The 115,343-nt window shown below is 41.6% G+C and carries 126 protein-coding genes, 4 riboswitches and 1 other annotated feature (1 of these 131 running past the window's edge); of the genes, 31 read left to right on the top strand and 95 right to left on the bottom strand.

From position 1 onward, the window contains the following. Positions 1–337: 337 nt before the first annotated feature. The 9 genes from P855_RS20785 to P855_RS0110420 all read right to left on the bottom strand — a co-directional run bounded on the left by P855_RS20785 (position 338) and on the right by P855_RS0110420 (position 8,086). Complete coding sequence (locus tag P855_RS20785) at positions 338–673, bottom strand: rhodanese-like domain-containing protein (protein ID WP_051353171.1); 336 nt, start codon at positions 671–673, stop codon at positions 338–340. Between the two features lie 19 nt (positions 674–692). After that, positions 693–1,001, bottom strand: coding sequence for a rhodanese-like domain-containing protein (locus P855_RS0110385; RefSeq protein ID WP_028783515.1), 309 nt, complete (start codon positions 999–1,001; stop codon positions 693–695). A 175-nt stretch (positions 1,002–1,176) separates the two neighbouring features. Further along, a complete protein-coding gene (gene leuS, locus P855_RS0110390) occupies positions 1,177–3,591 on the bottom strand; it encodes a leucine--tRNA ligase (protein WP_028783516.1) in 2,415 nt (804 codons plus the stop codon). A gap of 48 nt (positions 3,592–3,639) precedes the next feature. Further along, positions 3,640–3,856 (bottom strand) — a binding site (T-box leader). A 62-nt stretch (positions 3,857–3,918) separates the two neighbouring features. Further along, positions 3,919–4,854: an ABC transporter permease gene (locus tag P855_RS0110395; protein ID WP_028783517.1), complete on the bottom strand. Its 936-nt coding sequence runs from the start codon at positions 4,852–4,854 to the stop codon at positions 3,919–3,921. A 1-nt stretch (position 4,855) separates the two neighbouring features. Continuing rightward, a complete protein-coding gene (locus tag P855_RS0110400) occupies positions 4,856–5,779 on the bottom strand; it encodes an ABC transporter ATP-binding protein (RefSeq protein ID WP_028783518.1) in 924 nt (307 codons plus the stop codon). Further along, positions 5,772–6,479: an ABC transporter ATP-binding protein gene (locus P855_RS0110405; RefSeq protein WP_028783519.1), complete on the bottom strand. Its 708-nt coding sequence runs from the start codon at positions 6,477–6,479 to the stop codon at positions 5,772–5,774. The genes P855_RS0110400 and P855_RS0110405 overlap by 8 nt, the downstream gene beginning before the upstream one ends. Then, positions 6,472–6,852: a GntR family transcriptional regulator gene (locus P855_RS0110410; protein WP_028783520.1), complete on the bottom strand. Its 381-nt coding sequence runs from the start codon at positions 6,850–6,852 to the stop codon at positions 6,472–6,474. The genes P855_RS0110405 and P855_RS0110410 overlap by 8 nt, the downstream gene beginning before the upstream one ends. A gap of 3 nt (positions 6,853–6,855) precedes the next feature. Next, a complete protein-coding gene (locus P855_RS0110415; RefSeq protein ID WP_028783521.1) occupies positions 6,856–7,626 on the bottom strand; it encodes a hypothetical protein in 771 nt (256 codons plus the stop codon). Positions 7,627–7,807: 181 nt separating this feature from the next. Continuing rightward, entirely contained in the window at positions 7,808–8,086 is a 279-nt protein-coding gene (locus tag P855_RS0110420; RefSeq protein ID WP_028783522.1) for a DUF2524 family protein, read from the bottom strand. A gap of 119 nt (positions 8,087–8,205) precedes the next feature. Between P855_RS0110420 and P855_RS0110425 the strand changes: the two genes are divergently transcribed. Further along, a complete protein-coding gene (locus tag P855_RS0110425; RefSeq protein ID WP_028783523.1) occupies positions 8,206–8,778 on the top strand; it encodes a class I SAM-dependent methyltransferase in 573 nt (190 codons plus the stop codon). Positions 8,779–8,792: 14 nt separating this feature from the next. On the opposite strand, the gene P855_RS0110430 is transcribed toward P855_RS0110425, so the two are convergent. Further along, positions 8,793–9,866, bottom strand: a complete 1,074-nt coding sequence (locus P855_RS0110430; RefSeq protein ID WP_028783524.1) for a tetraprenyl-beta-curcumene synthase family protein — start codon at positions 9,864–9,866, stop codon at positions 8,793–8,795. Positions 9,867–9,871: 5 nt separating this feature from the next. Beyond that, complete coding sequence (locus P855_RS0110435) at positions 9,872–10,672, bottom strand: alpha/beta hydrolase (RefSeq protein ID WP_028783525.1); 801 nt, start codon at positions 10,670–10,672, stop codon at positions 9,872–9,874. Between the two features lie 69 nt (positions 10,673–10,741). Between P855_RS0110435 and P855_RS0110440 the strand changes: the two genes are divergently transcribed. Continuing rightward, positions 10,742–11,257: a gamma carbonic anhydrase family protein gene (locus tag P855_RS0110440; RefSeq protein ID WP_028783526.1), complete on the top strand. Its 516-nt coding sequence runs from the start codon at positions 10,742–10,744 to the stop codon at positions 11,255–11,257. Positions 11,258–11,370: 113 nt separating this feature from the next. On the opposite strand, the gene asnB is transcribed toward P855_RS0110440, so the two are convergent. The 3 genes from asnB to P855_RS0110455 form a co-directional block, all read right to left on the bottom strand. Then, positions 11,371–13,275: an asparagine synthase (glutamine-hydrolyzing) gene (gene asnB, locus P855_RS0110445; protein ID WP_028783527.1), complete on the bottom strand. Its 1,905-nt coding sequence runs from the start codon at positions 13,273–13,275 to the stop codon at positions 11,371–11,373. Between the two features lie 154 nt (positions 13,276–13,429). Further along, positions 13,430–14,629 (bottom strand): methionine adenosyltransferase, encoded by a 1,200-nt coding sequence (gene metK / locus P855_RS0110450; RefSeq protein ID WP_028783528.1) that lies wholly within the window; start codon positions 14,627–14,629, stop codon positions 13,430–13,432. 186 nt (positions 14,630–14,815) lie between these two features. Beyond that, positions 14,816–14,924: riboswitch (SAM riboswitch) on the bottom strand. Positions 14,925–14,971: 47 nt separating this feature from the next. After that, the gene (locus tag P855_RS0110455; protein ID WP_028783529.1) at positions 14,972–15,361 is read right to left on the bottom strand and encodes a thiol-disulfide oxidoreductase DCC family protein; all 390 of its coding nucleotides are present in this window, start codon (positions 15,359–15,361) and stop codon (positions 14,972–14,974) included. Positions 15,362–16,043: 682 nt separating this feature from the next. Here P855_RS0110455 and pckA point away from each other — a divergent pair. Further along, on the top strand, positions 16,044–17,633 hold the full coding sequence (gene pckA / locus P855_RS0110460; RefSeq protein WP_028783530.1) for a phosphoenolpyruvate carboxykinase (ATP): 1,590 nt from the start codon (positions 16,044–16,046) through the stop codon (positions 17,631–17,633). 70 nt (positions 17,634–17,703) lie between these two features. Here the strand turns inward: pckA and P855_RS0110465 are convergent, their stop codons facing one another. Continuing rightward, the gene (locus P855_RS0110465) at positions 17,704–18,480 is read right to left on the bottom strand and encodes an alpha/beta hydrolase family protein (protein ID WP_028783531.1); all 777 of its coding nucleotides are present in this window, start codon (positions 18,478–18,480) and stop codon (positions 17,704–17,706) included. Between the two features lie 121 nt (positions 18,481–18,601). Between P855_RS0110465 and P855_RS0110470 the strand changes: the two genes are divergently transcribed. From P855_RS0110470 to P855_RS0110480, 3 genes are read left to right on the top strand one after another with little or no spacing between them, the layout of a single operon-like run. After that, positions 18,602–19,594, top strand: a complete 993-nt coding sequence (locus P855_RS0110470) for an ABC transporter substrate-binding protein (RefSeq protein ID WP_028783532.1) — start codon at positions 18,602–18,604, stop codon at positions 19,592–19,594. An 11-nt stretch (positions 19,595–19,605) separates the two neighbouring features. Beyond that, positions 19,606–20,382 (top strand): ABC transporter ATP-binding protein, encoded by a 777-nt coding sequence (locus tag P855_RS0110475; protein ID WP_028783533.1) that lies wholly within the window; start codon positions 19,606–19,608, stop codon positions 20,380–20,382. After that, entirely contained in the window at positions 20,369–21,175 is an 807-nt protein-coding gene (locus tag P855_RS0110480; RefSeq protein WP_028783534.1) for an ABC transporter permease, read from the top strand. The genes P855_RS0110475 and P855_RS0110480 overlap by 14 nt, the downstream gene beginning before the upstream one ends. 81 nt (positions 21,176–21,256) lie before the next feature. Here the strand turns inward: P855_RS0110480 and P855_RS0110485 are convergent, their stop codons facing one another. The 8 genes from P855_RS0110485 to P855_RS20795 form a co-directional block, all read right to left on the bottom strand. Then, positions 21,257–22,504, bottom strand: a complete 1,248-nt coding sequence (locus P855_RS0110485; protein ID WP_028783535.1) for an SGNH/GDSL hydrolase family protein — start codon at positions 22,502–22,504, stop codon at positions 21,257–21,259. A 90-nt stretch (positions 22,505–22,594) separates the two neighbouring features. Then, on the bottom strand, positions 22,595–24,310 hold the full coding sequence (gene cydC / locus P855_RS0110490; RefSeq protein ID WP_028783536.1) for a thiol reductant ABC exporter subunit CydC: 1,716 nt from the start codon (positions 24,308–24,310) through the stop codon (positions 22,595–22,597). After that, on the bottom strand, positions 24,307–26,040 hold the full coding sequence (gene cydD, locus P855_RS0110495; protein WP_028783537.1) for a thiol reductant ABC exporter subunit CydD: 1,734 nt from the start codon (positions 26,038–26,040) through the stop codon (positions 24,307–24,309). Before cydD ends, cydC begins: the two co-directional genes overlap by 4 nt. 156 nt (positions 26,041–26,196) lie before the next feature. Then, positions 26,197–26,670: an RNA deprotection pyrophosphohydrolase gene (gene ytkD, locus P855_RS0110500; RefSeq protein ID WP_028783538.1), complete on the bottom strand. Its 474-nt coding sequence runs from the start codon at positions 26,668–26,670 to the stop codon at positions 26,197–26,199. Between the two features lie 34 nt (positions 26,671–26,704). Then, positions 26,705–27,274, bottom strand: coding sequence for a hypothetical protein (locus P855_RS21525; RefSeq protein WP_051353173.1), 570 nt, complete (start codon positions 27,272–27,274; stop codon positions 26,705–26,707). A gap of 195 nt (positions 27,275–27,469) precedes the next feature. Beyond that, on the bottom strand, positions 27,470–27,811 hold the full coding sequence (locus tag P855_RS0110510) for a hypothetical protein (RefSeq protein ID WP_028783539.1): 342 nt from the start codon (positions 27,809–27,811) through the stop codon (positions 27,470–27,472). Positions 27,812–27,900: 89 nt separating this feature from the next. Next, positions 27,901–28,650, bottom strand: coding sequence for an IucA/IucC family C-terminal-domain containing protein (locus P855_RS0110515; RefSeq protein ID WP_028783540.1), 750 nt, complete (start codon positions 28,648–28,650; stop codon positions 27,901–27,903). Between the two features lie 279 nt (positions 28,651–28,929). Next, complete coding sequence (locus tag P855_RS20795) at positions 28,930–29,640, bottom strand: GDSL-type esterase/lipase family protein (protein WP_051353174.1); 711 nt, start codon at positions 29,638–29,640, stop codon at positions 28,930–28,932. 615 nt (positions 29,641–30,255) lie between these two features. Here P855_RS20795 and P855_RS0110530 point away from each other — a divergent pair. After that, positions 30,256–31,382 (top strand): IS3 family transposase gene (locus P855_RS0110530; protein WP_152526227.1). Its coding sequence is split into 2 segments (ribosomal slippage): positions 30,256–30,505 and positions 30,505–31,382, totalling 1,128 coding nucleotides; the frame shifts between segments, so codons are not numbered across the junction. 312 nt (positions 31,383–31,694) lie between these two features. On the opposite strand, the gene menC is transcribed toward P855_RS0110530, so the two are convergent. The 6 genes from menC to P855_RS0110560 all read right to left on the bottom strand — a co-directional run bounded on the left by menC (position 31,695) and on the right by P855_RS0110560 (position 39,195). Beyond that, complete coding sequence (gene menC / locus P855_RS0110535; RefSeq protein WP_028783543.1) at positions 31,695–32,798, bottom strand: o-succinylbenzoate synthase; 1,104 nt, start codon at positions 32,796–32,798, stop codon at positions 31,695–31,697. 5 nt (positions 32,799–32,803) lie between these two features. Continuing rightward, positions 32,804–34,279 (bottom strand): o-succinylbenzoate--CoA ligase, encoded by a 1,476-nt coding sequence (locus P855_RS0110540; RefSeq protein WP_028783544.1) that lies wholly within the window; start codon positions 34,277–34,279, stop codon positions 32,804–32,806. 117 nt (positions 34,280–34,396) lie between these two features. Further along, positions 34,397–35,215, bottom strand: a complete 819-nt coding sequence (menB, locus tag P855_RS0110545) for a 1,4-dihydroxy-2-naphthoyl-CoA synthase (protein ID WP_028783545.1) — start codon at positions 35,213–35,215, stop codon at positions 34,397–34,399. A 32-nt stretch (positions 35,216–35,247) separates the two neighbouring features. Beyond that, positions 35,248–36,054, bottom strand: coding sequence for a 2-succinyl-6-hydroxy-2,4-cyclohexadiene-1-carboxylate synthase (gene menH, locus P855_RS0110550; RefSeq protein ID WP_028783546.1), 807 nt, complete (start codon positions 36,052–36,054; stop codon positions 35,248–35,250). 4 nt (positions 36,055–36,058) lie between these two features. Then, a complete protein-coding gene (gene menD, locus P855_RS0110555; RefSeq protein ID WP_028783547.1) occupies positions 36,059–37,804 on the bottom strand; it encodes a 2-succinyl-5-enolpyruvyl-6-hydroxy-3-cyclohexene-1-carboxylic-acid synthase in 1,746 nt (581 codons plus the stop codon). Further along, complete coding sequence (locus P855_RS0110560) at positions 37,804–39,195, bottom strand: isochorismate synthase (RefSeq protein ID WP_028783548.1); 1,392 nt, start codon at positions 39,193–39,195, stop codon at positions 37,804–37,806. Before P855_RS0110560 ends, menD begins: the two co-directional genes overlap by 1 nt. A 263-nt stretch (positions 39,196–39,458) precedes the next feature. Between P855_RS0110560 and P855_RS0110565 the strand changes: the two genes are divergently transcribed. The 3 genes from P855_RS0110565 to P855_RS0110575 all read left to right on the top strand — a co-directional run bounded on the left by P855_RS0110565 (position 39,459) and on the right by P855_RS0110575 (position 41,297). Beyond that, positions 39,459–40,400, top strand: a complete 942-nt coding sequence (locus P855_RS0110565) for a 1,4-dihydroxy-2-naphthoate polyprenyltransferase (RefSeq protein WP_028783549.1) — start codon at positions 39,459–39,461, stop codon at positions 40,398–40,400. Between the two features lie 93 nt (positions 40,401–40,493). Continuing rightward, positions 40,494–40,880, top strand: coding sequence for a hotdog fold thioesterase (locus P855_RS0110570; protein WP_037986010.1), 387 nt, complete (start codon positions 40,494–40,496; stop codon positions 40,878–40,880). 39 nt (positions 40,881–40,919) lie between these two features. Continuing rightward, the gene (locus P855_RS0110575; RefSeq protein ID WP_028783551.1) at positions 40,920–41,297 is read left to right on the top strand and encodes a hypothetical protein; all 378 of its coding nucleotides are present in this window, start codon (positions 40,920–40,922) and stop codon (positions 41,295–41,297) included. A gap of 385 nt (positions 41,298–41,682) precedes the next feature. On the opposite strand, the gene P855_RS0110585 is transcribed toward P855_RS0110575, so the two are convergent. Both P855_RS0110585 and P855_RS0110590 read right to left on the bottom strand, forming a co-directional pair. Continuing rightward, entirely contained in the window at positions 41,683–41,907 is a 225-nt protein-coding gene (locus tag P855_RS0110585) for a hypothetical protein (protein ID WP_051353175.1), read from the bottom strand. Positions 41,908–42,083: 176 nt separating this feature from the next. Continuing rightward, the gene (locus P855_RS0110590; RefSeq protein ID WP_028783554.1) at positions 42,084–43,142 is read right to left on the bottom strand and encodes a M20/M25/M40 family metallo-hydrolase; all 1,059 of its coding nucleotides are present in this window, start codon (positions 43,140–43,142) and stop codon (positions 42,084–42,086) included. Positions 43,143–43,328: 186 nt separating this feature from the next. On the opposite strand from P855_RS0110590, the gene P855_RS0110595 reads away from it, so the two are divergent. Then, complete coding sequence (locus tag P855_RS0110595) at positions 43,329–43,901, top strand: thioredoxin family protein (RefSeq protein WP_028783555.1); 573 nt, start codon at positions 43,329–43,331, stop codon at positions 43,899–43,901. A 76-nt stretch (positions 43,902–43,977) separates the two neighbouring features. Further along, on the top strand, positions 43,978–44,970 hold the full coding sequence (locus tag P855_RS0110600) for a potassium channel family protein (protein ID WP_028783556.1): 993 nt from the start codon (positions 43,978–43,980) through the stop codon (positions 44,968–44,970). On the opposite strand, the gene P855_RS0110605 is transcribed toward P855_RS0110600, so the two are convergent. The 3 genes from P855_RS0110605 to P855_RS0110615 all read right to left on the bottom strand — a co-directional run bounded on the left by P855_RS0110605 (position 44,959) and on the right by P855_RS0110615 (position 48,209). Next, complete coding sequence (locus tag P855_RS0110605; RefSeq protein ID WP_028783557.1) at positions 44,959–45,363, bottom strand: YugN-like family protein; 405 nt, start codon at positions 45,361–45,363, stop codon at positions 44,959–44,961. The genes P855_RS0110600 and P855_RS0110605 overlap by 12 nt on opposite strands. A gap of 178 nt (positions 45,364–45,541) precedes the next feature. Then, entirely contained in the window at positions 45,542–46,888 is a 1,347-nt protein-coding gene (locus tag P855_RS0110610) for a glucose-6-phosphate isomerase (protein WP_028783558.1), read from the bottom strand. A gap of 154 nt (positions 46,889–47,042) precedes the next feature. After that, the gene (locus P855_RS0110615; protein ID WP_028783559.1) at positions 47,043–48,209 is read right to left on the bottom strand and encodes an iron-containing alcohol dehydrogenase; all 1,167 of its coding nucleotides are present in this window, start codon (positions 48,207–48,209) and stop codon (positions 47,043–47,045) included. A 134-nt stretch (positions 48,210–48,343) separates the two neighbouring features. Here P855_RS0110615 and P855_RS0110620 point away from each other — a divergent pair, with 134 nt between their 5' ends. After that, positions 48,344–48,583 carry a DUF378 domain-containing protein gene (locus P855_RS0110620; protein ID WP_028783560.1) on the top strand — a complete coding sequence of 80 codons (240 nt, stop codon included), beginning with the start codon at positions 48,344–48,346 and terminating at the stop codon, positions 48,581–48,583. A 55-nt stretch (positions 48,584–48,638) separates the two neighbouring features. Here P855_RS0110620 and yugI read toward each other — a convergent pair whose 3' ends face one another. Together yugI and P855_RS0110630 are read right to left on the bottom strand one after the other, a co-directional pair. Next, positions 48,639–49,037, bottom strand: a complete 399-nt coding sequence (yugI, locus tag P855_RS0110625; protein WP_028783561.1) for a S1 domain-containing post-transcriptional regulator GSP13 — start codon at positions 49,035–49,037, stop codon at positions 48,639–48,641. 295 nt (positions 49,038–49,332) lie between these two features. Further along, on the bottom strand, positions 49,333–49,809 hold the full coding sequence (locus P855_RS0110630) for a hemerythrin domain-containing protein (RefSeq protein ID WP_028783562.1): 477 nt from the start codon (positions 49,807–49,809) through the stop codon (positions 49,333–49,335). Between the two features lie 167 nt (positions 49,810–49,976). On the opposite strand from P855_RS0110630, the gene P855_RS0110635 reads away from it, so the two are divergent. Beyond that, positions 49,977–51,149 (top strand): MalY/PatB family protein, encoded by a 1,173-nt coding sequence (locus P855_RS0110635; protein ID WP_028783563.1) that lies wholly within the window; start codon positions 49,977–49,979, stop codon positions 51,147–51,149. 39 nt (positions 51,150–51,188) lie between these two features. Here the strand turns inward: P855_RS0110635 and P855_RS0110640 are convergent, their stop codons facing one another. After that, a complete protein-coding gene (locus tag P855_RS0110640; protein WP_028783564.1) occupies positions 51,189–51,767 on the bottom strand; it encodes a superoxide dismutase family protein in 579 nt (192 codons plus the stop codon). A gap of 133 nt (positions 51,768–51,900) precedes the next feature. Then, positions 51,901–52,107 (bottom strand): hypothetical protein, encoded by a 207-nt coding sequence (locus P855_RS0110645; protein WP_028783565.1) that lies wholly within the window; start codon positions 52,105–52,107, stop codon positions 51,901–51,903. Positions 52,108–52,218: 111 nt separating this feature from the next. On the opposite strand from P855_RS0110645, the gene P855_RS0110650 reads away from it, so the two are divergent. Next, complete coding sequence (locus tag P855_RS0110650; RefSeq protein ID WP_028783566.1) at positions 52,219–52,602, top strand: kinase-associated lipoprotein B; 384 nt, start codon at positions 52,219–52,221, stop codon at positions 52,600–52,602. Between the two features lie 87 nt (positions 52,603–52,689). Here the strand turns inward: P855_RS0110650 and P855_RS0110655 are convergent, their stop codons facing one another. From P855_RS0110655 to P855_RS0110665, 3 genes are all read right to left on the bottom strand, one after another. Continuing rightward, the gene (locus P855_RS0110655; protein WP_028783567.1) at positions 52,690–53,871 is read right to left on the bottom strand and encodes a cation:proton antiporter; all 1,182 of its coding nucleotides are present in this window, start codon (positions 53,869–53,871) and stop codon (positions 52,690–52,692) included. A 1-nt stretch (position 53,872) separates the two neighbouring features. Next, a complete protein-coding gene (locus P855_RS0110660; RefSeq protein ID WP_028783568.1) occupies positions 53,873–54,361 on the bottom strand; it encodes a cation:proton antiporter regulatory subunit in 489 nt (162 codons plus the stop codon). Between the two features lie 895 nt (positions 54,362–55,256). After that, positions 55,257–55,484 carry a hypothetical protein gene (locus tag P855_RS0110665; protein WP_235062636.1) on the bottom strand — a complete coding sequence of 76 codons (228 nt, stop codon included), beginning with the start codon at positions 55,482–55,484 and terminating at the stop codon, positions 55,257–55,259. A 214-nt stretch (positions 55,485–55,698) separates the two neighbouring features. Between P855_RS0110665 and deoD the strand changes: the two genes are divergently transcribed. Then, positions 55,699–56,409, top strand: coding sequence for a purine-nucleoside phosphorylase (gene deoD, locus P855_RS0110670; RefSeq protein ID WP_028783570.1), 711 nt, complete (start codon positions 55,699–55,701; stop codon positions 56,407–56,409). Between the two features lie 37 nt (positions 56,410–56,446). Here the strand turns inward: deoD and P855_RS0110675 are convergent, their stop codons facing one another. Together P855_RS0110675 and P855_RS0110680 are read right to left on the bottom strand one after the other, a co-directional pair. Beyond that, positions 56,447–57,931: a leucyl aminopeptidase gene (locus P855_RS0110675; protein ID WP_028783571.1), complete on the bottom strand. Its 1,485-nt coding sequence runs from the start codon at positions 57,929–57,931 to the stop codon at positions 56,447–56,449. A 53-nt stretch (positions 57,932–57,984) separates the two neighbouring features. Further along, positions 57,985–58,362 (bottom strand): DUF309 domain-containing protein, encoded by a 378-nt coding sequence (locus tag P855_RS0110680; protein ID WP_028783572.1) that lies wholly within the window; start codon positions 58,360–58,362, stop codon positions 57,985–57,987. 100 nt (positions 58,363–58,462) lie between these two features. Between P855_RS0110680 and P855_RS0110685 the strand changes: the two genes are divergently transcribed. Continuing rightward, positions 58,463–58,939 carry a divergent PAP2 family protein gene (locus P855_RS0110685; RefSeq protein ID WP_028783573.1) on the top strand — a complete coding sequence of 159 codons (477 nt, stop codon included), beginning with the start codon at positions 58,463–58,465 and terminating at the stop codon, positions 58,937–58,939. A 218-nt stretch (positions 58,940–59,157) separates the two neighbouring features. Here P855_RS0110685 and P855_RS0110690 read toward each other — a convergent pair whose 3' ends face one another. The 3 genes from P855_RS0110690 to P855_RS0110700 form a co-directional block, all read right to left on the bottom strand. Continuing rightward, entirely contained in the window at positions 59,158–59,868 is a 711-nt protein-coding gene (locus tag P855_RS0110690) for a 3D domain-containing protein (protein ID WP_419177276.1), read from the bottom strand. 138 nt (positions 59,869–60,006) lie between these two features. Next, on the bottom strand, positions 60,007–60,324 hold the full coding sequence (locus P855_RS0110695; RefSeq protein WP_028783575.1) for a YuiB family protein: 318 nt from the start codon (positions 60,322–60,324) through the stop codon (positions 60,007–60,009). A 136-nt stretch (positions 60,325–60,460) separates the two neighbouring features. Continuing rightward, a complete protein-coding gene (locus P855_RS0110700) occupies positions 60,461–61,681 on the bottom strand; it encodes an NAD(P)/FAD-dependent oxidoreductase (protein WP_028783576.1) in 1,221 nt (406 codons plus the stop codon). A 315-nt stretch (positions 61,682–61,996) separates the two neighbouring features. On the opposite strand from P855_RS0110700, the gene P855_RS0110705 reads away from it, so the two are divergent. Further along, complete coding sequence (locus P855_RS0110705) at positions 61,997–62,986, top strand: NAD(P)/FAD-dependent oxidoreductase (RefSeq protein WP_028783577.1); 990 nt, start codon at positions 61,997–61,999, stop codon at positions 62,984–62,986. An 80-nt stretch (positions 62,987–63,066) separates the two neighbouring features. Here the strand turns inward: P855_RS0110705 and P855_RS0110710 are convergent, their stop codons facing one another. The 4 genes from P855_RS0110710 to P855_RS0110725 form a co-directional block, all read right to left on the bottom strand. Further along, on the bottom strand, positions 63,067–63,429 hold the full coding sequence (locus P855_RS0110710) for a HesB/IscA family protein (protein WP_028783578.1): 363 nt from the start codon (positions 63,427–63,429) through the stop codon (positions 63,067–63,069). 70 nt (positions 63,430–63,499) lie between these two features. Then, positions 63,500–64,351 (bottom strand): diaminopimelate epimerase, encoded by an 852-nt coding sequence (gene dapF, locus P855_RS0110715; RefSeq protein ID WP_028783579.1) that lies wholly within the window; start codon positions 64,349–64,351, stop codon positions 63,500–63,502. Positions 64,352–64,442: 91 nt separating this feature from the next. Then, complete coding sequence (locus P855_RS0110720; RefSeq protein WP_028783580.1) at positions 64,443–64,679, bottom strand: YuzB family protein; 237 nt, start codon at positions 64,677–64,679, stop codon at positions 64,443–64,445. A gap of 84 nt (positions 64,680–64,763) precedes the next feature. Next, complete coding sequence (locus tag P855_RS0110725; RefSeq protein ID WP_028783581.1) at positions 64,764–65,093, bottom strand: YuzD family protein; 330 nt, start codon at positions 65,091–65,093, stop codon at positions 64,764–64,766. 449 nt (positions 65,094–65,542) lie between these two features. Here P855_RS0110725 and P855_RS0110730 point away from each other — a divergent pair, with 449 nt between their 5' ends. Continuing rightward, positions 65,543–65,764, top strand: coding sequence for a NifU family protein (locus P855_RS0110730; RefSeq protein ID WP_028783582.1), 222 nt, complete (start codon positions 65,543–65,545; stop codon positions 65,762–65,764). A 172-nt stretch (positions 65,765–65,936) separates the two neighbouring features. On the opposite strand, the gene P855_RS0110735 is transcribed toward P855_RS0110730, so the two are convergent. Next, on the bottom strand, positions 65,937–66,911 hold the full coding sequence (locus tag P855_RS0110735; protein ID WP_028783583.1) for a 2-hydroxyacid dehydrogenase: 975 nt from the start codon (positions 66,909–66,911) through the stop codon (positions 65,937–65,939). Positions 66,912–67,028: 117 nt separating this feature from the next. After that, positions 67,029–67,994, bottom strand: coding sequence for a hypothetical protein (locus P855_RS20800; RefSeq protein WP_051353176.1), 966 nt, complete (start codon positions 67,992–67,994; stop codon positions 67,029–67,031). A 120-nt stretch (positions 67,995–68,114) separates the two neighbouring features. On the opposite strand from P855_RS20800, the gene P855_RS0110745 reads away from it, so the two are divergent. Further along, positions 68,115–68,633, top strand: a complete 519-nt coding sequence (locus tag P855_RS0110745; protein WP_028783584.1) for a phosphatidylglycerophosphatase A — start codon at positions 68,115–68,117, stop codon at positions 68,631–68,633. Between the two features lie 46 nt (positions 68,634–68,679). Here P855_RS0110745 and P855_RS0110750 read toward each other — a convergent pair whose 3' ends face one another. From P855_RS0110750 to P855_RS0110760, 3 genes are all read right to left on the bottom strand, one after another. Next, on the bottom strand, positions 68,680–69,450 hold the full coding sequence (locus tag P855_RS0110750) for a TIGR01457 family HAD-type hydrolase (protein ID WP_028783585.1): 771 nt from the start codon (positions 69,448–69,450) through the stop codon (positions 68,680–68,682). 61 nt (positions 69,451–69,511) lie between these two features. Then, positions 69,512–70,141: a helix-turn-helix transcriptional regulator gene (locus P855_RS20805; RefSeq protein WP_051353177.1), complete on the bottom strand. Its 630-nt coding sequence runs from the start codon at positions 70,139–70,141 to the stop codon at positions 69,512–69,514. Positions 70,142–70,228: 87 nt separating this feature from the next. Then, positions 70,229–70,666 carry a DUF86 domain-containing protein gene (locus tag P855_RS0110760; protein WP_028783586.1) on the bottom strand — a complete coding sequence of 146 codons (438 nt, stop codon included), beginning with the start codon at positions 70,664–70,666 and terminating at the stop codon, positions 70,229–70,231. A gap of 149 nt (positions 70,667–70,815) precedes the next feature. Between P855_RS0110760 and glpX the strand changes: the two genes are divergently transcribed. Beyond that, on the top strand, positions 70,816–71,790 hold the full coding sequence (gene glpX, locus P855_RS0110765) for a class II fructose-bisphosphatase (protein WP_028783587.1): 975 nt from the start codon (positions 70,816–70,818) through the stop codon (positions 71,788–71,790). Between the two features lie 13 nt (positions 71,791–71,803). Beyond that, complete coding sequence (locus P855_RS0110770; protein WP_152526229.1) at positions 71,804–72,073, top strand: DUF3055 domain-containing protein; 270 nt, start codon at positions 71,804–71,806, stop codon at positions 72,071–72,073. Between the two features lie 45 nt (positions 72,074–72,118). On the opposite strand, the gene P855_RS0110775 is transcribed toward P855_RS0110770, so the two are convergent. After that, the gene (locus P855_RS0110775) at positions 72,119–72,391 is read right to left on the bottom strand and encodes a YutD family protein (protein ID WP_028783589.1); all 273 of its coding nucleotides are present in this window, start codon (positions 72,389–72,391) and stop codon (positions 72,119–72,121) included. A gap of 137 nt (positions 72,392–72,528) precedes the next feature. Between P855_RS0110775 and P855_RS20810 the strand changes: the two genes are divergently transcribed. Next, on the top strand, positions 72,529–73,179 hold the full coding sequence (locus P855_RS20810; RefSeq protein WP_051353178.1) for a YhcN/YlaJ family sporulation lipoprotein: 651 nt from the start codon (positions 72,529–72,531) through the stop codon (positions 73,177–73,179). 130 nt (positions 73,180–73,309) lie between these two features. Then, on the top strand, positions 73,310–74,299 hold the full coding sequence (locus P855_RS0110785; RefSeq protein WP_084315676.1) for a M23 family metallopeptidase: 990 nt from the start codon (positions 73,310–73,312) through the stop codon (positions 74,297–74,299). Between the two features lie 64 nt (positions 74,300–74,363). Here P855_RS0110785 and P855_RS21810 read toward each other — a convergent pair whose 3' ends face one another. The 17 genes from P855_RS21810 to P855_RS0110870 form a co-directional block, all read right to left on the bottom strand. After that, on the bottom strand, positions 74,364–74,465 hold the full coding sequence (locus P855_RS21810; RefSeq protein WP_084315677.1) for a methionine/alanine import family NSS transporter small subunit: 102 nt from the start codon (positions 74,463–74,465) through the stop codon (positions 74,364–74,366). Between the two features lies 1 nt (position 74,466). After that, positions 74,467–76,002: a sodium-dependent transporter gene (locus P855_RS0110795; protein WP_028783591.1), complete on the bottom strand. Its 1,536-nt coding sequence runs from the start codon at positions 76,000–76,002 to the stop codon at positions 74,467–74,469. A gap of 227 nt (positions 76,003–76,229) precedes the next feature. Then, on the bottom strand, positions 76,230–77,813 hold the full coding sequence (locus P855_RS0110800; protein ID WP_028783592.1) for a Na+/H+ antiporter NhaC family protein: 1,584 nt from the start codon (positions 77,811–77,813) through the stop codon (positions 76,230–76,232). 173 nt (positions 77,814–77,986) lie between these two features. Continuing rightward, positions 77,987–78,171, bottom strand: a riboswitch (Lysine riboswitch). Between the two features lie 600 nt (positions 78,172–78,771). Continuing rightward, a complete protein-coding gene (yunB, locus tag P855_RS0110805; RefSeq protein WP_028783593.1) occupies positions 78,772–79,563 on the bottom strand; it encodes a sporulation protein YunB in 792 nt (263 codons plus the stop codon). A 200-nt stretch (positions 79,564–79,763) separates the two neighbouring features. Further along, on the bottom strand, positions 79,764–80,075 hold the full coding sequence (locus P855_RS0110810; RefSeq protein ID WP_028783594.1) for a YunC family protein: 312 nt from the start codon (positions 80,073–80,075) through the stop codon (positions 79,764–79,766). A gap of 100 nt (positions 80,076–80,175) precedes the next feature. Then, positions 80,176–81,567, bottom strand: a complete 1,392-nt coding sequence (locus tag P855_RS0110815) for a bifunctional metallophosphatase/5'-nucleotidase (RefSeq protein ID WP_028783595.1) — start codon at positions 81,565–81,567, stop codon at positions 80,176–80,178. A gap of 12 nt (positions 81,568–81,579) precedes the next feature. Further along, positions 81,580–82,407, bottom strand: a complete 828-nt coding sequence (locus P855_RS0110820) for a sulfite exporter TauE/SafE family protein (protein WP_028783596.1) — start codon at positions 82,405–82,407, stop codon at positions 81,580–81,582. A gap of 168 nt (positions 82,408–82,575) precedes the next feature. Continuing rightward, positions 82,576–83,973 carry a Fe-S cluster assembly protein SufB gene (gene sufB / locus P855_RS0110825; RefSeq protein ID WP_028783597.1) on the bottom strand — a complete coding sequence of 466 codons (1,398 nt, stop codon included), beginning with the start codon at positions 83,971–83,973 and terminating at the stop codon, positions 82,576–82,578. A gap of 33 nt (positions 83,974–84,006) precedes the next feature. Then, entirely contained in the window at positions 84,007–84,453 is a 447-nt protein-coding gene (sufU, locus tag P855_RS0110830; RefSeq protein WP_028783598.1) for a Fe-S cluster assembly sulfur transfer protein SufU, read from the bottom strand. Further along, the gene (locus P855_RS0110835; protein ID WP_028783599.1) at positions 84,443–85,663 is read right to left on the bottom strand and encodes a cysteine desulfurase; all 1,221 of its coding nucleotides are present in this window, start codon (positions 85,661–85,663) and stop codon (positions 84,443–84,445) included. Before P855_RS0110835 ends, sufU begins: the two co-directional genes overlap by 11 nt. Continuing rightward, the gene (gene sufD, locus P855_RS0110840; protein ID WP_028783600.1) at positions 85,663–86,973 is read right to left on the bottom strand and encodes a Fe-S cluster assembly protein SufD; all 1,311 of its coding nucleotides are present in this window, start codon (positions 86,971–86,973) and stop codon (positions 85,663–85,665) included. Before sufD ends, P855_RS0110835 begins: the two co-directional genes overlap by 1 nt. A gap of 18 nt (positions 86,974–86,991) precedes the next feature. Beyond that, positions 86,992–87,777 (bottom strand): Fe-S cluster assembly ATPase SufC, encoded by a 786-nt coding sequence (gene sufC / locus P855_RS0110845; RefSeq protein ID WP_028783601.1) that lies wholly within the window; start codon positions 87,775–87,777, stop codon positions 86,992–86,994. 248 nt (positions 87,778–88,025) lie between these two features. Further along, a complete protein-coding gene (locus P855_RS22395; RefSeq protein ID WP_200865965.1) occupies positions 88,026–88,166 on the bottom strand; it encodes a hypothetical protein in 141 nt (46 codons plus the stop codon). 235 nt (positions 88,167–88,401) lie between these two features. Beyond that, entirely contained in the window at positions 88,402–88,767 is a 366-nt protein-coding gene (locus tag P855_RS0110855; protein WP_028783602.1) for a carboxymuconolactone decarboxylase family protein, read from the bottom strand. Between the two features lie 87 nt (positions 88,768–88,854). Then, positions 88,855–89,700 carry a MetQ/NlpA family ABC transporter substrate-binding protein gene (locus P855_RS0110860; RefSeq protein ID WP_028783603.1) on the bottom strand — a complete coding sequence of 282 codons (846 nt, stop codon included), beginning with the start codon at positions 89,698–89,700 and terminating at the stop codon, positions 88,855–88,857. 20 nt (positions 89,701–89,720) lie between these two features. Continuing rightward, positions 89,721–90,389, bottom strand: coding sequence for a methionine ABC transporter permease (locus P855_RS0110865; protein WP_028783604.1), 669 nt, complete (start codon positions 90,387–90,389; stop codon positions 89,721–89,723). Next, positions 90,379–91,407, bottom strand: a complete 1,029-nt coding sequence (locus P855_RS0110870; RefSeq protein ID WP_028783605.1) for a methionine ABC transporter ATP-binding protein — start codon at positions 91,405–91,407, stop codon at positions 90,379–90,381. The genes P855_RS0110865 and P855_RS0110870 overlap by 11 nt, the downstream gene beginning before the upstream one ends. A gap of 103 nt (positions 91,408–91,510) precedes the next feature. After that, a riboswitch (SAM riboswitch) is annotated at positions 91,511–91,622 on the bottom strand. A 224-nt stretch (positions 91,623–91,846) separates the two neighbouring features. Between P855_RS0110870 and P855_RS0110880 the strand changes: the two genes are divergently transcribed. Then, the gene (locus P855_RS0110880) at positions 91,847–92,266 is read left to right on the top strand and encodes a TlpA disulfide reductase family protein (RefSeq protein WP_028783606.1); all 420 of its coding nucleotides are present in this window, start codon (positions 91,847–91,849) and stop codon (positions 92,264–92,266) included. A gap of 895 nt (positions 92,267–93,161) precedes the next feature. On the opposite strand, the gene P855_RS0110890 is transcribed toward P855_RS0110880, so the two are convergent. The 9 genes from P855_RS0110890 to P855_RS0110935 all read right to left on the bottom strand — a co-directional run bounded on the left by P855_RS0110890 (position 93,162) and on the right by P855_RS0110935 (position 101,786). Further along, the gene (locus P855_RS0110890; RefSeq protein ID WP_051353179.1) at positions 93,162–93,476 is read right to left on the bottom strand and encodes a thioredoxin family protein; all 315 of its coding nucleotides are present in this window, start codon (positions 93,474–93,476) and stop codon (positions 93,162–93,164) included. A 15-nt stretch (positions 93,477–93,491) separates the two neighbouring features. Beyond that, positions 93,492–93,848 (bottom strand): toprim domain-containing protein, encoded by a 357-nt coding sequence (locus P855_RS0110895; RefSeq protein WP_028783608.1) that lies wholly within the window; start codon positions 93,846–93,848, stop codon positions 93,492–93,494. 78 nt (positions 93,849–93,926) lie between these two features. Then, complete coding sequence (locus P855_RS22270) at positions 93,927–94,076, bottom strand: hypothetical protein (RefSeq protein ID WP_161628817.1); 150 nt, start codon at positions 94,074–94,076, stop codon at positions 93,927–93,929. Positions 94,077–94,117: 41 nt separating this feature from the next. Further along, the gene (gene gcvH / locus P855_RS0110905) at positions 94,118–94,501 is read right to left on the bottom strand and encodes a glycine cleavage system protein GcvH (RefSeq protein ID WP_028783609.1); all 384 of its coding nucleotides are present in this window, start codon (positions 94,499–94,501) and stop codon (positions 94,118–94,120) included. Positions 94,502–94,600: 99 nt separating this feature from the next. Then, positions 94,601–94,957 (bottom strand): arsenate reductase family protein, encoded by a 357-nt coding sequence (locus tag P855_RS0110910; protein WP_028783610.1) that lies wholly within the window; start codon positions 94,955–94,957, stop codon positions 94,601–94,603. 203 nt (positions 94,958–95,160) lie between these two features. After that, positions 95,161–96,942, bottom strand: a complete 1,782-nt coding sequence (locus tag P855_RS0110915; protein WP_028783611.1) for an acyl-CoA dehydrogenase family protein — start codon at positions 96,940–96,942, stop codon at positions 95,161–95,163. A gap of 15 nt (positions 96,943–96,957) precedes the next feature. Next, a complete protein-coding gene (locus tag P855_RS0110920; protein WP_028783612.1) occupies positions 96,958–98,133 on the bottom strand; it encodes an acetyl-CoA C-acetyltransferase in 1,176 nt (391 codons plus the stop codon). A 33-nt stretch (positions 98,134–98,166) separates the two neighbouring features. Further along, complete coding sequence (locus tag P855_RS0110925) at positions 98,167–100,566, bottom strand: 3-hydroxyacyl-CoA dehydrogenase/enoyl-CoA hydratase family protein (protein ID WP_028783613.1); 2,400 nt, start codon at positions 100,564–100,566, stop codon at positions 98,167–98,169. Between the two features lie 302 nt (positions 100,567–100,868). After that, on the bottom strand, positions 100,869–101,786 hold the full coding sequence (locus P855_RS0110935) for a proline dehydrogenase family protein (RefSeq protein WP_028783614.1): 918 nt from the start codon (positions 101,784–101,786) through the stop codon (positions 100,869–100,871). A gap of 236 nt (positions 101,787–102,022) precedes the next feature. Between P855_RS0110935 and P855_RS0110940 the strand changes: the two genes are divergently transcribed. After that, on the top strand, positions 102,023–102,283 hold the full coding sequence (locus P855_RS0110940) for a hypothetical protein (RefSeq protein ID WP_051353180.1): 261 nt from the start codon (positions 102,023–102,025) through the stop codon (positions 102,281–102,283). A gap of 76 nt (positions 102,284–102,359) precedes the next feature. Beyond that, positions 102,360–102,629, top strand: coding sequence for a spore coat protein (locus tag P855_RS0110945; protein WP_051353262.1), 270 nt, complete (start codon positions 102,360–102,362; stop codon positions 102,627–102,629). A 56-nt stretch (positions 102,630–102,685) separates the two neighbouring features. On the opposite strand, the gene copZ is transcribed toward P855_RS0110945, so the two are convergent. From copZ to P855_RS0110965, 4 genes are all read right to left on the bottom strand, one after another. Continuing rightward, positions 102,686–102,892: a copper chaperone CopZ gene (gene copZ / locus P855_RS0110950; RefSeq protein WP_028783617.1), complete on the bottom strand. Its 207-nt coding sequence runs from the start codon at positions 102,890–102,892 to the stop codon at positions 102,686–102,688. A 31-nt stretch (positions 102,893–102,923) separates the two neighbouring features. Continuing rightward, positions 102,924–105,305, bottom strand: coding sequence for a heavy metal translocating P-type ATPase (locus P855_RS0110955; protein WP_028783618.1), 2,382 nt, complete (start codon positions 105,303–105,305; stop codon positions 102,924–102,926). A 15-nt stretch (positions 105,306–105,320) separates the two neighbouring features. After that, positions 105,321–105,635, bottom strand: a complete 315-nt coding sequence (locus P855_RS0110960; protein WP_028783619.1) for a metal-sensing transcriptional repressor — start codon at positions 105,633–105,635, stop codon at positions 105,321–105,323. Between the two features lie 186 nt (positions 105,636–105,821). After that, positions 105,822–106,205, bottom strand: coding sequence for a DUF302 domain-containing protein (locus P855_RS0110965; RefSeq protein WP_028783620.1), 384 nt, complete (start codon positions 106,203–106,205; stop codon positions 105,822–105,824). 306 nt (positions 106,206–106,511) lie between these two features. On the opposite strand from P855_RS0110965, the gene P855_RS22650 reads away from it, so the two are divergent. Next, a complete protein-coding gene (locus P855_RS22650) occupies positions 106,512–106,640 on the top strand; it encodes a hypothetical protein (RefSeq protein WP_268744490.1) in 129 nt (42 codons plus the stop codon). Between the two features lie 53 nt (positions 106,641–106,693). Here P855_RS22650 and P855_RS0110980 read toward each other — a convergent pair whose 3' ends face one another. The 6 genes from P855_RS0110980 to P855_RS0111005 form a co-directional block, all read right to left on the bottom strand. After that, complete coding sequence (locus tag P855_RS0110980; protein WP_028783621.1) at positions 106,694–107,455, bottom strand: STAS domain-containing protein; 762 nt, start codon at positions 107,453–107,455, stop codon at positions 106,694–106,696. Then, on the bottom strand, positions 107,442–108,104 hold the full coding sequence (locus P855_RS0110985) for a cobalamin B12-binding domain-containing protein (protein ID WP_028783622.1): 663 nt from the start codon (positions 108,102–108,104) through the stop codon (positions 107,442–107,444). The genes P855_RS0110980 and P855_RS0110985 overlap by 14 nt, the downstream gene beginning before the upstream one ends. Positions 108,105–108,119: 15 nt before the next feature. Then, the gene (locus P855_RS0110990; protein WP_028783623.1) at positions 108,120–108,482 is read right to left on the bottom strand and encodes a hypothetical protein; all 363 of its coding nucleotides are present in this window, start codon (positions 108,480–108,482) and stop codon (positions 108,120–108,122) included. Further along, positions 108,479–108,784 carry an antibiotic biosynthesis monooxygenase family protein gene (locus P855_RS0110995; RefSeq protein ID WP_028783624.1) on the bottom strand — a complete coding sequence of 102 codons (306 nt, stop codon included), beginning with the start codon at positions 108,782–108,784 and terminating at the stop codon, positions 108,479–108,481. Before P855_RS0110995 ends, P855_RS0110990 begins: the two co-directional genes overlap by 4 nt. 188 nt (positions 108,785–108,972) lie before the next feature. Continuing rightward, on the bottom strand, positions 108,973–109,779 hold the full coding sequence (locus P855_RS0111000; protein WP_028783625.1) for a VLRF1 family aeRF1-type release factor: 807 nt from the start codon (positions 109,777–109,779) through the stop codon (positions 108,973–108,975). A gap of 282 nt (positions 109,780–110,061) precedes the next feature. Next, a complete protein-coding gene (locus tag P855_RS0111005) occupies positions 110,062–110,964 on the bottom strand; it encodes a glycine betaine ABC transporter substrate-binding protein (RefSeq protein ID WP_028783626.1) in 903 nt (300 codons plus the stop codon). Positions 110,965–111,264: 300 nt separating this feature from the next. Here P855_RS0111005 and P855_RS0111010 point away from each other — a divergent pair, with 300 nt between their 5' ends. After that, positions 111,265–112,731, top strand: coding sequence for a UDP-N-acetylmuramoyl-L-alanyl-D-glutamate--2,6-diaminopimelate ligase (locus P855_RS0111010; RefSeq protein WP_028783627.1), 1,467 nt, complete (start codon positions 111,265–111,267; stop codon positions 112,729–112,731). Between the two features lie 9 nt (positions 112,732–112,740). Here the strand turns inward: P855_RS0111010 and P855_RS0111015 are convergent, their stop codons facing one another. Both P855_RS0111015 and P855_RS0111020 read right to left on the bottom strand, forming a co-directional pair. Beyond that, a complete protein-coding gene (locus tag P855_RS0111015; protein WP_028783628.1) occupies positions 112,741–113,112 on the bottom strand; it encodes a VOC family protein in 372 nt (123 codons plus the stop codon). A 732-nt stretch (positions 113,113–113,844) separates the two neighbouring features. Next, positions 113,845–114,027 carry a YfhD family protein gene (locus tag P855_RS0111020; protein WP_028783629.1) on the bottom strand — a complete coding sequence of 61 codons (183 nt, stop codon included), beginning with the start codon at positions 114,025–114,027 and terminating at the stop codon, positions 113,845–113,847. A 126-nt stretch (positions 114,028–114,153) separates the two neighbouring features. Next, positions 114,154–114,250: riboswitch (guanidine-I (ykkC/yxkD leader) on the top strand. A 47-nt stretch (positions 114,251–114,297) separates the two neighbouring features. Here P855_RS0111020 and P855_RS0111025 point away from each other — a divergent pair. Both P855_RS0111025 and P855_RS0111030 read left to right on the top strand, forming a co-directional pair. Beyond that, positions 114,298–114,639 carry a DMT family transporter gene (locus tag P855_RS0111025; RefSeq protein ID WP_028783630.1) on the top strand — a complete coding sequence of 114 codons (342 nt, stop codon included), beginning with the start codon at positions 114,298–114,300 and terminating at the stop codon, positions 114,637–114,639. After that, positions 114,636–114,950, top strand: a complete 315-nt coding sequence (locus tag P855_RS0111030; protein WP_028783631.1) for a DMT family transporter — start codon at positions 114,636–114,638, stop codon at positions 114,948–114,950. The genes P855_RS0111025 and P855_RS0111030 overlap by 4 nt, the downstream gene beginning before the upstream one ends. A 34-nt stretch (positions 114,951–114,984) precedes the next feature. Here the strand turns inward: P855_RS0111030 and P855_RS0111035 are convergent, their stop codons facing one another. After that, a protein-coding gene (locus P855_RS0111035) for a Lin0512 family protein (protein ID WP_028783632.1) crosses the window boundary here: on the bottom strand, positions 114,985–115,343 show its 3' portion. Its footprint extends 1 nt past the window's final position; the window shows 359 of its 360 coding nt (coding positions 2–360); its start codon straddles the right edge of the window (only 2 of its three bases are visible, at positions 115,342–115,343); it ends in the stop codon at positions 114,985–114,987.

Genomic DNA, 115,343 nt, shown 5'->3' on the forward strand with positions numbered 1-115,343 from the left:
TGCACTAAATAGTGCATTGTTTTATTTCCTCATATAATGAAGAAATTGAATTGACGTACTGGTTGGTTCGTTCAGTTTTCAAAGATCAAATTAAAACTCAGGCCTGTCTTTTATCGACAGTAATAGAATTTTAGCACATTATCGAAGAAAATGTCAATAGTATAATAGATATTTTCTTCAAATGTCTTGTTTGGAAAAACTTTCGCTCAAGAAGCGACAGAAACTATATTACAGATTTTCTTTTTAATTGTCAACACTATAAATGATTTTTTTAAGTTGATCTTACAAAAACAAATGGAGTTGTCCTCAAACTTAACTGGACAACTCCATGCATTTGTTATGCAGCCGTAACATAATAGATATTTTTCTTTCTTTTTTTCCGAAAAATGTTTGCCGCTATTCTTGCTCCCCGTACATCATCACTTATGACAAGTACGTCCTTTTGACAATCAAGATGTTCCTTTAATGCCCGCGGCAAGTAACTAAGCGGGATGTTTTCTGCACCCGGATAAGGCGAACGGTGCGCAGAAATATAATCCCGGATATCTATAACACAGAAACGCTCATCAATGACAATTGGTTGCTCAATTCTTTTAAGTTTCCATCTTGGGACAGCATACCGAGTGACAACCACAATTGCCAGACTTACAAATAACGCAATCAATAATTCCACTTTCCATTACCCCTTCTATCTATTTAGGTTGGGTTTCCCCTTCCCAGTTCATCATACCGCCTTCTAAGTTGCGCACCTTGAAGCCCTGTTGATCCAAGTACTGGGCAGCATTCATACTGCGTCCACCAGAACGGCAAACCATAATATATTCCTGATTTTTATCTAAATTATTTGCAGCTTCTGGAATATCTCCTAAACGAATGTGTTTTGCCTGCGGGATCATTCCTTGTGCTACCTCATCATCTTCTCGAACATCGATGATTTGTACATCTTTATTTTCTTTTATCATATCTTGCACTTCTTCAGGTTTATATTCATGAATAGCCATCTTGCATTCCTCCTTAAGAACTTTTACCTTCACTAATTTTAAGCAATTTTTTCATAATGTCAAGGGATAGGTACCGGGGTATGAAAAGCTTATTCACTTATACTATATCTCATTTACCTTTATATTAAACAAAATATAGCTGAGCGGGCCATTATCAGGCTGCTCAGCTATATAATCAATTAGCCACGATATTGACAAGTTTCCCTGGAATAGCGATTACTTTTCTGACTGTCTTTCCTTCCAGCCATTCTTGGACCTTTTCATGCTCAATCGCTTGTTTTTCCAGATCCTCTTTGGAGGCATCTTTTGAAACTGTCATCTTGGCACGTACTTTGCCCATTACCTGAATAACAATTTCTACTTCATTTTCGACCAATTTAGACTCATCATAAGTCGGCCATTCCTGATAAGCGATGGTACCTTCATGGCCCAACTTTTCCCATAACTCTTCTGCGAGATGGGGTGCTACAGGGGAAAGAATTTTCACAAAACCTTCTATATATTCTTTTGGCAATATTTCCGCTTTGTAACCTTCATTCACAAACACCATCATCTGGGATATACCTGTGTTAAAACGTAGTCCTTCAAAGTTTTCGGTCACTTTTTTAACTGTTTCATGATAGACCTTTTCCAGTGTCTTATCTGTACTGTCTGTTACCTTTTCGGATAATTTCTCACCTTCTGTCACGACAAGACGGTAGATACGATCAAGGAATCGGCGTGCGCCATCCAATCCATTAGTCGACCAGGCTACAGAGGCATCAAGTGGTCCCATGAACATTTCATATAAACGAAGTGTATCCGCTCCATGGGAATCTACGATATCATCCGGGTTAACAACATTCCCTTTAGACTTACTCATTTTTTCGTTATTTTCCCCAAGTATCATTCCTTGGTTAAATAGTTTCTGAAATGGTTCTTTGGTAGGGACGACACCGACATCATATAAAACCTTATGCCAGAAACGGGCATATAGTAGATGTAATACAGCGTGTTCCGCTCCTCCGATGTAGATATCAACCGGCAGCCATTTCTTTAGTTTATCGTAGTCTGCCAGTTTTTCATCATTTTGAGGATCAATATAGCGTAGATAATACCAACAGCTGCCTGCCCATTGTGGCATGGTATTCGTTTCCCTGCGCCCTTTCATTCCTGTGTCTGGATCTGTTACATGAACCCAGTCATCAATGTTAGCTAATGGGGACTCTCCTGTACCAGACGGCTTGATTTCTGTCGTTTTCGGCAATACCAATGGAAGCTCTTGCTCGGGCACAGCTGACATGGAACCATCTTCCCAATGAATCATCGGAATTGGTTCACCCCAATATCGCTGACGGCTGAATAACCAGTCACGCAGGCGATAGGTCGTCTTCTTCTCCCCTTTACCATTTTCAACAAGCCACTCGATCGCTTTTTGTATGGCTTCTTCTTTATCAAGCCCATTCAACATTCCAGAGTTGATGTGTTTGCCATCTCCGGTATAAGCTTCTTTCTCAAGATCGCCGCCTTCAACAACTGCTACGATCGGTAAGTCATATTTCTGTGCAAATTCATAATCACGTTCATCATGAGCCGGCACTGCCATGATCGCGCCACTTCCATAACTCATCAGCACATAGTCTGCCACCCATATAGGTACTTTGTTGCCATTGATTGGGTTGACTGCGTAGGACCCTGTAAACACACCAGTTTTATCTTTGGCAAGATCGGTACGTTCGAGGTCACTTTTTGCTTTTGCAGTTTGCAAATATTGATCTACGTCGGGTTTTTGAGCATCTGTAACAATTTTTTCTACAAGCGGATGCTCAGGCGCAAGCACTGCATACGTAGCACCATACAGCGTATCCGGACGTGTGGTGAATACATCGAAGCTTTCGTCGTAGCCGTCAATATCAAAAGTCACTTCAGCTCCTTCTGACTTTCCAATCCAGTTGCGTTGCATATCTTTAATGCTTTCAGGCCAATCGAGCTCTTCTAAATCCTCGAGAAGACGATCCGCGTATTCCGTAATCTTGAGCATCCACTGCTTCATTGGTCTTCTTTCCACAGGATGGCCGCCACGTTCACTTTTTCCATCGATTACTTCCTCATTGGCTAACACTGTACCAAGGGCGGGACACCAGTTGACGGGCACCTCATCCACATAAGCCAATCCTTTTTCATATAGCTTAAGGAAAATCCACTGGGTCCATTTATAATAATCCGGATCCGTAGTATTGACTTCACGATCCCAATCATAAGAAAAACCTAGTGCTTTAATTTGACGGCGAAAATTATCGATATTCTGTTTCGTAAATTCAGCTGGATCATTTCCGGTATCAAGGGCATATTGTTCAGCAGGAAGTCCGAATGCATCCCAACCGATCGGATGGAGCACTTCATATCCTTGCATCCTTTTCATACGGGAAACAATGTCTGTCGCCGTATACCCTTCCGGATGGCCGACATGCAGTCCTGCTCCCGAAGGATATGGAAACATGTCAAGTGCGTAGAATTTCTTTTTATCGGAGGCAGCATCAGTCTGGAAAGTTTTTTCACTATACCAGTAGTCCTGCCATTTCTGTTCAATTTTCTTATGGTTAAAAGCCATAGCTTTTCCTCCATTCTTTTTTAAATATAAAAAAGCCTCTCATCCCATAACTGGGACGAGAAGCTTGTATTCCCGCGGTACCACCCAAATTGACGTATGACACGTCCTCTTCAGCATCGATAACAGTGATGAGCCGGCAAAAGCTACTTGCATTCACTTTTGCAACATCCAAGGTGAGTTCATCAGTTACAAGGTCAGCTTACACCTGCCGCTGACTCTCTGAATTTCTTGCAGGCTGATTACTATTCCTCTTCCAAGTCGTTTATCAATATATCTATCCGTATCTTAATGAAACGTGCGGGCTTTGTCAAGCAATGGCATAACCAGTCACGTGGCGATATCCCTTTTTGTAAAAGATAAATGGCTGATCAGTAAAAATACAAATAAATAAAGCATTAATACCGTTACAGAAAAGAGCGGGCTGATTCCTTCTATCATGGGCTTAGGCTGTAAATATTGGCTTAAGTCCGTATGAGTGAACAGATAAAACTTGACGAACGTGTATTCCTGAAATAAGAATACCAGCTGCTGTCCAGTAAACATAAGGAAAATCGATAAACCGATCGCCAAAGCGTTGGAACGCGACAAGGTCCCAATCATGAAAGCGAATGAAGTCATAATGATCATATTTACAAATGCAAGCCCATATAAACGAAGGGATTCAATCCAAACCGATTGTTCCACAATGTGATCCTCAACCATTGTGAGTAATACACCGTCCCCTTTTTCAAGAAAAACCAACCCTCCAATGATGGCCCCCAGATAGGTGATGATTGCTAACGTAAGAGAAAATAATAATGTAGTGATGTATTTTGCCCACAATATTTTTCCTCTTCTTACAGGGCGGATCGTCAATAATTTTATCGTTCCCCACGCGAACTCTGAAGCGACAATACCAGAAGCGATAATGACTGTGAATAAAACCGCAAATGTAATATTGCTCTTGGAATCTAATAGATATTGAATAAAGCTTGTATGCTGAGGAGGGGGAATATCATTCTCCAGACGGTGCCGGGCAATAGCCGCCTGATCTTGATAATAATTTTTTTCATGCATATTTTCCGATTGAGCTTCCTGCTGCTCATATACACTCATTTGCTGGCTGACTTGTTCCTCCCATGGCATGGTCTGGCTTTGTTGATTACTACTCCAGCTGCTTACAAAAGCAAACAAAAATACAGCTCCAATTAAAATGGCAATAAGAATAAAAGTACTGTTCCTTTTAAAGATTTTCATCCACTCATTCCGAATAAGACGTATCATTTCAGACAATTTGCTCACCTCCGGTCATTTCTAAAAATTCTTCTTCCAGAGTTTTTTTATGAGGAATGATTTCGTATACATCGATCCCGCTTTCTATGAATATACGATTGACCTTCGCAGATTGTTCTTTTTCCAGTTTAATCATTAAGCGGTCATTCACAACTTCTACTTCGATATCCCCAAAATTATCTCTTACTATTTGCCACGCTTTCTCTTTATCGGATACTTTGAAAAGAAATGTTTTTCGTTTGTCCTGATCACTCCCCTGTACAGACCGAATGCTGATTAACTTGCCTTGCTGGATGATCGCGATACGGTCGCACATCAATTCGATTTCTGAAAGCAAGTGACTGGATACGAAAACAGACACACCATCTTCAGTCGCTATTTTTCTTAAATACATTCGGAATTCCCTTATTCCCGCAGGGTCAAGACCATTTGTCGGTTCATCAAGTATTAAAAATTTAGGTTTATGAAGAATAGCTTGAGCAAGCCCTAACCGTTGCCTCATCCCAAGAGAATAAGCTTGAACTTTGTCATGAATTCTTGACTCTAAACCGACTTGCTTCACTACTTCTTTAATACGCTCTTTAGAAATATTGCCTTGCAAACGGGCGAAGTGGACCAGGTTTTGATAACCAGACATGAATTTGTACATTTCAGGGTTTTCTACAATTGCCCCCACCTGGGCGATGCTTTTTCTATAATTATCTTTGAGTTTATATCCATCAATCATCACTTCACCGGAGGTTACCTTCATTAAACCCACCATCATCCGGATCGTTGTTGTTTTTCCTGCGCCGTTGGGTCCTAAAAAACCAGTTACCTGTCCAGGGTATAGATCTAAACTCAGATCATCGATAATCGTTTTCCCGCCGATTTTCTTTGTTATATTTTTCAGTTGGACTACTGGTTGCTCATTCATAACCGCTCCCCCCTTCATACAATTTCTTCATCCAATCTACGACGTTCATTTGATATTTTATTCGGATATTCTCAGTTGATTGCTGCCCCAGTATCTTTCCCTCTCTCAAAACAATTACTTCATCAAGTAAAGCTTCGATTTCATTAATTTCATGAGTGGTGATAATCAGTGTCTGACTTTGTAAATCAATGTATTGGATAACACCCTGGACGAGCGAAGTACGTACCATCGGGTCAAGACCTGAAAAGGGTTCATCCAGCAAAATATATGGTGCATTCCTTGCAAGTGTAACTGCCATCTTCACCCTCCCTCTATTCCCTTTGGACAGATGTTTGATTTTCTCGGCACCCTCTATATCCATAAAATCCAGGATATCGCCTGCTTTCTTGGTTTGGAAATCCGAAAACTGGCTTTCGTAGAATTCCACAAGCTGGTTTACAGTGAAAAAAGGATAGAATTGATCGATATCCGACATATAGGCTACCTTTGTACTTATTTTGCGATCTGCCCGTTTTTCATCAACAAGCACTTCTCCATAAGTAGGCTGCAACAATCCGGCCATCAGTTTAAGCATTGTTGATTTGCCACTGCCATTCTCCCCAATGACTCCAATAATTTTCCCTTTTGAAAAGTGTATATCTATATCATCCAATGCTTTGTTCGACAAATACTTTTTTGATACATGCTGCAACTCAATCATCGTTTTCCTCCCTTTCCCCCTGGTACTGCGAAAGCCCTTCGACCATTTCATCTACCGTGAACCCCAGCTTGCCCATATCTTGAACAAAGGCTTCGATATACTGCTGTTTCATTTCCATACGGAGTTTTTGAAGGCGTTCTAGATTTTCTGTAACGAAAGTACCTTGCCCCCTCTTTGTTTCTACGATCCCTAAGTATTCCATCTCTCGATAAACACGCTGCATTGTATTCGCATTCACTCCGGTCTCGACTGCAAACTCTCTTACCGAGGGTAATTTATCTCCTGCTAGACGATCACCGCGGATAATTTCACTGGAAATTTTATCGATCAACTGCTGATAAATAGGTTTATCCGGTTTGAACTCCATCACCATAACTTACACCTCAACCTTTCGATCCATTAAAACAATGCTGAGGGTGTATAATACAGCAATAGCCAGCCCCCAGGCCAATAGCTCGCCGAGCACGACTGGGATACCTCCGGGCATATCTCCATGCACCGTTACACCAAATACACTTAACAAGTCACCAGATACACTTTCCATTTTAATTTTCATTTTTCCCCATCCGACTAATTGTTCATAAAAAGCTGTTGACCTAATCATAGAAGTGATCCCAGTGATAGCAACAAACAAAATAATAGAAATGACGATACTTAAACCACCAAGGTACGTTCTTAATATTTGATGGATGACCCATAAGAACAACAATAATACTGCCAGTAATAATGATTGACCAATAATGAACATATTAGCAACGACAACAGCCAGGATTAATTCACCGTAAGTCAAAACTACCCATTGCTTGGCAGTAAGTACGGTTATAAAACCGAAAATCGTCATCGAAACTACCATGAATAGTAAGGACTGGAGAAATTTCACTCCGATAAGCACGGCTGCTGATTGTGGACTATGAAGAAATAATTGCAGCTGATTCACTTCCCGGTTCAGACTGTACATGAGCAATGCCGATAAAATGAACATGTGGAGTACAAGTACTACCCCAGTTATCATAAACATGTGAGCCTCCTGTATGGAACCAGACACACCTACTGCGAATACCAAACCTACAATCAATATTACGAAGTAATAAACTTTCATCAATACCCATTCTTTTCTCCATAATCCAATAAAAGCTTTTCCTCTCACAGAATCATCCTTTTTGTGTTAGTGTACTAGGAATATAGTACACTAACACAAAAAGAGAAGCAATAATATTTAAATAAAAACTCTTCTTATGGAGGAAAGGTAGGGTACGCAAGGAAAAGGGAACTTAAACTGAAAAGCAGGCATAAAAAAACGGCCGGAGCGGCCGTTTTTTATGCCTGACTTACCTATGTTCCAGGTCATTTTCATCAAGGATCATATCATTCAAGCATTGACTGACCTGGAGATGAAGACGATGTAATTGATCCTTTTGCTGATGGTTGGCACTATGCATCAATTTATCGATTTCCATCTCTGTCTGTTCCAAGCTTTGCTGTGCTTCCGTATAACTGGCAGTCATCGGATAGCCATTCTGGTTGGCAAGAGACAATTCGTATTTCGCTTGCTCTAACCGCTGTTGAGCCTCCTGGATCATCGTTTCGATCGACGCTCTTGTCGCCATAGCAATCACCTCATCCTTTAGCTTGGTTAAAAGTCGTTTTTTTCATACGTGAATTTTGGTTAAGGAATCGATCAATGCTAAAATTGATTATCATACATTTTCGGGAAAGAGGAATGAAAATGACTTTAAAGAAAGTACTTGCTTTTGCTCATGACTTAATGAAGACTGCCATCAGGGAAGGCGATACAGCCGTGGATGCAACTTGTGGAAACGGCCATGATACTCAATTTTTAAGTAAGCTTGTCGGGAAAACAGGATATGTTTATGGTTTCGATATCCAGGAAGCTGCTATCAAAACTACCCGAGCCAAACTGACAGGCAAGCAACAGGAACAGGTTACACTTATTCAGGACAGCCATGATAAAATTGGAAGCTATATAAAAAATGAACACATCAACTCGGTAAGTGCAGCAATTTTCAACCTTGGCTATTTGCCCGGGAGCGATAAGTCTATTGTCACTACCCCGGATTCAACGTTGTCTGCAGTAGAGCAACTGCTTGAGCTTTTACAGCCGGAAGGTGTGATCGTCTTAGTGGTTTACCACGGTCATCCTGGAGGCAAGGCAGAAAAAGACCGGCTCTTAGCGTATGTGAAAAGCTTAGACCAGCACTTATTCCATGTACTCCAATATGGGTTTATCAATCAAAAAAATGACCCACCGTTTGTATTGGCAGTAGAAAGACGAAAATAAAACCCGGAAGACGCTTACAGCGATTTTCCGGGTTTTACCATATGATAGACCTTTGTATTATAATGAAAAAACTTCGCTTTCCGCCCACTGACTTTCAGTAAATCGCGAACAAACGTCTTTGCATTTTGCAGTCTGCTCACCTTTCTATCAGCCAGATACATTCCGACCAACCCTTCCTGAATCATTCCATGAAAGGCGGAATCAGGAAGCAGTTTTGTCCTTGCTTTAGTTTCTTTCACAAAATATACAAAACGCTGTCTCATTTCCTCTTCGGTTTCGTAATAGGAACAGAAATTGAGGTCACCTTCTATTTCATCCTCATGCTGGTCAATATAATAATCCAACAAGATATGCAGCCCTTGTAAAAATGGGAAGTAACTGTCGGCTACTTTCCTCGCAAGATTTTCATTCATCTTTCCGCCTAACGCGTAGGAAACCAGACAGAAAACCCCAAGAGTAGATCCTGTACATGCTGAAAATTCAAACCACTTAAGGTTATTACCAGTTTCGTATTGCGAGAACCATGTCTGCAACCTTGGAATCCTTTCTTCCTCCACCACGTGCTTATGTACTTGTAAATCATTATACAAGTTCCCTAGCTTGATAACATGCGGATGTGCTATTTGGTAATCATTTGCCTTAGATAGCACTTGCTGACATTCATGTACAAGCGCTTCAAGATATCCGCCATCATTTTGATCTTCACGGAATTTATAATAATTTTTCAATGAATTACCCGGAGTCAACGCGTCGGTCATTGCTTGATGAAGCATGCGAAAATCTTTCGGATCCATGGAAGTGCTCCGGTCACAGAGATTGTCCAGATAATCACTGATGGTTTGATAGGCTACAATGAATCTGACTGCTTGTTTATACTGATCTGCAGCTAGCAAACTATAGATCGATCCGCCTTCACAATGAAAAGTCTTGTTCTCAATACTTGCTAATGCCTGTTTGCGTAATTCCTGGTTCGGGATGGCTATCGCTTTTTTAATCCAGCCATCCAGCTCCTTATGGACTTGTGGAAAAACGTTACGATATACCTTCGCCATCATCGACCAGGCATTTGCAGGTGTACGTACAGCCAATGATTTCACCTCTCCTTACGCCCGGTCTCTTCTGCCTTTTGTTTCATAAATACTACAATGTGGCGGAGAACCGAGCCCCGCTCTGGCTCATTCAAAATTTCATGATATAAGTTTGCCCATTCTTTATAACTTTTTTCACTGATATCTAATTGATTGAACCAACGTTTTGTTTCTTTGATATCTACCATCATGTCCTCTCCGGCCTGCACGACTAGTGTCGGCACATCCGGATACTTATGGAGCTGTTTGAAGGCAAGGCTGATAGCCCTCACAAATTCCCAGTACCAACGGACTGAAACTTTTCCCAATATCAGAGAGTCTTCTTCATCTGCTTCGATGACACGCTTGTTACGAGTCACCTTTTCAGTAACGATAGGAGCTTCAACTTTGTATTTAGGATAAACCGCATCAAGCACACGGGAAAACAGCTTGACCGACCTGCTGGGTTCGTTCAAAATTCCAAGACCCGGGGAGGATAAGATGACTCCTTCGATTTCCGGATGTTTCTCTTGCATGGTTCGAATCGCTACCAGCCCACCCATACTGTGGCCTAACAAAAATATCGGCAGCCGAAATTTCACTGCCTCTTCCAGCCAATGACTTACTGTTTCGATGTATTGATCAAAACGGTCGATATGTCCACGTCGTCTTGTCGATTTTCCCTGACCAGGCAAGTCTCCATATACGACATGAAGACCTTGCCGCTGAAAAAGGGAGGCTATTTCATCGTACCTTCCTGCATGCTCAAATGCTCCATGTACGATCACTACCACTCCTACAGCGTCATCTGCGTACATTTTTTTCATCGGTTACTCCCCTTTATCGGCCATCGAATTTGCTATACTGTTAATAACTATATTATAAGGGGGATACCCATGTTTTGCGAATATAAAGGAAAGCACCCGAAAATTGCATCCTCCGCCTACATTGCAGAAGATGCAGTTGTTACAGGTGATGTCACTATCGGAGAAAATGTCAGTGTCTGGTTCAAAACTGTCATACGCGGCGATGTTGCTCCCACCTATATAGGTGATAACGTCAATATCCAGGATCTAAGCATGCTGCATCAGAGTCCAGATAACCCGCTTATATTAGAAGAGGGTGTAACCGTCGGACACCAGGTTACACTTCACTCTTCTCTGATAAGAAGACATGCTTTGATAGGGATGGGATCCCTGGTTTTAGACGGGGCTGAAATTGGAGAAGAGGCCTTTTTAGGTGCTGGAAGTCTTGTTCCTCCCGGCAAAAAAATTCCGCCTCGCTCACTTGCGCTGGGCCGCCCAGCCAAAGTAGTCCGAGAACTTACCGAAGCGGATTTTGCAGAAATGAACAGAATCCGTAGAGAATACGTTGAAAAAGGCCAGTATTATAAAAAACTGCGCGAACATTAAAAATTACAAAAATGTAAAAACTCCCTCTGCCAGCTGACAGAGGGAGTTTTTACGTATGTTGTCCTATTTATCTCGAAACTTTGGAAACAAAATCAGTCACGACGAAAATTTTCTCAAATAACCGCCAACTTGCTTTCCGGCTTATCTTCGTTGATCAAATCTTCAATAGGATAACGACGTTCCACAAAAATTTGGTGCCACAACATGAACATTAATACGGTCCATATCTTTCGACTGTAGTCTCCTTTATCCTGGCAATGAGCTTCAAGTAAATCGAGTATATATCCTTTATGGATATATTGATCCGTCTCACTTTCATGAATCAACATTTTCGCCCAATCATATAACTCATTTTTCAACCAGTGTCGAATCGGTACTGGGAAGCCAAGCTTCTTACGATCCAAAACGTGATCTGGTACGATTCCGCGAGAAGACTCGCGTAATATACTTTTTGTGGTGCCATTAGCAATTTTCATATCGACAGGAATAGCTCTTGCCACATCGAACACTTCCTTATCCAGGAAAGGTACCCGTAATTCTAATGAATTTGCCATGGTCATTTTATCAGCCTTCAGTAAAATGTCGCCGCGCATCCACGTATGAATGTCGACATACTGCATTTGATTAACGAGATCATATTCGTCAGCAGTTTGATATAATGACTCGGTCACCTGCTGATAATGGAAGTTACGGTAGTTGCGAAGCAGATTCTGCTTCTCTGCTTCTTCAAACATTTTTGCATTTCCGATATATCGCTTCTTCAAAGGTGTGGTACCCCGTTCGAGAAAGCTCTTACCTTTAACTCCTTCAGGCAGTTTTTCAGCAACCCGCCCTAATAAATGTTTAGCCGGTTCAGGAATCGATTGAAATATTTTCAACGATTCGGGTTCCCGATAAATATTATACCCTCCGAAAAGTTCATCCGCGCCTTCACCAGAAAGAACGACGGTGACATGCTTCCGTGCTTCCCTTGCCACAAAATACAAGGGTACACAGGCCGGATCAGCTAACGGGTCGTCCATGTGGTACATAATTTTAGGCAGTTTTTCGATATACTCCTGAGGTGTTATCGTATACGAAATATTCTCTACTCCCAGCTTGTCTGCTGTTTCTTTGGCTACATCGACTTCTGAATATCCCTCTCGCTCAAATCCAACCGAGAATGTCTGGATGGCAGGGTTGTATTCTTTTGCCATTGCTACAATCAAGCTGGAATCAATGCCACCGGATAAAAATGATCCTACAGGGACATCACTTCGCATATGCTTGGATACAGAATCATACATAGCCTCTTGAATTTGATTAATCCAGCTGTTTTTATCCATTAATTTAGGGTGGAAGGTTGCATGCCAGTATCTTTCAAACATAACTTCCCCACCTGGCTTTTGAATAAAATAATGACCAGGAGTTACCTTCTTAATATCTTCTGTCATCGTCCATGGTTCCGGTACGAATTGAAAACTTAAATAATGGTGCAATGCTTCTACGTCCACCTGCTCGCTGTCCCTTACCAGTGTCAGACTTTTCTTTTCAGAAGCAAAATAGGTTCCATTTTCATCCGAAGTATAAAATAACGGTTTTATCCCAAACGGATCACGGGCACCATATAATGTCTGTTCTTGTTTGTCCCAAATAAGGATGGAGAACATACCTCGCAAATCACGGAAGGCATGCTCGCGCTTGTGATGGAACAAAGCAGTAATCACTTCTGTATCCGATTCGGTTATAAAATCAAATCCCTGGTTCTCTAATTCCTCTCTGAGCTCCACATAATTATAGATTTCTCCATTAAACACTATCCAATAACGCTCATTCTCATAGCTTAATGGCTGCTGCCCACTTTCTATATCGATGATACTGAGGCGGCGAAATCCTAAGGAAATATATTCATCGTGGTAGTACCCCTCATCGTCCGGTCCGCGATGGGTAATATAATCGTTTTGTCTCTGAAAAGTTGCTAGTTCTTCCTCACTCATATAACGAGGCTGACTTCGAATCAACCCTATGAAACCACACATAATCGGCCACCTTCTTCATAATTTCTTTGTATCTTCTGTCAGATTATAACACAGAAAAACTCATTAACGATATTCAGTATTTTCCCACCTATTCATGGGGTAAACATAATCAAAAAACGGATCAAACCATCGGAGGCAGATCCGCTTTCCTATTTTAATCATCCAATAATTTTTTGAGTTCTTCTGCTTTATCCGTGTTTTCCCAAGGGAATATAACATCTGTACGGCCAAAGTGTCCATAAGCAGCGGTATCACGATAAATCGGACGACGCAGGTCAAGCATTTTAATGATGCCTGCCGGACGCAGATCAAATAATTCACGTATTTCAGCGACCAAAAGCTCCTCGCTGACTTTACCTGTTCCAAATGTATTAATAGCGATAGAAACCGGCTGCGCAACTCCAATGGCATAAGCAAGCTGTACTTCGCATGCCTCCGCCAAACCTGCTGCTACAATGTTTTTGGCAACATAACGGGCAGCATAAGCAGCAGAACGGTCCACTTTGGTTGCGTCCTTTCCACTAAAAGCTCCCCCGCCATGACGGGCATAACCACCATACGTGTCCACAATAATTTTACGGCCTGTCAAGCCGGCATCTCCTTGCGGACCACCAATCACGAAACGCCCTGTCGGGTTGAGGAAGTACTTCGTCTGTTCATCAATCAACTCGCGAGGTACCACTGGCTCAATGACATGTTTTTTCAAGTCTGCCTGAATCTGTTCCAATGTGATATCTTCTGCATGCTGGGTAGAAATGACTATTGTATCTACACGCAAAGGTCGATCATTTTCATCATATTCTATCGTCACTTGTGTTTTCCCATCCGGACGAAGATAGTCCAATGTACCATCTTTCCGAACATCGCTTAACCGCTTGGAAATTTTATGAGCAAGTGAAATCGGGAGCGGCATCAGTTCTTCCGTCTCATTATTCGCGTAACCGAACATCAGCCCCTGGTCCCCTGCACCTATCGCTTCTATTTCGCTGTCACTCATTTTCCCTTCACGGCTTTCCAACGCGACATCAACCCCGCCAGCAATATCCGGGGACTGCTCATCGATGGCAGTAAGTACAGCGCAAGTTTCAGCATCAAAACCGAACTTAGCTCTTGTATAGCCGATTTCTTTAATGGTTCGACGTACAATGCTTGGAATATCCACATAAGTACTGGTTGTGATTTCACCTGAAACCAGGACAAGTCCCGTAGTCACAGTTGTTTCACAAGCCACACGGGCGTTTGGATCATTTTTTAAAATTTCATCTAAAATGGCATCTGAAATCTGATCACAAATTTTATCAGGATGTCCTTCTGTGACAGATTCCGAAGTAAATAACCGGCGATTCGCAGGCATGCTAACAAACTCCTCCTTTATAATGTACACAAAAATCAGACGGAACTTCTCTCCCAGTACGAATGGGAAACTAACCAACTCTTCATTCATATTTTATTACTCCCCATCTGCGGGAAGTTCGATTTATGGTCTTATAAAAAAGAAAAACCCTTCCTATTGATGAGGAAAGGGGGTTGCTTCCTTTCGCTCTTATCGTTCAAGGATCATTCCTTGCTACAGGCTAGCACCTTTTCACATTCGTGATGGTTGCTGAGGTTTCATCGGGCCTGTCCCCTCCGCCGACTCTGGATAAGAGAGTATCCGTTCGCACTATATCGTAACTAAAACCACCGCTGTTGTCAATTAACTACTTCGATTATGCAGGTTGCAACTTCCATTCGGACACTTCCCTTTAAAGAATTTATATCGGTTCTTAGCTATCCAGCTGTATAAAGGTTTTCCCACTAAAGACATTCCGGGAAGACTGCCTAACAATCCGATAGGAGCTGTAGGCGGGGAGTAACGGAGCATGGTTACTACGGCATGATAACCTTTCTGCTTTGTTCCACCTCTTTTTATAATATGGATTTCCTGTTTGATTGCCGTTTCTTCCTCTCGTGACAAATTAGTTTCCTTTTTGTAATCTTGTAAGGATTTCCACTGAAAATTGTGACACCAGTCCAGTCGCTGAAATATACTTTTTGACTGTTGGCAAAGATAACATTGGGCATCATATAGCACTATATGTTTCAATCCATATTCCCCCTGGTTTTTTCTTACTCATTAATTGCAGCTAAAGCTCCCAATTGCTGAAGACTCAGTTTCTAGAGAAATTGTTTCCGTTACGGATATGAGCGTTTGGAGGTCCGGGAAATCACTCGCTTTCCATGGGGGTACGGTGAGCTTCCTCGGGCTAAAGCCCTGTCGGATCTCACCATGTACTCTACTCCCATAGGAGTCTCGCAATTTCCCGGACCTACTTGCGTATTTAAGAATAACGGAAACTTTCGCAGGCAGAGTCATTCAACCATAGTAACAGCTACAAAGAGGCCTAGTTTCCTGTATCATTGGGTCTTGGAATGTGGAAGATATCTTCTTACAACGTACGGTTCGTTCATCAAAAAACGGATAGGGTGGCAGGGATAAGAAATCAACAATAACGTTTAACACAAGTCTATTTTATAAAAAGGGGTATCTTTAACCAAAAGTGATCAAAGGTTCCTTACACCCTACTTTCCCCTCTACAATATGTATGAACAATGTTACATTATATAAGAATAATTAAATATATATAAGAATAATTAAATATGAAAAAAATATGACAGTAACAAAAATAGTGTGGATTAATAGAATGAATGTGTTATACTAATAATCAAATTAAACCACACTTGGTTTTCCAATGGGTTGAAACTTAATGCAAAGGCGGGTTTACGCGATGACAATTATAAATCAAATGTCCCAACTCTCTGATTTGTTATCACAGGAGAATGTTTTGAAAAACCTTTCTGTAGCACAATTGGTTGAAAAAACTTTACACCGAAATGAAGGCGTTCTCACATCTACAGGTGCTGTTCGCGCTACAACTGGTACTTATACCGGACGCTCGCCTAAGGATAAATTCATCGTTAAGGATGATGTTTCCAATAATACAGTGGATTGGGGCCCGGTAAACTGCGCAATCGATGAAGATGTATTTACTCGTTTATACCATAAAGTACTCGATTACTTAAGTGCCAAGGACGAAGTTTTTGTTTTTAACGGCTATGCAGGAGCCGATGATAATTATAGACTGCCGATTCAGGTCATCAATGAAATGGCATGGCACAATTTATTTGCAAGGCAAATGTTCATTCGCTCGACGGAAGAAGAATTAACGGAACATGAAGCGGAATTCACCGTTATTTCTGCTCCGAATTTTAAAGCGGATCCTGTAATCGATGGTACTAACTCCGAAGCTTTCATTCTAATTTCATTGAAACACCGTATCGTGCTGATCGGTGGTACGGAATACGCAGGAGAAATCAAAAAATCTATTTTTTCCGTTATGAACTACATGCTGCCTAAGAAAAACGTGTTATCTATGCACTGTTCTGCCAACGTAGGGCAAGAAGGCGATGTCGCTCTGTTCTTCGGTCTTTCTGGTACAGGTAAAACTACTTTATCAGCTGATCCATACCGCCGTTTGATCGGGGATGATGAACATGCCTGGTCTCCAAAAGGCGTATTCAATATTGAAGGTGGCTGTTACGCGAAAACCATTAATTTATCGAAAGAGAAAGAACCACAGATATATGATGCAATCCGATTCGGCTCTGTATTGGAAAATGTAATTCTGGATGAGGAATCGCGTAACCCTGATTATGATGATACATCTTTAACGGAAAATACACGTGCAGCTTATCCGATCGATAATATCGATAACATTGTTCTTCCAAGCGTTGCGGGGCATCCAAATACAATTATCTTTTTAACAGCAGATGCTTTTGGCGTTTTACCGCCTATCAGTAAATTATCCAAAGAACAGGCTATGTATCATTTCCTTAGCGGATACACCAGTAAGCTTGCCGGAACGGAACGAGGAGTCACCTCACCGCAGGCAACATTCTCTGCTTGCTTCGGATCTCCATTCCTTCCGCTAGCCCCTGCAACTTATGCAGAAATGCTTGGTGAAAAGATAGATCAATATAACACAAATGTCTTTCTTGTCAATACAGGCTGGACTGGGGGCGCTTTCGGTGAAGGAAACCGCATGAAACTTTCCTATACACGTGCGATGATCCATGCGGCCTTAGAAGGGGAATTGAATTCGGTTGAAACTCATGTCGATGACATCTTCGGGTTGGAAGCCCCAGTGCAAGTACCTGGTGTACCGGATGAAGTATTAATTCCAAAGCAGACCTGGAATGATCCAGAAGCTTATGACCAAAAAGCAAAAGAATTAGCGATGAAATTCCATGAAAACTTTGAAAAATTCACGCATGCAAGTGATGCCATCGCTAAAGCAGGCCCGGCTTACCGGGGCTAATATGACAATTGTTTCCTCATCTCCTCATATATAAAAAGAAGCGGATACGTGACAAACGTGTCCGCTTCTTTTATTTTTGCTGCAGCCACTCACACATCCGTTTAACTGTTTCACGATTGATTTTCGGCGGAAAATAGTGGTCGGTATCCGTGAATATCCAGCTTTCGTACCGTTTATTATTGACCTTCATAGCTTCCTGCAGGCGATAGGCGTGCTGGATGTCCACATTTTCATCTTTTGCACCATGAATAATCAACAAATCAGCTTCCATTCTCCTTAATTCATGAAGAGGCGTCCTGGCAAGATAGCGGTCAGGATATTTTTTTGGCGTTCCACCAGTCACTCTTTTCATCATCCGCCGAAGGTCTTCCCTTTCCCAATAAGTAAGAGTAACATCACTTACTCCTCCCCAGACTACCACTTTTTTCACTTGTGGCATTGTAATAGCTGTCCATAAAGCCATCACTCCTCCACGTGAAAAACCAAAAACGAAAATATCCTCCCCCACATTGGAATGATTCTCCAGCACTTTTATTCCTGAATATGCGTCATGTCTATCGTTTAGCGCGAAATCCTCACTTCCTTCTCCTCCCAGATTACCGCGATAAAAAGGAGCAAAAACAACAAAACCATGAGCTGCAAACTGAATGATCCTTCCTATGCGGACTTTTCCAACATTTTTTATTCCACCGCGCAAATAAAGAAAACCGGGATAAGTACCCTCATCTTTCGGTTCAACCAAAAACCCCTTCACTTTTAGGCCTTCACTTCTATAGGTAACCATATAGACTTCAAACCCTGGATGAGGAGAAGGGAATTTCAGCCGATCCACCATTTCGCCATTCATGAAAACACCTCCTGATTCCACAGTTGTGATTATTTTTTATATGGGCGTTCACACATTTTTTCAAAAACACATAAACTACATTAGTTATTCTAACCAACATCATACAGGAGGAGCTTTCCAAATGAAAAAAATCCAATTAGCGGGTATCGTCTTGATGGCAATTTTGCTGGCTGTTACCGCAGCATGTGGGCAGCAGCAAACTACCAGCTTGAAAGTCGCTGAGGTCACTCGTTCGATTTTCTACGCCCCGCAATATGTCGCGTTGGAAAAAGGATTCTTTGAAGAAGAAGGATTGGAAGTTGAGCTTAATACTACATGGGGCGGGGACAAAACGATGACTGCTCTTTTATCTGATGGCACTGATATCGCATTGGTCGGTTCCGAAACCTCCATTTACGTACACGCTCGGGGAGCGAATGATCCAGCTATCAACTTCGCTCAATTGACGCAGACAGATGGGACATTTCTTGTCGCCCGGGAAAAGGTTGAAAATTTTAAGTGGGAAGACTTGAATGACAGTACCTTTCTCGGTCAGCGTAAAGGCGGTATGCCACAAATGGTAGGAGAATTTGTCTTGAAACAACACGACATCGATCCACATGAAGATCTGGAATTGATTCAAAATGTCGATTTTGCTAATATACCCAATGCTTTTGCCTCTGGAACAGGGGATTATGTACAATTATTCGAACCCACAGCCAGCATCTTTGAAAAAGAAGGCGTAGGCCATATCGTCGCTTCATTTGGGGAAGAGTCCGGTCATGTGCCATATACCGTCTTCATGGCAAAAGAAAGCTACATCAACGAAAACGAAGAAGCAATCCGAAAATTCACCAGAGCCATCTATAAGGCACAGCAATGGGTCCAGGAACATTCTGCCATGGAAACAGCAAAAGTCATCCAGCCCTACTTTGAAGACTCTGAACTGGATTTGATTGCCACAGTTGTAGACCGTTACAAAAGCCAAGGCTCGTTCGCTACAAATCCATTGTTAGATGAAAAAGAATGGAATAACTTGAAAGCGATCATGAAAGAAGCAGGAGAACTTCCGGAAGATGTAAATCATGAAACCCTGGTCAATACCAGTATTGCTGAGGACATTATCAACGAATAGGAGGGTCCCCCATGTCACTGTTGACCGTCAACCAGGTTTCTCATCATTATTATTCGAAAAAAGATTATACCAAAGCCTTAGAAAATATCAGTTTCACCTTGGAGAAAGGGGAATTCATTTCGATACTGGGGCCAAGCGGGTGTGGAAAAACAACCTTGCTATCCATCGTTGCCGGACTGATTACGCCAACCCGAGGAGAAATCAAACTTGATGGGGATTCAGATCAAAAGGCGGGCAACAAACCACCTATGGGTTATATGCTTCAGCAGGATTATTTATTTCCCTGGAAAACGATAAAAGAAAATGTACTTCTCGGACCTAAAATCAATAAAAATCAAGCGTCTTCCCTGGAGCAGCGAGCGAGAAAAATACTGGAAGAAGTAGGCTTGCCGAATATCGGGGATTCCTATCCCGATGAACTTTCCGGCGGCATGAGACAACGTGCCGCTCTTGCACGGACATTAATCACAGAACCAAAGCTGCTTTTATTGGATGAACCATTTTCAGCATTGGATTTTCAGACAAAACTCCGTCTGGAGGATTTCGTCTCTCAGCTACTGAAACAATACAATAAGGCAGCATTACTTGTAACTCATGATATCAGTGAAGCGATTGTCATGAGTGACCGCATTATATTATTAAAACCGCGGCCTGGAGAAATTCAGGAGATATTCAGGATGCCCGGAGAGCTAAGAGAGCTCCCTCCTTTCCAAGCACGGCAACACCCCTCATTCCAGGAAATCTTCGATCAGGTGTGGAAGGAGATGAGCGCGCTTGAAACAAAGTGAAGCTACAAACAAAGAACTCCATCAGGCTTATGTGAAAAAATTAAAAACAGAAAAACGTTTGATCCGTTTTTGGCAAGCTTCCATATTCGTATTTTTTTTCAGTCTATGGGAAGCTGCCAGCCAATTTAGATGGATTGATCCGCTGCTCTTCAGCTCTCCAAGTAAAATCTACAACTTATTCATCACCAAGGTAAGCGATGGTTCCCTTTGGATTCATTTAAACGTAACCTTGTTCGAAACTATTGCAGGGTTCATCATCGGAACCATTGCAGGCATCCTGCTAGCAGCAATTCTATGGTGGTCGAATCGTTTTTCCAAAATCATTGACCCTTACCTTGTCATCCTCAACGCAATGCCAAAAGTAGCTCTTGGACCAATCATTATAGTTGCCCTTGGCCCGGGATATATTTCTATCATTGCTATGGGTGCAATTATATCGATCATCATCACCACTTTGGTGGTCTATAATGCCTTTCAGGAAATCGACAGCAACTATATTAAAGTATTGCAAAGCTTAGGGGCTTCGAAAAGTGTCTGTTTCAAGGAAGCGATCTTTCCTGCATCCTTTCCTACGATGATATCATCCCTGAAAGTGAATGTGGGGCTATCCTGGGTCGGAGTGATCGTCGGTGAATTCCTTGTATCAAAACAAGGCTTAGGCTATTTGATCATTTACGGCTTCCAAGTATTCGATTTCACGTTAGTTCTGTTCGCTCTCATGATCATCGCTTTCTTCGCTGCCATCATGTATCAACTCGTTGAAAAGCTGGAAAAAAAGCTGATTCGTCAATAAATAGTTTACATGCAAAGGAGCATCCACAAAGTACATGTGGATACTCCTTTTTTCTATCCAGATCACAAATATACTCTGTGTTTATTTAAACATAGATAGGTCCACAGACTCAGCCATTTTCCGGTAACCAGCATCATTGGGGTGGAGATGATCTCCCGCATCATACTTTGGCAGATAGCGCTCTGGATCCTCTGGGTCTCGTAACGCTTTATCAAAATCTATCACTCCATCGAACTCCCCGCTGGTTCTGATCCAGTCATTTACCTCCTGACGGGTTTGTTCCCCTGTTGACGTATACATTCCTGAGCCTTTAAATGGAGTCAAAGTTCCTCCATAAATTTTTAGACCCTGGTCGTGGGCAGCCTGGATGATTTCCCGCATTCTCCCGATTATTTTTTCTGAGTTATATTCTGGATGATGTCTGATGTCATTCAAACCCTGATGAAGGATCACTCCTTTGACACCTGTTTGACTGAATACATCCCGCTCCAGTCTAGCCAACGCATTTTCTCCTTTTTCAGGTGGACTATTTAGCAGTTGATTTGCTGATATTCCTGCGTTCAAAACGGACATTTTATTACCCATACTTTCCTGATTCATCCGGTTTGCTAAATAATCCGGCCAACGATGGTTTGCGTTTATTTTTGAGTAATTGCCATTTGCAATAGAGCTTCCCAGGACCACAACCGCACCTTTTACCGAAGCATCGGTTAATACATCTACTCCATCCAGCCAAAACCACGCTTCTTCTTTGTTTTTAAAATGCGAGCCATCAGAATCGGAAACCCGATTCCCATTCGCTATAAAGGTGGTTTGGATAGAGCGCGGGTGCCATGTGGCAGGACCGCTTTTTTTATCAACATAAATACTAACCGCTACATTTTTACCTCTTTTAACTTTAAGAGGAGCAGCATCACTAAATACTTTTTCCCCAGGCGGAATTGTCACCTTTTGATTGCCATCAAATGTAACTTTAGTATCCGTTCCGGCAACATTTCCAGCTTCTTTATTTGAAATGGCAGCATGCACCTCTTCAATTGTCAGGGGAGTTGAACCAAATGTATTAGATAAACGTAGTCGCATCTTCTCACCATCAATTTGAGGGTGTATGATCATACGGATCGTTTGATTCTCAAATCCATGTCGAGATATCCCTTCTGCAAAAGGGGACTGCATACTGGCGGTCCAGGCACCAACCCATTGTCCTGTATCTGTAGTGTTTTTCTTTGGATGCTCATTTTCGCCAGGCTGGCCTATGTTAACAGACAGAAAGTACGCCAGCATGATAAAAACAAGTACTCCAGATAAAATATATAAGTAACGTTTCATATGAACCTCTTGCCTTTCCTGATGTTAGTTAGTTTATTACTGCAAAAAAGTAGTTCAAGTCATTGGGATAGACTTGGACTACTCTTGGTGTTACATCAATACATTTTTCTCGATTTGCTTCATTTCATAGAAATAGCCTTGCTTTTCCATCAGTTCCTTAAATGAACCTGCTTCTACGACCTCTCCCTGTTCCATCACAATGATCTTATCCATGTTCTCCAGACCTGTCAAACGATGACTGATTAAAACAAGGGTATCTTTTTTGGCCAGGCTGAAGATATGCTCATAGATTGTTTTCTCTGTAAGCACATCTACAGAGGAGACAGGTTCATCTAACAACCACAAGCGCTCCCCTTTTAGCATAGCTCTTGCTACTGCCAGTCGCTGTCTCTCTCCGCCTGAAAGGTTTTCCGCTTTTTCAAAGACAGCATCATCCAATGAAAAATGATCAAGCTCCACACGCTCTAATGCGGCTTCCATGTCTTTATCGGTCAAAGCACCATCCGCAATCAGTAAATTTTCCCGAATTGTGCCGTAAAAGAAATGATTTTCCTGAAGTACGACATTTATTTTTGCCCATAAGTTTTCCTGTTCGACCTCACTGAGATTTACTCCATCCGCCAGGATCTTCCCCTTGTCTGGTCGAATCACGCCAAGGAGCAACTGCATAAGCGTGGACTTTCCAGAACCACTGGGTCCAACGATTGCCGTTTTTGAGCCAGCCGGAAGATCAACAGAAACTTCTTTGAGAGCTGGACGGTCTTCCCCAGGGAACGTAAATGTCGCCTCTTGAAAAGCAAGTGATAATGCTTGACCAGCTGGCAGCTTCTTTTCGATGATTGTATTGGGCTCAGATTCTTCATCCACTACTGAATAAAGACGTTTAGCCGCTCTGCGATTATCCTCCAAGTGTCCAGGTAAAACAGCCATGGGGAGGGCATTTTCAAACATCGTCAAAGATATCATGACAAGCATAGCAAGAAAGACACCATCAAGCTGTTCTGCAGTTACAAAATAAGCACCAACTGCCAGTACAAACCAGGAAACAGTAAAAGATACCATCGAATTGATGGAGTGATTGAACATTGCTGTTTTTCCTTCTCGCTCTTGTTCTGCAATATATCGATTGGACGTATCGTGAAGCCGCTGCTTTTTCCCTTGAAGCTTCTGATAGATTTTCAAATCCAGGAAGCCATAGAGAAATTCAGTCACATCGGTAGATAATTCAGCTCTGGATTCTCTTATTCGGCTATCCAATTTCTTCTGTCTGCGTGCAAACCAGGCTGGTATTACCAGCCCTGTCAGTATCAAACCGGCGAATAAAATGAATGCAATCCACCAGGAGTAGAAAGCAACAAAAAAGATAGTACTTAAAAACACTAATAAGAGAATAATCGGGGGATAAAACACACGTAAAAAGAAGTTCTGTAAGCTTTCCACATCCCCCACAATCCGCGCAAGCAAATCCCCACTACGATACTTTTGGAAAATACGCGGAGCCAGCGGCTCAAGCTTTTCAAAAAAAGATACACGGATATTGCTAAGCATCGTGAAGGTTGCCCGATGAGAAAAATATCGCTCGCCATAACAGCTTAGGGCACGGGCAAATCCCATCAGTTTCAAACCAGCTATCAAAAAAGCCAGCGTATACAGCGGAGGTGCGAATGCCGCTTTTGATACCAAATAGCCACTTGAACCAAACAAAGCAATGGCGGTAATCCCGGCCAGGAAACCAAACAGCACGGACAGAAAAACATCTTTCTTTTCGGTCATAATTTCTTTGATGACTAATTTCAAGTGGTTCATTGTGCTATGCCTCCCCGATGTGAAGCTACCATATTACGGTATTCTTGATTACCTGCCAATAATTCTTCATGCGATCCTTGTGCTATAAGCTTTCCATTCTCAAGAAATAATATCTGATCCGCATTCCTAATAGTATGAAGCCGATGAGCTACTGTAATAACGGTTGAGTTTTTCGCCAGGGCTTCGATCGACGCCTGTAAAATTCGCTCGGTATGAAGATCGAGTCCCGTAGTCGGTTCATCAAAAAGAATGACAGATGGCTTTTTTAAAAACGCCCTCGCTAATGCGACGCGTTGTTTTTCACCCCCAGAGAGCCCGCGGCCCCCTTCACCGATCGCTGTGTCCAATCCGGCCTCTAACGACTCTACCAACTCTTGAATCCCTGCTTTTTCAGCTGCACGTTCAATCTCATATCTCGTAGCAGCTTCGTTAGTGCCGATGGCGATATTATCGGAGAGTGTTCCGGCGAACAAGTAAGGATGCTGGGAGATATAACTCAACTGTTCGAACCATCCTGCTTCTTCATAGGAAAATAACGAGCGTCCATCCACTTCTATTATCCCTTCTGTTGGCCCAATCAATCCTGCAATCAGATGCAATAAAGTCGTTTTTCCTGCACCACTCCTGCCCACGATCGCTATTTGTTGATTGGAAGACAGTACTGCACTGATTCCTTTCAAGGCAAAACCTTCTTCCTTATAACGGAAACCTGCCTCTTTCAGCTCGATTACAGGTGGTTTATCTGTATAACGGAATGGTGTGTCCCCCCACTCGACTACCTGTTCTGTTTCTGTAAGTTCCTCGGATACTTTTTTAGCAGCGCCCATACTTCCGCGACCTGTGTGAAAAGCACTGCCTAAGTCGCGCAGAGAATTATAAAATTCGGGAGCCAGAACCAGTACAAAAAAAGCCGTAAAGAAACTGATACTTTCAAATACTATCAAACGAATCCCTACTTCAAGAGCGATAATTCCAATACTCAACATGGAGATGAACTCTAATGATAACGATGAAATAAAAGCGATTTTCAAAACTTCCATTGTCGCATCCCTAAAATTAAGACTGCTTTCCCGGATAGCTTCGTGCTGTTGTTTGGCACGTCCGAAAAACTTAAGTGTCGTAAGTCCTTGCAGAATATCGAGAAAACGCCCCGAAAACGCCGCCATTTCATCCATTTGTTCTTCTGATTTCTTTTTTGTTTTCAATCCGATGATAATCATAAAAGCAGGAATGAATGGAGCTGTGATAAGCATGATGATACCCGTGTAAATATGATGGTAAAATGCAGTGCCGATGATCATCAGTGGGACAACTGATGTCTGGATTACCTGGGGAACGTACTGACTAAAATAACTGTCAATTTCATCGACTGCATCCAGTATCACACTTACCTTTTGCCCTGATTGTCCCTGGAAGGATGCTTGTATGGGATTACGGGAATACTTATTCAATAGGGATTGACGAAAGTCTCTTTTTACTTTTGAAGCCATTTGAACACCAGTACGCCCACTCCAGTAAGTGAGCCCAGCACGAGCAATCATCACCGCTAATAATACAAGTAATACAGGAAGAACTTCTAAAAAAGAGTACTTTTGTAAAAATATACGGTCGACAGCAGCTACAAAAAGGTATGCCTGGCCAATGACCATCACACCCGTTAACAGAGCAATGATAAAAAGAAGAATTCGATCATGAGCGTGTGCTTTAGCCAGCTTTTTTAAATCATTCATAAGTGCACAGTCTCTCCTATATCATCTAAAATAATAAAACAACCCCTATTCGTGAAACAATTCACATAGTTATTATATTATATAAGCCTTATTCTACCCAAATCTAACGGTTTTTCGCCGTGAAAAAAGAACGCATTTATTTCATGCGTCCTTTGATTATAACATCTGTAATTTAATTATTTGTTCTAAGCTGTTGGGCAATACGCCATCCTTCATCATAAAACTGAAACGCTTATCTTTGCTTATATTGTCCGGTATAGAATCAAGCAGGACCGGTCCCGCTGTTTCAAAATAATGATGTTGTTGATAAATTCCTTCAATAAGTGCAAAATAAATATTCTTGATTATCGTACCGCCTTTTCCTGCAACATGATACTGGCCAAGGTAATTCAATTTTTTAATTTTGGCACCAGTTTCTTCTTTCACTTCCCGATGTGCAGCATCTTCTGCGGTCTCCCCTTCTTCAACTTTTCCACCCGGAAACTCAATGCCGCGATCTTTATGTTTGGTAAGCAACCACTGCGACCCGTATCTGCATATTACCCAAACATGTTTTGGTTGTTTAGAAAAAGGGTGATCATCAAAAGATAATTTCACTTCATTGTTATAATAGTCGTAAAATGTTTTCATCGCCGTTTTCAACTGCCTTTGACTGCTTCGTTAATTACTTATGATCAATTTCTTTTATAAGCCATTTACCATCAAATTCAAACGTTATGGCAATCGTATACTCACCGTAAATTTCGTTTGTATTGGTTTGGATAACCTGTTTATGAGTTTCATCTATATTGATGGTATCATAAGCTTCTCCATTTACAAACCAAGGCGGCGTCTCAGTCGGAAGAATATAAAGACCGGACTGCTTTTCCTGATAGAAATAGTCGACATATTTTTCTGCAGCTTGTTGTTTAGCAAAAGGTTTAAAATCCTTAAGCAACGCCTGTTTGCTGTCGTATTTTTCCACTTTATAATTTCTATCTACTTCCTGCACCAGCTGATTCATAAACTGATCTGTCCGCTTTTCAATCAAAGCTTTGTCCAGGGGCATCTTTTCCTTCCCGAATTCCGTTGAGGTCTGCTTATCCTCAACTGCTGAAGTTGCAGATTTCTGATGCATTTGCACGATGTTGGGCTGCTCTGCATTTAAGGACGGAGTCGTCTGCATGAATAACACGAACGGGACTGTGACAAATATGGACTTTCCCCATTTCACGGCTGCTGAATTTTTGGTCATTGCTGTATTACACCCCTTGAAGTTTATGGATTATAGTTTCATTATTCCTGTTAAAAATCATCCATAAACCCCTTTTGGAGAATGTCATTAAGAACTTGGCTTATCGTAAAGTACATATGGCGAAAGCCTATCTATTTTCTTAAGCTTTCATCCTTTAACAAAATTAAATTACTCTTAAGGGAAAAACCGTAAACATTATAAATGTCTACGGCCCTCTGTTGAATCACGATCTTCCAGGATACCCATACTGCCGATATGTTCTCTCGTTTTTTCATCCCCTAATTCATAAATGCGGCTGAATACTGTCCTAACTCCATTATCGAACTCTCTATTGGGCTCATCATCATGGTAATGGCGAAATGGTATATGAGAGCGCCAAAATGCTCTTTCATCAGCATTATGCACTTCATCAAAAAACCCACGAAGTTCAATCACTTCTTCTTCTGTTGCGTAAATAGTAAAAATATCATTATTTCCATCATGATTCACGGAAATTTCCTGCGAGCCTACGTTGACATAATATTTATTTTTTTCCATACCAACCCTCCTCATTTGCTTCATAGTTTTTGCCAGTAAGAGGAGAATTATTATATTGTATTTATTTTCAGCATATGAACAATGCATTTTCAACAACGATGGGGACAGACTTTACAGTACCCGCTCTCTTCATTCAACTTATAACTTAAACAGCAACACTTCCGTTCACGTGCTCCGCTTGGCAGCTTAGGCTGATAATGAAAATAATGAAAAGGATTCTTTTCTTCACCAAAAACAGCCCCATCGAGTTCATGGACAATGAAATGAAAGTCATCATAAATCTGTGCCAGCTGTTCTCCTGTAAAGTGTTCTTTGGCAAATCGTTCATAAAACCAGAACAGATAAATAGCAAAGTTTTCCCATAAAACATTCATGGATAATCTGGTCAATTGATTGATATGAAGAAATAAGGGCCTTACGTGTTCCTTGAATAATTGTGTAAGGTTTTCACGCAGCCACTTTTTACGCTCGAACGGTTCCGGAAGGGTAACTTCTATTGATACAAAATTAAGTTTTGGAAGCCACTTTTTATCTTCATCAACCCGGACAAGCCTGAAGTTCTGAGGACGAAAATCCGGGCATTTATTAAAAGCCGACATCATCGCAAGTATCCCAGTAACAATATAGTAACTGTAGCGTTTAGAGAAAATAGATGCTGTCGTTAAAAAAAACTGTGATTCCATAAAAATGTGGATTTCATCAAGTTTTTCTTGTAATCCTTGTCTCGTGAGAAGGTCAGAGCCATCAATGATTTCGTGTGGTTGTTCCTCTATTGGTTCTGAAAGATAACGAAAGTGATTCCGCATGAAAGCTTCTTCCTGCTCTGTCATATGAGTCATATTTTCACCTCAATATAATTCCGTCCATAATAGTATAAGATCAAATTTTGCTTATATTCCAACTATAAGTTTATGGACCTTTCTTCATGGTGTCAATGAATTTGATAATCATTTTCAATTAAAATCAGAGCTCTGTATCTTAAGATTAATCTCCTGTCCTTCACGTTACGTATGGTATAGCTAAGACACTTACTCGATTTTTCATGCTCTATAATAGAGAAAGGGACTGTCCCATAAGTCTGTAATAGACTAATTGGGGCAGCCCCTTTTTCATTAACCTTAGAAGTCATATTCTTTTATTATTTTTTGTGTGATCAATTTATACCCCTTTTCAGTTGGGTGCAAAGCATCGCTAAAGTACTTATCAGACTTCTTATCAAAAAGTCCATTCGTTTCAATGAATTTTGTTTTGGAATAATCGCTTACGATGTTCTTACTGGTTTCATTCCAATTTCCGACTACTTTTTCAATTTCCTTGGAAGATGGAAAGGGATTATATAACCCAAGATACAATACCGGTGCATCCGGATTTTTTTCTCGTATGATACTAAAAATCCTTTTCAGATTCTTTTCATAGTCTGCTTTTCCATGCTCTATTCGTTCATCATAGAGTTTGGCAAGATCTCCACCATTACTTTTAATCAAATCGTTGGTCCCGATAAAGATAATAATATAATCTGCTTCCTGAACATTTTCCTGGATCTCGGGTTTTTTTAGCTGCTGCAGCAGCCCATCTGTCTGTTGCCCTGGGATTCCATAATTATGAACAGTCACAGGATCTTCATGGTTTTTGCTTAAGAGCTTTTGCAGATCACCGACATAGCCAGTCCCTGTTTTATCGCCAACTCCATATGTCAGGGAATCTCCTAAAGCAACCAGCTCTTCGTTTTCGCTCGTCTTCGCTTTTTGCTTTTGTTGTTGTGCTACGAAATAAGAGATGGCTGAAATGATAACTAAAAGAACGAGTATAGAAATAAGTATTTTTTTCATATAAACCTCCCAAGACTAAATGGGTACCCTGGAGGGGCCGGAATGAAACCAGGACACATTTATTCAGTCTTATCCTTTTGATGTTATTTCCCTATCTTCATACCCGCCTATTAAAATTTTAATTCCTGATGCCATCTTCCTCTTATTCCATAAGCTTCCTCTGCTATAAAAATAAATCTCTGTTAAATCTGATTGTTGATTTTACAGAAAAGCTCCCAATTGCTGAAGACTCAGTTTCGAGATGGTTGGGTCCGTTACCATGAGCGGAATGGGGAATGGTTCGGGAAACAACTCGCTTTCCTGCGGGGGACCTGGCAAGCTTCCTCGGGCTAAAGCCCTGTGGGATCTCGCCTAGCCCCTTCTCCCGCGGGAGTCTCGCCGTTTCCCTTCCCATCCAGCCAGTTTTGTATTAAACGGACCCTTCAAAAAGAGAAAGAATGTAGCTGAAACTTTCAACTTGAGGCATTTTACAAAGGATGTAAAGCACTAAAGTCTTCAATCATAGGGTAGTTTTCTTAGGCTGATTTCGAGAACTTTGGATAGGCTACACTTGGTTGGACAGTTTCGTTAAGGTCAGTTACACTTTACTAAATATTTCAGTCAAGGAGACTAAACATGACCCCAAGGAACCGTCGTAACTTCACGGATGAATTTAAGAAGCAAGTTGTGCAGTTAAATGAAAATGGGAAACCTAGAAAAGAAATTTTAAAGGAATATGAATTATCATCCTCTGCCTTTGATCGTTGGGTTAGTCAGTACAGAAATGCGGGTTCCTTCAAGGAAGAAGACAACCGAACACCTGAACAAAATGAAAATATCAGGCTGCAAAAAGAAAACCAGCGTCTTTCGATGGAAGTTGATATTTTAAAGCAAGCGGCGCTGATCATGGGACGAAAGTAGATGTGATCCGGAACAACCGTCACAAATACTCGGTATCAGCAATGTGTGCCGTCCTGCAACTTCCTAAAAGTACGTACTACTATGAATCACAAGAAGCCGACACCTCTGAAGAAGAGGAACTAACCAGCCTGATTGTCGATATTTTTCATAAAAGCCGGCAAAATTATGGCACGCGAAAAATAAAGCACGAACTCCATAAAAAGGGGTATCAGGTCTCCCGTCGAAGGATCGGTCGGATCATGAGAGAGCAGGGGCTCGTCTCCAAATATACGGTGGCTCAGTTTAAGCCAATGAAAAGCACGTGCAATGAATCGGAAGAGGGAAATACGTTGAATCGTCAATTCGCTCAGGATAAGGCTCGTAAGGTTGTCGTTAGTGATTTAACCTATGTGCGCGTGCGTTCCAAATGGCATTATATCTGTGCGATTCTGGATCTGTATAATCGTGAGATTATCGGCTACAGCTCAGGCCCTCAAAAAGATGCAGCCCTGGTCCAGAAAGCTTTCGCTTCTGTTGGTGGAAACCTTGAGGATTTAGAACTTTTTCATACCGATCGCGGGAGTGAATTTAAAAACCAAGCTATTGAAGAGTTATTAGAAACCTTTAACATTGATCGCTCTTTGAGTATGAAAGGCTGCCCCTATGATAATGCGGTGGCTGAAGCTACGTATAAGGTGATTAAGACAGAATTTGTTTATGGAGAAACATTTGAAAGCCAGGAACAACTGGACCTGGCCTTATTTGATTATGTTCACTGGTATAATCATATCCGAATTCATGGTACCCTGGGCTACCTTAGCCCGATTGAGTTCAAGAAGAGACACCTTAATAAAATTGTCTAGTTTCGTGTTGACAATCCACTTCCCATGACAAGGGGCGTAGGGAAACGGTGAGACTCCTGTGGGAGCTGAGTGATAGATGAGGCCCCGCAAGGCGAAGCCTGAGGAGACTCAGCACACGCCCACGGAAAGCGAATCGTTTCCTGAAGCCCCTCAACTCCAACAATATCTCGAAATCAAGTCTTCCACAATTCGGCCATATTGTTAAATAAGGCTCTTATGGAATTATCCACAACAATATGAAACAGAGCCAAAAAATAAGCCCTTGGACCCTATAAGGATCCAAAGGCTTTACTTTTTTAAAAAACTTACATGCTAGTTTACTTGGAAAGCAGCTTCAACCCTGGTTACGTACTGTAGATACTCCCCGTCGATTTCAAAGCCGATTCCGGGTTCAGCAGGCACCTCTACTTTGCCTTTCTTCACTTTCACCTCAGGAACAATCAAGTCTTTTTCCCAGAAACGCGAAGAAGCAGAAATATCACCGGGAATTGAAAATCCTTCCAGAGAAGCGAGCGCAATGTTATGGGCTCGTGATATCCCGGATTCAACCATCCCCCCGCACCATACAGGAATATCAGAAGTCCTGCATAAATCATGAATCGCCATTGCTTCAGTCATTCCGCCTACCCGGCTAATCTTAATATTTATGACCCGGCTGCTTTTCATTCGGATCGCTTGTTCTGCATCAGCGAGTGATCTGATACTCTCGTCCAGACATAAAGGTGTTTTTAATACATTTTGGAGCTGTTGATGCAGGAAAAAGTCTCCGGCACGAAATGGTTGTTCGATCATCATCAATTCATGGGAGTCCAGTTCTTCCAAATAAGGAAGATCTTTCTCTTCATACATGCCATTCATATCAATCATGATAGGTAGTTCCTGGGAATATTCACTTACTTTTTGAATGGCCTGTGCTTCTTTATATTTTTCTACTTTAAGCTTATAACGCCTGTAGCCTTCCTTTTGATAATCCTCAATAACTTTGCCGATGTCATCGGATAAACTTAGAACCACTCCTGTATCTACCTGTCTACGGGTCCCCCCGATTAAATCACTCAGACTTTTCATCTTTTGTTTTGCACATAGATCCCACAGGGCAGCTTCCAAACCAGCCTTTGCCATTTCATTCCCCTGATAGCCGGCCAACATTACGGCAATATTGGACGGATGAGCAACCTTGTGCCATTCCACAGTCGGAATAAAAACCTTGTTCAACAATTCCCAAGCCGTATGGATAGTTTCCGCTGTATAAAAAGGCGTAGAAAAAGCCGTCACTTCTCCAAATCCTCTTCTGCCCTCTATATCAACTGCTTCTACGATTATAAGTTCCCGATTTAAAACCTGGCCAGCATGTGTATCAAAAGGTTTTTTCAACGGCATTTCTATGCGCCGGAGATGAATGGCTGCTATATTCACTACTTTTACACATCCTTCCGAAAAGCTGACAGTTCCCGTCTTAGCAGCTTATTAGAAGCATTTCGTGGAAGTTTTTCAACGAAGTGGACTTCTTTTGGACATTTATATCCTGCCAGGAGATCTCTGCAATAACAGAGGACATCCCTTTCGTTAAGTAATATCTCTTGTTCAGTTACCACAAAAGCTGCCGGCACCTGACCCCAGCGAGAATCTTCGATACCGGTCACCCCTGCTTCGACTATACCTTCCATGCCTGATAGAACACTTTCTATTTCTGCCGGGTAAATATTTTCCCCACCGGAAATGATCAAATCTTTTCGTCGATCCACCACATAGAGAAACCCTTCCTCATCCTGATAGCCAAGGTCACCGGTAGCAAGCCATCCATCAGAAAGCGCTTCTGCTGTAGCCTCCTCCCGCTTATAGTAGCCTTTTGTTACCATTGGACCTTTCACTTTGATTTCTCCGATTTCCCCACGTGGAGCATCGATTTCCAGCCAGGCGGTACTCAATGATTTTCCTGCAGAACCAAGCTTTCTTAGAGCGTCTTTGGGGCTTAACGTTACAATTTGTGATGCTGTTTCTGTCATTCCATAGGTTTGGAATACAGGAATCGCTCTATCCTTTGCTCTTTCAAGCAATGGTTTTGGAGCCGGGCCGCCACCAAGCAGCATACAGCGAAAGTGTTCCGGCAGCCGTTCATCTCTTAAGTCTTCTATCAAACGCTGCAGCATGACAGAAACCACCGATACGATCGTTACTCCGGATTTTTTAATGGCATGATTTACTATATGTTCGTCAAACCTTTCCATCAAAAAAACAGGCATACCATAAACAACATTTTTAATCAGTGCAGAAAATCCCCCTACATGGAACATCGGGAGGCAGATCAGCCATTTATCAGTTTGGGAAAGACCCAGATTAAGAGCAGAGCTGATAGCACTTGTCCAGTGATTCCCGTAGGTTAGCTGAACCCCCTTAGGGCTACCTGTGGTACCTGATGTATAGATGATAGTAAAAACTTCATCTAAGATTATTTCTTTACGGATGGCATCAGGGCTGCTTTTATGGGAGTTGATCAGATGATACTGGACAATGGGACAGTATGCTAGTCCGGCTTTTTGAATCGCCGCTTCTCCTTTTACATAAAAGTTATCCTCCGTAATCAAACAACTGACTTCAGCATCCTTGATCTGGAAAGCAAGCTCTTCGTCAGTAAGGCGAGTATTCAATAACACTGCCACAGCGCCTAAATAGCTGAGCCCGTGGAGGGCTATTACCATCTCCAGCCGGTTTGATGATAGAACAGCCACATGGTCACCTATTTTGATACCCTGTTCCTCAAAACAAGCCGCATATTGCTTACTTTGCTCATGCAGCTCTAAAAATGACAAGGACGAACCACCATCTGTTTCAATCGCTTGTTCATTTGGTCTTAATTCTGCTTGCTTCTGCAGCCAATGAGGCAGAGTCCTTTCCATATCTTAAACCTCCTTGGAATTGATCGTATCTGAAAAGAGAAGAAAGCATCAGCTTGCGCGCTTATATGCACGTACTGATGCTTTCCTCCTCTAAAAATTATACCGTATTTTTTTCCATCAAGGGAAACGGGGAAATTGTTTGAAGTCCGGCTTTCTCTTTTCTTTGAAAGCATCCCGTCCTTCTTTAGCCTCTTCCGTGGTGTAATAAAGCAATGTAGCATCTCCACCCATTTGCTGAAGTCCAGCCAATCCATCTGTATCTGCGTTGAAGGATGCTTTAAGGAAACGAAGGGCAGTCGGTGATTTTTCAAGCATTTCCTGACACCATTGAACGGTTTCAGTTTCCAATTCAGCCAAAGGTACGACCGTATTGACCAAGCCCATGTCCTTTGCTTCCTGAGCATCATATTGACGACATAGATACCAAATTTCCCGAGCTTTCTTATGACCAACAATCCGTGCTAAGAGTCCGGCACCATATCCAGCATCAAAGCTGCCTACTTTAGGACCTGTCTGACCAAAAATGGCATTGTCAGCCGCAATGGTCAAATCACAAACTACATGCAGAACATGACCGCCACCGATTGCATAGCCAGAGACCATTGCAACGACCGGTTTTGGAATGACACGAATTAAGCGCTGCAAATCCAGTACATTCAGGCGTGGAATTTCATCTTCCCCTACATATCCGCCATGACCGCGTACCGATTGGTCCCCTCCGGAACAAAACGCTTTGTCGCCAGCTCCTGCAAGTACTATGACCCCGATTTTAGAATCATCTCTCGCATAAGTAAAAGCATCCAGTAATTCGTTTACTGTCTGCGGACGGAAGGCATTGCGAACTTCCGGACGATTGATGGTGATTTTTGCAATACCATCATATGTTTCATAAAGAATATCTTCATAATTTCTTTCGTTTACCCATTCAATTGCCATGGAAACTCCTCCTTTAAAACGCTTTCCGCTTTTTATTCTAGCACGAATTCGCTGACAATTTCAGCAAAAAACTTTGGCTGTTCGACATGAACCGCATGCCCAGCGTGCTCAACTACGTTCAGCGTGCTATCAAACAGCTTTTCTTTCATACGTTCATTGATAGAGATAAACTTATTGTCCCACTCTCCGACAATCAGTTGTACGGGCAATTTCATCTGCTCCAGCTTTTCCCACCATGACGGCTGGATACCAGTCCCCATACCACGGAGTGATAGTGCTAAACCTTCGGCAGACTGGTTCATTCTTTCTTCCCGAATTTGACTTTGCACTTCCTCCGGGAGTTCACGCTGAGATGCAAACAAAGGAAGGTCTTCCCAAAAATGGACAAAGGGCTTTATTCCTTCGTCTTCCAACTTTTTGGCCAGTTTTTCATCCTTCCTAACCCTTGCAAGCTGATCATCATTCGATTCTAACCCTGGAGAGGCGCTTTCTAATATAAGTTTTGATACATACTCAGGATACAACAACGCAAAGGAAAGAGCTGTCCTTCCCCCCATAGAATACCCTGTCAGAATTATAGGAGAAGAGTTCAACTCGTCTACTAAGCTTTTCAAATCATGACAGACACGCTCCATCGATAATTTGCGTTCCGTGTTATAAATGGTTTTTCCATGCCCCGGCAAGTCAATCGTTATGATTTGCAGCCCATTCTTTGTTAGTACGTTAACTACATTATCCCATGTCCGGGTACTTCCGGTAAAACCGTGCAACATTATCATAGGGACGCCTTCTCCATTAATTTCAACCCAGTATTCCGTGTCATCAATTATATGGTACATACGCTCAACCCTTTAACTGTTTGCCAATCGCTTCTTTGACGCTTTCCCATTTCGCCTTATGATAAGGAACATTTTCTTCCCGAACCGTTCGTACCTCTATCACTGATAAACCAGGAGAAGCGTAACTATTGGCCAGCGCATTTGTATAGTCATTCCACGATTTTGCCAGGTGATAAGCGCCGCCATACGCTTCTACAAATGGCTGAAATTCAATGCCCATAGGGGTGCCGAACAACTCCTCATAATGGTCAGGGTGGCTGGCTTGGGGCAAATAGGAAAAAATACCGCCCCCATCATTATTTATCAAAACAATGGTGATGTTAAGGTTCTTTTGTTTTGCAATCAACAGCCCATTCATATCATGGAAAAACGATAAATCTCCAATCAACAATGTCACTGGTTTACCACGTGCGCCTGTTCCCAGCGCAGCAGAAACAACACCATCGATTCCGTTTGCGCCCCGATTTGCCATGATATCGATCTCTTTTGGTGTAGTCATAAAGAAAGTATCCACATCACGGATAGGCATGCTGTTTCCAACATATAAAATAGACTGATCAGGTATTACTTCTGCAAGCTGGACTACTGCATGCCCTTCATTCATCCCTTCTTCAGGGGATTCCGCAAGCAGCAGGTCTTTCGCAACCCGATTCATATCTTTCCATGTTTCAAGCCACCTATTCTCTACAATAGGCTCATCCAGGTGTTCAGCTAACTGCTCGGCAAAAATGACAGGGTCTGCATAGATGGCAGCAGTTTCGATGCCTGCTGGTTCACGGTAGCCTGCTTCCTGCTCCACTATTAAATGCAGCGGGGAGTTTAAAGTAGTCAGCCACTGCAAATAAGGCTTGGAAACCGGCATTGCTCCGAAACGGATAATAAACTCCGGCTGTAAAGCACCCTTTATTTCATCGTGCTTTAAAATAGCATCATACGTCTCAATGATATTATTTTTTTCATACTTGTTTGCTCTAAGCTGTGAGAGTGGGTCCGCTAATACGGGTGCCCCGAGACGCTTGGCCAAATAGGCGATCGCGTCACCAAACCCGGCGTCCATCTGGGGTCCGCAAACAATAACCCCTTTCGTAAACCTTTTAAGATCTTTAATCAGACTATCCAGGTAATTGCGATCAATTCCCCGCTTGCCAATGGCCGGGGTAAGTACTTTACTGTCCGTATCAGCTTCCCATAAACCTGGTAAAGAAAAATCAGGTATTAGCGGTTCCCGTAACGGGAGGTTAATATGCACAGGTCCATCGTTGCCAAGAACAGCTTCCTGAACAGCCCGGCCAGCAGTAGTCCTGGCATAACGGAGCATTTTCCTGCTCCCTTCTGGCAAAGCCAGATCATGAAACCACTTCACATAATCCCCGTACAAGCTCAATTGCTCTATCGCCTGGGGAGCACCTACGTCACGAAGCTCATGAGGCCGGTCTGCAGTAAGTACAATTAAAGGAACCCTGCTGTAAAAAGCTTCTATTACAGCAGGGTAATAGTTCGCAGCAGCGGTACCTGATGTACATACGAGCGCTACTGGCCCTCTTTGTTCTTTGGCCATGCCAAGGGCAAAGAAGGCAGCCGAGCGCTCATCCAGGTTCACCCAGTGATTGATTTTATCGTATTCCGCACAGGTCATGGCAATTGGAGTAGAACGGGAGCCAGGCGAGATGACAACATCCTGCACCCCTGCTTCCACTAGTCCTTGCACAAACTTGGCCATGTACCTTGTCAGTGTTTCGGTGTGTTCCATCATGCTCCTCCTAGTACGGCTAACATCGGTGTAAACTTAATTGCTGTTTCTTCATATTCCATTTCAGGATCAGAATCTTTTACAATTCCACAGCCTGAAAATAGGGAGGCCCTGTTTTTTTCAATCAATGCTGATCTTATAGCCACGGCGAATTCCCCATTTTGATTAGAATCGAACCATCCTACCGGTCCGGCATACCAGCCACGATCAAGGGGTTCAAACTCACGGATATATTCAATCGCTTCCTCTTGGGGTAATCCTCCCAATGCCGGGGTCGGGTGAAGTCGGGAAACGACATCCAATAAGGTATGCCCCTGTTTTAATCTTGCCCTTACTGGTGTATAAAGATGCTGAAGATTCTTTAATGGATAAAGTACAGGTGAAGCTGGAATATCGACATTTTCACTGCAGGACTCGATTGCATCACGTATCATCCGGACAACGAACTGATGCTCCTCCAAATTCTTTTCGTCCGTCAGCAGCTCCTGACCCAGCTGTTCATCTTGCTCAGGAGTCTCCCCGCGAGGGATTGTCCCGGCAAGACAGGTAGACAATAAGTTTTGATTTTCGACTTTAACCAGCCGTTCAGGAGTAGCACCGACAAATTGGACACCATCACTTTCAAAAGCGAATATATAACTGTTCGTCTGGGTATCTTCCAAATGCTGAAGTACTTGAGCTACGTCTACATTTTCATCAAACTTCAATCTCATCTCCCGTGCAAGCACTACTTTATCCACCACTCCGGCTTCAATATCCTCAGTTGCTTTCTTGACCATCTGCTTCCATGCTTCCGGTTCAATTTCTGTTTGTTCCAAAATTTCCGGGGCAATAAAAGAGTGATTCTTATCCTGCAACAGTACCGTTTTCGCTTCTTGCCATTGAAACTTCAACTGTTCTTTATGGTCATCCGGGTAAATGATGGCATTAATGGTAAGATAATGATCACTTCCCACTTTTGTCAGTAAATAAGCTGGAATTTCCAGCTGGCTGCTTTCAAAAGCAGTCCATAAGTCGGTGCTTTCTTTGAAAGGATCAAAGCTGAAACCTCCCATTGCTACCGGGCCGGTCCCCTTTTGCTCATAGCGATCGAACCTGTAGGCATGCTCCATCAACTGCTTCCATTGGGATTGGATATCCTGAAAACGATCGTTTTTTGGCGAAGCTAAACGTACAGCCGCGCCGATCCCTGCCATTACAAAATCTTCATCCGCACTTTTCCAGAAATGCCGGGTATCACCCATCACGGCCGCTCCCGCATAAAACAAAATCGGGTCAATTGGTTCTATATAATCAACGAAACTTACCAACTGCTGTCGATTGGTCTGTTTCGCTTTATTCAATGCCTGATCTATGACTTCATCCAGTGTAGCTGCTTCTGTATGAATCATAAGTGTCCCCCCTGAATACCAGGAATGATAGTCTTAGAGAATACAAAGACTAACCGATATATAAATCACCCTGCTTAAAAACGGGCGTATTACTTCCATCCTGTTTTTCACTTCCTTTTCTATTTTATTCTCTTTTTGATTAGGACTCAAGGAATCCCTACTTATATCCAATAGTTTCTTACATAGATTGACACTTTTCCCCTGATTCCATAAACTTAAGGTTGATTGTAATAATTTGATAGATATAAAGGGAGAGAACAACTATGAATCCGGTGCAAGATCAAAATATAAAAGCTTCCTTGAATGAAAAGGGAGGTTTTCAAATCTGGTGGCGTCTGCTTCGACCCCATACGTTGACAGCTGCTTTCGTGCCAGTTTTCATTGGAACGATGCTGGGAGTACTGGATGACGGCTTCCACGCAGGTCTATTTCTTGCGATGCTGACAGCTTCTATCCTCATTCAGATCGCAACAAATATGTTCAACGAGTATTATGATTATGCAAGAGGACTGGATAATGAAAACTCCGTCGGTATCGGCGGGACCATCGTCAGGGATGGCATCCCACCTAAAACGGTCCTGTCATTGGCACTTACATTATTTGGCGTTGCTATCCTGCTTGGCATTTATATTTCAGCAACAACCAGCTGGTGGGTCGCTGTAATCGGGGCTATTTCCATGTTATTCGGTTATTTATATACAGGGGGGCCTTATCCAATTGCTTATACTCCATTTGGTGAATTGGCAGCAGGGTTCTTCATGGGTACTATTATTATTGGCATCAGTTATTTCATCCAGACACTAACGATCCACGGAGGAGTTATTTGGATTTCCATTCCAGTCGCCATTTTTGTTGGTGCCATCTTACTTGCCAATAATATCCGGGATTTAGAGGGAGATAAAGAAAATGGACGGAAGACGATTGCCATCCTGTTAGGCAAACAGGGAGCTATCCGTTTTCTAGGGACATTATTCGTCACAGCCTATTCATTAACATTGATTTATATTATCATTGGCCTTCTGCCAATCTGGAGCATCCTTGTATTCTTGAGTATAAAGAAAGCAGTACCAGCAGTAAAAGGATTCATCGGTAAATCACAGCCAATAGAAATGATGCCGGCCATGAAGGCCACGGCTCAAACCAATACAATCTATGGTTTCTTATTGGGAGTCTCTTTGTTATTACAAATATATGTACCTATTTAACATCAAGCGGCAAAGGTTTTTGCCGCTTCTTTTTACACCCTGTAATGTTTCATTGAAGGCTTTACGGGAAATACTTACAAAGGAATGAGTGCAATGGAATTACAATTCGACAATACCATGATGGAAGCATTAGGAATGGAAGTAAAAGAGCTGAAGAAAGACAAGGTGGTCATGACGATGCCAGTCCAGGCAGCTACACACCAGCCATTAGGATTTCTTCATGGAGGTGCCAGTGTAGCTCTCGCTGAATCAGCAGCAAGTATTGGCGCGTTCCATAATATCAACCCGGAAACCCACCGGGTATTTGGAGTCGAAATCAACGCCAATCATATAAAAAGTAAACGTGACGGCATCGTGACAGCCATTGCTATTCCTCTCCATATCGGAAGGAACACGATGGTTTGGGAAATTAAAATCACCGATGAATCCGAAAAGCTGATTTCCATCTCCCGCTGTACGATTGGTGTTGTGCCTCTGTAACCAATCAAATCCGCAGATTACTCGAAAGGAGACTAAGGTATGCTTAGTGATAAACAAGTCCAGGAATTCAAAGAAAAATTATTGGGAATGAAAAAAGAAGCAGAAAAAGATTTAGAGAAATACAGTGACTCCATGGCTGACCAAGGCTCCTCCAGCGAGACACATCAGGAAATATCCGACATACCTGATCACCCCGGAAATCATGGAACAGAACAATTCGAACGTTCGAAAGATCAGACCTTTTATGAAAAAGCCCGAGAACGTATGATGGAAATTGAAGATGCCCTCCAACGAATCGAAGAAGGAAAGTACGGCATCAGTGAAAAGTCAGGTGAGCCAATCCCAGTTGAACGATTGGAAATCGAACCTACCGCTCGTTATACAGTAGAAGAAAGCAAGGAAATTGAAGGACGGTAATTCACCGTCCTTTTTTTAAGGAGAGAGTACTATCCAAAAACTGTTGTTTAGCAGGATTGCTCTTCCCAGTTGACCGACCGTGGTACAACTCCTTGCTAAACCAGCCTCTGGAGTTTAATGGCAACCTTTCTGGCATTTACCTTCTTTCAGATGAATTAAGATCAAACATTTCTTCTCTGAATGTAAAGAAACCTTGCCTGTATGAATCAGGCAAGGATTCTACGCTTGGAATTTATGTTAGATTGAAGCTTTTTTGCACAATCCATGGCTTCATTTTTATAAATAAGGGAACAAAAAGCACTGCAATGACAATGCCTTTTAATGCATTGAATGACAGAATACCTGCTATGACGGTTATACAAAAGACCAATGAAATTATATTTAATTAGGCACCTTTCTTTTTCCGAATAGGAGCTGCAGATAAGATATTAGCTTTTTTAAATCTCCTTACCTGTCTTCTTGTATAACAAAAAGCAAGTATTTCTTCCTCATTGACACTAAGGACTTTTACAAACCGATGGGTAAAATCGTTTTCTTTGCTGAAGTATATCAACTCTATTATTTTCCCATTTTCCCTCGCTCGACTTAGGATGTTATCCATGCTGATCAATTCGCCACCCCCCTGAAACAAAACGAACATTCGTTCTTATTATACCCTCAGTATATGCCAGCGTACACATGAAAATTCATCCATCAGAAGAACTTGGCTTGTCGACTTTAACAACGTTAAACTTACTTAAAGTGAAAAAAAGAGACACCATTATCTGGTGTCCCTTCCTCTAATAATTAGTCTTCAAGTGGGTTGAGGCTTTCTTTTCCTGTCATATTCGAAATCATCTCGACAAGCAAATCAATTTCCTGATCGATATCTCTGATACTTGCTGTTTCAACCGGAGAGTGCATATAGCGGAGTGGTAATGAAACCAGACTTACCGGCACTCCTTTTCCTGTTAAACGCATCCGGTCAGCATCCGTACCTGTCGCCCTTGGAGTCAACTCGTATTGTACAGCCATATTAAGGGATTTGGATGTCTTTTCTAACAGCTGATTGATTTTGCGGTTGATTGGGGCTCCTTTGGCAAGTACCGGTCCTCCATCCAGGCGTACATCTCCATATTTGTTGGTATTGACACCTGGATAATCGGTAGCAAATGTCACATCACAGGCAATCGCCATCGTGGGTTCGACACCGGCAGCTGCAAAATATGCTCCTCCCATGTTCGTTTCTTCATTGACAGTTGAAGCTGCATAGACGCCTACTTTCACTTTCTTTTTCGAAAGTCTGCGCAATACTTCTCCTACGATGAAGGCTCCTGTTCGATTATCAAGACCTCTTCCAGCTATGTAGCGGTCCATCATCAGCTCAGGTTCACGTTTATAAATAGCCAAGTCGCCGATTTGGACAAGTTCTTCCATCTCTTCCTTTGATTTCGCCCCACAATCGATAAATAGATCCTCCAGCCCGAAATCATCTTTGAGACCACCATGATGCTGTGCATTGACCCCAATAACCCCTGTCACAGTCTTTTGATATCCGAGTATTGTTACTTTCATGCCTATGGCAGCTTTCGGGTTAATGCCTCCCATTTTGTCAAAATGGAGATACCCTCTTTCATCAATACGGTTGATGACCAGGGCAATTTCATCGCTATGGCCTGCTAATAGAATTTTAAAGTCCGCCTTCGGATTCAATACAGCGATTGCGTTCCCCGCATTATCGGTGACCATTTTATCCGCATAAGGTTTCATTTCCTTGATCCATTTCTTTTGAATTTCCATTTCCATACTGGACGGGGATGGTGTATTTAATAAATCGAATAGAAAATCAAGACGTTCTTGCTTCATTTAACTTCCTCCTTCAAACATCACTGGTATCATGATACCAAAAAAACAGCTAGGTGAATAAGGATTACCTCACCTCCTGAACCTTTTTGATTACAGTTTCATCTTTTATTTCAAAACGGTGCATGAAACGTCAAAAATCGGGGAATGGATTGTTGATATGTTCAATATTAAGAGGAGGAGCTTTACATGACATTGGAAGAGTGGTTTCAAAAAGGTGTGACAGCGCAGGAGTATGTAGATTCGATGGAGAAATATCAAAAGGATCTCATTTATATATATGAAAATTTTCAGATACCTACAGAAGATCAGGGGTTTTTCGAACAGGTGCAGAAACAAAACCTCAGAGTAATCGTATTGACAGAGGATTGGTGTGGCGATGCCATGCTCAACATACCCATCCTGTTAAAATTTGCTGAAGCAGGTCATATGAATGTACATTTATTATCCCGTGATGAAAATCCAGAATTGATGGATCAATATTTGACCAATGGAGTTTCAAGATCAATTCCAATTTTCATCTTCTTCGATCCGGAAGGAAATGAAGTAGCTAACTGGGGGCCACGAGCAGAGTCAATTGAAACATTCATTCAGGAAGCAAAAAAAACATTACCGAAACATGATCCTGAAGATTTCAAGCTGAAACAGCAACAGATGTTTCAATTCATTACTAAATCGTATCGTGACAACCAGGATTTTTGGAAGGATGTATATGAAAGTCTGAAACAATCCCTAAATCAATTGGAATCAAGCCTGCCATAAGACGGCAGGCTTTTTTTATCTAGTATTATCCACTATAAAATTGACCATACTGCTGTTAAAAAGGAGGTGTCCCAAATTGTATCACTTCGTACAAGTATACTTTCGACTCCCCATCTTTGTACGCCTTTTTCTTACAGTTATACTATTCATGACATTTTTTGGGATAGTCATTCATTTTCTCGAGCCTGGACACTTCCCGTCTGTATTTGATGGTATTTGGTGGGCTTTTGTTACAGGATCTACGGTTGGATATGGAGATTATGTCCCGTTAAGCACCATAGGAAGAATCGTTGCAATCCTACTCATTTTGGCAGGCGGAGGGCTTGTCACTTTCTATATGGCAACTGTTTCTGCCAGTACTATTAAATATGAGCGTGATTTGTCCAACGGAAAAGTAGCTTTTAAAGGAAATAACCATATCATCTTCGTCGGCTGGAATGAACGGACCAGACAGTTGATTGAAATCATGCAAAGCCAAAAAGATCCCGAAAAAGTGGTAGTCATAGATAAAAGCATGAAAACACTTCCGTATAGCAAATACCCTGTTCATTTCATCAAAGGGGATTTTTATGAAGATGACATATTATTAAAAGCGAATATCAAACAAGCACGTAAGGCCTTGATAACAGCTGACCCATCTAAAAGAGAAGAAGAATCAGACCAGTCAGTTATATTAGGAATCGTTGCAATGAAAGGCTGTAACCCTGATTTAAATATCATTGCGGAAATTCTGACCGAAAAACAAGTCATCAACGCGGAACGGGCAGGAGCAAACGATGTGATTCGTTCCAATGATTTCATGAGCTCGTTATTTTACCATGAACTATACCGAAATGACCCGGTTCAGCCTTTTAAATTATTGTTGAAAATACTGACAGAGGAACAATTTTATGAGCTTACTCCTCCCGCCGATTTGATTGAACAGCCTTTTTCCAAAGGGGTCGCTTATTATGCAGAGAAGACGTCTATATTAATTGGATTGATCAGGCAGGATGCTTTACTGATCAATGTGAATCCCGATGAAACGATTTCAAATGACGACCGGTTGGTATTACTTTCACCGAAGTAAATGAGCTTCCAGTTCTCGCACGAGCTCTCTTCCGATCTCCACCATTTCATCCGGGATAGAAGCATCGGCATCTACCGGCTCGGAAAATTGATCGATAGATGCCTTACCTACACCAAGGTGAACATGGTCGTCCATTCCCCGTTGATATTTATGGGAAAGTAAGAACGGTTCCCCGACCTCCACGGTGACATGATAATCATCTAAATTCCCTTGCTTGGCTGCAATTGGGACACGAAGAAACTGGTAGCTCCCATCATCCGCTATCTTGTAATCAAAATACCCATGGTCATAATCCCAATTTCCACCAACTTGGTAACCGAGGGGTTTTAATGTCTGCTCCAATTCACTTAAAGTAAAAACTTCGCCTGTCAGTTTTGAAGTAACGGGGATCACTAACACCACTCCTTTTTATATTAACTTCCCCCGTATAGCTCAATCTTATGAATGTCATTAGAAAAACCTGGCTCATCACCAAGTACTTATGGCGAAAGCCTTAATATTTTCTTATACTTTTCAAAGATAAAAAACTAAAAGCCTCTTCCCTCGAAAGGGAGAGGCTTTTCGTCTGGCTTTACAAACGTTTTTCAAGCTCTTCTTTTTCTTTCTCGAAACCTGGTTTACCTAAAAGTGCGAACATGTTTTTCTTATAAGCTTCGACGCCAGGCTGATCAAAAGGATTCACTCCCAACAAGTAGCCACTGATCGCGCATGCTTTTTCAAAAAAGTAGACAAGGTATCCGAAAGTATAAGCGTTCAATTCCGGTACATGGACTGTCAGATTAGGTACCTGTCCATCTGTATGGGCAAGGAGAGTACCTTCATAAGCCTTTTCGTTAACTTGATCCACAGTTTTTCCAGCAAGATAATTCAATCCATCCATGTTTTGCTCATCTTCTTCGATTGTGATATCCGATTTAGGCTTTTCCACTTTCAAGACAGTTTCGAACAAGTCGCGCCTTCCATCCTGGACGTATTGTCCAAGAGAATGAAGGTCTGTCGAGAAGTTTGCAGAAGCGGGGAAAATCCCTTTCTGGTCTTTCCCTTCACTTTCACCGAACAACTGCTTCCACCATTCGGAGAAATATTGCAATGCTGGTTCATAATTAATTAGCATTTCGATGGACTTTCCCTTGTTGTAAAAGATGTTACGCACAGCTGCATACTGGTAAGCAGGATTTTCACTTAATTCAGAAGAACTTAATTCATCCATCCCTGCTTTAGCTCCATCCATCATGCTGTCAATGTCAATCCCGCTGGCAGCTATCGGAAGCAGTCCCACTGCAGTTAACACAGAGAAACGGCCACCGACATCATCCGGGACTACAAAGCTTTCATAGCCTTCTTCATCAGCTAATGTTTTCAATGCACCTTTTTGTTTATCAGTCGTAGCATAAATCCGCTTTCTGGCTTCCTCTTTTCCATACTTTTCTTCCAGGAACTTACGGAATAAACGGAATGCAATCGCAGGTTCTGTAGTGGTTCCACTCTTAGAAATCACATTGACTGAAACATCTTTGTTCTCCAACACATCAAACAACTCATTCATATAGGGAGCACTGATGCTGTTCCCAACAAAAAACACTTGCGGCGTCTGACGCTTTTCTGCACTCAACTCGTTATAGAAACTATGGTTCAGCATTTCCAGCGCTGCACGGGCTCCAAGATATGAGCCACCGATTCCGATGACGACAAGCACATCACTATCGGATTGTATTTTTTCTGCAGATTTCTTAATTCGGCTGAATTCTTCTTTATCATAATTCTCTGGCAGATCGAGCCACCCCAAAAAGTCGTTGCCTGCACCCGTCTTTTCATGCAATGCATGGTGAGCAAGCTTCACTGCTTCTTCCATGTAGTCTAACTCATGTGTACCAAAAAAAGGTAAAGCTTTTTCATAATCAAAGCGAATATGTGTCACTTTTATCCCTCCAGTTCGTCTAAATAAAACCAATCCATTTTCACTTTAGCGGAACAGCGGATGCAATTCAAGCACGCCCCTTGATGTAAACGGATACAAGCTGAAAATAATTTAAGAAGCCGCCTGGTGAGTTACCAGACGGCTTTATTGATGACTACTTTGACATTTTTAAAATAGCAGCTACATCTTTGTTTTCTAACTTATTGAAGTTACCGAAAGGTCCCCGCTTCATGGCCCGGTCGATAATCAAGTCAAATTTTGAATCGTCAATATCATAGTCAGCCAATGTTTCTGGTGCCCCAATGGATGACCAGAATTCCCTTAGTTTTTCTATGCCTTCCATTCCTGTTTCACGATCTGATTTTCCTTCCGGATTTACGTCCAACACCTTCACCGCCAGCCTCTTGAAACGAGCCGGATCGATGTCCAGGTTATGCTTCATCCAATTAGGGAACAAAATCGCCAACCCTCCGGCATGGGGAATATCATAGACCGCAGAAACGGCGTGTTCAATATTGTGTGTAGCCCAGTCACCACGGTATCCCATTTGCAGCATACCATTCAAAGCGACTGTCCCCGCATAAAGAATCGTTTCTCTATGTTCATAAGATTCCAGGTCATTCAATAACTTTGGAGCAGCGTCAATTACAGCTCTCAGAACCCCTTCACACATTTCATCCTGGACAGGTGACAACGTCGGGTTATGGAAATATTGCTCGAGAATGTGAGTCATCATATCAACTATTCCATAAATTGTCTGATCCCGGGGTACGGAAATAGTGTGTACGGGATCAAGAATGGAAAATGCAGGATAGGTGTAAGGAGGGTATCCCCACCCATACTTCTCATTTGTTTCCCAATTGGTAATAACCGCTCCACCGTTCATTTCAGAACCAGTGGCAGCCAATGTAAGGACAGTACCGAACTGTAAAGCTCCATCGGGGAAAGCTTTTTTAGTAACAAGATCCCAGGCGTCACCATCATATTTTGCACCTGCTGCAATGGTTTTAGTACAATCGATTACGCTGCCTCCACCTACAGCAATCAGATAATCGATATTTTCTTTTTTGCAAATGTCTACACCTTTTCGTACCGTGGAAATTCGAGGATTAGGTTCCACTCCAGCTAACTCAAATACTTCCGCTCCGAACTGAGTCAATTTTTCCATTACATTATCATAAATACCATTTTTCTTGATGCTGCCTCCTCCGTAAACAAGGAGCACCTTTTTAGTATTTTCAGGAAGTTCCTTTGGAAGTTGTTCCAGTTGATCTCTGCCAAAAATTAATTTAGTCGGGTTATGAAATGTAAAAGCATCCATAATTTAATCAAACTCCTTTCGCTACAATTATGGCTAAAGAACAAATATTTCTCAAAATATATGCATCATGCATATTATGCAAATTTCGAGCAAACCTAACCGTGAACATATTTTTTAATATTGGAGGTAAAAAAATGGATACACTTAAAAGAATAGCATTAATTTTAACGATTATCGGAGCGATAAACTGGGGATTGATCGGATTGTTCCAATTTGATTTGGTAGCTGCGATTTTCGGTGGCGGGGAGCAAAGCGGAGCCTTTGCCCGAATTATCTATACCCTGGTTGGAATCAGCGGGATTATCGCTTTGTCCTACCTTTTCCGTCCTGAATTAGAGACGGCTGATCGTACAGAACCAAATACAACCAGATAAAAAACAAGGCAGCCACGCTCCATGCGTGACTGCCATTTTTTAATTCAGGATTGAATTAATTGTTTTTATATGTCTTGGAACGATCTTCAGATTGCTCAATCCACTCCTGAAGCTTATCTTTCAATGTGTTGAAACCTGCCTGGCCATTATCCTGAGACTGTGCTTGAGCCGGCTGGGAATTACGTGGGCGACGCGGCTGTTTTTTAGGTGCCTCTTGAGTAGCACGGATAGAAAGAGAGTACTTGTTCTTCTCTTCATCAATATTCAAGATCTTGACTTTTACTTCATCGCCTTCAGATAAATGCTCATTGATGTCTTTTACATAACCGTGAGTCACTTCAGAAATATGAACCAAGCCTTGGACTTGATCGTCAAGGGCAACGAATGCACCATATGGTTGAATTCCAGTAACTTTACCTTCTAATACTTGACCTGTTTCGAACTTCTCTGACATGCTATACAACTCCTGATTTATATATTATTATACTTTTTACGCAATTATTGATTCTACCATATTAATGAGCTTCTGGCAAAGGATAGTCCAAAATTGCACCAAAAGTGCTAAGAAACAGGAAATATGACAGTATTCATAAAGGTTTTGTTGAAAATCCATGAAACTATGAAAAAAATTTAAAAAAATAGGTTTGAACTCGTTTAATTTCGGCAATACTTAATACCGTAAGACTTTCTCGTATTCCCCCTGTATAAGCAAAGCGAAGCAGCTTTGCTTTTTTTTTTGCTCAAATATTTTATACAGACTTTCCGTTCAATTTTAATATTTCCGGGAATAGAATGTCTTCTTCTCTAACGAAATGTGCAGTTACAGCATCCAAAGCAAAGCGGAGCGTAAGAAGTATACTGTTCCCTTTTTCTACTCCTGTTGAGTTTTCCTGATAGCGCTCTACCATAAATAAGAATTGTTTTATAAATTGTTTCATTTGCTGATGTTCTAATTCAAAGGTGAAATACAGATACCCCTTCTCCTCTATTTCCTTGGTCAAAAGTGGAAATAGTTCCCGTTCTTCCAGGGTCAGATGAGCTGATAACTGTTCATAAAAATGTTTAACCGGCACCACTAACCTATTCAATTCTTCATTAGAAAGTCGCACAGTCTGCTCAAGATCACTAAGCCAGCCATCAATTATTCCTATTTCACTGCGTAACGATTGATGATCTCTCAGAAACTGCTCCACCTGCATTCGTATATGACAGTCACCACGCAACATTTCTATCACCTCCAGTTATTCCTTAACAATATAGCGTAAATACATGCATTTAAACATGACGTTTGTCACTAACACTTTAAACATTTCACTAAAAACAGCATATTTCTCATTTCTTTCACTTTTGGGTTATGATAAATGTAGAAAGAAATCAACTGGAGGGATGATAGATGAGTCGTTTCAACGAAGTAAAAGAGCGAACTGGCACACGCTCCGTAAAATGGGATATGACAGAAAAGTTATTCAAATCAAATGAAGTTTTACCTATGTGGGTAGCAGATATGGATTTCCAGGCCCCACAGGCTGTCATAGATGCGTTGACTGAACGGGCAGCGCATGGTATTTTCGGCTATACGATAACAGATGAATTGGTAGAAGGAACCATATATGACTGGCTGAAAAAACAATACGACTGGACGATTGATACAAAATGGATCAGTTATAGCCCAGGTGTAGTTCCCAGTCTACATATGATTGTACAGGCATTAACCAAAAAAGGGGATAATTTACTTATCCAAACACCCGTTTACCCGCCGTTTTACAAAGTAATAGAGCAGCATGATCGTAACCTTATCCAAAACCCACTGATATATCAGGATCATCGCTACGAAATCGATTATGAAGACTTTGAAAACAAAATAGTTGAAAACGATGTTAAAGCGTTCATTCTTTGTAATCCTCATAACCCGGTAGGCAGAGTTTGGACAGAGGAAGAATTAAAAAACATGGCAGATATTTGCCTGAAACATGATGTCCTCATTTTTTCTGATGAAATTCACGCTGACCTGGTACTATCCGGACATAAACATGTGCCAATCGCTTCCATATCAGAAGAAATCAATGACAAAACGATTACTTGTCTTTCACCAACAAAAACTTTTAACTTAGCTGGTCTGCAGGCCTCTTATGTCGTTACCGCAAATGAAAAGATGAAAAAGTCCATGGATGATACGTTTCTTGCCCAGGGAATGAATATGTTGAACACTATGGGGATTACTGCATTAGAAGCAGCTTACAAACATGGTGAGGAATGGCTGGAAGAACTGCTAAAAGTCATCGAAGACAATAAAAACTATGCGGTTAAATATTTAAACGAAACCGGTCAAATTAAAGTAATAGAGCCGGAAGGGACATATCTCTTATGGCTGGATTGCACCAAAATGGGGATGGAACATGAAGAATTGAAAAGCTTCATGCAGGAAACTGCAAAAGTAGGCTTAAATGATGGAGCTTCTTTCGGTAAAGAAGGCGAAGGATTTATGCGTATGAATATAGCGTGCCCAAAAGCTACGCTAAAAGAGGGTGTCGACCGTATAGTAAAGGCTTTGGAGAACCGTCGGTGAAAAGAAGACGGGCCCCTGCTCAGGAGCCCGTCTTCTTTCTTATTTTTCTTTTTTATCTTGTTGTTCCATTGGATCTGTCGGCATTTTCCCATCATCGTTCAACTGAATTTTCCCGCAGGCTACACGGGCACCAGCATCTCCTGCAGGCTGTGAGAATCCATCATCCATTGCTTCATGGATGACTAAAGAAGTACCTTCCCCTTTCATCAGGGATTTTTTACCATCTAAAAGAGTCGCTTCCGGAAGCATGGCTTTGGCTTCGACTATCTTCCCTGATTCATCTGCTTCTAAATTAGGCATGTCTCCCAAATGAGAACCTTCCATATTCATCAAACCATGCATCTTTCCTGTGGGATTAAAGTGGTTGCCGGCACTAGTGAAGTCAGGTCCTTCACATACCGGGAATTCATGTACATGAAACCCATGAGCACCTGGTTCCAAGCCCTCTACATTCACCAGTACTTCTACTCCACCGGAAGTTTCCGTCAATTTAGCAGTGCCGATCATATCGCCATCTGCGTTATACATCCCGACTGTTGCATTAGACCTGCTATCATTTTGGCACCCTGCCATAACGAACAGCAGTAATCCTATCAAAAAACACTTTCTAAAATCCATGAGAAACGTCCTTTCCCTTGTTTCCCATAGCTTAACCAATTACCCTGTACTTTACACAGTAAAATAAGCCTATTACCTCCGAATTTCTCCTGCTTATAGAACACATAAAGGAACTCATAAAAAAAACAGGGGATTATTTCCCCTGTGGTTTATACGATAGTGAATCATCTTTCTTTGCTTGTTGGGAGCCATATTGTTCTTCTGTTCGTTCTTCTTGTTTTTTTGATACTCTCATGATCAAAAACATAACAAGTACTGCAAGCGCAATGAATACACCCAACGATATTACCGCCGGAATATATTCCGTTTTATCTTCCGGAAAATATAAAAACTCCATCATAAATGGCATCACTTCCTTATCAAGTTACATGGTAAGTATATCAAATTTTTCAATCGTCTTAAATATAAATACTTTTAATATTTGTTACAATAAGGCAAAGGAGGTATTGTCATGTCCGAACTTAATATTGGCGATGCTGTTATCGCCCATTATAAATCCGGCAGTTATATCGGTAAAATAATAGAAGATCGTAACCAATTTTACTTAGTAGAAGTGCTGGCAGTAGAAAAGCACCCGATGCAAGGCGATCTCCATAATCCTGGAAAAACTGAAGATGTTTTTTTTCATGAACGCAAAGCATTGAGTCACCATGAAAAAGCCAATATTTCTAAATCTGCTGTCAAATCATTTAATGGGGAAATACCTGAATACGAACAATCATTGCGAAATGCCATTGATAAGCTTAAGGACCGCTTGAAACGTAAAGAATCAGATTTCAATCAAAAAGCATTCGACCAGCTCGTTGCACTGGAAAAATCCTATTTCAATAATTAATCGAGCTGGAATGGATTGTGTGACCTTTTCCCACTGTAACTGGATTAGCTAGTAAAAGAAGCTGCCTATCTGTCATGGCAGCTTCTTTTAATTTCCGGGTACTTTTAAATTCTTTTTCTTCTTTTGGGGCTTTCCATAAATCCGATTGGTGATACCAGGTGCAAATTCGAATAAAGTCATGCCAAGAAAAGCGGCAATGACAATGTAAATCCCACTGAATATTTTTATACTTCCACTCGCAATTGTTGCAATCACTACAGAGAATTCTCCTCTTGCACATAATGATAGCCCAGCTCTTAAAGAGGACCTTTTCGAAAGACCAAACATCCTGCCTCCAAGTATACCTACAACGACTTTAGCGGTTACTGACCAAAGAACTAGTACCACTAATAACAATGGGAATGGGATACCATCACCGAATTCAATAGAAGTACCAAAGTAGACGAAGAAAGTGGGCAGCAGTAACTCTCTTACTGGCACAAGGGTTTGTTGAACGCGTTCAATATTACCGATCTCTGCCAGCATCATTCCGGCTAAAAACGCACCCAGCACTTCTGAAAGTCCAAGATATAAAGCGAGCCCTCCATAGGAAAGTGCTATCCCGACCAGCAAAGAAATTTTAAAGTCTTCATCATCAATTTTTTCAAGAAAATCCCCAAAACGTTTGAAAAGCGTCTTCCCAAGAAGAATCGCTCCTACTGTCAACCCGATGATTTTTCCGACCAGAACAAGCGAATCGATTACTGTAAAACTATCTCCTGAACTTATCCCTATCAATACCGCTATTGCAATTGGAGCGATTAAATCCTCGAAAATCAACAAAGCCAAAATGAATTCCGTCTCGGTATTCGCCATTCGTCCCTTATCGTCCAATAACTTTGCTGTTATGGAGGAACTGGTGGCATATGTAACCGCTCCAATCAGAAATGCGTTGAATAAGTCTATTCCGAATCCCATAGATAATACCATGGCGACTCCCATACTAAGAAAAACATCTAAAAAGCCTGCAGGCCATATTTTTTTAGCAATACCTCCAAGACGTTTGACACTGAACTCCAACCCTAATAAAAAGAATAATAATACGATTCCAATTTCACTGGCAAAATGCAATAATTCATTATCACTGACCACATCCGCCAGTACAATCCCCAAAAGAATATATAAAATGACATTAGGAAATTTGATCTTCAAGCTTAAGTAACCCAAATAAAAAATAAAGAGAAGGATCAATCCAGCTCCTAACAATGAAGGGAAGTCATGACCCATCATATTATTCCTCGCCTCTACATAATGCAGTCAAACTTTCTATTTGATCCTGTTTCCCTATAATCATCAATACATTTCCGGGTTCCAAGGTAGTATCAGCTTCTGGAATCGCTATTGTTTCATCACCCTGAACAATTCCAATAATAGTCGCCCCAGTCTTATTTCTTATTTCTGATTCTTCAATAGTTTTACCGGCAATCGAGGCATTGCTTTTCAATTCTACCCAGTCAATGACAATTTGATTTTGAAAAACCTTCAGTTTGTCGGCATCAACAGGCTGATAGGTCGCACCAAGCAGTTGAGCCCCCAATTCTCTGGTTTCATCCGGTGTTAAATCCATAGCAAAATCTGCTTCCTCATTATCTTTATCATCAAAAAAATACAACTCCCGCTTTCCTGTATGGTGGACAATCAAAACGAGCATGCTGTCTTCTCCGGTTTTCAGAGAGATTTTCTGTCCGATACCTGGAAGTTTTGTTACTGAGATATTCATCCTTGACCATTCCTCCTTGTCAATCGCTATACGTTCAGTGATTTATATATTAAACAGTGTCTCCATATTAACACTTTTTTGTATTATATAATAAAAACACTGAGTATGTTATTATCCTTTCTAAAAATGGACGTTTCTAAATGGTTCAGTTAATCGTTGTTTATATTTCATAAATGTCTATTCCATAAAAGAGCCGAAAAGTCGAAGACTTGATTTCGAGATAAAAGGGATTCTTTACCATAAAAGAGTCAGGGCTGGTTGGGAAACTACTCGCTTTCCAGCTTCATCGCCTAGACACTCGCGACATAAGCAGTCCATCAACGGGAAGAAAGAACCCTTCCCTTTTGCTGTTCTGCTTATGCGTGTCGTGTCTCCCAAGGCGATTATGCATTCATTTCTTTCCTGCGGGGACCTGGCGAGCTTCCTCGGGCTATCGCCCTGTGGGATCTCGCCTCGATCCTTCTCCCGCGGGAGTCTCGCAGTTTCCCCACCAACCCATCCGAAGGATGGAGAAACGAACCCTTCTTTTAGCTGAAGATGCTTTCATTTTAACTGAATAATATCGAATTCTGATGCACGTTAGAAGCACGCTTTAATCAGAAGCTCTCCTAGTGTTTGAAGGTCTGCCTACTGATGTTTCAGTTTTCCTAATCAACGCAAGGAGGTCCGGGAAATTGCGAGACTCCAATGGGAAAATAGTACATGGTGAGATCCCGCAGGGCTTTAGCCCGAGGAAGCTCACCTTACGCCCATGGAAAGCGAGTGATTACCCGGACCTCCAAACGCTCCCTACCTTAACGGAAACAGTTTCTCTCGAAACTAAGTCTTCAACAATAACGAGCTTAACTGAACGATTAAAACAATATTTAACAGAGACAAAAGAAAAAAGCCCGTGTCAACGGACTTTCCGGCGACAAAGGCTTAAATTTGCCTGCGTGGCAAAAATCAATGCTTCTATTTGTTCCAGTTTTCGATGCTGCTCTGTTACCCAATCCTCTTGTTCCATCCCTCCAGACAGTCCATTCATTTTTCCTACATCCATTTCTTTTAACAGGGCTTGCTTTTCTGCTTCCAATCCGCTCAGCCATCCTTGGATAGCGACAGTAGAATTGCCTTGCATCACAACCCCCTCCTTATATTTCTATTTTACCTTTTTTGAATCGCTTTCAGTATCGTTAATGAAAGATTTTTTTGAAAGTTGTGTGAATGAATACTGGTTCATAAAATGCGACAAAATGTTGTCATGACACGTGTTGTAAGCGATACATTTGTTTTTGAAAAGGTACTATGATAACTTGGATTTGTACGAACACAATTTGATCGATGGAGGTTATGAAATGAGTGTACATATTGGCGCAAAGCAAGGAGATATTGCAGAGACAATTCTGCTTCCAGGCGACCCTTTACGCGCAAAATATATAGCTGAAAATTTTTTAGAAGATGCGGTCTGTTATAATGAAGTCCGTGGCATGTATGGGTATACAGGTACCTATAAAGGAGAAAGAATCTCCGTTCAGGGAACAGGGATGGGTGTACCTTCCATTTCCATTTACATTAATGAATTAATGGAAAGTTATGGTGTAAAAAAACTGATCCGTGTCGGTACATGCGGAGCATTGCAAAAAGACGTCAAAGTCCGTGATGTCATCCTGGCATCGACCTCTTCTACTGATTCCCAAATGAATCGCATGGTGTTCGGCGGCATTGACTATGCTCCAACCGCTGACTTCACGCTACTGAAAAATGCTTATGACACCGGGGAAGAAAAAGGGTTAAAACTTCGGGTAGGAAATGTTTTTACAAGTGACAGTTTTTATCGTGATAATGCTATGGATCTTTTCAACCAATTAGCCGACTACAATGTCCTTGGGGTAGAAATGGAAACGACGGCCCTCTACTCGCTGGCAGCTAAATATAATCGCCAGGCACTGTCTGTATTGACTGTCAGTGACCACATTTTGACTGGTGAAGAAACTTCAGCTGAAGAAAGACAGACTACCTTCAATGACATGATCGAAGTAGCATTAGATGCTGCTATAAAATCATAAATAAAAAGATTGGTTCCATAATCGGAACCAATCTTTTTTATTCGCTTATAATATAATTTGCTAAGGTTCTCGCCATGATGCCTGTAGGTCCTTTTGGCCCTAAATCATGTCCGGATTCGGCTACGGAAGTTCCAGCAATATCAATATGCACCCAGGGCGTCTCCTCAGCAAATTCAGCTACGAATGCCCCTCCCATGATCGGGTGCGCTTTTCTTGTTGGCGAATTATTCAGATCTGCTATACTGCTCGACCTTACTTGTGCTTGATAATCTTCATTATATGGCAATAGCCACATCGGCTCACCCGCTTTATCTGCAGCGCGTGTCACCTGATCATAAAAATCCTGGTTATTGGTCATTGCTCCTGTCATCCATTCCCCGAGCGCTGTTACCATTCCGCCTGTCAATGTAGCGACATCAATCAACTTACCCGCACGATGATGTTTAGCATAAGTGATACCATCTGCTAAAGCGAGCCTTCCTTCTGCATCCGTATTCAGTACTTCTATTGTTTTTCCGCTTAATGACGTGATGACATCATCGGGCTTGAATGCACTTCCTGAAATCATATTATCCGTTGAGGGAATGACTGCCACGACATTCTTCTGAGGTTTCAGCCTTCCTATCGTATCCATTGCTCCTAAAACCGCTGCTGCACCGCCCATATCCCCTTTTATACCGGGCATACCTGTCATAGACTTAATCGAATAACCGCCTGTATCATAGGTTATCCCTTTCCCTACCAGTCCAACTACATCCTTCCATTCATTAAGTCCGTGGTATTTCAACACAATCATTTTAGGCGGCTCTTTTGAACCCTGATTGACGGCGAGCAATGCCCCCATACCTAACCGCTGCATATCTTCTTTTTCAAGAATTTCCGTTTCGAATCCATGTTCGTCCGCGAGAGTCAGGGCAAATTCAGCCATATCACTGGAAGTCAATAAATTGGCAGGTAAATGTACCAAATATCGAGCAGTGTTAGCACCTTTGCCGAAGGCTTCACCTACTTTAAGGGAATACAACAACCGATCTTCTTCCTGTTCCGTTATTAATGTCAAATCATCAATTACTTTTTCAGATCGGTAGTTACTCGTTTTGTAATGAGAAAATCGGTAGGTTGCCATTTCCATTGCCTCAGCTAAAACTTCAGCTGTTTCCCCTTCCTGGAACTGTCCGATAGCGAAGCTGTCAAAAGCTATTGCCGCCTGTGTAAGACCATCCTTCTGCAGTTGCTGGAATAATTTTCCGAAGGCTTTCTTCAATGTGAGGTTTGTCAATTCTTTCTTTTTACCAAGCCCAAGAAAATAAATACGTTTTGCCGGTACCTTACCATAAGTAAGAATTTTGGACACGGCTTTATAGTGATTGGAAATATCATTGCTTTTCACATATGTATCCAGTTTCTCATCAAATTTGTCATTGAGCATCTGATAGATTTGCTGCTGGTTTTTATTTTCATGAAACAACCCTACTACCAATGCCTCGTCTTCCTCCCACAAAGTTTTACGGATAGAAAACATGGTACGTCACCTCCAAATATAATTATACACGAATTCTTTTTTCTCCCTGATCACTACTTCAGATATAAATAAAAATGTGGTAAACAAGGAAGCGAAGACCATTCAACACGGGCATCTTCTGTTGGAAGTTGTGATATAATAGTCAAGCAATCATTTATAAAAGAAATCACCTCATGGATTGTTATTCCCCAATGAATACCATCATATCGTGACAGATATTGACGGGCTGACAAGAGCATAGACCGTGAACCTTTCAAATTGCCATAACTATAGTGATATAATGCTACACAAAAGTGCAGCATTCCTTTAATAAAAAGATTCCTTCGATCTGTCAGCCAAATTTCTTCCAAGAGATCATGGCATGTATAATAATCTCCTTCATTGAAGGATATGAAAAACTCATAATAAGCCATTGGATATGAATTGCACATGTCCAGCCTCCGTTGGTTGTAAAATTCATGTTACATCTATCATATCAAAGGGAACATTTAAATTTATAGTCTTACAAGCTGGAAAGGATGACTGGAAAATATGGAGTTGCTTTATAACTTCCCATTGTGGGCTGCTATTTTAGCGATTTTGTTCGCACAAGGGGTCAAAGTTCCCATACGCATGATTGCAACGAGACACTTTAATCCCGGGCTCGCTTTCAGTACAGGCGGTATGCCTAGCAGCCACTCTGCAGCAGTGACAGCATTAGCCACAGCTGTAGGGCTGCAAGAAGGTTTTGATTCCTCTATGTTTGGAATAGCAACTGTTTTCAGTATTATAGTCATGTTCGACTCGACCGGTGTTCGAAGACAGACCGGTGAACAGGCTATCGTATTGAATTTATTGATGAGTGATTTTCAACGATTTGTGGATGAAGCGAAAATATGGAATAAAAAGCAGGAATTCGAAAAACGGGAAGAACTGAGGGAACTGCTTGGCCACCAGCCAATTGAGGTATTTTTCGGCGGCCTTACCGGAATCTTGTTGAGTATTATTTTATACTACACTATTTTCTAAGAATAAAAACGCAAGCGCCTTGCTCACCCCCGACAAGCTTAAGCCAAGCCTCGTCGTGACATTTTTGGTCACAGAGAGGATTGACTTAAGACCTCGAGGGGGTAGGTGCTGGAGCTGGATGAAGCCCACTGCAAAATGTTATCCCAATCATTAAATTTTATCATATCCTAGACATTAAAATTGCCCGTCTGTATCGGTTCTTACAGACGGGCTTTTACTTAATTTTTCAGGATATCTTCCCGAAATACTTGTAATGCTTTATCATTATTCCACTTGTGGAATTGTTCTTCTGTTAATGTTCCGTCGCCTTCTTCAATCACATAAACATCAACTGTCTGTTTTCCCCATTGACTATATACATCATCAACGGTGTTGTAATAGAGATCAATTTTATTTCCTTTGATTGCAGAGCCTTTATCGGCCACAACACCATAACCATATCCAGGTATGAACAATACCGTGCCAATAGGAAATACATCTAAATCAGCGGCAATCGTAGAGTATAAATCTCTTTTTACCTTAATGCCAGAATAAGTGATTCCATAACCTGGATGGTCAGGACTTTTGCCTGTGGACTCTACACCCGCGGTATAACCAGTTGCTATCACAGTAGTGCTGGGGTATTTATCCAGGTCTACTGTATCTTTCAGGGTTTTTGGCACTCCAGTAGATGCATTGCTTATATACTGTTGATCGGGAAGTTTGTGTTTCAAAGATTTTTCATTTAATACAGTTTTTCTATAATCCAGCTTATTAGTTTCTAATGAGACCAGTTGATGTTCTCCCGTAAACCATAATTTCAAATCACCAGCTGAGACATTGGATATGGTCGTAGCTGTGGTATACAACGCCCCCACAAATAATAAATTGTATACACCTCTGTATATCCATTTTTTCCATTTCATTACTAACACCTCTCTCGGTGTCATCATGTCCAATCCTTCCAGAATTTATTCATATAACCAAACACCAGTTAAAAAGCTGCCACTGAACTATTGTTATATTTTTACAAATGGTTAGATAAAAAAACCTTCCTGCTGTAATAAGCAGGAAGGTTGAAATGAGCATCAAAACATCTGATAACCACTTTTTCTAAGCATGCGTATAACAATTCCAGCTGCAATGGTACCAGCGAATCCTCCGGTCAAAATCAATATATCAAATAATTTCAACTCGGTAATCATACCAAGCACTTTCGGGAATGCCCAGGATGGTTCTGTGAAGTATTTTCCCATAGTAAAATCATCGACAATCAAAAAGATGATTACCGGATAAACGGCAGCCATAAACCATGTCGACCTTAACAACATATTCAAAATGAAAGCTATTGAAAAAAACAATACAAAATATAAGAGTATTCCTATTACTAATTGAACAAAATCCAAAACGCTCCCCCTCTATGTAAGTACATAAGGTTATCTAAACGATTAACCAGGCTAAAATTTTATATGCTGATTTCCAATCTACATTTTATTATGAGTTCAAGAAAAAAGCAAAGGCGGAGAACCGCCTTTGCCATGATTAATGGAAGATATTGAACTTACCTTTCTTTAGTAAAAGTCCGATTCCGCCAAGTTTTAAGAGGTAGCGGTTATCGATGACTTTTTTCATTACCGAGGCAGACCAGCCGAACAACTTTTTGTCATTGAATACTACGCCGATTGCATCGTCATGACCCAGTGACGCTACAGTTCCTTGAATATTAGGCTCGAATGGTTCTAACTCTTTTTCGCCCCTAGCCAAGACTTTGATGTTATGAGCAACTGTATCCGCCTGTTGAATTGCCATTTGAGCAGTAGGCGGGTATGGACGGTCTGTTTCTTCGTTGATAATCAAGGCACAATCTCCGACTACAAATACATCATCATAATCAGGAGTACGCATGTCTTCACGTACTTTGACACGCCCGCGCATCGCTTCGAACCCTGATTCTTCTACAATGGAGTTACCTCGTACACCAGCAGCCCATACCACAGTATTAGAAGGGATCTCTACGCGTTGTTCATCTTTCTCATACACGAGGCCTTCCGGTGTCACTTCTTTGATCATGGCACCAATCTTGAATTCAACACCACGGGATTCTAATGAGTTCATTGCGTACTCTACCAGAGCAGGGTCAAAACCAGGTAGTGCTGTAGGAGCAGCCTCAACATTAATGATTCTCACTTTTTCACGAGGAATATCATATTCTTTACATAATTCAGGCACACGGTTTGCCAGCTCACCTACAAATTCAATACCGGTAAATCCAGCGCCACCTACTACTATATTGAGAAGCTCTTCACCTGGATTGTTTAAATTGTTATATTTTGCAAAGTTATATTCGATATGTTGACGGATAAGTCGGGAACTATTGATATTTTTAATACCAAAGGCATGCTCTTTTAAGCCAGGAATACCAAATGTCTCTGCTTCAAAACCTAGTCCAATGACAAGGTAATCATAGTCTAGTGTTGTGTTCTCCAAGGTTACCTTTTTTTCATCCGGCTGGATAGAGATGACCGTATCCTGGATGAAATTAACCTTACTGGTATCAATGACGTCTTTTATCTGGATACGTGTGCGATCATGATGCAACGTACCTGCCGCATTTTCATGTAGCCAGGTAGTTTGATAATGATAGCTGTGTTTATTTACTAAAGAAATATTCGCCTCATTAACACCCATGCTTTTTTGTAATTTGACAGCAGTCATGATACCGCCATAACCTGCACCTAAGATGACAATATTAGGTTTCTTCATGATTATCACTTCCAATTAGTATTTTTCTGCATGCTCTCCTACTCTGTTACGTAGATGTATGTGACTGATTTCACACACGCTTCCATAAAAAAAGAACACAAATTCTATGATATTTTGTCACAAAATCGTAATAACTTTTTTCTAGTCACCATCATAGACCCTTTTAAAATAATTTTCAACCCTTTCTCAATTTATCCGAATCTTAAGAATTCTGATTCATAATCGACATAATCGTCAGGGTAAATCACATAAGGTGTAATTTTATGATAAAATGGAAAAGGTTGCAACAATTTAGTTGGAATAGGGGGAAAAGTTATGAGCAATCAAGTACATGACATTACGGTCATCGGGGGAGGGCCAGTCGGCTTGTTTACTGCTTTTTATGGCGGTATGAGGCAGGCAAGTGTCAATATCATTGAAAGTCTTCCAGAACTTGGAGGACAACTGACGGCTTTATATCCAGAGAAATACATCTATGATGTAGCAGGCTTTCCTAAAGTCAGAGCCCAGGAATTGGTTGATAATCTGAAGGAACAGGCAATGGCATTCAATCCAACTGTTTCTCTTGATCAATCGGTAGAGAAAATTGAACGTCTCGAAGATGACACGTTCAAACTGACCACAACAAAAGGAGAGCATTATTCCAGAACAATTGTTATTACAGCTGGTAATGGCGCGTTCAGCCCTCGTAAACTGGAGCTTCCGAATTGTTCCGATTACGAAGGAGTCAACCTTCATTACCACGTTCCCGATATGAATAAATTTGCAGGTAAGAAAGTAATGGTTTGCGGGGGTGGAGATTCTGCTGTCGACTGGGCGTTAATGTTAGAGTCGATTGCAGAGGAAGTAACGCTTGTACACCGACGTGATAAATTCCGCGCCCATGAACATAGCGTCGAAAAACTGATGGAGTCTAAAGTCAATGTGAAAACACCATTTTCTCCACAAGAAGTGATCGGTGATGATTGCATCAGGCAGGTTGTATTGAAAGAGACGAAAGGCGACCGTGTCGAAACAACAGATATTGATGACCTTATCATCAATTATGGTTTCATTTCTTCTTTAGGTCCAATCAAAGAATGGGATCTTGAAATAGAAAAAAACAGTATCGTCGTCAATTCTAAAATGGAAACGAACATTCCTGGCATTTATGCAGCCGGCGATATTTGCACTTATCCCGGTAAAGTCAAATTGATTGCTTCAGGTTTCGGTGAAGGCCCAACAGCTATAAATAATGCCAAAGCGTATTTGGATCCAGACGCCCGGGTGCAGCCGAAGCACTCTACGAGCATGTTTGGCCAATAGAACATAAACATATAGAAAGCCGCGACCTTAACAGGCGCGGCTTTTATCTTTAAATGGTATAGTCTCAAGGCAAAACCAGATCAGCAGCTTTCATCTGGTGTACCTGCGTTGGTCGCTGTCTTAAACGAAGAACCGCAACCACAGGATACAATGGCGTTCGGATTATCAATCGTAAATCCTCCGCCCATCATGTTTTGTTTAAAGTCAATGGTAGTGCCTTCAATAATCGGCACATCCTGACGATGGATGACGACAGGAATGCCATTATTATCTTCTATGACATCAAGCTCTTCATTGATATCCTCTTCAAATCCCATTGCATAGGATAATCCACTGCAGCCTCCACCTTTGACACCGAAACGCAGACGAACGTTATCAGATTCTTCTTCCTTCATCATTTCCTGGATCTGCGAACTGGCAGCATCCGTAATATTGAGAATCATCCGTGTCTCCCCTTTCTTATCGATATAATAAGTATACTAAATATCATCCGTATCATTCAAACATGCCGGATTAGTAATAAAAAGTTCCTGTAGCTATTATGTCGGCAGGTCCTGTCATCCATACCCTGTCATTTTCATCCCAGCGAATAACAAGGTCCCCCCCGCTCAAATGTACAAGGATTTCAGAATTCTTATCAGAATAACCGTTCAATACAGAAGCAACTCCAGCAGCACATGCGCCGGTGCCACAAGCCTGAGTAACCCCGGACCCCCGCTCCCACACACGAAAATGTAACTCTTCTTTTGAGACGACTTCCACAAACTCTACATTGACCCCTTCTGGAAAACGTTGATCTTCAGTAATGATGGGACCCAGTTCATATAATGGAGCCGTCTGAATGTCTTCCACAAAGAAAACTGCATGGGGGTTTCCCATCGAAACTGCTGTCAATTCAAGGGGATGATGGCTGACTTGAAATGATTCAGCCACTACCCCCTCCTTTTCCTCACCAGCCATAGGGATTTGCGAACGGGACAACGCAGGTTTCCCCATATCTATCGTGATAGTGGAAACTTTTTCGTCATCCACTGTCACGGAAGCATCAACAACACCTGATTTCGCTTCAATAGTAAAAGATGTATCGTTTACTATCCCGTGTTCATACGCATATTTAGCAACACATCGCAGTCCATTACCACAATTACGCCCTTCTGATCCATCTTTGTTAAAGATACGCATTCCTACTTCTGCCTGGTCGCTGGGATGAATCAGGATAAGACCATCGGAGCCGATGCCGGTATAAACGTCTGACACCTTCCTGGCGAGTGCAGGCAGGATTTCTTCTTTCAGACTGAATTCAAATGTATCTACAAATACGTAATTATTCCCTAGTCCGTGCATCTTAATAAACGGTATTTCCATGGCAGCCACTTCCTCATCTCATTATGATATAAAAATAAGCCGCACAGCTGGTGCACGGCTTTCTGTTGCTTATCAATATCAGAACGGGCACTTAAAAAAGGGGATTCTCTTCTAGGTGCTGATAAATATTTTCAACAAGCTCGTCAGCACTATCTGCCGTTACCCGCTCTCCATTGACTAAAGCGAACAAACTTTGAGCGCATAGCCCACAATGACTTAAACACCCATATTCTATAACATCAAGATCTGGATCTTTTTCCAGCTCTTCCATTGCCTTTTGAGAACCACTTGCTAAGTTGTTGATGCAAAATTCAATAATCGGATTCATCTTCGTCACCTCTTTAACCTAGATGAACCCCCCACTAACCATCAATATTAGCATATCCTGTTTTGATAGGACAACACTGAGGTCTCAGGAAATCGGCTGAAAACCCTTTTTGTCCAGCGCCTGGAAGATAGTTTTTAATCTTGGATTTCCTTCACCGACTATTTCACCATCCATGACGACAAGGGGATAAAATAATTCATCATCCAGCAGCTGTTGCACATAGGACTGGTGGGGTCCATCCTCCTGCTCGGAGTGAATATCGATATACTGATACTCTATGCCGTCTTCCCCATATTTCCGGGAAATGGCAGCCTGCAGCCATTCATACGTTTCTTTTGAGCCAGGTGAATTTACACAACTTGCACAAATTTGATCAGCTCCATAGACAAAAAGCTGTACCGGATCGTTTTTCATGTTACCGCCTCCACAATTGTACTGTACCTATAATTCCATTTTACAAAATAACCAAAAAAAGATAAAATGAAAATAGTTCTCAATACTTTCAAAAGCGAAGGCGACCGCTTAGCGACGATTGGACTGGACTGATCCGCAGGAGACTAGATTCACTTGAGTTATCGCCCCAATGGCGAAACTCGTAGTGAATTTTGTGCTCGTAAGCGAAAAGAAGACACAAAGAGCGTTAGCGATTTGATGTCGCCTTATCGTACAGAGGTGAAGGAAGTACACGAGTCGCTGGGAGACGGAGCTGGATGCCAAAGAGTCAAAAGCTGAGGCGACCCGCTTGTCGACGATTGTTGAGAGAACATGAAAGAGAGTTTAGCCATAGAGAAATTAAAACCAATAGATAGATTTTTACATGATTACGATTTATAATGTGAGTATGAGAAAGGGGAAGATCGCTTATGCAATCTCAAGTTCAGGAAGTACTGAATAAGCTGCGTCCATTTTTACTTCGTGACGGTGGAGATGTGGAATTGGTGGATGTTGAAGAAGGAATTGTCCGTCTCCGTCTAATGGGTGCATGCGGAAGCTGCCCAAGTTCTACTATTACTCTAAAAGCAGGTATCGAACGCGCACTAGTTGAAGAAGTGCCTGGTATCCGCGAAGTAGAACAGGTATTTTAAAACACTATCTTAACATGTCGGGGCTGCCCTGAAGGACAGCCCTTTTCTTTTTGTGTTTTTTAACAATACTCCCGGAGCCCTGATGCACCTTGTCTTAACGCTGGAGAATTCTGTTTTCTTTGTTTTTTAACTCTGCTATCTTAGATGTATTGGTCCTAAGGAAGTAATGTCCTTAATTTGGTCTATTCACAGGAGTTTTGGCTTGCTGTCCATATAATACATCTTTGACATTTTTCAGGCTGAGCTCCATCATCGCTTTTCGGGTTTCAACACTGGCAGAGCCTATATGCGGAAGACAGACTACTTGATCCAGCTCTAGCAATGGATGGTTTTCATCAATAGGTTCCTTGTCAAAAACATCTAATCCAGCAGCTTTCAACTCTCCTTTTATAAGAGCTTGATATAATGCATTTTCATCCACCAGGGGGCCTCTGGACGCGTTGATGAAGATAGCACTGTTTTTCATCTTTTTGAATGCTTCTGCATTAAATATCCCTTTTGTTTCCTCGGTCAAAGGTGCTAAACACACAATATAGTCTGCAGTTTGGATCAATGTCTCAAAACTATTGTAAGAGGCTCCAAGCTCTCTTTCCGCTTCTTCCTTACGTGAACGGTTATGGTATAGAATATCCATCCCGAACCCTTTTGCTCTTCGTGCGACTGCTTCTCCAATCCTCCCCATTCCAACGATTCCTATTGTTTTATGATGGATGTCCGTGCCTGCTAAAAATAATGGTGACCAGTTTTTCCATTTTCCGTCTTTGATCACTTCGTTAGCTTCGATAAGTCTTCTGGCAGTTGCCATCATCAAAGCGAATGTTAAATCAGCAGTTGTTTCTGTCAACACGTCTGGAGTATTGGTTATCTGGATGCCATATTCCGTTGCGGTTTCGACATCTACATTGTCATAACCTACAGCCATATTAGCTATGATTTTCAATCGCTTGCCACGGTCCATCAACTCTTGATCGACTTGATCGGTAAGCATGGTGACTAACCCGTCGCTTCTCTCTGCTTCCTCCAGCAATCTATTTCGATCAACTGGTTCATCTGTATCTTCCCACATCGTGATATCCAGCGATTCTTTAAATTGATTCACTACTTCCTCCGATAGTTTTCTTGCAATGAAAACCTTGGGTTTTGTCATAACCATTCTCCTTCCATCGTTAAATATAAAGCTTACCCATGATTTTAGCATAAGCTCTTTAGGGAAAGAAAAAACTTCCCCCGAAACCCGACGAGGGAAGCAAGGAAAGTTACCTTTTTACCAATCAAGTACAGGAATTTTTAATTCATCCGTATTTATCCCCAGCGCATGAAAGAAATGTTTCAGCTGTTGCTCATAACGCCTTTGATACTTGAATAGAAGCTTGGTTTCATTTATTAAGTTTTCTTCGAATGGATGGCTGTATACTTCCTCATATTTATCCAGCAGATGAACCGGGAAGAGCAATCGGGCATACAATAGTCGCAAGCCGAATATGGATAATGGTGATCTTGTGTGATAATCATAAAAAAACGCTGTGATTTCTTCTGTGGACCGGCCGGTCATCAACTTATACCGCAAAGCTTCTGCCAGGTCGCGGGCCGGGTGATCATACCTGATTTGATCGAACCAGAGCAGGCGTTGGGAATGTGGTGGGTATCTGTCAAAAGTGAAGGTCGCCTGATCTTTTTTTTGATGACGCGTCTCCTGTTCGCTCTCTTGCACGTATTGGATAGCATTTTCCCCTACGCCAATAATATAAGGAGCGGTGTCGATCCATAACCGGTGCATATCACCTACCGGTCGTTGCTGATGCCATTGTTGTATCGATCCTTCAAAATGATCAATCCGATTTCCCCACAATGTTTTCCATTGACCATAAGTGGAAAGACTCGGAAGGTGATAGGGATAGGTGGCCCCCAACTCGTGAAACCGTGCCAATTCATGACCAGATGCGGGGATACTTAAGGAAGCATCCAAATTAGTTTTACCAATGACGTACGTACGTTGATTTTTTTTTATTTGATAGCGGCTTTCGCTTACATGAACAGGGCAGACTATATTCTTCATTCCAGCTTTAGACAAAAAGTCACATGCATGCTGAAGTTCTTGATAAACTTCTTCCCTCCCGTATGCCGGAAGCACAAAATAAACTTCATCCTTGTATATATAGCCACGCTTCTGATCAAACTCAACAACGGAGGTATTTGTAATGTCGATATAATCGGATATAATGTCTTCCACAATGCATGCACTCCTATCCAATGCTATAATAGGTCAATACACCAAAAGAGTAATCCTTATGTTTTATCTTCCATTCGTGGGGGAAGCTTATTTTATAAAAGGGAGGTCAATAGAGTATATATGAATGAAGAGAGAAAAATGAGTCAATTAGAAAAAAAAGCACGGGAATGGCTTAATGAACGCGGAGTGACCATTAACGATATATCTGAACTGGTCTATTACTTACAATCCAAGTATCATAGCGATCTTACAATTGAAGAATGCCGCTTTAATGTAGAGAAAGTACTTACCAAACGCGAGGTACAAAATGCAATTCTGACCGGAATCCAACTGGATGTTTTAGCAGAACAAAAAGGTCTCGAAGAACCATTGCAGAGCACCATTGATAAAGACGAAGGACTTTATGGAGTCGACGAAATCATTGCACTGTCTATTGTAAATGTTTATGGTTCAATCGGATTTACGAATTATGGTTACATTGATAAGCAAAAACCCGGGATTCTGAAAAAGCTGAATGATAAATCGACCGGGGAATGTCATACGTTCCTTGATGATATTGTCGGGGCCATTGCAGCCGCTGCTTCAAGCCGCCTGGCACACAGCGCTGTCGGTGAAGAAGAAGCAGAGGACGATGAGTAAAGATGAAGAAGCCGCCTCTCCGAAAAGGGATAGACGGCTTCTTTACTTACAAACGAGTGATCCATTCCTCTAATGAATCTACCGTGTAGGTCGGTTGCTGGTTATAATTTGATAAATCTTCTTTTGAGGTAACTCCGGTAAAGACCATCAAGGTATCTATACCCGCATTCATGCCTGCTTTGATATCTGTATTATAATTATCTCCAACCATCAATACTTCGTTTTTATCATATCCTAATGTTTGCATGGCCTGCTCCATGATAATCGGTTCAGGCTTCCCAATGAATACCGGTTCGACACCAGTACTTACAGTAACGACAGACGTCAATGATCCATTTCCAGGCAGCATGCCCTGTTCTGTCGGGATAGCAACATCCCCATTTGTAGATAAGAAAACAGCGCCATTACGGACATTAAGGCAAGCTGCAGCTAATTTATCATAGGTGATACCACGGTCAATCCCTATTATTACATAATCAGCGTTCTCCTCTACCAGATTAAGCCCGGCTTCTTTTAAAGCTGTCAGCAGCCCTTCTTCTCCAATAGCATATACATCCGCCCCTGGATGCTGATCTTTGATATATTGGGCGGTAGCCATGCTAGTGGTATAAACCTGCTCTTTGGCCGCTGGTATATCCATGTGGTTCAGCTTATCTGCCACCTGTTCCGGTCTTCTGGATGAATTATTCGTGACAAATAGATGGGGCAGCTTTTTGTTATTTAATTTTTTGATGAAATCAGATGCAGCTTCAATTCGCTCGGTACCACGGTACATTGTTCCATCCAAATCAATCAGATATGCTCGATAGTTTTTCATTCGTACACCTGCTTTCTAATGTTAACAGAAAAACTTCCCGCACCATAAATGCGAGAAGCTCTCATTCACTCTTATGGGTAATTTGAAAGGCACAGCAGGCTTCCCCGCTTACCATGCTCTGTTCAGCCACTACTTTGCTGTCTTCCAGAAGATTGGAAAACACTCGCAATTCCTGTCCGCACATACCTTGATAGTTACGGGCGATATTCCAAATCGGACAATTATATTGCTTTAATGTATAGGAATAATCGTTATTTTTTTCCAACTCAACCATATACCCATTCTGTTCTTGTATATGAGCCAGTTTTTCGACCCGTTGATGAAAATCCTCCTCAGGCATTTGAGTCTGAAATTCTTTCTTTAAACGTTCTGCCCGTTGCTTTAACAAATCGTACACCATAGGCTTACCGTATAATGATTCAATGTCTTTCAATAATTCCACTGAAAAGGATTCATAATGGCTGGTAAAAGTATGCTGACCTTTTTCTGTCAATTCATAATAATTCAATGGCCGTCCGACAGATTGACGAACTTGTCTTGCCTGGACCAGTTTCTGTCTCTCGAGGTCATGAATATGCTTCCTTACAGCAATTTCAGAAATCCCGACTTTTTCGGCAAGTTCTGAGATTGTAAGGGTGTTATTTTTTTTCAATAAAAGTAATAGCGTCTCTTTCGTAGAGGATTGCTTCATCAACCATCACCTCTTCTTTCTTTCATTATAAAGAATAGTAAGAAGAGAGTAAATTTATAATCCTGTAATTTGTAATATTGTCACAGTTTATGAGTTAGAAAAAGCAGAAACCGGACCTAGTTCCTCATCCAGATATCTTCTTATGGCTGCCGGGAAATTGTCAATGACCTCACCGGACTCTTTCCATATAGCATGGATGGACCCATGATCGATATCCAGATAATCCTGGATAAGCATTTTACGAAGCCGTATAAAAGACTTGAATTGTTCCTGATGGGCTTCAGGGATGACTTTTTCATCGGTAAGGATATCAATAATATCCTCATAGCTCCCAGGGTCACGCATAATAAACCCATCAATCATCATATTTCCTACATCAATGATTGATTCAATCGTCATATGAGTGATTCGTTCCAGGCTTAACCTTTCTAAAAACGATTCAAACGCATGATTTTGATATTCATTAGTGAGACCTTCCATGAAAAGCAATGTACTTTCAATTTTTTTTCGATCAACAAAATACATAGCAGCACCTCCATACAAATGCATCATAACCTAATTCTTTCATCATGATATCACATTTACATACATAACAGGAAAAGGATGCATATTTACGTAGTTATACAAACTCTGCTATCATATATAAGGACTTTAATGTATCGGAGGAGAAGTAATTGGATAGAGAACTCGCATTAGAATTAGTACGTGTAACCGAAGCAGCTGCCATAGCCTCAGCACAATGGATGGGACGCGGCGATAAGATCAACGCAGATGACGCAGCTACCTCGGCCATGAGAGCTATGTTTGATTCCGTAGCAATGGAAGGTGTCGTAGTCATTGGAGAAGGAGAATTGGATGAGGCACCGATGCTTTATATAGGTGAGGAATTAGGTAATAAGACCGGTCCTGCTGTAGATATTGCTGTCGACCCGCTGGAAGGCACAAATATAGTCGCTAAAGGTCATAACAACGCCATGGCTGTCATAGCAGCAGCAGAGCGAGGTGCCCTTCTTCATGCCCCGGACATGTATATGGATAAAATTGCCGTCGGTAAAAATGCCAAAGGACTTATTCATCTTGATGATCCGATTGAACGTACCATCGATATTGTAGCACGCGCCAATAACAAACGGGTAAGAGACCTGACTGTCATTATCCAGGAACGGGACCGCCATGAAGACCTTATCCAGCGAGTAATCCAAAAAGGGGCACGAGTCAAGCTGTTTGGTGACGGCGATGTGGGTGCATCAATCGCTACATGCCTCCCTCATACAGGAGTAGACTTGTTCGTTGGCAGAGGTGGTGCTCCAGAAGGTGTAATCTCCGCTGCGGCAATCAAGAGTTTAGACGGCGATATGCAGGCTCGACTAGTACCTCAAAATGACGCTGAAAGTGACCGCTGTAAAACGATGGGGTTAGAGGACCCGCTGCAGTTATTGACGATGGACGATTTAGTTAAAAGCGACGACGCCATTTTTGCTGCTACAGGTGTAACTGAAGGTGAACTTTTGAATGGTGTGAAATTTCTGGGCGGTGATTTGACCGAAACGGATTCCATCGTCATGCGAGCTAAAACGAAGACCGTTCGCTTTGTGAAAGCTCACCACCATCTTTCCCAAAAGCCTCACTTGGTCATGAATGAAAAATAAGGAGGAATCAGAAATGGAAGAAGAACGTTTCTTTCTCTATGATGAACAAGAAAAAAGCGATACCCGTTTCGTAAGTTTCATGGGAGCGACCCACCGTCATGATTTAGCCCTTGTAAAAACAAGCCGCTATTACGGGAAAACACTGGTTCTCGATATTCAAGGCAATCGTTTTGCAATCATCGGCCATGATGACCTTGAAGAACCTGGCTACCTGGAGCATGCCTTCAATTTAAATGAAATTGACGCGGAAGAACTTCGTGAATTTTTAAGGGAAGCTATTTAATATATATAAAAACCCTTCTTTAGCTTGAAGCCAAAGAAGGGTTTTTTAGTTGATTTTTTTCAATAAAAAATAGGCACATCCAAAATTACAGTACTCGTATAAATAATCCTCGAGTGTACTGATTTTTGTATCGAAAGTAGCTTTTGGATTCTGATCATCATAAAATCCCCGCAAGCGCAGCTGACCGTATCCCCAGTCACCCACAATATAATCATACTTGCTCAAAATATCACTGAACCGCTGTTCTATAGCTTCCACCTGATAACCATTCCGATAATCTCTCACGATTTCATATTGTTTACCAAACAATTCAATCATTTCCATCACCTCTTACACTAACTAAATTTTATCATACTTTTCACTATATAGTCACAGGGAATATTTAATTCGTATGAATTCACCGGCTTCGCCCGAAAATAGTTACAGGGGGAACATATAAAAAAGGAGGAAACCAAGTGAACAAAACCTTTGCAGCATCCATCCTTATAAGCGGTATATTACTGGGAGGGTGTGCAGGACAAGAAGATGAAAATGCAATGGACCGTTATGGCAATAAAGATGATAACCAAGGAGCATTGAACGGAAATGCTATGGATAATTACCAGTCCCCCGCTGAACGGGATGGGGAGGGAGATATGACTGATCAATTAGGTTATGTCCGTTATGACAAAAGCCAGGTGGATCCCCAAGGGGATTATTCTACAAGCGTGAACCGGGAAGAAACCGCCGATATGATAACGAAAATGATTTTAACCATGGATGAGATAACGAATGCAGGGACATTGGTAACAGATGACGAAGTGCTGATCGCTTATGAGAAAGCAGATGAGATCGACCGTAACCAGGCAGCTGATATGGTCAAAAAGACAGCATTGAGTCTTGTTCCCCGTTACTACGAAGTTTATGTATCTGATCAGGAACAATCTTTTGGGGATATCCAAAGTTTAAGTAATTCGAGTATTAATGATAAAAATTACGACAACGTTCTGGAAAATGCCATTAAGCGGATGCGGCAATCCCCGCAAGGCGAAGCAACCTATAATGATGAAACAAAATCAAAGACAGATCCACGGGATTCAACAAATAATATGATGAACGCTAAATAACCACACAGGAAAGTGGATACCCACTTTCCTGTTTATTTTATCTCTTTCCCTCTGTTTCACTTATTTTCCATAAATAGTTGAGCCCGGCATTTCACAAGCTAAGGTTATCAATTGGTTGGAGTGACGAATGATGAAACGAACAGCTATGTTTATCTTCCTTTTCTTTATGTTTGCAGGTGCCTTATTTTCCTCTATTGCTTCAGGTGCAGAAAAAAGTGAAGAACAGATAAAAAAAGAAGAAAACCAAACCCGGATGAACTTATATAAAAAGACCGCTGCTACTACGCTCATTCCCTGGTACTATCTGGCAGCAATTGACCAGTTTGAACGTCAGGTGCATGAAGACTTTCCTGAGGATAGGGTAACCGCTATCCAGCCGGAAAGTGTCTTTTGGAATGGCTTGGATAACCCAAATCAATCAGATAGGCAATCCCCATTGATAACAAAAATGTTCAACGGATGGGGAGATGATGGAAATGGCGATGGAATTGCAGATAAGAATAACGATGAGGACGTATTATACAGTATCGCATCGTACCTTTCTTCCTTTGGTCATAATCCAGACGATATAAAGATCGCTTTATGGCAATATTACCATCGTGACTTAAGTGTTCAAACGATCATGAATAATGCACGTGTCTTCAAACATTTCGGTACCATCCATTTAACAGACCGGAACTTTCCTGTCCCGCTCCATGCCAACTATAGCTACCGTAGCACATGGGGGGATGCAAGGGGATTCGGTGGAAGAAGGATCCATGAAGGTACAGATATTTTCGCTAATTATGGCGTTCCCGTGCAGTCCACTACTTATGGAGTCATTGAAATGAAAGGGTGGAACAAATATGGCGGATGGCGCATTGGTATAAGGGATATTTTCAACATTTATCACTACTATGCGCATTTGAATGGATTTGAGGACGGTGTAAATGTCGGCGATGTTGTAAAACCCGGGGATGTCATCGGTTCTGTAGGAGCCACAGGATATGGACCTCCAGGAACCTCCGGTAAGTTCCCTCCCCACTTACATTATGGCATGTACAAAGATAACGGATATAGTGAGTGGTCGTTCGACCCTTATCCTTATTTAAAAAAGTGGGAACGGATGTCCAGAGATTAACAACCGCAAATTATAAAGCACTAAAATAGAGCGCCGTACAATACCATGTACGGCGCTCGATAGTTTATGATTTAGATTTGCGTACAGCATTCATAATACTTGCTGTCAGACCTCCCCATATAACAACCATGCCAATAACCATCATAACAATTGCACTGCCTGTCATATTAAACGACCTCCTCTTTGCTCTGTGATTCTTCCTTCAAAGAGCTCGCATGCCAGCGTTTAAAGGTTAGCAGGATGCCGACTACTAAAGCAAAGGCTGCGACAGACCATCCTCCAAAGAGGATGAAGGCATCCGAATACCCTTCATAGTTACCTGTCTCTGTATCAAATTGTTTAGTTAGGTTCTGTCTGAACAAGTCAAACATCATATAACCAAGAACTATAGGTGTAATGCCCCCTAAGCTGATTTTCCACCAGCTGCCCAGACGAATATCAGAAATAGCATTTGCATGGTTTTGAAGATCAGTAAGCTTACGAAGGAACCATGCAATCATGACGACCTCCACCAGTCCTACAAAGGCTACACCGAACTGGTTGATGAAATAATCGGCGGCATCCAGGAAGTAAAGACCACCCTGGGTTGAGAATAAAATAGATGTTAAAGCAGCCAAACCGCCACCAATTCCTACAGCTGCAGTTCTGGAAAGACCCAGCTTCTCTTTGATCCCTGCTACATAGGTTTCTGAAATAGAAATAAGAGAAGATAAACCAGCAAGAACTAATGATAAGAAGAATAAGAATCCGAATAATCCATTCAACGCAGGCATTTCGTTAATGATTTGCGGGAATACAACAAAGGCAAGGCCGACTCCGCCACTTACTACCTCTTCTACACCCACACCATTTTGCTGCGCCATGAAACCTAATGCACCGAACACACCGATACCGGCGAGCAGTTCAAAACTTGAGTTACCGAAACCGGTAATGAAGGCATTGTTTGTAATATCCGATTTTTTCGGAAGATAACTGGAATACGTAATCATGATCGCGAATGCAATAGATAAACTGAAGAAGATCTGTCCGTAGGCTGCAACCCAAACACTTCCACTCATGATCGTATCAAAATTTGGTGCAAAGAAGGTTTGAAGACCTTCTGCCGCTCCAGGCAAAGTAATAGCACGAAGCACGATAATCAGGAATAGTACTACAAGAGTTGGTATGAAAATTTTGTTAGCAACTTCAATACCCTTCTTGACACCCTTGAATAAGACACCAAGAGTGATCAGCCATACGAAGATTAACGGGAAAAACACACCAGGTACAAGGCTTCCTGTTTGACCAGGATCTACAGATAAGTTCAAATAATCACTAAATAAGAAAGCCTCAGTATCCTGTCCCCAGCTTAAGTTGAATGCAAAGTAGCTGTAAGAAATCGCCCATGCAATGATTACGGCATAATACGTGGAAATGACGAATGAAACCAATACGGCCCACCAGCCAAGCCATTCTGTCTTTTTATTCATTCGAAAGAACGAAAGTGGAGCTGAACCGCGATACTTATGACCAATGGTAAACTCCATGATCAATAACGGAATACCAGCAGTCAATAGGGCGAATAAATAAGGGATAAAAAATGCTCCCCCACCATTCTCATAAGCTACTGCGGGAAACCGCCAAATATTACCCAAGCCGATAGCAGAGCCCATGGCCGCTAATATAAAACCAGCCCGCGTCCCCCATTGTGAACGTTTTTCCATTTTGTAAGACCTCCCTTTGTTTTAATTCTCCCTCACTCTTCTATTATGCTTGTATTTAAGAGAGAATGTTATAAAAATTTATTTTTTTCAGATAATTCAACTTATCTGCTTGTATTATACCGTGACTAAAGAAGGGTGTCAAAGAAATATTAAATTATTCAGATTTTTCTATCATAGGAAAAAACAAACAAAAAAAGCGCGTCATCACTTTAACGCGCTTTTTATAATTACTGATTATTTTCTTTCAGCGAAGGTGAAAACAGATGAATCAATATACCTATAGCGCTTGTAATGACCAACGTAAGAATCAATGGGAGAACTACTTCCCCGGTAAATCCTAAAATAAGATAACCAATTCCTGCAGCTGCTGCGGCAATCAAGGCATAAGGTAATTGAGTAAGCACATGATCGATATGGTTAGCCCCCGCTCCAGTGGATGACAATATCGTTGTATCAGATATCGGAGAGCAGTGATCTCCAAAAACTGATCCTGCCAGAACTGCAGATAAAGCTGGCAGGATCAGGCTTACATCTTGTATAGCAGCAATCTCTCCAGCTATTGGCAGCATGATCCCGAAGGTTCCCCATGAAGTACCAGTTCCAAGCGCCATGAATCCGGAAACGACGAATATCAAAAATGGCAGATATGCCGGGCTAATGGAAGCTTTTTCTACAAGGCCGGCTAAATATTCACCAGTAGCCAATTGATCAATCACTGAACCGATGATCCAGGCAAATACTAAAATATAAATAGCTGGAAGCATAGCCTTCGTCCCTTCCCACAGCACATTGCCCATGTGAGATTTAGGACCCGGCTGAAGGCCGTAGAATATTGCCGCTGTAATAACAGACAATAGTCCTCCTGTGAACAAGGAGATATTCACATTCGTATTTTCAAAAATCGATAACAAGGTAGCCGTTCCTTCTGTATTTTGAATACCTGTAACCATCATGGCCCCTATGGTTCCGATAATCAACACAGCAATCGGGACTAATAAATGATATATTCTGCCGTTATCATGCGGCTTGAATTCATCATTCAAATCCCCCGGGATATCCCCACGTGATGGGTCAGTGACTTCCCCTGTTTCCAATGCTCTCTTCTCATGTTTTCTCATTGGACCCACATCAATCTTCATATATGCTGCCATAAATACTAATAATAAAGCAGCAAACACATAAAGATTGGCAGGTATCATTTTAACAAAAGCTTCTAAAGGCTGATAATCAGATATCTCATTCGCCACGAGAATACTGCCGATTGTGCCAATGATGTAAGCACCCCAGCTGGAAATCGGCGAAATAACCGTCACTGGTGCAGATGTAGAGTCAATAAAATAAGCAAGTTTGGCTCGTGATATTTTATACCGGTCGGTTAATGGCCGTGCTACCTGCCCAACTGCTAAAGCGTTGAAATAATCATCAATGAAAATGATTATTCCTAAATATGCCGGTACCGCCTGAGCACCCGTCCTTGTTTTAATACGATTGATCGCCCATTCACCAAAAGCCTTGCTGCCCCCAGAGGCTGTCATGAAAGCAGTCGCCATTCCAAGCAGGATTAAGAATAAGAATAAATAAATATTCCCCATATTCCATCCTTCCAGAGATAACAGCTTAGCGGTGTCAACGATGAATATTTCATAGAACATCGTCCAAATTGCTCCTGCCGTCTCCATAATACTGAAGTCATATAGAAGTAAAGCACCTACAATGATTCCGATGCCCAAAGACAATATGACCTTGCGTGTAACAATAACCAATATAAGCATTAAAATTGCAGGTATCAAAGAGTAGATTGTACCTTCCATGCTAATTCCCCTCCATATCTGTGATTCTTTAGATGGTCACATTCTTTTTGAATGTGGGGATGCCATGGGTGTGTGGATATATACTACTGTGGTAAATGAGGAATAAAAAAAGAGCAATGAAAGAAAAATAATCTTTCATTGCTCTTGGACAGCAAATTTGATTATCCTTCATTTCGATCAGTAGCGCACCATGCATCCATATCTTTAGTATGCATGACAGTGCCTTTCCTATTAGGAAAAGCACCAGCATTTCCGTATTCGACCATACTTCATGCTTCGGCAGACAGCCCTTTTACCAACCATCCTCGTTGTCATTCTCCAGTTGATTACTCATGCAGCCTGCGCCTCTACCTCACCGATCTGATAAGGTCACGCAATATTAAAATTTCCTCGAGTATTGTATCAATTAATAATTAATTATGCAAGAGATTTTCTAAATAGTCTCTGTTAATTCTCAGTGCTGATTTTTAAGTTGAAGACTCAGTTTCGAGACTTTAGGTTGCGGTTATGGTGGCTGGGAAAACGGATCGCTTTCCGTGGGCATGAGGTGAGCTTCCTCAGGCTGCGCCTTGCGGGATCTCACCGATCATGTTCACCCCACAGGAGTCTCACCGTTTTCCAGCCACCATACGTTTATTAGTGTCTCGAAACATCTTTTAAATACGTGCTTTTGGAAGAAGGCATACTCAATTTAGCATTGTAATAGAAATTTGATCACACTAGGGGTGGACTTTCCAATCACGATTTCGAGTATCTTTTATGGCAAAGGGCGTAGGGGAACTGCGAGACTCCTGTGGGAAATGCGTGTTAGATGAGACCCCACAGAGCGTCAGCTCGAGGAGGCTCATCACTCGCCCACGGAAAGCGAGTTGTTCCCCAACGCCCTTACCCTCTTACAATATCTCGAAATCAAGTCTTCGACTTTTCGGCCATATAATTGAATAGGTCTTATGAGGTTTTAAGGAGATGGATCGACTTGGAACCCATCCATTGGTAAGGAGAATGAAGGTGATTTCTGACTTCCTGACCCATTATAGAAATCCGGCACTTCTCCCATGATTGTACTTTGATCAACTGGGATATCAGCGGTCACCACGGTGGTGCGGGTAGAAAACGGGATGACGATCCGCACGTCGACTTCGATATGTATCGTCAATTCAAACATAGCTGCATTGATCCCGTATTCCGTTATCTTATTTTCCACATTTGACTGCACATAGCCAATAACTTCAAATTGGACCGGTACCCGAGGTCCTAAGTTGGCTAATAGCACATTGTTAGTAGCCTGACCGATTGGAATTTCAACTAATGTAGGTGATTGCCTTTTATCTTCTGGAGTTTCCTCTTCCTCCTCTTCAAGGGGGACATCCAGTGGAGTTCCAGGATCTGGTACTTCTCCTCGCTCCATTTGTTTCAAGTAATTCTGAACCCGAAAAGTCGTATTACGTAATACTCGATTTACTACTACCGAATTCCAGCCCATATATACAATGTTCCCACTTTCATCCTTCTCCATTTTTACAAGATCTTCAAAACTGAGATCATCGGCAATCCGTTTACTAACTGCTTCTAGGATGGCATCACGGCCAAACTGTTGCGTTTTGGTTTCAGCAATCTCTATCAAAGTCGGAGTAATGCCACGATTGATTATCCATAAGCTTAAAAAGGTGAAAAAAATGAAAAAGATGAACGTAACTATAAAGATACTGGCCATTGAAGGAGGCCCATGATTTTTCGCATATTTGCCCAACTGCCATACCCCCTTACCACATCTTATGTAGGGGTGGAGTGAAATAGTATAAGCCTATCATCGAAAGTCAAAATCCCAGTGAATAATCAACAGTATGAATTGTATGGGAGTCCATACCTAATGGAAATTAGAAAAGCTCAGAGCTATAGGCTCTAAGCTTTTTCGGAGTTAATCTTCAACTTTTCAAACTGGGCTATCATTTATGAGGTAGACGCAAGCTTTAACAACGCGTCTTTCCCTTTCATCCCTGGTTGCCATCCCTTTTCTTTACTGGCATCTGTCACCTTTTCAAGTGGTGCTTCCAACAGTTGTTCAATGGTACGAACACCAAAAGCACGGCCGGCAATCACCTTACGATTTGCCAGTTTTTCACTTAATAAATCCACATCAAGAGCAGCACACATGATATAACCCTCATCATTCGATACAATCAGCAAGTTGGTCTTAGGAAGTGCCACCGTTATTGCAGTAAAGGGGTATTCTTCTATGAAAATCGGTTTTACATTGATGATGGTCCCCACATCCTTTTTGTTTTACCTTATGTGAAAGGCAGTAAAGGTGTGAGTAGAATATGAAAAGCTCTAACGCCTGTTTAAAGCGTTAGAGCTTACATTATTTTTCGCGTTTCAATGTCGCTACAAGCAAATCCCTCAATAGTTCGGGCATATAATATTTTTTGTTCTTCGCATATGCAACTTCAGGAAGCAGACGGCCAAAGGTGAATGTATCTGCAGTAGCAACCTGATACACACCGTCAGGCTTTAATGATTCTCCTTTGAAAAGCACTTCTTGTATCCGTTCATTACCTAGATCATCTTTTTTCGTATGAATTTCAACTCCGGAAAACACCATACGCCCAATAACCTCGCCTCGAAAGCCAAACCCTTTCAACTTGACTTCGGTAAACTCTTTAGTATGGGCAGCCCGGATTACTTCAAGAAGTTCATCTCCATTCAATTCCACCTTACAGGGGTTCATCGGATGTGGGCAGATACGATGGACATCTTCATAACACACCTCGCCGGCACTTAAATGATCGAGTAATACACCTGCATTAAGCATCGCAATATCAGCTTCCGTCCATTCTTTTAGCGTATCCACCAAACCTTTCATCAATTTTGTTTCGTGGAACCAGCCGACTTCTTCCGAGACAGGTAATTGCGTTACGTGCTCTTTCAGATTAGCTGTCGCTTCTTCCTCTATCGCTCGTAAAGCTTCAACAGTGACCTGATCTTTTGCCATATCTTCGGTAGGGATGGCATAGGCCTCTTTTCCAGTCAGTTCCCCTCGTTCATGGTCCCACTCCAGCATAACTTCTCCAAGGTGTGTACCATGCTTGCCTGCAGCGGTCAGTAACGTATTTCCGATAAACTCACCACTTCTGAACAAGTGGTGGGTATGCCCTCCTATGATGATGTCTATTTCCTTAAAGCGGCGGGCTATTTCTTCATCATCATTAATGCCAAGATGTGACAATAAAACGATGATATCTGTTTGTTCGGATAATGCCGAAAGTTCCCGTTCCAGGGTTTCATACGGAAGTTCGACACTCCAGCCAAGCATGCTATAAAACAATTGGAAGGGAGCAGTCAAACCAATGACCCCGATTTTCACTCCTTGCTTACTCTCGACCACTTTATGGTCTTTAAGCCATAAGGGCTGTGGTTCCTTCTCTCTTTTCAAATTGGCACATAACACTTCGAAATCAGCTTCATCATACAATTCGTACAATCCTTCACGCGATAAGGTAATACCTTCATTATTTCCAAGGTTGGCAAAATGGTATCCTGCCTGATTCAACAGCTCGACATTCCCTTTTCCCATCAGTCCTTCAGCAATGGGATGGAACCTGTCTACATGATCCCCATTATCCAGCAGCCAATAACTTTGGCCCTGTCTTTCCCGTTTATCTTTTTGTTGATTAAAATATCCAATAATTTGTGGCCAATTTTCAAAATGGCTGTGAAGATCATTCGTATAATATAAGAATATTTTTTCCTTCATCATCAAATCTCCTTATCCTATACCCTTCAAAATTAATCGAATCGCTACAATTATCAGCATCACTCTAAGAAGCCATTCGACGTACTGTCCTTTCAACACTTTATTCACTTTTGCCCCTAACATGCCACCTAAATATGCTCCAGGGATAAAAGCCAGTGTGTATAACCATTCTACATTACCCAATAGGATGTGGGTAACAGAATTAGATATACTCATAAAGAAAATCATAAACATCGAGGTAGCTGTGGCTATATGAGCTGGAAAGCCAAATAACAGGATCATAGCCGGCACCATCAAGGAGCCTCCCCCGATTCCAAATAAGCCGGACATCATCCCGACTGTAAACGCCAGCAATCCACCAGCATTCGGTGAATAAGCATACCGGTATGTTTCTCCACCAAGTTCCATTTTCCTTTGTATGCCGCCCCGATTTTTTTCTAATAGAGCTTGATTATTTTTTCTCGGCAGGAAAAATACTCCGAATACGAGTAGCATTAATATCCCGAATAATAGCGAAAACTTCCCGGCAGAAAAAAACTGATTCAGATAGGAACCCAGAATTCCTCCCGGGACACTGCCAATAAGAAAAATCCATCCACTCTTAAAATCCACCCGCTTACTTTTCATATAGGATAACGCGGAGGACATACCTGTAAAAATCATCGTAACAATAGATATTCCTACTATTTTTTGAGGTGTCGCCCAACTGAACGCCTCGAAAGCCTGGCTTAAGAACAACATGACAGGGACGAGAATGATTCCCCCGCCAAGCCCGGCAATACTCCCGAAAAAAGCCGAAACCAGTCCAATAAGTACAGAAATGATTAAAACGAATACCATTTTTTCACATCCATATTACATTTTCATACTAACATATCATTGTTTATGTAGAGCATGGAAGAGATTATAAACTCTTTTCCATACCCATACCCGTTAAGAAACAAGAAAAACCGTGCTGCTGATTCATATCAGCAGCACGGTTCATTTTAAATTGAAAGTTATCGGGGATTAACCGATGGAACCTTCCATTTCGAACTTAATCAGACGGTTCATTTCAACTGCATATTCCATTGGCAGCTCTTTAGTAAATGGCTCGATGAAGCCCATGACGATCATTTCTGTTGCTTCTTCTTCAGAAATACCGCGGCTCATCAGATAGAAGAGCTGCTCTTCAGAAACTTTGGATACTTTCGCTTCGTGCTCTAACGAAATATTCTCGTTCATGATTTCGTTATAAGGGATAGTATCAGAAGTTGACTGATTATCCATGATAAGGGTATCACATTCAACGTTGGAACGTGCGCCTTCTGCTTTACGTCCGAATTGCACAATACCACGATACGTTACTTTACCACCATGCTTGGAAATAGATTTAGAAACGATGGAAGAAGACGTATTTGGTGCCAGGTGAATCATTTTAGCACCGGCATCCTGATGCTGTCCTTTACCTGCCAGAGCGATGGACAATGTCATACCGCGGGCACCTTCGCCCTTCAGGATAACTGCTGGGTATTTCATTGTCAGCTTGGAACCAAGGTTACCATCCACCCATTCCATAGTTGCATTGGCATCCGCAGTAGCACGCTTTGTAACGAGGTTATAGACGTTGTTCGCCCAGTTCTGGATCGTAGTATAACGGCAATACGCATTTTTCTTAACAAAGATTTCAACTACTGCACTATGCAGGGAGTTTGTTGTATAGACAGGAGCTGTACAACCTTCTACATAGTGGACAGAAGCGTCTTCGTCAACGATAATCAACGTACGCTCAAACTGCCCCATATTTTCTGAATTGATTCGGAAGTAAGCTTGTAGTGGCGTATCCACTTTAACACCTTTTGGTACATAGATGAAAGAACCACCGGACCATACCGCAGAGTTCAATGCAGAAAACTTATTATCAGAGGGAGGAATTACTTTTCCGAAATACTCTCTGAAAAGTTCTTCGTCCTCTTTCAAAGCAGAGTCTGTATCTTTAAAGATGATTCCCTGTTTTTCCAAATCTTCTTGCATATTGTGGTAAACCACTTCAGATTCATACTGTGCAGATACACCTGCAAGGTACTTCTGTTCTGCTTCAGGGATACCCAATTTATCAAACGTATTCTTGATTTCTTCCGGTACTTCATCCCAGGAACGTTCAGAGCGTTCAGACGGTTTTACATAGTAAGTGATTTCATCGAAATCAAGTTCGGCAAGATCCCCGCCCCACTGAGGCATCGGCATTTTGTAAAAATGCTCCAATGACTTCAAACGGAAGTCAAGCATCCATTCCGGCTCTTCTTTATAACGGGAAATTTCCTCAACGACTTCTTTTGTCAGTCCCCTTTGAGTACGGAAAATTGAAACATCCTTCTCATGAAACCCATATTTATAATCTTCGATTTCTGGCGCCTTTTTGGCCATAATCAAAAACCTCCTTTTGGTGTTATACCGTGACTAAGACTGTCCTTGTTCGTCAACACCTTTTTCCATAGCCTTCCATGCCAATGTGGCACATTTGATTCTAGCCGGGAACTTCGATACGCCTTGCAGAGCTTCGATATCCCCCAAATCAAATTCCTGTTCATCAATCTCTTTTCCTTGCATCATATCTGAAAAGAGCTTTGACATCGCCAAAGCATCTTCTACACGCTTTCCTTTGACGGCTTGCGTCATCATGGAAGCAGAAGACATACTGATGGAGCATCCTTCCCCATCAAACTTAGCATCTTTGACCAGCCCATCTTCTACTTGCAGCTGAAGCTGAATGCGATCACCGCAAGTAGGATTATTCATGTCGATGGACATGTGGTCGTCTCCTTCAATGGTTCCACGGTTACGCGGATTTTTATAGTGATCCATGATGACTTGTCTGTAAAGTGTATCCAGGTTATTAAAAGACATCGCCAAAATACTCCTTTGTTTTTTGTAATCCTTCGACAAGTCGATCAATATCTTCTTTTGTGTTATACAAATAAAAGCTGGCACGGGCAGTAGCTGAGACATCCAGCCACCGCATCAACGGCTGTGCGCAATGATGACCGGCACGGACCGCGATGCCTTCCGCATCAAGCACGGTAGCGACATCATGCGGGTGTACATCATCAAGATTAAAAGTGACCAGACCCGCACGTTCTTCCGGACCGTAAATAGTCAGGCCATCTATCTCCCTCATACGTTCCATCGCATAGTTGACGAGTGTGTGTTCGTGTTCTGCAATCTCATTTAAGCCAATTTCATTAATGAAGTCGATCGCTGCTCCCAGCCCGATGGCCCCGCCAATAATCGGCGTTCCACCTTCGAATTTCCAAGGGAGCTCTTTCCACGTAGAGTCGTATAGGTTAACAAAATCAATCATCTCTCCGCCGAATTCAAATGGTTCCATGTCATTCAGCAGGGCACGCTTGCCATAAAGTACTCCGATACCTGTCGGACCACACATTTTATGACCCGAAAAAGCGTAAAAGTCACAGTCTAAATCTTGCACGTCTACCTTCAGATGAGGTGCACTTTGTGCTCCATCAACGAGCATGACCGCTTCATGACGATGGGCGATTTCCGCTATTTCTTTTACAGGATTGATTGTACCAAGAACATTGGAAACATGCATGACTGCTACAATTTTAGTTTGATCCGTAACGGTTTCTTCTACATCTTTTAAATCAATGGTACCGTCTGCCTGGAGCGGAATATATTTCAAGGTAGCTCCAGTAGCTTTTGCCACTTGCTGCCAGGGTATGATGTTGCTGTGATGTTCCATAGGAGTGATGACAATTTCATCATCCTCGCCAAGTTCTGCACGACCATAGCTGGAAGCTACTGTGTTGATTGCGGTTGTCGTTCCACGAGTGAAAATGACCTCTTGGGTACTATGAGCATTGATGAAGCGGCGGACCTTCTCACGGGCTCCTTCATATTCATCTGTAGCTTTTGTACCAAGTGTATGGACCCCTCGATGGACATTGGAATTATAACTACGATAATATTCATCCAGCTTTTCAATGACAGAAACTGGTTTTTGTGAAGTAGCGGATGAATCCAAATAGACAAGTGGGTGTCCATTAACCTCTTGATCCAAAATCGGAAAGGATTGACGGACAGCTTTTATATCCATCAATTTACTTTCCCTTCAATCACTTGTGTCAACTGCTCCTTCACTGCATCAATCGGCAGTTGATTTACTACAGGAGCCAGGAAGCCATGGATGACAAGGCGTTCCGCTTCTTTTTGTGAAATACCGCGGCTCATCAAATAGAATAATTGCATTGGGTCCACACGGCCTACGGATGCTGCGTGACCTGCAGTTACATCATCTTCATCAATCAGAAGAATGGGATTTGCATCCCCACGGGCATCTTTACTTAACATCAACACGCGAGATTCCTGTTCTGCATTGGACTTAGTTGCACCGTGTTCAATTTTACCAATGCCATTGAAGATGGCAGTAGCTTTATCCTTCATGACGCCGTGCTGAAGGATATATCCTTCAGATGCTTTCCCGTAATGGACAATTCGCGCAGTGAAGTTCTGCTTTTGATTTCCTCGTCCCACCGATACTGTTTTGGCATCACCAAGGGCGTTATCACCCATCAGGTAAGTGTAGTTTTCCGAGATAGTATAACCATCATTCATTTGTCCAAGTGCCCATTCAATTTTTGCATCGCGGTCCGCGACCCCCCGGCGATTCACATACGTAGTAGTACCGGCGCCCAGGTTATCTACAGCTCCAAACGATACTTTTGCATTATCATGAGCAAATACTTCAGTAAGAATATTAGTAACTGCTTCTTCCTCTTCATTATTATGTGAAATATAATTTTCCACATAAGTCACAGAACTGTTCTTATCTGCAACGACAATAACATGGTTGAATAGTGCAGCCTCTGGATCTTCCTGCCAGAAAATTGCCTGAAGCGGTTCTTCCACTTGTACATTCTCCGGCACATAAACAAACACTCCGCCATTCATTAGAGCCGCATGCAATGCAGTCAGACGATGTTCATCTACTTGGATTCCGTCTTTCATATAATATTTTTCTACAAGATCGCTATATTCTTTAACCGCTGTTTTCATGTCCGTGAAAATTACCCCGTTATCTTTCAACGATTGAGATAAAGAAGCGAAAGCAGGACGTTGATCTTTTTGGATCAATAAATTTTGTTCATCTTTATTCTGGTCAATAAAGTTCAGGATTTGATCCGGTAGTTCAGCTAACGACTCCATTTTCTCACCACGTAAGTCGTGCGTGAACTTTGTAAAATTCCAGCGGTCTATTTTGGTTTTGTCAGGCTTTGGCATCGGCAGGCGTTCCGCTTGCTGCAATGCATCCAGACGAAGGGTTTTCATCCATTCTGGTTCGTTCAAGCCTTCAGAGAATTTGCTGACATATTCTTTGTCGTACCCTAGTGAGATTTCTACTGTCATGGTATCCCTCCTATCTGTTTACGCTTTTTGACCTACAGTTTCATCTTCAATTCCAAGCTCCTGCTTGATCCAGTCATAACCTTCGTCTTCCAGACGTTGAGCCAGTTCCGGCCCCCCGGACTTCACAATGCGGCCCTTCATCATGACGTGTACTTTATCAGGAGTAATATAGTTCAATAGACGTTGATAGTGAGTGATGATCAAGCAGCCGAAGTTGTCATCACGCATCTGGTTAATTCCTTTAGAGACGACTTTCAAGGCATCGATATCCAAACCAGAGTCAATCTCATCCAGGATAGCAATAGCAGGCTTAAGCATCATCAATTGAAGGATTTCATTACGCTTCTTCTCGCCACCGGAGAACCCTTCGTTAAGATAACGCTGGGCCATGTTCTTATCCATCTCTAATAAGTCCATTGTGCCGTCCATCTCTTTGATGAATTTCATCAAAGAAATCTCATCGCCTTCTTCACGGCGGGCATTGATGGAAGAGCGTAGAAAGTCAGAGTTTGTTACCCCACTGATTTCGCTTGGATACTGCATTGCAAGGAATAGACCCGCTTGTGCGCGTTCATCCACTTCCATTTCCAATACATCTTTACCATCAATATAAACTTCACCTTCTGTAATTTCATATTTCGGGTGACCCATGATCGCTGATGCCAATGTAGATTTCCCTGTTCCGTTCGGACCCATAACTGCGTGGAATTCTCCACCGTTTATAGTCAAATTGACACCTGTTAAAATTTCTTCACCTTCGATCGCTACGTGAAGATTTTTGATTTCTAAAGTTGATCCTGCCATAACTGATACCTCCATATCTATTGTGAATCATTTTTGATAAAAGGATCCTAATCCATTCTCAATCTATTCTCATTACAATCTTATATCATTTCGAAACTGTTATCAACTTTTTTCACTGTATATACCAGACTTTCTAAACCATTAGGTTTAAAAAATCTACTTTATTAGGATAACACGGACTTTCCTTATTATATAGGTATAAACCAAAAAAATCAGGTGGTTTGCTGCCACCTGATTTTCCTAATTTATTATTTATGCAATTGACGATCTACTTCAGCCACTATTTTGCGGCTTTGTTCGTAATCTTTTTGACGACGCTTTTCAACTTTTAACCGCTGATCTAACTTGTTGCTATATTCCGCATAGCCAATTCCGTGGGATTGCTGCATAGCTTTCTCCATTTCGGAAGTATAATTCAGCTTAAGTTGGTCGTTAATAATAAATCAATCCTTTCGGTTTTTGTATGCTATTAAGTGTAGCACAGGTATATTACCCTGACCAAAGCGCATTTAAACCAAAATAACGGGATGGTATACTAATTGTATTTTTATACAACATTTAACAGGGCACCAAGGATATATAATCAAATTTGCTCCTCGTTGCTCCATTTTGCTCGAATTATACTTAATGTTGCAAATTTTGCAACTCTTGATACGCTTCTTGTACTAAAGTGACAGCCTGACTCATTGCAGCGCCGCCCCCAAAGGCAGCAGAAACGCCACAGGCCTCCATGATTTCTTTCTCGCTCGCTCCCTGATCAATACATCCTTTAGTGTGATAGATCATACAATACTCATCTTGAGCAACAACGCTAATACCTAGTGCGATCAGCTGCTTTTCCTTTTCTGAAAGTTCACCAGCCTCAAAGGCTGCTTCCGTAAAAGCGTTGAAATGATGTGCAATCTCTGGCATTTTCTCAGTAAATGTTCCAATACCATGCTTATATTCTTGGAGATATGCTTCTGTGAATGTCATTTTTTGTTCTTCCATAAAAAAACCTCCCAGGAATAAATACATATTAATGCTAGTATTAGCAAAAACATGGTTACTATCCTGGGAGGAAACTGTTAAAAAATGTTATTTTGAACCATCTACGGGTACTATCGCTCCATCATATTCTTCTTTCATAAATGTTTGGATTTCTTCGGACCGTAATACTTCTACAAGTTTCTTTAATGCTTCTGAGTCTTTATCTTCACTTTGAGCTGCGATGACATTTACATAAGGTGATTCAGACCCTTCAAGAATAAGAGCATCTTCACTAGGATTCAGACCAGCTTCAATTGCATAGTTGGTATTGATAGCAACTAAAGCATCTTCTTCACGCTTATAGTTGGATGGGAGAAGTTCTGCATTGATACCATCGTCAAATTTCAGGTTTTTCGGATTTTCAACGATATCTTTGATGGTAGCATCTACCTTCTTCACATCTTCATCCAGCTTGATTAGTCCTTCTCTTTCTAATAAGGAAAGAATACGTCCATGATCCGCAACGGAACGACTTAGTAATACATTGGTTCCCTCGGGCACCTCATCCACACTTTTGATGTTTTTAGAATAAATCCCCATCGGTTCAATATGAATCCCGCCGAGGTTGACAAAGTCATAGCCATTTTCAGCCATTTGTGTTTCCAGATAGGGAATGTGCTGGAAATAATTCGCATCAATCCGTCCTTCTGCCAGGTCTTTGTTAGGTAAAACATAATCCTGGTACTCTTCAATCTTTAGTTCAATACCTTTCTCTTTAAGAAGCGGTTTTGCTTCCTGAAGTACTTCCGCATGAGGGACGGAAGTAGCCCCTACTTTAATTTCCTTTTTATCTGAAGATGATTCATTCGAGCCAGAGTCTTCACCTGAGCTGCCGCACGCAGTCAGCACTACTACTAATAATCCTGCTATAATACCTGTTAACCATTTTTTCATAACTATCCTTCTCCTTTTATTTATCTTTTATCTAATGAACGTGTCAGGAAGTCCCCGATGAATTGGAAAATGAACACGATGAGGACAATTAACACAGTACATACAAATACCACATCAAAATCACTACGCTGGAAACCATAAAAGTAAGCGAAGTCGCCTAAACCACCTGCGCCGATCACACCTGCTACTGCAGTGTAGCCAATCAGAGCGATGGCTGTCACCGTAAGACCCGATACAAGGGCTGGCATGGATTCTTTTAAAAGTACTTTGAAGATAATCGTTGAATTTTTAGCCCCCATGGATTTTGCTGCTTCAATTACTCCTCTATCAACTTCTCTTAAAGCTATTTCAACCAGTCTGCCGTAAAAAGGGGCAGCCCCAATGATCAAAGCCGGTAATGCAGCTTTAGGTCCACGAATCGTTCCCATCAGAAAGTCAGTAAAAGGGAATAACAAAAGTATTAAAATTATAAAAGGGATTGCACGGAACACATTTACAAACGCAGCCGTAATCCAATTAAGGACCTTATTTTCCCATAATCCTCCGGGTCGGGATAAATACAACAAAAGACCAAGTATTATGCCTAGAAACATTGTTCCAATTACAGATATGATGGTCATGTATAATGTCTCATTGGTAGCAGTGATCATATCCTGTATCTCCACATTAGGGAATAATTTATTGAACATTCGAGATCACCTCCACTTCTACAGAAGTGTCCTGGATATAGGCTTTAGCTTTTTCAATTTCCTTCTGATCGCCTTCTACGTGGACGAACAATGTACCGTACGCACCTTTTTGAGTCTGGGTGATTTTCCCATGCAAAATATTCAAATCAATGCTAAACTTCCTGGAAAGTTCGCTAATCAATGCCTGATTCGTACTTTCCCCTACAAAATGCAGGCGCAATACTTTACCTGACTTATAATTCTCTTGTATCAAATCAAGTGAATGGTCTTGATCAGGGTCTCCCATTACTTGATCCACAAATTTTTTAGTTACCGGACGCTTAGGGTGCAGGAAGACATCTAAAACATCCCCCTGCTCTACCACTTTCCCACTTTCCATTACTGCGACGCGATGGCATATCTTTCTGATTACATGCATTTCATGGGTAATCAATATAATCGTAAGCCCCAGCTTTTCATTGATATCTACTAATAAATCAAGAATCGAGTCGGTTGTTTCAGGATCCAGTGCAGATGTCGCTTCATCGCATAATAACACTTTCGGTTTATTAGCGAGCGCCCGAGCAATCCCCACGCGTTGTTTCTGTCCTCCACTTAGTTGGGAAGGATAAGCATTTTCTCGACCTTTCAAGCCAACCAGCTCAACCAACTCTTTAACCCGCTCCTCTCTTTTTTCTTTTGGAACTTTAGCTATTTCTAATGGAAAAGCAATATTATCTTTGACCGTACGTGACCAGAGCAGGTTGAAATGCTGGAAAATCATCCCGATCTCCTGTCGGGCGAGTCGTAAATCATTCTTTTTCATACCGGTTATTTCTTGATTATCGATCGTAATCGAACCTGATGTAGGATCTTCAAGACGATTCAATAAACGAATGAATGTACTTTTACCTGCCCCACTATATCCGATGACCCCATAAATCTCTCCGGATTGTATGTCCAAATCAAGATTGTCCACTGCCATGACATCCTGATCTTTTGTATGAAAGACTTTTGTCAGTTCTTTGATTGAAATCATTTCGTGATGCCTCCTACAAGCATTTTTCATGCTCTTAGAATTAAAAAAACGCCTTTTCTGCTTACGAGAACAGAAAGGCGCTTATGTATCAAGCTGCTCCGTTCTCTTATCTGTCAGAATAAAATACTCTGCAGGAATTGGCACCTTTTCAAGCATAGTAGCTTGACGGTTGCCGGGCTTCATCGGGCCAGTCCCTCCGCCTCTCTTAATAAGAGATACTATTTTATTGCTTTAATCCTTTTAAGTGTCACAAAAAGGATTGTAGCACGAGAGAAAAAAACTTGTCAACAAAATTCACTTTATTTCGACCTCCGTTTAAGGTTACTATGAAGAGCTTCTTCAGAACCCTCCAGGAGATAACCTGCATACCATGCTTTTTCACAGTTTTTTCATGATAGGATTTATGAAAGGATATTTGTGCAAATGAGGAGGAACACCAATGGAAAAAGCACCACTTTTTCAATTACCTGAGATACATTCCGGAAAAGTCTACGATTTGAACAAAGATATCGGAAAAGTGATTGTACTGACATTTTGGGTCTCCTGGTGTCCGGACTGTTCCAGGGATTTGCCTATGAAAGAACAATTGTATCGCTCTATGGATTCAAATAAAGTCCGTATGCTTACCATCAACGTTGCAGGTCGCGAAAGAAGCAGCCAAGCTGGTGAGGAGTTTGCTGCCAAATTTCTGACACAGCAAACTTTAGTTGATGAAGGAAGGAGAGTATACGAGCAGTATCAGTGTACCAGTGTACCCACAACCGCTATTATTGACCAAGATGGATATTTGGCAGCAAGATTCGACGACCAGGCAGAATTCCTGGAGATAGTAGAAAAAGTTGGGGAGCTAGTGGACTAGAGAAAACCGATACCACCAGTCGGCTTTTTTTAGTGGAGAAAACTTATCACAAACCACCGAGTTGATCTTACAGATAAGCTCCCAATTGCAGAAGACTCAGTTTCGAGATACATTGTTTCCGTTACGATAGTAACGGTTTGGAGGTCCGGGAAATCACTCGCTTTCCATGGGCGGACAGTGAGCTTCCTCAGGCTCCGCCTTGCGGGATCTCACCATGTCCTATCCTCCCATTGGAGTCTCGCAATTTTCCGGCCCTCCTTGCGTTTGTAAGACTAACGGAAACATTGGCAGGCAGAGTCATCCAGCCATACTAATAGCTACAAAGAGGCCTTGTTTCCTGTATCATTGGGCCTTGTTTGGCGGTGAATTTGGAAGACATCTTCATGTATGGCAGGGGTTCGTTTCTCCCATCCTTCGGATGGGGTGGTTGGGAAACTGCGAGACTCCCGCGGGAGAAGGAGCTAGGCAAGATCCCGCAGGGCTTTTGCCCGAGGAAGCTTGCCAGGTCCCCCGCAGGAAAGAAATGAATGCGTAATCGCCTTGGGAGACACGACACGCATAAGCAGAACAGCAAATGGGAAGTGTTCTTTCTTCCCGTTGATGGACTGCTTATGTCGCGAGTGTCTAGGCGACGAAGCTGGAAAGCGAGTAGTTTCCAAGCCACCCCGGACTCTTTTTTAGTAAAGAACCCCCTTTTCTCTTGAAACTGAGTCTTCCATAATCCGGCCATTTTGTTGAATAAGCCTATTTGAAAAGATCGATAAGAACGTTTAGCAGAGCCTTGCACTTAAGTATATTCGTCAGAAACATCCTCTGGAACAATCATCAAAAAAACAGCCCCCTGGCAAATCATGCCATGTAAGGCTGTTCATTCTTTATTTCTCGGGAAATAACATTAGGAATTGACGTATTTAGACACCGCTCTATGCATATAAGTCACCGAATGAAAAGCATAAATTTTATCCTTGATTTTACCCTCTGTCAGAATTAATAAACAAGGTACACTTGTAATTTGATATTCCTGCATAAAGGCCGGGTGGACGGCAGCATTCAACTCCAAAAACAAATCCTTCCCCCACATTGCCTCGATGGTATCTAACATCTTTCTTGCCATGTGACAAGTTCCACAAAACGGGCTATGAATGAAAAGAAGTGCAGGCTTATCTTGTGGGATTGTTTCACTATTCGATGCTAATTCAAGCTGTTCCATCATAACCCCCTTCCCTTAAATCAGATAAATTGGTTTGACATTGAAATGCTGGCTTAAGAGTGCTCTGGCAAGCTCAGGTTCAGGTGTAGTAGCTACTTCACGATAAGCTTTATCTATATAGATATGCTCTGCATGGGGGAGTTCGTATGTCAGTTGTTTACGTAATTTATGCCCCGAATCGTCCTCATCCACCATAATATATACGGCACGATCATCCAGGTTATAATCTAAGATCATTTCTTCCATACGTTCAACCCCTAATGTGCCGTGGGTACACAGGATTTCTACCTGCTCATCCAATATCTTATTAATATGTTTTTTATCAGTAATCCCTTCAACTATAAGAATGGGCAATTGATTATCATGTTCCATCTGGGATCCCACCCGGTTCACTTAGTAAAACAGACCATGCTTTTATGATAGCATGGTCTGAGGTTAATTAACGATTATTCAACACCAGCCGCCACCATCACAATCTACATATTGACGGACTTTTGGCGCCTCTTGTTTTAAGGTTTTATTTGCAAGCTGGCGCTGTCTGCCAATTTCTTTGGCAGCTTTCTTTGAAGTGAAATTATCGGTTTTATTCATTTTATCCATCAGGTCACCCCTTATGTATAGAGTTCCCATTGAGAATAAAATTAATCTTCCGAGATCATTTCTTCATATTGTTCAGCAGTCATCAGTTCGTCCATTTCAGATTTGTCAGAAGGTTCCACGATGACCATCCATGCTTTTTCGTAAGGGGATTCGTTAACGAATTCCGGACTGTCTTCCAATTCTTCGTTAATTTCCACTACTTTACCACTAACTGGCGCGTACAGCTCAGAAACCGTTTTGACGGATTCCACACTGCCAAAAGGCTCGTCCGCTTCCAACTCATCTCCAACCTCAGGCAATTCAACGAAAACAATATCCCCAAGCTCGGATTGTGCGAAATCAGTGATTCCAATACGTACTTTTTCTCCCTCTGTTTTTACCCATTCGTGCTCTTCAGAATAACTTAGATCTTTTGGTAAACTCACGACTAATCCCTCCAAATTATAATTATTATAATTAAACTGCATTATTAACATAAAAGCTTTTTGCCTATAATGCTAATGATATGCTCATTCCCTGTTTCATCATTTCCAAGTATTCTCGAAAACAGTTTCTTTAAACCCTACCGTCACCTGTTTTCCATCTGTAACGATCGGCCTTTTGATCAGCATACCATCTGATGCTAACCATTCCACCATTTCAGATTCACTGGCTTCCTTCAACTTATCTTTCATTCCCAGTTCGCGATATTTTTTTCCACTGGTATTAAAAAACTTTTTCGCAGGAATACCGCTTTTGTCTATGTAATCCTGCAGCTGAGTTTGATTAGGCGGATTTTCGACAATATGTATAGTTTCGTATTCTACGCCGTTTTCATCCAGCCATTTTTTTGCTTTTTTACAAGTTCCACATTGTGGGTACCAATAAAAGGTTACTGCCATAAGCTCTTTCCCCCTTACGATTTACCATGCCTATATTCTATCACAACTTTGGAATACATTTCATTAAACAGGGAAAGCGGAATCATATTTTTCTTAAATACCCTGCTAAAAATCCCTTAAATAAATACAAGACCGGCTCTTATTGCAGCCGGTCTTGCTTAGTCCGTGCGTAATGGTGACCCCCCAATACCTTTCGAAGCAGCTTAAACGATATATTTTTCTTCTTTAATTAAGTTCGCTGCGATTTCACGTTTTTTCGCAATAACGTTCGTTGGTGTGTGCCGGGTTAATTTCTTTAGTGCCCCAAGCATCATGCGCAAAGTATCTCCATTTTCGGAAGCAATTAACGTTTCTTTCGCATGAGCCTCGATGCGATTGAATGCTTCCTGCACATAAACTTGTGTATAAAGAAGCTTTTGCTGTGCTTTTTCTTCAGTTTTATTCATTGCCTTTTCTGTCCGAAGCAGCGCTGACTCCATATTGTAAATTTCAGCAACGATATCCGCAATATTGACAAGTAATTCTTGTTCCTTTTCCAGCTTTTCTCCATATTTCTGGGCAGCCAGACCAGCCGCTACCAGCGCTATCTTCTTAGCATTTTTCACTAAATATTTTTCTTGATCTAATGGCTCTCTCCCTGGTTCTTCAGGCATCATCATCATTATTTCTTCTTGCAGGGACTGAGCTTTTTGCAATAATGGTAGTTCACCTTTCATTGCTTTTTTCAACAATGTTCCAGGAACAATCATCCGGTTAATTTCATTGGTACCCTCAAAGATGCGGTTGATACGGGAATCCCGGTAAATACGTTCCACTTCATACTCTTGCATGAACCCATAGCCACCGTGGATCTGTACAGCTTCATCTGCTGTAAAGTCCAGCAATTCTGTACAGAATACTTTATTCAACGAACATTCAATGGCATATTCTGCGATAACTTTCGCTACTTCCTTACCATCTTTAAGCTGTTCTTCGGATAATTTACCCATGCTTTGTTCAAAAAGACCGACCGTGCGGTATACAGAACTTTCATTAGCATAAGTATTGACTGCCATGGAGGCAAGCTTTTCCTGGATCAATGAAAAGCTGGAAATCGGGGTTTGGAACTGTTTGCGCTCATTTGCATATTTCACGGCAAGTTCGATTGCACGTTTGGAACCACCGACTCCTCCAATGGCAAGCTTATACCGACCGACATTTAAAATGTTGAAAGCAATGACGTGACCACGCCCGATTTCCCCAAGTACATTTTCTATAGGGACTTCCGCGTCTTCTAAAACCAATGTACGGGTGGAAGAACTCTTGATTCCCATCTTCTTTTCTTCAGGACCCGTCGAAACACCTTTATATTCCCTTTCAACAATAAATGCTGTAAATTTATCTCCATCAATCTTCGCGTAAACAACAAAGACATCAGCAAAAGCCGAGTTTGTAATCCATTGTTTTTCCCCGTTCAATACATAATGAGTACCAGCTTCATTCAATTTAGCTGTCGTTTTTGCACCCAGTGCATCGGAGCCTGAACCAGGCTCAGTCAATGCATATGCTGCAATCAATTCTCCTGTCGCAAGCTTTGGTAGAAATTTTTGCTTTTGTTCTTCATTACCAAAAAATACAATAGGCAAAGACCCTATTCCTACATGGGCCCCATGTGTTACCGAAAAGCCGCCTGCGCGGGAAAACTTTTCTGTAATCAAAGAGGAACTGATTTTATCTAAACCAAGTCCACCGTATTCTTCCGGCACATCTACCCCAAGCAAACCTAGTTCACCGGCTTTTTTCAACAGTTCCACAGAATGTTCGAATTCGTGGTTTTCAAGGTTATCAATTTTAGGAACCACTTCTCCTAAAACAAAGTCTTCCGTTGTTTTGGCGATCATCCAATGTTCATCTGTGAAGTCTTCTGGAGTAATGACATCTTCTGCTGCAACATCCTCGATTAAAAATCCGCCGCCTTTAAACATTTTTTCCTTTGTTTCACTCATTTCATTTTCCTCCTCTTATAATAATTCGAATATTCCAGCAGCACCCATTCCTCCACCGATACACATAGTTACGACACCAAATTGTTCATTGCGGCGCTTCATCTCATGCATCAAGGTAAGGGTAAGTTTGGTACCGGAACAGCCAAGTGGGTGTCCCAGTGCTATCGCTCCACCGTTCACATTGACTTTATCAGTATCGAGCCCCAGCTCACGGATGACACGCAAGGACTGAGAAGCAAATGCTTCGTTCAGTTCAAACAGTCCAATATCAGATTGTTCCAGTCCTGCCAGCTTTAAAGCCTTTGGAATAGCAGCCACAGGACCAACACCCATGATTTCAGGTTCCACACCTGCAACAGCAAAAGAACGGAACTTAAGAAGTGGTTTCAGCCCTTCCGCCTCTGCTTTTTCTTTATCCATCACTAACACTGAAGCAGCGCCATCACTCATTTGTGAGGAATTACCTGCAGTGACTGTGCCCTTCAAAGAGAACGCAGGCTTCAGTTTTCCAAGCACCTCCTGTGTAGTTCCTGGACGTACTCCCTCGTCCCGGGTAAACAATTTGGTCATTTCCTTAACTTTATTACTTGAATCAACAACCCGGTCAGTCACTTCCACAGGAACGATTTCATCTTCAAACCTGCCAGCCTCAATTGCTGCTGCCGCGCGTCGATGGCTCTCTACAGCAAATGCGTCCTGGTCTTCACGGGAAATCTGGAAACGGTTAGCTACTTCTTCCGCCGTATGTCCCATCGACATATAATATCCCGGAGCATTTTCAACGATTTCGATATTAGGTTTGATCACATGGCCGGGTACAGGAACCATACTCATTGATTCCGCCCCGCCTGCAATAATCGAGTTACTATGCCCAAGCATGATTCTTTCTGACGCATAAGCGATACTTTGCAACCCGGAAGAACAATAGCGATTTATAGTGATTCCCGGAATAGTATGGGATAAGCCAGCTAATGCTCCAATATTTCTCGCCATATTCATCCCTTGCTCTGCTTCAGGAATCGCACAGCCTATAATGACATCATCAATTTCCCCATCATAATTTCCTGCCCGTTTCAATGTTTCTTTTATCGTCAGTGCAGCTAAATCGTCTGGTCTTGTATTGGCAAGCGTCCCCTTTTTCGCTCTGCCAACCGGGGTACGTGCCCCTGCTACAATTACTGCTTCTTTCACATTTCCTTCCCCCTTTGAGTGGTTTACTGCTGTCTAGTTACGTAGCGGTTTTCCTTTCAAGAGCATATGCTGCATCCGCTGTTGTGTTTTAGGTTCACCGATCAGGCTTAAGAAAGCCTCCCGTTCTAAATCCAGCAAATATTGCTCATCAACAAGCGTTCCTTCTTTTAAGCGTCCCCCTGCTAATACAAACGCAAGCTTATCCGCAATTTTAAGATCATGCTCAGATGCGTAGCCTCCCAGACCTAGTGATTTTGCTCCCAATAACATCGTGGAGTACCCTTGTTCACCAACCACAGGGAACTTATTACGTTTTGGCGCCCTGTAACCTGATCTCGCAAGCCCAAGTACTTTTTGCTTGGCATCATGAAGCAAGTGATCTCCATTTACACTCACTGCATCCTGCTGATCCAGAAAGCCGTTTTCCCTCGCCTCTTCGCCGGATGTAGATACTTTTGCCATTGCTATTTTTTCAAAAACAGCATTTGCCACTTTTTGCAAATCGAAATCTATACCTTGAGGAATATTACGCAAATGCTTCAAATAAAGCTCTTTATTTCCTCCTCCTCCAGGAATTAGCCCTACTCCGGCTTCCACAAGACCCATATAAGTTTCTTGTGAAGCCTGGATGGCGCTGGAAGGAAGGCAAACTTCAGCTCCGCCACCTAATGTCATTCCAAATGGAGCGGTGACAACTGGTTTATCAGAATACTTGATGTTCATCATCGCATCCTGGAATTTCTTAACGACTAACTCGATTTCAAAGAAATTGTAATCCTGAGCTTCCATCAACATCATTCCTAAGTTCGCACCGACACAGAAATTTTTACCCTGATTCCCGATAACAAGCCCTTCAAAGTTCTGATCCACTTCTTCAATTGCATCATTGATCATTTGAATGATATCCAACCCGATTGCGTTGCTTTGAGAATGGAATTCCAGGCCGGCGACCCCATCACCAAGGTCAATCAAGCTCGCGCCTGCATTCTTTTTAATTACATCATTCGTTTCTTTCAGGAGCTTGAGATTAATTTCTTTTTGATTGAAGTCTTTCTGCTGATAGTGGCCATCAGAAAAGTAGTAAACGTTTCCATTTTCTTTTTTATAAAAGGATTCGTTACCATTCGAAAGCATCTCCTCAATCCATGCAGGCACAGGCATGCCTTCCTCTTTCATTCGTTCAACTGATTTCTTCAGCCCGATGGCATCCCACATTTCAAAAGGTCCCAGTTCCCATCCAAATCCCCATCGCATGGCTTCATCGATGGAAGGAATATCATCGGCTATTTCACCAAGTAATTCTGCGGAATAAACCAGTACAGGTGCTGCCACTGACCAAATTAAATCACCTGCACGATCCCCTTTGGCAGACACAAGTGCTTTTAGTTTACGTTTCGTACCTTTTTCTTGCTTCGCCATTTCCGTTGCTTTGGTCTTTAGTTTTTTCCGTTCTTCATACTCAAGGGTTTCTGGATTCAACTCATATATTTCGCTTCCTTTTTCCCTTTTTTTCTTAAGGAAGAACCCTTGACCGCTCTTAGATCCTAACCATCCCTTATTCTGCATTTTTTTCATGAATGCAGGTACATCAAATACCTTCTTTTCTTCTCCTTCAACTTTCTCATAAACGTTATTTGCTACATGGATGAAAGTATCAAGTCCAACTACATCAAGCGTACGGAATGTAGCACTTTTAGGACGGCCTATCATCGGACCCGTAACCGAATCTACTTCTCCGATTGTATAACCTTTTTCCAGCATCTCCCGGACAGTGATGAGCAACCCATAAGTCCCAATCCGATTAGCGATAAAATTCGGTGTATCTTTTGCTTCGACAACACCTTTGCCCAGGACATCTTCGCCGAATTTCTTCATGAAAGCAACGACTTCAGCGTCTGTATTATTAGTCGGGATTACCTCCAGCAATTTCAAATACCTTGGCGGATTGAAGAAATGGGTACCTAGAAAGTGTTTCTGAAAATCTTCCGAACGTCCTTCTGCCATCGCTTCAATAGAAATTCCTGATGTATTGGAACTGATGATAGCCCCTGGCTTACGATATTCATCAACCTGAGCATAGACTTTCTTTTTAATCTCAAGGTTTTCAACAACCACTTCAATTACCCAATCAACTTCTGATAATTTTCCCATATCGTCTTCCATATTGCCGACCTGGATCATATCCAAATTCTTTTTACTTGTTAGTGGGGAAGGTTTCTGTTTCAACAGTCCCTGCTTGTTTTCTGCTGCAATGCGGTTCCGTACAGCAGTATCTTCTAAGGTCATTCCTTTTTTCTTTTCCTTATCTGTCAGTTCACGTGGCACAATATCCAACATTAAAGTCGGGATTCCTACATTGGCCAGGTGAGCAGCAATACCGGCCCCCATAACACCAGAACCTAATACTGCTGCGCGCTTGATTTTACGATTCATTGGATTTCCCCCTATCCTTTTGAATGAATACTCATTCATTTTAGAGCTAAAAAAATAAGATAGTCACCTATCAACATCTATTCTTACTATAAAATATTTTCAGACATTTCGCAATCGTTTTTATGAAACTGAGGAAAATTTTTCTTTTAATAGTTAATATAAAGGGTTGCCATTTATCTCTTAAATGGTTCTCTTTCGATCTTAAGGAAAATGGAGAGGAGAATGACCCGCATGATGGTAAATACAACGTAGCGGGCCTTTCCAAACGTCCACTCCATTAACTCCATTAACTTCATTACTCCTCATTTTTTCAGAATACCTTTCAGCACGAAGGCTACATTGGCAGGACGTTCAGCGAGACGACGCATATAAAATCCGTACCAATCATTTCCGTATGGTACATATACTCGCATTTTGTAACCTTCATCCACTAATTCTTCCTGACGCTCAACCCTTATGCCGTATAACATCTGGAACTCAAATTGTTCTGTGGGAATATTGTGTTCTCTCACTAACTCTTTCGTGTATTCAATTATAGCATCATCATGTGTAGCCACTGCGGTATAGTTGCCATTCAGTAAATGTTTCTTAATAATCTTTTTAAAATTCTCATCCACATCTTTTTTCTCCGGGAAGGCCACTTTAGGGGATTCCTTGTATGCCCCTTTGACCAGCCTCAGGTTCGGACTGTATTGATCGAGGTCTTCGATATCCTCTGCTGCACGATATAAATAGGCTTGCAGTACAGTACCGACATTATCGTATTCTTTACGAAGTTCCTTGAATATATCGATTGTTTTTTGGCAGCGTTCGTAATCTTCCATATCAATAGTCACGAACACATCATGTTCTTTACCCGCCTGGAGGATCCGGCGCATGTTCTCCATTACCAACTCATAGGAAATATCCAGTCCCATCGATGTCATTTTCAAGGATACCTGGGAATCCAGACCGTTGCTGGAAATAGCTTTAATCGCTTCGATGCACTCATCCGCGGCAGCTCGTGCTTCTTCCTTACTGTCGATGAACTCTCCTAAATGATCCACAGTGACGGCCATCCCTTTTGCGTTCAACTTACGTATCGACTCAACCACATCAGATATAGTCTCCCCTGCAACAAACCGTGCTGCTCCGAATCGCAATCCGTACCGTTTAGCCATTTTAGTAAAAAATTTATTTTTTGATAAAAACAGAAAGAAATTGCGCAATAATTGTTCCATGATGCATCCCCCTACACCAGACTTTTATCTAATTATGTGAAAATTTAAACTTGTAATCGTTATCACAATATCATTCTATCATTTTTCTCAGAAAGTGGGTAATATTTCGCAAAAACAATCGAAAAACAGGAAAAAATATTGGTTCATGTAAATATTACTCGTTTTCTCCTTCAATTTCTCATAGTAAAAGCTGTTTAGGGCAAAATAATCCCGATAATCAACAAGGAGGTAATATTATGCAACAACAAAATCAGCCTGGTATGCAGCAGGCACAGCCTATGCCACAGCCGCCTAATATGGTAAGTGGTAAAGATCAACTTTATATCACTGATATGCTCTCATGGAACTTGAACGCATGTAAAAAAGCTCACTTTTACGCACAGCAGTGTCAGGATCCTGAACTTCAGGCAGCGTTAGAGCAAGCAGGACAGATGCATCAACGTCATTATGATAAAATTCTGGAACATTTGAACGCTCAATCTCAGCCGTTAAACTAAAAGGAGTTGACATAAATTGAATCCTCAAAGCCAAAAAATTCAAAATCCTGAAACAAACGTCCCTAAGACACCACAGATGAATGAACGCGACTTCATCAATGATCAATTATCCACAGAAAAATACATTACTGCTTCCTACAATGTAGCAATGAATGAAGCAAGTAACCAGAACCTGTATAATGATTTAGCTGCCATTTTCAAAGAAACCCAGGACTGCCAACGTGATATGTTCAACCTCATGTTCAAAAAGGGCTGGTACAGTTTAGAAGCTGCTGACCAGCAAAAACTTCAGCAGTCATACCAGCAGTTCAATGGATATAAGAACCAGCTCCCTTATGGAGGGTAAAAAAAGAAAGGCTGTCACCTGGAGAAGTTCTCTCCACATGACAGCCTTTCTGGTCATTACCCAACTACATCGTAGCCCTGGTCTTCAATAGCATCTTTCATTTTTTCTTTCGTTACGAAAGCTTCGTCATATTTAACATCTACTTTCCCCGCATCAAGATGGACTTCGACGCCGTGTACACCTTCTAATTCTTCCAGTGCACCTTTTACAGCCTTTTCACAATGACCACAAGTCATTCCATTTACTTCTAAAGTCATTTCCATACGTTAACATCCTTTCTTAGCAAACTTTATTTTATAGTTTAACCCGCTTCAATCGAAGTGAGTTAGAAACAACACTTACAGAGCTGAACGCCATTGCAGCTCCTGCAATCCATGGAGCAAGCAAACCTGCAGCTGCGATAGGGATTCCGGCAGAATTATAAGCAAGTGCCCAGAATAAATTTTGACGTATATTTTTCATCGTCTTTTGACTTAACTGGACTGCCTTAGGAATCAACGTCAATTCTCCGCCTAATATCGTAAGGTCAGCTGCCTCGATGGCGACATCTGTACCTGTTCCGATGGCAATACCTACATCAGCGATAGCCAGTGCAGGAGCATCATTGATACCGTCCCCGACCATGGCTACTTTTTTATCTTGCAACTGCAATTCTTTCACTCGTTCTGCTTTTTCCTCCGGTACTACCTCTGCAATGACCCGGTCAATTCCCAGCTGGCGGGCTATCGCTTGGGCTGTCCTTTCATTATCCCCTGTCAGCATGACCAGTTCGATATTCGCTTCCTTCAGCTGTCTTAAAGCTTCCGGTGCTGATTCTTTGATCGTGTCAGCTACGGCAATGACACCTTCAACTTTATCGTCCACTGCTATCAGCATAGCGGTTTTTCCTTTATTCTCCCATTGTTCCATGGTTGCTTCATATGCTTCATATTCCACATCCAGCTTACGAATTAACTTCCTTGTGCCGATTTGTACTTCTCTACCTTCCAAAATGGCTTTTATGCCATGACCTGGCACAGCTTCAAAGCTGCTTGGTTCCATCAGCTCAATTCCTTGTTGTTCTGCATAGGTGACGATTGCATCCGCTAATGGATGTTCTGAACTTTTTTCTGCGCTGGCAACCAGCTGCAGAATGTCTGATGAACCTTCATAGTTAGTCACTTCCGGTGTGCCTTTTGTCAACGTACCGGTTTTATCAAAAACAACTGTATCAATCTTATGCGTATTTTCTAAATGTTCGCCGCCTTTAAACAGGATTCCCTGCTCAGCACCTTTACCAGTGCCTACCATTATTGAAGTAGGTGTGGCTAAGCCCAGAGCACATGGGCACGCGATAACTAATACCGCAATGGAAGCTACTAAGGCAGATGCAAAATCACCAGGCGAAACCAGAGAAATCCAAACGATGAATGTTCCTATAGCAATTGCTACTACAATGGGGACAAAATAGCCGGAAATGACGTCCGCCATCCGCTGTATCGGAGCTTTTGACCCTTGAGCTTCTTCAACAACTTTGATGATGCCAGCAAGTGCGGTGTCTTTCCCTACCTTAGTTGCTTTCATTTGAATATTACCATTTTTATTGATAGTTGCTCCAATCAGTTTATCACCAGGGTCTTTCTCTACCGGAATGGATTCCCCGGTAATCATCGATTCATCCACCGAAGTATTTCCTCTGATGATTTCTCCATCGACTGGAATTTTCTCACCTGGTTTGACGATCAGAGTATCGCCAACGGCGACACTCTCCAGCGGGACCTTCACTTCTTCACCATCTCGTAATACGGTTGCTTCTTTCGCTTGCAGATTAAGCAGACTGGAAATAGCCGCTGTAGTTCGCCCTTTCGCAACTGCTTCAAAGTATTTCCCTACAAGAATCAATGTTATAAGAATGGCACTTGTTTCAAAGTAAAGATGTGGTTCCATTGCAGGATTTCCGAGCGACCGTAGAACTTCAGCCAGACTGTAAAAATAAGCGGCACTCGTACCTAACGCGACAAGCACGTCCATATTGGCACTTTTATTCCTTAAGCTCTTAAAAGCTCCCACATAAAACTGCCACCCGATGATGAATTGTACTGGTGTCGCCAACGCAAACTGGAACCATGGGTTCATCAATAAATCCGGAATCGACAAGCCGAGCAGATGATCGAACATGGTTAACAACAGTGGAAATGAAAGGATTGCAGAAATATATAATTTTATCCGTTTCTTTTTCAATTCCTCTTCCTTTTGTGAAGCTTTTTCTTCGCGATCTGCTCTAAGTGCAGCGTCATAACCCAAATTCTGAATGCGAGCGATAATATCGTTCTCATCGATATCCCCGCTATATTCCACAGTAGCTGTTTCGCTGGTCAGGTTGACCGTTGCCTGTTGCACGCCTTCCGTTTTATTCAATACTTTTTCGATTCTTGCAGAACATGCAGAACAGGTCATTCCTGTAATATCAAACTCTGCTTTTTCGGTCTTTACTCCATAACCCAGTTTTTCAATTCGTTCCGAAACATCTTCCGGTGAAACTTTGTCTGGATCATAAGTGACCCGGGCGTTTTCCATTGTCAAATTCACATTCGCTTCTACCCCGTCCATCTTGTTCAGTACTTTTTCAATTCTTGAGGAACAGGCAGAACAGGTCATCCCGGTGATATCAACGGAAAGATTTTTTTGCTCAGCCATTTGGAACCCCCCTTTCTATTTTGCGAATTGTTTCATCACTTTCATCAGTTCTTCAATGGATTGATCACCATTACCAGCCTTGATAGCATGGCTGACACAATGCTTGGTATGACGTTCCATCAGTGAAAAACCGACTTGATTCAATGCTTTATCTATGGCTGAAATTTGCACCAGTATATCTACACAATACCGGTCGTCTTCCACCATTTTCTGAATACCTCTAACTTGGCCTTCTATCCGCTTCAAACGATTCAGAACCTTTTGCTTCTCATCTTCTGTTCGTGGCTTGACCGGCTGCTTTCCGCTATTCTCAGGTAAAGATTCAGTCAATGTTTCCACCTCCAATGATTCATACTTACACTATACCCCCGTATAGTATAATAGTCAAATAAAAAAAACTGGCATGTCGCCAAGTCTTTATGGCGAAAGACCTAAGTGTTTCTTTTTAATCCTTTAACAAAGTTAATCTTTCTCAAAGTATAAAAAAGAGCAGCAATTTGCTGCCCTTAGTATTACCTATTTCGCTTCATTGATTGCACTTATCATTCTTTCCTCTATATCCTGTGCGATTTGATTCAGTTCTTCATCTTCCACAAATTCAATCAATTTGGTAGGTTTCGGCATCCCGATTTTTGTTTTGCCTTCACTTTCATGGACAACGATTTTACAAGGGAGGAAGTAACTTACCAATTCATTTTTTTCCAGAACTTTTTTTGCCTCTGTCGGGTTGCATACTTCCAGAATACGCACTGGTTTCTCAAAATCCAGCCCTTTATTATTCAAAGTGGCTTTGACATCAAAGTCCCAAAGTACTCCGAACTTATCATTTTTCAACTCTGCTTCTAGAGCTTGTACCGCTTCATCCATGCCTTTGTTTGTCTCCACTGTGTAATGAAACAATTTAATTACCTCCTTTAAGTTCTTTTCACTTACACATTATACCCTATTTGGTATAATTAAAACGAGTGATACACTTTCAATGCTGCATACTAAATAAACAGGCTAATTGTTGAAAGCGTGTCTATTCTAACCTATGATGACATTGTAAAGAGGGGTGAGATAATGCAGATTACAGATGAAGCTAAAACTGATATTATTCAAATTTTAGAAGATAATGATGCAGAAGGTATCCGGCTGTTTTTAGCAGGAATTGGCTGAGGCGGGCCACAATTAGGACTGTCCCTGGACGGGGCAGAAAAAGATGATATGCTGGAAGTAATCAATGGAGTCAACGTTGCCATTGACCCTCATATTAAAGATATGACCGATTCTCTTCGCCTGGAAAAGCGGCCACATGGCCTGGTTCTGGCCGGTATCCCAGCAGGGGACTGCTAAGAATGATTGTCAATAAAAAGCGCGGTACGTCAATTTATGACGGCCGCGCTTTTTTATTGACAATACTTTTGGATAGCCTTGTGTAAGGAACTGATGAACCGGAGCCCAAGCTTTAATTGCAGTTGATTGATTTTTTGAGCATGGTCAGGATTAACCCCTATTACTACTATTTCTATCCCCATGTATGATAACGATTGGACAATATTCTGAAACACCACTATTCCATCATGGTGGATGTCACCGACAGCAGTTAAATCCACAAGAATAGTTTCTTTATCGGCCTGTTGTGCAGCTTCAAGCAGGTTATCACTGATTGTATACATTTTTTCATCATTGAGATCACCGAACAGTGGGACTAACGCAGTAGTGGAAGAGAGTTCAATAAAGGGAGCAGAAAGCCGATTATTTTCATCAATTGCTTCCTGAAGTTTTTCTTTTTCCTCCAGCAATTCAAAATTAGTGTTACTTAACCGGGAACGAAGCTCTCCTAACGATACCGTTATATCCGAAATCCGCTGATCTTTTGGAATTAGCAGGAGTTCTGCCTGAAGGTCGTTTTTCCAATGGATATAAAGATCTATTAAGAGCGGGTCGAGCTTTCGTTCCCCCTGATATATATTGATTTCCACTTTATTTTTGTTCTTGGCGGGGCTCACTTCTTCCTGTACCTTAGAAATACTTCCCTCGTCTACTAACTCGAGGAAGTTACTGGATAAATCAGTTATTTCTTCTACTTCTTTGCTGAAGTAAAGAACTTCATACTGTCTATTTATAATAAGGTATGGAACAGAAAAAATATTTTCAACTAGTTTCATCCATGACTCCCGCTTTCCCTTTAATGTGCAACTCTTCTAATTCATTTAGACCTTTAATCACATGTGTTCGCTCTGTTTCAAAATTGGATAAATCATATTTTTTAACAATTCTGCCGCCTATGATGATAGCAGGGTTCCACTTTAGTTGACTAAAGACCTCTGTCATTTTCTTCACCATTGGTAACCGGTAAGACAACGCAGCAGATATTCCAATTACATCAGGCTTCCATTGATTGATCTGGTTTAATGCATGGTCAAGTGGTAAATTGGGCCCGAGATAACGTACACGCCAGCCTTTTTCGCGATAAAAGCTGGCAACCATCTTAAGACCTAAATAATGCTGTTCTTCTTCTACCCCTAATAAGACGACCTTTTTACGTTTTTGTTTTGTTGCTTTATCGACGTAAACCCCTGTATCGAGTCTGGATAGAACGAAATCGCACACTGCAGTGGCCAGATGCTCATCTGCCACCGTGATTTCGTTTCTTTCCCATAATACTCCGATATGGTACATGGCAGGGGTAATAATATCTTCAAAGAGATAAAGCTTCGGATAATTAGTAAGGAGTTCATCCACAAATGCCACTGCTTCATCTTCCTTACCTTTCAGTAAATACCCTGCCAGTTCTTCTGTATATTTTTTATTCATTTTAAATCACCTCGCTTAGGACCGGGAATCCAGCTCTTTTATACCAGCTCGCAAATATTCCTGATATGCTTCACGTTCTTCTGACTGCTCAAATGAAACTTCTTCCATCCATTTAAGCAGTCGTTCATAATTATCGATAATCAGCTGTGTTCCTACTCCTCTCGAAGTTAGAACGCTATTCAGCCAATTTGTGTAATCAAGAAAGAACGTGCTGTTTCCCATCTGAAAAGCCGTATCCAAATGGTCTAAATGGTGATGATTATCCTCCAGGGTTCGTATTCTTCCTGATTCCCCGAACCTCCCCACCAACTCGGGATAAGCCTGGTATATATCCTCCACAACCAATTCCACTAATTTCTGTTTTTCTGATATTCTCATGTAGCCACAACCTTATACTGAGAAACCTTTGGTACAATACCAGTCAGTTCCTGGTCAGGGTAGTTCTTTTCTAAGTCATGAATCCGCTTAAAATCTTCGCTGCGCACCCATTCTAAATAGGCTTCCTTTGATTCCCATTCCATATGAACGGTAAGCTCCCCTGCACGCTTGTCATTTTGCAGCAGTTGAAAGGAAAGAAATCCCTCTGCTTTATCGACAGACTTACTTCTATTATTGTAAATTTCTATTAAGTCATCCGCTTTATGATCAGGTACTGTAACCGTTGAATCTACGATATACATTAAAAAACTCCTTTACGCTCACGCCTAAAAGCTTATTGTGACAATAGTATCATATATGCCAACCCCTGTATAACATAGGGTTTTAAATTAAATCAGGTCATATGTATTGACGGTAAGAAATGATTCTCACCTGTTTCTGCGATTGAATAAAAAATGCTTGCAGGGATGGTTCCTGCAAGCACTTTTTATTATTGATTCACTACTTCATTAATGACTTTCATCTCTTCGTGGTCAAGCATGTTTTTATTAACAACATCCGTAACCTCTTTATTCATATTTTCTGTCAGGTCTGCTGCTTCCTCTTTGTCACCGACTATATATATCCGTTCCCATTGATTATCCTTAGCAAGCTTGTCCAACTTGGGAGCAAGACTTTTATACCAGCGATAGCGGTTCGCTTCAAAACGTTCCTGGAATTGTTCCTGCTTGGTACTCTTGCCACCTGAACCCATAGATGGCTGAGCACGATGCGGACCAGTGTGCTGTCTCCAATCTTCCGTATCAAGATCCAATTCGAACATTTGTGTCTCCTTCAAGGTCCCCAGTTCTGTATCCAGAATCTTGATAGCTTCTTTTTGCGTCAAAATTATTCCTGTTTTAGGGAACTTGTCATACATCTTTTTCAACTGATCCACTTTTGCTGTCTCTTCCCAATGGAATTCCGTTTCGACTGGCATCTGAAAACGTTCCGCAAACCATACGCTATCATCTGCAGTAGCGAAAACAACCAGACTCTTAGCAAAGTTTTGCTCGTTTTCCTGGACGTAATTTTCTACTTTTTCTTTTACTTCCCAGAAATTTCGTTTTTCATCAGAATCTCCATCTTCTTTTAAATAGCTTTCGAAGTTATTCAAGCCATTTTTCAAGTGGATTTTCCATTCCCCACCTTGTTGATCAGGGTCAGATGGATCTGTATTTAAATACATGCTGAATACACGCTGTGGTTTTTCTAAATATACACTTTCTAACTTTTTGATTTCTTTATTCATATCCATAAGGCTACATCGACTCCTTTGTTAAATACTGATTATCTATTAGGTATGTAACCGCGATAACTTATACTCAAACCTGCTCCCTTAAAATTCCCTTAAAAAAGTACCCCTTAAGAGGAAAGGATATTAAGATTAGAGCTGTATTTTTTCCTATTTATGCGTAGGAAATGATGGAACGATTAAATTTTCTTCATTTTGTTCTCCGCCTTAACATATAGTCGAGCAGGGCTTTTCTCCTAACAAAAAACCTGCTCCCTTACTAGGGAACAGGTCTTCAGCCGGCTATTACTCAGTACCGCCGGTCCATTTTTTAATCAAATCGCGATGGTCTTCAATCCATGCCTTGGCACCTTCTTCAGCAGATTCAGCTTCGTTGATTTCAGCCATTAAACTTCCTAATTGATCGTCATTTAGCTTAAATGCATCAAACCATTTCACTACTTGAGGCTGGTCCTCTTTCAGACCCAGTCGGGCTGCGTATGAAATGTTTTCAGAATCACCATATATATTTTTAGGATCTTTTAAAATTTTCAGATCCATTTCCGAAAAGGTCCAATGCGGCTTCCACAGTGTCACAACAATAGGCTCTTTATCTTCCATGCTATTTTTTAATTCCGATATCATGGTCGGCTCAGATGATGCCTGTAAAGAATAGTCCAGCCCATATTCTTTTATGACTTTATCGGTTAAGTTCATGATGCTTGCTCCTGCATCAATTCCCACAATTCGTGAATCAAATTTCTCTTTATGAGCGTTAAGGTCTTCAATAGAATTTACTTCTTTGACATATGATGGCACAACCAAGGCTAAGTCGGTACCTTCATACCACGTTTCCCGCCAATCGATCTCATCTTTAAATTTCTCATAGAAAGGCTTATCGGTGTTTGGAAGCCAAATTTCCATTCCGATATCAAGATCACCGGAAGATAAAGCTTCATACAGCGCCCCTTTTTCTACATTTTTCAATTCCACATTGTACCCTTTTTCTTCTAAAATAATCTTCCACATGTTAGAAACAGCCACATTTTCAGCCCAGTTATTCATTCCAATGGTGATCGTGCCTTTTCCTTCTCCTTCACCACTGGAATTTCCACCATCTTCGCCCCCCGATTCATTCCCGCCGCAAGCAGCTAATATAAGTACAAGGGACAATAATAAAACAGGTAAGTATTTACGTAAGTTCTTCATATTTTTCCTCCTTTTAATATTATTGTGATATAAAACCTCTAAAATAAACCAGCTAACCAATATTTCACACATTTATAGATTTTAACACAAATTACATACAGTTTGAACTTAATAAACTGTACAAATCACTAATAGGATTACAGGAATATTTCTTTGACTAAATTTTTATTACAATTGCTGATGAAATCAACAGAAAGAGATAAAATAAGGAGAGGAATCAAATGTGGGAGTTTGAAGGGTAAAGAATTTGTCTATACAATAGTAATACATTCCCACGAACCATGAAGGAGATACATGCGCATGAAAGCTGCTGAACTAATCAAAAACATCAAACATCATAATGCAACCAGCTCATCAGCAATGTCAACAGACATTGTTGATATTTCCTGCGATTCACGAAAAGTAGGTCCAGGAACGTTATTCGTAGCGATTCCAGGCCATAACACAGATGGTCATAATTACATAAAAAGTGCTGTAGATGGAGGTGCATCACTTGTAATTGGTGAAAAAGAAAACACGGATGCTTCCATTCCATATATAAAGGTTGAAAACAGCAGGGAAGCATTAGCTCAGGTAGCTAAAAGCTTCTACATGAAAGACAAGTCTTTTCCTAAATTGATCGGAATTACTGGTACGAATGGGAAGACAACTACCACTTATATGTTAAAAAGTATATTTGAACAGGCTGGATATTCGTGCGCTACCTTTGGGACCGTCTCCTATATCGTAAATAATGAAGCGCATGAATCTGCAAATTCTACGCCTGACCCTCTGACGTTTTATAAACTTCTATCAAAAAGTAAGGATGAAGTCGCTATCCTGGAAGTATCTTCCCATGGAATCAGGCAAGGGAGGGTCCATGGTCTCTATTTCGATCATTTAGTATTCACGAACCTCGCCCATGATCATTTGGATTACCATGCAAGTATGGAAGATTATTTTGAAACGAAAGCCAGCTTGTTTCAACAATTGAATAGTGACGGAAAGGCAGTCATCTATACCGGACAGGAGTGGGGGAAAAAACTGGCAGAAAGATTGAAACACGAAGGAAAACAAGTATATACAGTAGATTCTTCTCCCTCGGACGATGTAATTGTAGAGCCCGAAAAAGGTCAACTGATTCATGAAGACAAGCGGATATATCTTTCGTTGCAAATGCCTGGAGTCCATAACTTTCATAACGCAACTTTTGCTGCTCTTACTTCCTATTTAGCAGGGATAGAGTGGTCTTCCATTACAGAGACATTGGCATTGAAACTACATGTCCCGGGGCGTTTCGAAGAGTACAAGCACCCTGGAGGTGCAACCATTATTGTAGATTACGCCCATACTGCTGATGCGTTGGAAAACATTTTCCACACTGCTGCAAAGGAAGGTGCACGTCGTATCATCCATGTATTTGGATTCCGGGGCGGGAGAGATCGTACCAAGAGAAAAGAAATGTTACATGTCAGTGCTTCGACGGCTACACGTTATATATTGACTGGCGATGACTTGTATGGTGAAAAACCTGAAGCCATGGAAAAAGAATTGAAAGATTTGCATCACACTTATGGCACTGCTTCAGGGAAAGTCATTTATGATCGAACTAAGGCAATTAAATACGCTTGGGACAATGCGAAGCCCGGTGATTGGATTATTATATCCGGGAAGGGCCATGAAACCTACGAACAAGCATACAAATATCCGGTTGATTCTGATATTCATTGTGTTGAATTCCTGGATAGATTTTCAAGGAACCCTCAAAAGAAACTAATTCAGAGTTGACATTAATTGTCAACTCTGCCATTCCAATATTTCTATCCTGTTACCGAAAGGATCCTCCAGGTAAATACGTTTTGCGTTTGGCAGCTTATCATCTTTTTGATAGGCTGCCTCCTTTTTGCTCAAGTGACTCATTAGCTGGTCAATATTTTTAACAACCAAGGCGGGATGAGCTTTTTTGGCAGGGATGAAATCTTTTTCTATCCCTATATGTATCTGCTGATTTCCACACTGGAACCAGACTCCTCCTCTTTTCTTTAATGCTTCTGGTTTTTCAACCTCCTCCATTCCTAATAATTCTGCAAAAAACTTCCTGGCCTGATTTTCACTTCCCTCAGGAGCTGCCAATTGGACATGGTCGATTCCTTCAAAAACGAACGTCATTTAATCACCTCATTTTTAGCTTGCGTTCTGTTAAACATGTTTTTTTCATAAAAGGCTTATTCCACAATAGGGCCGGATTATGGAAGACTTGATTTCGAGATGTTGTTGAAGTTGAGGGGCTTCGGGAAACGATTCGCTTTCCGTGGGCGTGTGCTGAGTCTCCTCAGGCTTCGCCTTGCGGGGCCTCATCTATCACTCAGCTCCCACAGGAGTCTCACCGTTTCCCTACGCCCCTTCTCATAGAAAGATTTCGAAATCAACCTTATGGAAAATCGGCAATGATAATAAAAACAAGACTTTGGCACCGCTATACCTTTTAAAATGAAGATTTCAGCTACATTCTTCCTTCTTTGGAAGGGGCCGTTAAGTATAGAAATGGCTGGATGGGAAGGGAAACGGCGAGACTCCCGCGGGAGAAGGGACTAGGCGAGATCCCGCAGGGCTTTAGCCCGAGGAAGCTTGCCAGGTCCCCCGCAGGAAAGCGAGTTGTTTCCCGGACCATTCCATTCCTCTCATGGCTACGGCCCCAACTATCTCAAAACTGAGTCTTCAGCTATTGGGAGCTTATATGTAAAAAAACAGTACAGAGGTTTAACAATGATTAGCTTATTAATTCTTAATTCGCTCTAAAACGGGATAAATCCTTCTTGCCAGCCAGAAATAGGAAAGGCCCGTTCTCCTTCCCTATCCATAGACAGGTGTTGAATAGAACGGACCTATTGGCTACTTTCATTATTTCTTGTTCATGCGGTTATCCGCTGCCCGTGAACGTGCCTGTGCTTCTTTATCTTCATGGTCAGCGAATTCTTCCGAAAATTCTACATCACGAGCATGTGCTTTCTTCGCATATTTCGGAGTTTGCGGAAGTGAGGAATCATTTTTTCCGTTCGCTTTACGGTGATCATCTCTACCCATTGTATCCACCCCTTTTCTATTTTCATCAAGCTTATTATATGTAGGAAGAAATAAAATAACCGGATAGCTCAGCTTTCCCTGTCAATCCCAGACTTGAAATTCACTTACATTTGGATGATAATTAAAGGAATTGCTCCCTAGGGTTCCGCACAAGGCTGTTGGTCTGGTCCGAGAGGGAGCCCACAGCTTAGCTGTGACACGGAGGGACAAAAGCCCGGGAGATATCCGCAGAGATATCTCCCTTTTTTTATGAAGAAATGGGGAATAAAAATGTCTGGAACATGGTTGAAAGTAGTGCTGGCTGCCGTGTTTGAAGTTGGCTGGGTCATCGGGCTGAAACATGCTGGCAGTGCATTGGAATGGACAGCCACGGTGATAGCTATGGTTGTAAGCTTTTATTACTTAGTTACTGCCGGACGGACTCTGCCGGTAGGAACTGTATACGCGGTATTTGTAGGGTTAGGCACCGCCGGCACTGTCTTGTCGGAAATTTTATTTTTCGGTGTACCTTTCCAACTGGAAAAAATTTTATGGATCGGTTTACTCCTCGTAGGAATCGCAGGTTTGAAAATGGTGACAGAGAATGGCGCTAAACAAGGAGGGACAGAATGAGCTGGTTTTACTTACTGATTGCAGGATTCTTTGAAATGAGCGGTGTCGCTATGATAAATAAGGTCAATCGTGATCGTAATCTTACTTCTCTCCTTTTAATGCTCCTGTTGATGGCAGCCAGTTTCTTATTTCTCAAAATAGCTATGGCAGAGTTATCGATGGGTATCGCATATGCGGTATGGACCGGGATAGGTACAGTTGGCAGCACGATTCTGGGAATGTTCTTTTACCAGGAACCAAAAGATAAGAAACGTGTTTTTTTTATTGGAATGATTATCATAGCAACAATCGGGTTAAGAAGTGTTTCATAGTAAAAGCCGGCTCTTCTAGCCGGCCTTTTTTCCTTTAGTATCCCACTTCAATGGAGGCATTAACCATATACATTAAATCGTTACTATCTTCTTTATCTTCTAAAATAATTCCACTTGTCGTGATCATTCCACCGTCTACAACTTCCACGGATACAATGCCATAAGGGATAGCCTGTTTTACTTCGTTTTCATCTAATTGTTCTTGATCCCGAGGAACAGCAAGCTTGACGTTCACCTTCATGTTATCCAAAGAACTTTCCGGCAGCGCTTCTTCGATACCTGGCATAGAGTTAAAATTGATCGCATCCTGAATGGCTCGTAAGGATGCCTTAGTAACATCCTGACCGTGAACATCAATTCCCATACCTGTTTGGATAAAGAGTATTTTATCCA

It is taken from the genome of Thalassobacillus devorans MSP14, assembly GCF_000496835.1.
Classification (GTDB): domain Bacteria; phylum Bacillota; class Bacilli; order Bacillales; family Halobacillaceae; genus Thalassobacillus; species Thalassobacillus devorans_B.

Bases quoted from the DNA above. Each gene is read 5' to 3' on its own strand.
- P855_RS0111010 (WP_028783627.1), top strand. From the start codon at position 111,265: ATGAAAGCTGCTGAACTAATCAAAAACATCAAACATCATAATGCAACC.
- P855_RS0110680 (WP_028783572.1), bottom strand. From the start codon at position 58,362: ATGTGCAATTCATATCCAATGGCTTATTATGAGTTTTTCATATCCTTC.
- P855_RS0110615 (WP_028783559.1), bottom strand. From the start codon at position 48,209: ATGGATGCTTTTACATTTCATAACCCGACTAAATTAATTTTTGGCAGA.
- P855_RS0110675 (WP_028783571.1), bottom strand. From the start codon at position 57,931: ATGTTTTCTATCCGTAAAACTTTGTGGGAGGAAGACGAGGCATTGGTA.
- P855_RS0110405 (WP_028783519.1), bottom strand. From the start codon at position 6,479: ATGATTGAGTTGCAGCATGTATCAAAAAAGTATTTGTCGAACAAAGCA.
- P855_RS20805 (WP_051353177.1), bottom strand. From the start codon at position 70,141: ATGAAGCAATCCTCTACGAAAGAGACGCTATTACTTTTATTGAAAAAA.
- P855_RS0111030 (WP_028783631.1), top strand. From the start codon at position 114,636: ATGAGCTGGTTTTACTTACTGATTGCAGGATTCTTTGAAATGAGCGGT.
- dapF (WP_028783579.1), bottom strand. From the start codon at position 64,351: ATGGAAATACCGTTTATTAAGATGCACGGACTAGGGAATAATTACGTA.
- yugI (WP_028783561.1), bottom strand. From the start codon at position 49,037: ATGTCAGAGAAGTTCGAAACAGGTCAAGTATTAGAAGGTAAAGTTACT.
- sufD (WP_028783600.1), bottom strand. From the start codon at position 86,973: ATGACAGTAGAAATCTCACTAGGGTACGACAAAGAATATGTCAGCAAA.
- P855_RS0110440 (WP_028783526.1), top strand. From the start codon at position 10,742: ATGTTTTGCGAATATAAAGGAAAGCACCCGAAAATTGCATCCTCCGCC.
- P855_RS0110895 (WP_028783608.1), bottom strand. From the start codon at position 93,848: ATGGAACATGATAATCAATTGCCCATTCTTATAGTTGAAGGGATTACT.
- P855_RS0110980 (WP_028783621.1), bottom strand. From the start codon at position 107,455: ATGAAACTAGTTGAAAATATTTTTTCTGTTCCATACCTTATTATAAAT.
- P855_RS0110925 (WP_028783613.1), bottom strand. From the start codon at position 100,566: ATGAATCGTAAAATCAAGCGCGCAGCAGTATTAGGTTCTGGTGTTATG.
- P855_RS0110465 (WP_028783531.1), bottom strand. From the start codon at position 18,480: ATGAATGGCGAAATGGTGGATCGGCTGAAATTCCCTTCTCCTCATCCA.
- P855_RS0110955 (WP_028783618.1), bottom strand. From the start codon at position 105,305: ATGGCTGAGCAAAAAAATCTTTCCGTTGATATCACCGGGATGACCTGT.
- P855_RS0110865 (WP_028783604.1), bottom strand. From the start codon at position 90,389: ATGTTCAATAAATTATTCCCTAATGTGGAGATACAGGATATGATCACT.
- P855_RS0110910 (WP_028783610.1), bottom strand. From the start codon at position 94,957: ATGGCAGTAACCTTTTATTGGTACCCACAATGTGGAACTTGTAAAAAA.
- P855_RS0110410 (WP_028783520.1), bottom strand. From the start codon at position 6,852: ATGGTGATGGAGTTCAAACCGGATAAACCTATTTATCAGCAGTTGATC.
- P855_RS0111005 (WP_028783626.1), bottom strand. From the start codon at position 110,964: ATGAAGAACTTACGTAAATACTTACCTGTTTTATTATTGTCCCTTGTA.
- P855_RS0110730 (WP_028783582.1), top strand. From the start codon at position 65,543: ATGCAATCTCAAGTTCAGGAAGTACTGAATAAGCTGCGTCCATTTTTA.
- P855_RS0110795 (WP_028783591.1), bottom strand. From the start codon at position 76,002: ATGGAAAAACGTTCACAATGGGGGACGCGGGCTGGTTTTATATTAGCG.
- P855_RS0110735 (WP_028783583.1), bottom strand. From the start codon at position 66,911: ATGACAAAACCCAAGGTTTTCATTGCAAGAAAACTATCGGAGGAAGTA.
- P855_RS0110750 (WP_028783585.1), bottom strand. From the start codon at position 69,450: ATGAAAAACTATCGAGCATATCTGATTGATTTGGATGGAACAATGTAC.
- P855_RS0110855 (WP_028783602.1), bottom strand. From the start codon at position 88,767: ATGGAAGAACAAAAAATGACATTCACAGAAGCATATCTCCAAGAATAT.
- P855_RS0110710 (WP_028783578.1), bottom strand. From the start codon at position 63,429: ATGATTCTCAATATTACGGATGCTGCCAGTTCGCAGATCCAGGAAATG.
- P855_RS0110565 (WP_028783549.1), top strand. From the start codon at position 39,459: ATGAATCCGGTGCAAGATCAAAATATAAAAGCTTCCTTGAATGAAAAG.
- P855_RS20795 (WP_051353174.1), bottom strand. From the start codon at position 29,640: ATGAAAAAAATACTTATTTCTATACTCGTTCTTTTAGTTATCATTTCA.
- P855_RS0110470 (WP_028783532.1), top strand. From the start codon at position 18,602: ATGAAAAAAATCCAATTAGCGGGTATCGTCTTGATGGCAATTTTGCTG.
- P855_RS0110595 (WP_028783555.1), top strand. From the start codon at position 43,329: ATGACATTGGAAGAGTGGTTTCAAAAAGGTGTGACAGCGCAGGAGTAT.
- P855_RS21525 (WP_051353173.1), bottom strand. From the start codon at position 27,274: ATGACCAAAAATTCAGCAGCCGTGAAATGGGGAAAGTCCATATTTGTC.
- P855_RS0110590 (WP_028783554.1), bottom strand. From the start codon at position 43,142: ATGAAGCAAGAACGTCTTGATTTTCTATTCGATTTATTAAATACACCA.
- copZ (WP_028783617.1), bottom strand. From the start codon at position 102,892: ATGGAAATGACTTTAGAAGTAAATGGAATGACTTGTGGTCATTGTGAA.
- cydD (WP_028783537.1), bottom strand. From the start codon at position 26,040: ATGAATGATTTAAAAAAGCTGGCTAAAGCACACGCTCATGATCGAATT.
- P855_RS0110995 (WP_028783624.1), bottom strand. From the start codon at position 108,784: ATGTATATCGTAGATTCAACGGTTACAGTACCTGATCATAAAGCGGAT.
- P855_RS0110425 (WP_028783523.1), top strand. From the start codon at position 8,206: ATGACTTTAAAGAAAGTACTTGCTTTTGCTCATGACTTAATGAAGACT.
- P855_RS0110575 (WP_028783551.1), top strand. From the start codon at position 40,920: ATGCTTAGTGATAAACAAGTCCAGGAATTCAAAGAAAAATTATTGGGA.
- P855_RS0110510 (WP_028783539.1), bottom strand. From the start codon at position 27,811: ATGGAAAAAAATAAATATTATGTCAACGTAGGCTCGCAGGAAATTTCC.
- P855_RS0110540 (WP_028783544.1), bottom strand. From the start codon at position 34,279: ATGGAAAGGACTCTGCCTCATTGGCTGCAGAAGCAAGCAGAATTAAGA.
- P855_RS0110660 (WP_028783568.1), bottom strand. From the start codon at position 54,361: ATGAATATCTCAGTAACAAAACTTCCAGGTATCGGACAGAAAATCTCT.
- P855_RS0110880 (WP_028783606.1), top strand. From the start codon at position 91,847: ATGGAAAAAGCACCACTTTTTCAATTACCTGAGATACATTCCGGAAAA.
- P855_RS0110635 (WP_028783563.1), top strand. From the start codon at position 49,977: ATGAGTCGTTTCAACGAAGTAAAAGAGCGAACTGGCACACGCTCCGTA.
- P855_RS0110420 (WP_028783522.1), bottom strand. From the start codon at position 8,086: ATGGCGACAAGAGCGTCGATCGAAACGATGATCCAGGAGGCTCAACAG.
- P855_RS21810 (WP_084315677.1), bottom strand. From the start codon at position 74,465: ATGACAGGCAGTGCAATTGTTATGATGGTTATTGGCATGGTTGTTATA.
- P855_RS0110475 (WP_028783533.1), top strand. From the start codon at position 19,606: ATGTCACTGTTGACCGTCAACCAGGTTTCTCATCATTATTATTCGAAA.
- metK (WP_028783528.1), bottom strand. From the start codon at position 14,629: ATGCCTGCGAATCGCCGGTTATTTACTTCGGAATCTGTCACAGAAGGA.
- P855_RS0110395 (WP_028783517.1), bottom strand. From the start codon at position 4,854: ATGATACGTCTTATTCGGAATGAGTGGATGAAAATCTTTAAAAGGAAC.
- ytkD (WP_028783538.1), bottom strand. From the start codon at position 26,670: ATGAAAACATTTTACGACTATTATAACAATGAAGTGAAATTATCTTTT.
- P855_RS0111000 (WP_028783625.1), bottom strand. From the start codon at position 109,779: ATGGATATGAATAAAGAAATCAAAAAGTTAGAAAGTGTATATTTAGAA.
- deoD (WP_028783570.1), top strand. From the start codon at position 55,699: ATGAGTGTACATATTGGCGCAAAGCAAGGAGATATTGCAGAGACAATT.
- P855_RS0110835 (WP_028783599.1), bottom strand. From the start codon at position 85,663: ATGGATATAAAAGCTGTCCGTCAATCCTTTCCGATTTTGGATCAAGAG.
- P855_RS0110685 (WP_028783573.1), top strand. From the start codon at position 58,463: ATGGAGTTGCTTTATAACTTCCCATTGTGGGCTGCTATTTTAGCGATT.
- P855_RS0110400 (WP_028783518.1), bottom strand. From the start codon at position 5,779: ATGAATGAGCAACCAGTAGTCCAACTGAAAAATATAACAAAGAAAATC.
- P855_RS0110760 (WP_028783586.1), bottom strand. From the start codon at position 70,666: ATGTATTTTGTTGATCGAAAAAAAATTGAAAGTACATTGCTTTTCATG.
- asnB (WP_028783527.1), bottom strand. From the start codon at position 13,275: ATGTGTGGTTTCATAGGGTTGATTCGAAGTCAGCCTCGTTATATGAGT.
- menD (WP_028783547.1), bottom strand. From the start codon at position 37,804: ATGGAACACACCGAAACACTGACAAGGTACATGGCCAAGTTTGTGCAA.
- P855_RS0110385 (WP_028783515.1), bottom strand. From the start codon at position 1,001: ATGGCTATTCATGAATATAAACCTGAAGAAGTGCAAGATATGATAAAA.
- P855_RS0110620 (WP_028783560.1), top strand. From the start codon at position 48,344: ATGGATACACTTAAAAGAATAGCATTAATTTTAACGATTATCGGAGCG.
- P855_RS0110940 (WP_051353180.1), top strand. From the start codon at position 102,023: ATGCAACAACAAAATCAGCCTGGTATGCAGCAGGCACAGCCTATGCCA.
- P855_RS0110725 (WP_028783581.1), bottom strand. From the start codon at position 65,093: ATGAAAAACGATCCGGTACAGCTTTTTGTCTATGGAGCTGATCAAATT.
- cydC (WP_028783536.1), bottom strand. From the start codon at position 24,310: ATGAACCACTTGAAATTAGTCATCAAAGAAATTATGACCGAAAAGAAA.
- P855_RS0111025 (WP_028783630.1), top strand. From the start codon at position 114,298: ATGTCTGGAACATGGTTGAAAGTAGTGCTGGCTGCCGTGTTTGAAGTT.
- P855_RS0110655 (WP_028783567.1), bottom strand. From the start codon at position 53,871: ATGATGGGTCATGACTTCCCTTCATTGTTAGGAGCTGGATTGATCCTT.
- P855_RS0110985 (WP_028783622.1), bottom strand. From the start codon at position 108,104: ATGAATAAAAAATATACAGAAGAACTGGCAGGGTATTTACTGAAAGGT.
- P855_RS0110860 (WP_028783603.1), bottom strand. From the start codon at position 89,700: ATGAAAAAATGGTTAACAGGTATTATAGCAGGATTATTAGTAGTAGTG.
- P855_RS0110815 (WP_028783595.1), bottom strand. From the start codon at position 81,567: ATGAAGGAAAAAATATTCTTATATTATACGAATGATCTTCACAGCCAT.
- P855_RS0111020 (WP_028783629.1), bottom strand. From the start codon at position 114,027: ATGGGTAGAGATGATCACCGTAAAGCGAACGGAAAAAATGATTCCTCA.
- P855_RS0110785 (WP_084315676.1), top strand. From the start codon at position 73,310: ATGAAACGAACAGCTATGTTTATCTTCCTTTTCTTTATGTTTGCAGGT.
- P855_RS0110890 (WP_051353179.1), bottom strand. From the start codon at position 93,476: ATGGAACAGCTTGAATTAGCATCGAATAGTGAAACAATCCCACAAGAT.
- P855_RS22650 (WP_268744490.1), top strand. From the start codon at position 106,512: ATGCTGGAAGTAATCAATGGAGTCAACGTTGCCATTGACCCTCATATT.
- P855_RS0110720 (WP_028783580.1), bottom strand. From the start codon at position 64,679: ATGAATCCGATTATTGAATTTTGCATCAACAACTTAGCAAGTGGTTCT.
- P855_RS0110990 (WP_028783623.1), bottom strand. From the start codon at position 108,482: ATGAGAATATCAGAAAAACAGAAATTAGTGGAATTGGTTGTGGAGGAT.
- P855_RS0110775 (WP_028783589.1), bottom strand. From the start codon at position 72,391: ATGATTGAATTGTTTGGTAAACAATATGAAATCGTGAGAGATTATCGG.
- sufB (WP_028783597.1), bottom strand. From the start codon at position 83,973: ATGGCCAAAAAGGCGCCAGAAATCGAAGATTATAAATATGGGTTTCAT.
- P855_RS0110945 (WP_051353262.1), top strand. From the start codon at position 102,360: ATGAATGAACGCGACTTCATCAATGATCAATTATCCACAGAAAAATAC.
- P855_RS0110570 (WP_037986010.1), top strand. From the start codon at position 40,494: ATGGAATTACAATTCGACAATACCATGATGGAAGCATTAGGAATGGAA.
- P855_RS0110640 (WP_028783564.1), bottom strand. From the start codon at position 51,767: ATGGATTTTAGAAAGTGTTTTTTGATAGGATTACTGCTGTTCGTTATG.
- P855_RS0110630 (WP_028783562.1), bottom strand. From the start codon at position 49,809: ATGTTGCGTGGTGACTGTCATATACGAATGCAGGTGGAGCAGTTTCTG.
- P855_RS0110700 (WP_028783576.1), bottom strand. From the start codon at position 61,681: ATGAAGAAACCTAATATTGTCATCTTAGGTGCAGGTTATGGCGGTATC.
- P855_RS0110935 (WP_028783614.1), bottom strand. From the start codon at position 101,786: ATGGAACAATTATTGCGCAATTTCTTTCTGTTTTTATCAAAAAATAAA.
- P855_RS0110515 (WP_028783540.1), bottom strand. From the start codon at position 28,650: ATGACTCATATGACAGAGCAGGAAGAAGCTTTCATGCGGAATCACTTT.
- P855_RS0110820 (WP_028783596.1), bottom strand. From the start codon at position 82,407: ATGGTATTCGTTTTAATCATTTCTGTACTTATTGGACTGGTTTCGGCT.
- P855_RS0110485 (WP_028783535.1), bottom strand. From the start codon at position 22,504: ATGAAACGTTACTTATATATTTTATCTGGAGTACTTGTTTTTATCATG.
- sufU (WP_028783598.1), bottom strand. From the start codon at position 84,453: ATGTCTTTTAATAACCTGGATACACTTTACAGACAAGTCATCATGGAT.
- P855_RS0110645 (WP_028783565.1), bottom strand. From the start codon at position 52,107: ATGATGGAGTTTTTATATTTTCCGGAAGATAAAACGGAATATATTCCG.
- P855_RS0110770 (WP_152526229.1), top strand. From the start codon at position 71,804: ATGGAAGAAGAACGTTTCTTTCTCTATGATGAACAAGAAAAAAGCGAT.
- P855_RS0111015 (WP_028783628.1), bottom strand. From the start codon at position 113,112: ATGACGTTCGTTTTTGAAGGAATCGACCATGTCCAATTGGCAGCTCCT.
- menB (WP_028783545.1), bottom strand. From the start codon at position 35,215: ATGGCAATTGAATGGGTAAACGAAAGAAATTATGAAGATATTCTTTAT.
- sufC (WP_028783601.1), bottom strand. From the start codon at position 87,777: ATGGCAGGATCAACTTTAGAAATCAAAAATCTTCACGTAGCGATCGAA.
- P855_RS0110745 (WP_028783584.1), top strand. From the start codon at position 68,115: ATGAATGAAGAGAGAAAAATGAGTCAATTAGAAAAAAAAGCACGGGAA.
- P855_RS22395 (WP_200865965.1), bottom strand. From the start codon at position 88,166: ATGCAGCAATCCCACGGAATTGGCTATGCGGAATATAGCAACAAGTTA.
- P855_RS22270 (WP_161628817.1), bottom strand. From the start codon at position 94,076: ATGGATAAAATGAATAAAACCGATAATTTCACTTCAAAGAAAGCTGCC.
- P855_RS0110435 (WP_028783525.1), bottom strand. From the start codon at position 10,672: ATGAAAAAAATGTACGCAGATGACGCTGTAGGAGTGGTAGTGATCGTA.
- pckA (WP_028783530.1), top strand. From the start codon at position 16,044: ATGACAATTATAAATCAAATGTCCCAACTCTCTGATTTGTTATCACAG.
- P855_RS0110705 (WP_028783577.1), top strand. From the start codon at position 61,997: ATGAGCAATCAAGTACATGACATTACGGTCATCGGGGGAGGGCCAGTC.
- menH (WP_028783546.1), bottom strand. From the start codon at position 36,054: ATGTACCATATAATTGATGACACGGAATACTGGGTTGAAATTAATGGA.
- P855_RS0110915 (WP_028783611.1), bottom strand. From the start codon at position 96,942: ATGAGTGAAACAAAGGAAAAAATGTTTAAAGGCGGCGGATTTTTAATC.
- P855_RS0110800 (WP_028783592.1), bottom strand. From the start codon at position 77,813: ATGGAAGGTACAATCTACTCTTTGATACCTGCAATTTTAATGCTTATA.
- P855_RS0110560 (WP_028783548.1), bottom strand. From the start codon at position 39,195: ATGATTCATACAGAAGCAGCTACACTGGATGAAGTCATAGATCAGGCA.
- leuS (WP_028783516.1), bottom strand. From the start codon at position 3,591: ATGGCTTTTAACCATAAGAAAATTGAACAGAAATGGCAGGACTACTGG.
- P855_RS0110690 (WP_419177276.1), bottom strand. From the start codon at position 59,868: ATGACACCGAGAGAGGTGTTAGTAATGAAATGGAAAAAATGGATATAC.
- P855_RS0110650 (WP_028783566.1), top strand. From the start codon at position 52,219: ATGTCCGAACTTAATATTGGCGATGCTGTTATCGCCCATTATAAATCC.
- P855_RS0110870 (WP_028783605.1), bottom strand. From the start codon at position 91,407: ATGATTTCAATCAAAGAACTGACAAAAGTCTTTCATACAAAAGATCAG.